Annotated in this window: 104 protein-coding genes, 2 tRNA genes, 1 pseudogene and 1 riboswitch (2 of these 108 only partly in view); of the genes and pseudogenes, 48 read left to right on the top strand and 59 right to left on the bottom strand. The window is 71.7% G+C overall.

Features of this window, described 5'->3' with window-relative positions; genetic code table 11:
- Window positions 1-194 carry the 3' end of a polysaccharide deacetylase family protein gene (locus ACQ9ZG_RS23685; protein ID WP_109916218.1) on the top strand. It extends 571 nt beyond the left edge of the window, so only the last 194 of its 765 coding nucleotides appear in the window; its start codon lies off the left edge, out of view; it ends in the stop codon at window positions 192-194.
- 267 nt (window positions 195-461) lie between these two features.
- On the opposite strand, the gene lon is transcribed toward ACQ9ZG_RS23685, so the two are convergent.
- Window positions 462-2,882 carry an endopeptidase La gene (gene lon / locus ACQ9ZG_RS23680; protein ID WP_084992267.1) on the bottom strand — a complete coding sequence of 807 codons (2,421 nt, stop codon included), beginning with the start codon at window positions 2,880-2,882 and terminating at the stop codon, window positions 462-464.
- A gap of 291 nt (window positions 2,883-3,173) precedes the next feature.
- On the opposite strand from lon, the gene ACQ9ZG_RS23675 reads away from it, so the two are divergent.
- From ACQ9ZG_RS23675 to ACQ9ZG_RS23655, 5 genes are all read left to right on the top strand, one after another.
- Window positions 3,174-3,890 carry a spermidine synthase family protein gene (locus ACQ9ZG_RS23675; protein WP_375138342.1) on the top strand — a complete coding sequence of 239 codons (717 nt, stop codon included), beginning with the start codon at window positions 3,174-3,176 and terminating at the stop codon, window positions 3,888-3,890.
- 246 nt (window positions 3,891-4,136) lie between these two features.
- Complete coding sequence (locus ACQ9ZG_RS23670; protein ID WP_015611314.1) at window positions 4,137-4,874, top strand: response regulator transcription factor; 738 nt, start codon at window positions 4,137-4,139, stop codon at window positions 4,872-4,874.
- A complete protein-coding gene (locus tag ACQ9ZG_RS23665) occupies window positions 4,871-5,947 on the top strand; it encodes a HAMP domain-containing sensor histidine kinase (protein WP_028416340.1) in 1,077 nt (358 codons plus the stop codon). The genes ACQ9ZG_RS23670 and ACQ9ZG_RS23665 overlap by 4 nt, the downstream gene beginning before the upstream one ends.
- A gap of 295 nt (window positions 5,948-6,242) precedes the next feature.
- A complete protein-coding gene (locus ACQ9ZG_RS23660; RefSeq protein ID WP_499281206.1) occupies window positions 6,243-10,064 on the top strand; it encodes a multifunctional oxoglutarate decarboxylase/oxoglutarate dehydrogenase thiamine pyrophosphate-binding subunit/dihydrolipoyllysine-residue succinyltransferase subunit in 3,822 nt (1,273 codons plus the stop codon).
- Between the two features lie 89 nt (window positions 10,065-10,153).
- The gene (locus ACQ9ZG_RS23655; protein WP_003966321.1) at window positions 10,154-10,339 is read left to right on the top strand and encodes a DUF6104 family protein; all 186 of its coding nucleotides are present in this window, start codon (window positions 10,154-10,156) and stop codon (window positions 10,337-10,339) included.
- Window positions 10,340-10,366: 27 nt separating this feature from the next.
- Here the strand turns inward: ACQ9ZG_RS23655 and ACQ9ZG_RS23650 are convergent, their stop codons facing one another.
- Window positions 10,367-11,200, bottom strand: coding sequence for a hypothetical protein (locus ACQ9ZG_RS23650; protein WP_386698127.1), 834 nt, complete (start codon window positions 11,198-11,200; stop codon window positions 10,367-10,369).
- A gap of 153 nt (window positions 11,201-11,353) precedes the next feature.
- Here ACQ9ZG_RS23650 and ACQ9ZG_RS23645 point away from each other — a divergent pair, with 153 nt between their 5' ends.
- A complete protein-coding gene (locus tag ACQ9ZG_RS23645) occupies window positions 11,354-12,223 on the top strand; it encodes a DUF4097 family beta strand repeat-containing protein (RefSeq protein ID WP_181398430.1) in 870 nt (289 codons plus the stop codon).
- Window position 12,224: 1 nt separating this feature from the next.
- Window positions 12,225-13,265 carry a PadR family transcriptional regulator gene (locus tag ACQ9ZG_RS23640; protein WP_499281205.1) on the top strand — a complete coding sequence of 347 codons (1,041 nt, stop codon included), beginning with the start codon at window positions 12,225-12,227 and terminating at the stop codon, window positions 13,263-13,265.
- 186 nt (window positions 13,266-13,451) lie between these two features.
- On the opposite strand, the gene ACQ9ZG_RS23635 is transcribed toward ACQ9ZG_RS23640, so the two are convergent.
- The 4 genes from ACQ9ZG_RS23635 to ACQ9ZG_RS23620 all read right to left on the bottom strand — a co-directional run bounded on the left by ACQ9ZG_RS23635 (window position 13,452) and on the right by ACQ9ZG_RS23620 (window position 17,966).
- Window positions 13,452-13,991, bottom strand: a complete 540-nt coding sequence (locus ACQ9ZG_RS23635) for a GNAT family N-acetyltransferase (RefSeq protein ID WP_499281204.1) — start codon at window positions 13,989-13,991, stop codon at window positions 13,452-13,454.
- Complete coding sequence (locus ACQ9ZG_RS23630; RefSeq protein ID WP_109915044.1) at window positions 13,984-15,417, bottom strand: cellulase family glycosylhydrolase; 1,434 nt, start codon at window positions 15,415-15,417, stop codon at window positions 13,984-13,986. The genes ACQ9ZG_RS23635 and ACQ9ZG_RS23630 overlap by 8 nt, the downstream gene beginning before the upstream one ends.
- 64 nt (window positions 15,418-15,481) lie before the next feature.
- Window positions 15,482-16,450, bottom strand: coding sequence for a zinc-binding dehydrogenase (locus ACQ9ZG_RS23625; protein WP_028416333.1), 969 nt, complete (start codon window positions 16,448-16,450; stop codon window positions 15,482-15,484).
- A 268-nt stretch (window positions 16,451-16,718) separates the two neighbouring features.
- Window positions 16,719-17,966 carry an NAD(P)-dependent malic enzyme gene (locus ACQ9ZG_RS23620; RefSeq protein WP_018492127.1) on the bottom strand — a complete coding sequence of 416 codons (1,248 nt, stop codon included), beginning with the start codon at window positions 17,964-17,966 and terminating at the stop codon, window positions 16,719-16,721.
- A gap of 536 nt (window positions 17,967-18,502) precedes the next feature.
- On the opposite strand from ACQ9ZG_RS23620, the gene ACQ9ZG_RS23615 reads away from it, so the two are divergent.
- The 3 genes from ACQ9ZG_RS23615 to ACQ9ZG_RS23605 are packed head-to-tail and all read left to right on the top strand — an operon-like array spanning window position 18,503 to window position 21,223.
- Window positions 18,503-19,465, top strand: a complete 963-nt coding sequence (locus tag ACQ9ZG_RS23615) for an ABC transporter substrate-binding protein (protein WP_018492126.1) — start codon at window positions 18,503-18,505, stop codon at window positions 19,463-19,465.
- A gap of 28 nt (window positions 19,466-19,493) precedes the next feature.
- Complete coding sequence (locus ACQ9ZG_RS23610) at window positions 19,494-20,462, top strand: amino acid ABC transporter permease (RefSeq protein WP_099220457.1); 969 nt, start codon at window positions 19,494-19,496, stop codon at window positions 20,460-20,462.
- Window positions 20,459-21,223, top strand: coding sequence for an amino acid ABC transporter ATP-binding protein (locus ACQ9ZG_RS23605; RefSeq protein ID WP_018492124.1), 765 nt, complete (start codon window positions 20,459-20,461; stop codon window positions 21,221-21,223). The genes ACQ9ZG_RS23610 and ACQ9ZG_RS23605 overlap by 4 nt, the downstream gene beginning before the upstream one ends.
- Window positions 21,224-21,334: 111 nt before the next feature.
- On the opposite strand, the gene ACQ9ZG_RS23600 is transcribed toward ACQ9ZG_RS23605, so the two are convergent.
- The 3 genes from ACQ9ZG_RS23600 to ACQ9ZG_RS23590 all read right to left on the bottom strand — a co-directional run bounded on the left by ACQ9ZG_RS23600 (window position 21,335) and on the right by ACQ9ZG_RS23590 (window position 23,618).
- Window positions 21,335-22,138 (bottom strand): hypothetical protein, encoded by an 804-nt coding sequence (locus tag ACQ9ZG_RS23600; protein ID WP_499281203.1) that lies wholly within the window; start codon window positions 22,136-22,138, stop codon window positions 21,335-21,337.
- The gene (locus ACQ9ZG_RS23595) at window positions 22,135-22,653 is read right to left on the bottom strand and encodes a SigE family RNA polymerase sigma factor (protein WP_018492122.1); all 519 of its coding nucleotides are present in this window, start codon (window positions 22,651-22,653) and stop codon (window positions 22,135-22,137) included. The genes ACQ9ZG_RS23600 and ACQ9ZG_RS23595 overlap by 4 nt, the downstream gene beginning before the upstream one ends.
- Before the next feature lie 203 nt (window positions 22,654-22,856).
- Entirely contained in the window at window positions 22,857-23,618 is a 762-nt protein-coding gene (locus ACQ9ZG_RS23590) for a class I SAM-dependent methyltransferase (RefSeq protein WP_109916791.1), read from the bottom strand.
- Between the two features lie 88 nt (window positions 23,619-23,706).
- Here ACQ9ZG_RS23590 and ACQ9ZG_RS23585 point away from each other — a divergent pair, with 88 nt between their 5' ends.
- A complete protein-coding gene (locus ACQ9ZG_RS23585) occupies window positions 23,707-24,327 on the top strand; it encodes a CGNR zinc finger domain-containing protein (RefSeq protein WP_109916792.1) in 621 nt (206 codons plus the stop codon).
- Here the strand turns inward: ACQ9ZG_RS23585 and sodX are convergent.
- Window positions 24,240-24,740, bottom strand: coding sequence for a nickel-type superoxide dismutase maturation protease (gene sodX / locus ACQ9ZG_RS23580; RefSeq protein ID WP_109916793.1), 501 nt, complete (start codon window positions 24,738-24,740; stop codon window positions 24,240-24,242). The genes ACQ9ZG_RS23585 and sodX overlap by 88 nt on opposite strands.
- Window positions 24,741-24,861: 121 nt before the next feature.
- Between sodX and sodN the strand changes: the two genes are divergently transcribed.
- A complete protein-coding gene (gene sodN, locus ACQ9ZG_RS23575) occupies window positions 24,862-25,257 on the top strand; it encodes a superoxide dismutase, Ni (RefSeq protein ID WP_003966342.1) in 396 nt (131 codons plus the stop codon).
- Between the two features lie 391 nt (window positions 25,258-25,648).
- Here sodN and ACQ9ZG_RS23570 read toward each other — a convergent pair whose 3' ends face one another.
- From ACQ9ZG_RS23570 to ACQ9ZG_RS23550, 5 genes are all read right to left on the bottom strand, one after another.
- The gene (locus ACQ9ZG_RS23570) at window positions 25,649-26,530 is read right to left on the bottom strand and encodes an NAD(P)H-binding protein (protein WP_499281202.1); all 882 of its coding nucleotides are present in this window, start codon (window positions 26,528-26,530) and stop codon (window positions 25,649-25,651) included.
- A gap of 31 nt (window positions 26,531-26,561) precedes the next feature.
- Window positions 26,562-26,909: a DUF952 domain-containing protein gene (locus ACQ9ZG_RS23565; protein WP_109914511.1), complete on the bottom strand. Its 348-nt coding sequence runs from the start codon at window positions 26,907-26,909 to the stop codon at window positions 26,562-26,564.
- A 22-nt stretch (window positions 26,910-26,931) separates the two neighbouring features.
- The gene (locus tag ACQ9ZG_RS23560) at window positions 26,932-28,542 is read right to left on the bottom strand and encodes a choice-of-anchor A family protein (protein WP_258311987.1); all 1,611 of its coding nucleotides are present in this window, start codon (window positions 28,540-28,542) and stop codon (window positions 26,932-26,934) included.
- A 125-nt stretch (window positions 28,543-28,667) separates the two neighbouring features.
- Window positions 28,668-29,666, bottom strand: coding sequence for an NAD-dependent epimerase/dehydratase family protein (locus ACQ9ZG_RS23555; RefSeq protein WP_258311986.1), 999 nt, complete (start codon window positions 29,664-29,666; stop codon window positions 28,668-28,670).
- 300 nt (window positions 29,667-29,966) lie between these two features.
- Entirely contained in the window at window positions 29,967-30,920 is a 954-nt protein-coding gene (locus ACQ9ZG_RS23550) for a LysR family transcriptional regulator (RefSeq protein WP_032754844.1), read from the bottom strand.
- A gap of 264 nt (window positions 30,921-31,184) precedes the next feature.
- Here ACQ9ZG_RS23550 and snpA point away from each other — a divergent pair, with 264 nt between their 5' ends.
- Window positions 31,185-31,841 carry a snapalysin gene (gene snpA, locus ACQ9ZG_RS23545; protein WP_018492104.1) on the top strand — a complete coding sequence of 219 codons (657 nt, stop codon included), beginning with the start codon at window positions 31,185-31,187 and terminating at the stop codon, window positions 31,839-31,841.
- A gap of 167 nt (window positions 31,842-32,008) precedes the next feature.
- On the opposite strand, the gene ACQ9ZG_RS23540 is transcribed toward snpA, so the two are convergent.
- From ACQ9ZG_RS23540 to ACQ9ZG_RS23515, 6 genes are all read right to left on the bottom strand, one after another.
- Entirely contained in the window at window positions 32,009-32,365 is a 357-nt protein-coding gene (locus tag ACQ9ZG_RS23540; protein WP_028416321.1) for a GntR family transcriptional regulator, read from the bottom strand.
- Between the two features lie 2 nt (window positions 32,366-32,367).
- Window positions 32,368-33,339, bottom strand: coding sequence for a DUF1648 domain-containing protein (locus tag ACQ9ZG_RS23535; protein WP_499281201.1), 972 nt, complete (start codon window positions 33,337-33,339; stop codon window positions 32,368-32,370).
- 165 nt (window positions 33,340-33,504) lie between these two features.
- Window positions 33,505-34,314, bottom strand: coding sequence for a DUF6304 family protein (locus ACQ9ZG_RS23530; protein ID WP_109917660.1), 810 nt, complete (start codon window positions 34,312-34,314; stop codon window positions 33,505-33,507).
- Between the two features lie 55 nt (window positions 34,315-34,369).
- Window positions 34,370-34,966 carry a GNAT family N-acetyltransferase gene (locus tag ACQ9ZG_RS23525; RefSeq protein WP_109917659.1) on the bottom strand — a complete coding sequence of 199 codons (597 nt, stop codon included), beginning with the start codon at window positions 34,964-34,966 and terminating at the stop codon, window positions 34,370-34,372.
- Between the two features lie 97 nt (window positions 34,967-35,063).
- Window positions 35,064-36,107 (bottom strand): family 2 encapsulin nanocompartment cargo protein polyprenyl transferase, encoded by a 1,044-nt coding sequence (locus ACQ9ZG_RS23520; RefSeq protein ID WP_018489072.1) that lies wholly within the window; start codon window positions 36,105-36,107, stop codon window positions 35,064-35,066.
- 95 nt (window positions 36,108-36,202) lie between these two features.
- Window positions 36,203-37,609: a family 2B encapsulin nanocompartment shell protein gene (locus tag ACQ9ZG_RS23515; protein WP_109916335.1), complete on the bottom strand. Its 1,407-nt coding sequence runs from the start codon at window positions 37,607-37,609 to the stop codon at window positions 36,203-36,205.
- A 175-nt stretch (window positions 37,610-37,784) separates the two neighbouring features.
- Here ACQ9ZG_RS23515 and ACQ9ZG_RS23510 point away from each other — a divergent pair, with 175 nt between their 5' ends.
- Complete coding sequence (locus tag ACQ9ZG_RS23510; protein ID WP_109916336.1) at window positions 37,785-38,231, top strand: RrF2 family transcriptional regulator; 447 nt, start codon at window positions 37,785-37,787, stop codon at window positions 38,229-38,231.
- A 98-nt stretch (window positions 38,232-38,329) separates the two neighbouring features.
- A complete protein-coding gene (locus ACQ9ZG_RS23505) occupies window positions 38,330-39,526 on the top strand; it encodes a globin domain-containing protein (protein ID WP_109916337.1) in 1,197 nt (398 codons plus the stop codon).
- Between the two features lie 284 nt (window positions 39,527-39,810).
- Here the strand turns inward: ACQ9ZG_RS23505 and ACQ9ZG_RS23500 are convergent, their stop codons facing one another.
- A complete protein-coding gene (locus tag ACQ9ZG_RS23500; protein WP_146225765.1) occupies window positions 39,811-40,146 on the bottom strand; it encodes a hypothetical protein in 336 nt (111 codons plus the stop codon).
- 165 nt (window positions 40,147-40,311) lie between these two features.
- Between ACQ9ZG_RS23500 and ACQ9ZG_RS23495 the strand changes: the two are divergent.
- Both ACQ9ZG_RS23495 and ACQ9ZG_RS23490 read left to right on the top strand, forming a co-directional pair.
- Window positions 40,312-40,416 (top strand): annotated as a pseudogene (locus ACQ9ZG_RS23495) (XRE family transcriptional regulator); the annotation flags it as partial.
- A gap of 76 nt (window positions 40,417-40,492) precedes the next feature.
- Window positions 40,493-41,368 (top strand): 1-aminocyclopropane-1-carboxylate deaminase/D-cysteine desulfhydrase, encoded by an 876-nt coding sequence (locus ACQ9ZG_RS23490; protein ID WP_499281200.1) that lies wholly within the window; start codon window positions 40,493-40,495, stop codon window positions 41,366-41,368.
- A 34-nt stretch (window positions 41,369-41,402) separates the two neighbouring features.
- Here the strand turns inward: ACQ9ZG_RS23490 and ACQ9ZG_RS23485 are convergent, their stop codons facing one another.
- Window positions 41,403-43,004, bottom strand: a complete 1,602-nt coding sequence (locus tag ACQ9ZG_RS23485) for a Na+/H+ antiporter (protein ID WP_109915057.1) — start codon at window positions 43,002-43,004, stop codon at window positions 41,403-41,405.
- Between the two features lie 35 nt (window positions 43,005-43,039).
- Here ACQ9ZG_RS23485 and ACQ9ZG_RS23480 point away from each other — a divergent pair, with 35 nt between their 5' ends.
- The 3 genes from ACQ9ZG_RS23480 to ACQ9ZG_RS23470 all read left to right on the top strand — a co-directional run bounded on the left by ACQ9ZG_RS23480 (window position 43,040) and on the right by ACQ9ZG_RS23470 (window position 44,892).
- Window positions 43,040-43,300 carry a UBP-type zinc finger domain-containing protein gene (locus ACQ9ZG_RS23480; protein WP_026237711.1) on the top strand — a complete coding sequence of 87 codons (261 nt, stop codon included), beginning with the start codon at window positions 43,040-43,042 and terminating at the stop codon, window positions 43,298-43,300.
- Between the two features lie 231 nt (window positions 43,301-43,531).
- Window positions 43,532-43,945, top strand: coding sequence for an ATP-binding protein (locus ACQ9ZG_RS23475; protein WP_014048265.1), 414 nt, complete (start codon window positions 43,532-43,534; stop codon window positions 43,943-43,945).
- Window positions 43,946-43,968: 23 nt separating this feature from the next.
- Window positions 43,969-44,892 carry an RNA polymerase sigma factor SigF gene (locus ACQ9ZG_RS23470; RefSeq protein ID WP_019764656.1) on the top strand — a complete coding sequence of 308 codons (924 nt, stop codon included), beginning with the start codon at window positions 43,969-43,971 and terminating at the stop codon, window positions 44,890-44,892.
- Window positions 44,893-44,979: 87 nt separating this feature from the next.
- Here ACQ9ZG_RS23470 and ACQ9ZG_RS23465 read toward each other — a convergent pair whose 3' ends face one another.
- A complete protein-coding gene (locus ACQ9ZG_RS23465; protein WP_028416312.1) occupies window positions 44,980-45,444 on the bottom strand; it encodes a hypothetical protein in 465 nt (154 codons plus the stop codon).
- A gap of 511 nt (window positions 45,445-45,955) precedes the next feature.
- On the opposite strand from ACQ9ZG_RS23465, the gene ACQ9ZG_RS23460 reads away from it, so the two are divergent.
- Both ACQ9ZG_RS23460 and ACQ9ZG_RS23455 read left to right on the top strand, forming a co-directional pair.
- On the top strand, window positions 45,956-46,924 hold the full coding sequence (locus ACQ9ZG_RS23460; RefSeq protein WP_028416311.1) for a diacylglycerol/lipid kinase family protein: 969 nt from the start codon (window positions 45,956-45,958) through the stop codon (window positions 46,922-46,924).
- 319 nt (window positions 46,925-47,243) lie between these two features.
- Complete coding sequence (locus ACQ9ZG_RS23455; RefSeq protein ID WP_003953983.1) at window positions 47,244-47,501, top strand: WhiB family transcriptional regulator; 258 nt, start codon at window positions 47,244-47,246, stop codon at window positions 47,499-47,501.
- A 169-nt stretch (window positions 47,502-47,670) separates the two neighbouring features.
- On the opposite strand, the gene ACQ9ZG_RS23450 is transcribed toward ACQ9ZG_RS23455, so the two are convergent.
- Window positions 47,671-49,137 (bottom strand): PAS domain-containing sensor histidine kinase, encoded by a 1,467-nt coding sequence (locus ACQ9ZG_RS23450; protein WP_109915056.1) that lies wholly within the window; start codon window positions 49,135-49,137, stop codon window positions 47,671-47,673.
- Between the two features lie 440 nt (window positions 49,138-49,577).
- Complete coding sequence (locus ACQ9ZG_RS23445; protein ID WP_109917413.1) at window positions 49,578-50,669, bottom strand: SIS domain-containing protein; 1,092 nt, start codon at window positions 50,667-50,669, stop codon at window positions 49,578-49,580.
- Between the two features lie 292 nt (window positions 50,670-50,961).
- On the opposite strand from ACQ9ZG_RS23445, the gene nagB reads away from it, so the two are divergent.
- Window positions 50,962-51,747: a glucosamine-6-phosphate deaminase gene (gene nagB / locus ACQ9ZG_RS23440; RefSeq protein ID WP_109917412.1), complete on the top strand. Its 786-nt coding sequence runs from the start codon at window positions 50,962-50,964 to the stop codon at window positions 51,745-51,747.
- A 179-nt stretch (window positions 51,748-51,926) separates the two neighbouring features.
- Here nagB and ACQ9ZG_RS23435 read toward each other — a convergent pair whose 3' ends face one another.
- The 4 genes from ACQ9ZG_RS23435 to ACQ9ZG_RS23420 all read right to left on the bottom strand — a co-directional run bounded on the left by ACQ9ZG_RS23435 (window position 51,927) and on the right by ACQ9ZG_RS23420 (window position 56,741).
- Entirely contained in the window at window positions 51,927-53,456 is a 1,530-nt protein-coding gene (locus tag ACQ9ZG_RS23435; protein WP_499281199.1) for a glycoside hydrolase family 3 protein, read from the bottom strand.
- Window positions 53,457-53,465: 9 nt separating this feature from the next.
- Window positions 53,466-54,326: a carbohydrate ABC transporter permease gene (locus ACQ9ZG_RS23430; protein ID WP_018489088.1), complete on the bottom strand. Its 861-nt coding sequence runs from the start codon at window positions 54,324-54,326 to the stop codon at window positions 53,466-53,468.
- The gene (locus tag ACQ9ZG_RS23425) at window positions 54,323-55,327 is read right to left on the bottom strand and encodes a carbohydrate ABC transporter permease (protein ID WP_109915053.1); all 1,005 of its coding nucleotides are present in this window, start codon (window positions 55,325-55,327) and stop codon (window positions 54,323-54,325) included. The genes ACQ9ZG_RS23430 and ACQ9ZG_RS23425 overlap by 4 nt, the downstream gene beginning before the upstream one ends.
- Before the next feature lie 115 nt (window positions 55,328-55,442).
- Window positions 55,443-56,741: a sugar ABC transporter substrate-binding protein gene (locus ACQ9ZG_RS23420; protein WP_018489090.1), complete on the bottom strand. Its 1,299-nt coding sequence runs from the start codon at window positions 56,739-56,741 to the stop codon at window positions 55,443-55,445.
- A gap of 279 nt (window positions 56,742-57,020) precedes the next feature.
- On the opposite strand from ACQ9ZG_RS23420, the gene ACQ9ZG_RS23415 reads away from it, so the two are divergent.
- The 10 genes from ACQ9ZG_RS23415 to ACQ9ZG_RS23370 all read left to right on the top strand — a co-directional run bounded on the left by ACQ9ZG_RS23415 (window position 57,021) and on the right by ACQ9ZG_RS23370 (window position 68,374).
- On the top strand, window positions 57,021-57,785 hold the full coding sequence (locus ACQ9ZG_RS23415) for a GntR family transcriptional regulator (protein WP_018489091.1): 765 nt from the start codon (window positions 57,021-57,023) through the stop codon (window positions 57,783-57,785).
- Window positions 57,786-58,058: 273 nt separating this feature from the next.
- On the top strand, window positions 58,059-60,284 hold the full coding sequence (locus ACQ9ZG_RS23410; RefSeq protein ID WP_109915054.1) for a carbon starvation CstA family protein: 2,226 nt from the start codon (window positions 58,059-58,061) through the stop codon (window positions 60,282-60,284).
- Window positions 60,281-60,484 (top strand): YbdD/YjiX family protein, encoded by a 204-nt coding sequence (locus ACQ9ZG_RS23405; protein WP_084992319.1) that lies wholly within the window; start codon window positions 60,281-60,283, stop codon window positions 60,482-60,484. The genes ACQ9ZG_RS23410 and ACQ9ZG_RS23405 overlap by 4 nt, the downstream gene beginning before the upstream one ends.
- 130 nt (window positions 60,485-60,614) lie before the next feature.
- Window positions 60,615-61,292 (top strand): hypothetical protein, encoded by a 678-nt coding sequence (locus tag ACQ9ZG_RS23400; protein WP_499281198.1) that lies wholly within the window; start codon window positions 60,615-60,617, stop codon window positions 61,290-61,292.
- Entirely contained in the window at window positions 61,292-61,801 is a 510-nt protein-coding gene (locus ACQ9ZG_RS23395) for a GNAT family N-acetyltransferase (RefSeq protein WP_109914141.1), read from the top strand. Before ACQ9ZG_RS23400 ends, ACQ9ZG_RS23395 begins: the two co-directional genes overlap by 1 nt.
- 52 nt (window positions 61,802-61,853) lie before the next feature.
- Window positions 61,854-61,988: riboswitch (cobalamin riboswitch) on the top strand.
- 134 nt (window positions 61,989-62,122) lie between these two features.
- Complete coding sequence (locus ACQ9ZG_RS23390) at window positions 62,123-64,537, top strand: ribonucleoside-diphosphate reductase subunit alpha (RefSeq protein ID WP_028416302.1); 2,415 nt, start codon at window positions 62,123-62,125, stop codon at window positions 64,535-64,537.
- Window positions 64,537-65,556: a ribonucleotide-diphosphate reductase subunit beta gene (locus ACQ9ZG_RS23385; RefSeq protein WP_018489097.1), complete on the top strand. Its 1,020-nt coding sequence runs from the start codon at window positions 64,537-64,539 to the stop codon at window positions 65,554-65,556. Before ACQ9ZG_RS23390 ends, ACQ9ZG_RS23385 begins: the two co-directional genes overlap by 1 nt.
- Before the next feature lie 182 nt (window positions 65,557-65,738).
- On the top strand, window positions 65,739-66,710 hold the full coding sequence (locus tag ACQ9ZG_RS23380; RefSeq protein WP_109914142.1) for an ABC transporter ATP-binding protein: 972 nt from the start codon (window positions 65,739-65,741) through the stop codon (window positions 66,708-66,710).
- Window positions 66,707-67,567 carry an ABC transporter permease gene (locus ACQ9ZG_RS23375; protein ID WP_181398044.1) on the top strand — a complete coding sequence of 287 codons (861 nt, stop codon included), beginning with the start codon at window positions 66,707-66,709 and terminating at the stop codon, window positions 67,565-67,567. The genes ACQ9ZG_RS23380 and ACQ9ZG_RS23375 overlap by 4 nt, the downstream gene beginning before the upstream one ends.
- Window positions 67,568-67,573: 6 nt before the next feature.
- Window positions 67,574-68,374, top strand: coding sequence for an ABC transporter permease (locus ACQ9ZG_RS23370; RefSeq protein WP_109914143.1), 801 nt, complete (start codon window positions 67,574-67,576; stop codon window positions 68,372-68,374).
- An 8-nt stretch (window positions 68,375-68,382) separates the two neighbouring features.
- Here the strand turns inward: ACQ9ZG_RS23370 and ACQ9ZG_RS23365 are convergent, their stop codons facing one another.
- On the bottom strand, window positions 68,383-68,592 hold the full coding sequence (locus ACQ9ZG_RS23365) for a hypothetical protein (RefSeq protein WP_018489101.1): 210 nt from the start codon (window positions 68,590-68,592) through the stop codon (window positions 68,383-68,385).
- An 81-nt stretch (window positions 68,593-68,673) separates the two neighbouring features.
- Here ACQ9ZG_RS23365 and ACQ9ZG_RS23360 point away from each other — a divergent pair, with 81 nt between their 5' ends.
- Window positions 68,674-69,681, top strand: coding sequence for a GlxA family transcriptional regulator (locus ACQ9ZG_RS23360; protein WP_109914144.1), 1,008 nt, complete (start codon window positions 68,674-68,676; stop codon window positions 69,679-69,681).
- Between the two features lie 35 nt (window positions 69,682-69,716).
- Here ACQ9ZG_RS23360 and ACQ9ZG_RS23355 read toward each other — a convergent pair whose 3' ends face one another.
- From ACQ9ZG_RS23355 to ACQ9ZG_RS23325, 7 genes are all read right to left on the bottom strand, one after another.
- Window positions 69,717-70,454, bottom strand: coding sequence for a D-Ala-D-Ala carboxypeptidase family metallohydrolase (locus ACQ9ZG_RS23355; protein WP_026237715.1), 738 nt, complete (start codon window positions 70,452-70,454; stop codon window positions 69,717-69,719).
- Window positions 70,455-70,634: 180 nt separating this feature from the next.
- Window positions 70,635-71,273: a peptide deformylase gene (gene def, locus ACQ9ZG_RS23350; RefSeq protein ID WP_028416298.1), complete on the bottom strand. Its 639-nt coding sequence runs from the start codon at window positions 71,271-71,273 to the stop codon at window positions 70,635-70,637.
- 120 nt (window positions 71,274-71,393) lie between these two features.
- A complete protein-coding gene (locus tag ACQ9ZG_RS23345) occupies window positions 71,394-72,389 on the bottom strand; it encodes a tetratricopeptide repeat protein (RefSeq protein ID WP_028416297.1) in 996 nt (331 codons plus the stop codon).
- A 365-nt stretch (window positions 72,390-72,754) separates the two neighbouring features.
- Window positions 72,755-73,072 carry a mycothiol system anti-sigma-R factor gene (rsrA, locus tag ACQ9ZG_RS23340; RefSeq protein WP_018489106.1) on the bottom strand — a complete coding sequence of 106 codons (318 nt, stop codon included), beginning with the start codon at window positions 73,070-73,072 and terminating at the stop codon, window positions 72,755-72,757.
- On the bottom strand, window positions 73,069-73,725 hold the full coding sequence (locus tag ACQ9ZG_RS23335) for a sigma-70 family RNA polymerase sigma factor (RefSeq protein WP_018489107.1): 657 nt from the start codon (window positions 73,723-73,725) through the stop codon (window positions 73,069-73,071). The genes rsrA and ACQ9ZG_RS23335 overlap by 4 nt, the downstream gene beginning before the upstream one ends.
- Window positions 73,726-74,045: 320 nt before the next feature.
- Window positions 74,046-74,693 (bottom strand): alpha/beta hydrolase family protein, encoded by a 648-nt coding sequence (locus tag ACQ9ZG_RS23330; protein WP_499281197.1) that lies wholly within the window; start codon window positions 74,691-74,693, stop codon window positions 74,046-74,048.
- 228 nt (window positions 74,694-74,921) lie between these two features.
- Window positions 74,922-75,737, bottom strand: a complete 816-nt coding sequence (locus ACQ9ZG_RS23325) for an SOS response-associated peptidase (protein WP_109916442.1) — start codon at window positions 75,735-75,737, stop codon at window positions 74,922-74,924.
- Between the two features lie 53 nt (window positions 75,738-75,790).
- Between ACQ9ZG_RS23325 and ACQ9ZG_RS23320 the strand changes: the two genes are divergently transcribed.
- The 4 genes from ACQ9ZG_RS23320 to ACQ9ZG_RS23305 all read left to right on the top strand — a co-directional run bounded on the left by ACQ9ZG_RS23320 (window position 75,791) and on the right by ACQ9ZG_RS23305 (window position 79,470).
- Window positions 75,791-76,504, top strand: coding sequence for a M50 family metallopeptidase (locus tag ACQ9ZG_RS23320; RefSeq protein ID WP_018489110.1), 714 nt, complete (start codon window positions 75,791-75,793; stop codon window positions 76,502-76,504).
- A gap of 126 nt (window positions 76,505-76,630) precedes the next feature.
- A complete protein-coding gene (gene aroA / locus ACQ9ZG_RS23315; RefSeq protein WP_109916441.1) occupies window positions 76,631-77,983 on the top strand; it encodes a 3-phosphoshikimate 1-carboxyvinyltransferase in 1,353 nt (450 codons plus the stop codon).
- A gap of 3 nt (window positions 77,984-77,986) precedes the next feature.
- Window positions 77,987-79,003: a ribosome small subunit-dependent GTPase A gene (gene rsgA, locus ACQ9ZG_RS23310; protein ID WP_028416292.1), complete on the top strand. Its 1,017-nt coding sequence runs from the start codon at window positions 77,987-77,989 to the stop codon at window positions 79,001-79,003.
- Window positions 79,004-79,146: 143 nt separating this feature from the next.
- Entirely contained in the window at window positions 79,147-79,470 is a 324-nt protein-coding gene (locus ACQ9ZG_RS23305) for a DMT family transporter (RefSeq protein WP_026237717.1), read from the top strand.
- On the opposite strand, the gene ACQ9ZG_RS23300 is transcribed toward ACQ9ZG_RS23305, so the two are convergent.
- On the bottom strand, window positions 79,362-79,955 hold the full coding sequence (locus ACQ9ZG_RS23300) for a TetR/AcrR family transcriptional regulator (protein WP_499281196.1): 594 nt from the start codon (window positions 79,953-79,955) through the stop codon (window positions 79,362-79,364). The two genes, ACQ9ZG_RS23305 and ACQ9ZG_RS23300, sit on opposite strands and share 109 nt — an antisense overlap.
- Before the next feature lie 179 nt (window positions 79,956-80,134).
- Between ACQ9ZG_RS23300 and hisN the strand changes: the two genes are divergently transcribed.
- Both hisN and ACQ9ZG_RS23290 read left to right on the top strand, forming a co-directional pair.
- Window positions 80,135-80,935: a histidinol-phosphatase gene (gene hisN / locus ACQ9ZG_RS23295; RefSeq protein WP_018489115.1), complete on the top strand. Its 801-nt coding sequence runs from the start codon at window positions 80,135-80,137 to the stop codon at window positions 80,933-80,935.
- A 176-nt stretch (window positions 80,936-81,111) separates the two neighbouring features.
- Window positions 81,112-81,519, top strand: coding sequence for a CBS domain-containing protein (locus ACQ9ZG_RS23290; RefSeq protein WP_109916644.1), 408 nt, complete (start codon window positions 81,112-81,114; stop codon window positions 81,517-81,519).
- A gap of 63 nt (window positions 81,520-81,582) precedes the next feature.
- Here the strand turns inward: ACQ9ZG_RS23290 and ACQ9ZG_RS23285 are convergent, their stop codons facing one another.
- Window positions 81,583-83,034 carry a catalase gene (locus ACQ9ZG_RS23285; RefSeq protein WP_109916645.1) on the bottom strand — a complete coding sequence of 484 codons (1,452 nt, stop codon included), beginning with the start codon at window positions 83,032-83,034 and terminating at the stop codon, window positions 81,583-81,585.
- A 165-nt stretch (window positions 83,035-83,199) separates the two neighbouring features.
- Between ACQ9ZG_RS23285 and ACQ9ZG_RS23280 the strand changes: the two genes are divergently transcribed.
- The gene (locus ACQ9ZG_RS23280) at window positions 83,200-83,619 is read left to right on the top strand and encodes a Fur family transcriptional regulator (protein WP_109916646.1); all 420 of its coding nucleotides are present in this window, start codon (window positions 83,200-83,202) and stop codon (window positions 83,617-83,619) included.
- A gap of 157 nt (window positions 83,620-83,776) precedes the next feature.
- On the opposite strand, the gene ACQ9ZG_RS23275 is transcribed toward ACQ9ZG_RS23280, so the two are convergent.
- The 4 genes from ACQ9ZG_RS23275 to ACQ9ZG_RS23260 all read right to left on the bottom strand — a co-directional run bounded on the left by ACQ9ZG_RS23275 (window position 83,777) and on the right by ACQ9ZG_RS23260 (window position 89,478).
- A tRNA-Met gene (locus ACQ9ZG_RS23275) sits at window positions 83,777-83,850 on the bottom strand.
- Window positions 83,851-83,976: 126 nt separating this feature from the next.
- Window positions 83,977-86,151, bottom strand: coding sequence for a tetratricopeptide repeat protein (locus ACQ9ZG_RS23270; RefSeq protein WP_499281195.1), 2,175 nt, complete (start codon window positions 86,149-86,151; stop codon window positions 83,977-83,979).
- 211 nt (window positions 86,152-86,362) lie between these two features.
- Window positions 86,363-86,436, bottom strand: a tRNA-Met gene (locus tag ACQ9ZG_RS23265).
- Between the two features lie 42 nt (window positions 86,437-86,478).
- Entirely contained in the window at window positions 86,479-89,478 is a 3,000-nt protein-coding gene (locus tag ACQ9ZG_RS23260; RefSeq protein WP_084992358.1) for a UPF0182 family membrane protein, read from the bottom strand.
- Window positions 89,479-89,615: 137 nt separating this feature from the next.
- Here ACQ9ZG_RS23260 and ACQ9ZG_RS23255 point away from each other — a divergent pair, with 137 nt between their 5' ends.
- A complete protein-coding gene (locus ACQ9ZG_RS23255; RefSeq protein ID WP_232790308.1) occupies window positions 89,616-90,176 on the top strand; it encodes a PPA1309 family protein in 561 nt (186 codons plus the stop codon).
- A gap of 250 nt (window positions 90,177-90,426) precedes the next feature.
- Here ACQ9ZG_RS23255 and ACQ9ZG_RS23250 read toward each other — a convergent pair whose 3' ends face one another.
- The 3 genes from ACQ9ZG_RS23250 to ACQ9ZG_RS23240 form a co-directional block, all read right to left on the bottom strand.
- Window positions 90,427-91,530 (bottom strand): YlbL family protein, encoded by a 1,104-nt coding sequence (locus ACQ9ZG_RS23250; RefSeq protein WP_109914010.1) that lies wholly within the window; start codon window positions 91,528-91,530, stop codon window positions 90,427-90,429.
- Window positions 91,531-91,930: 400 nt separating this feature from the next.
- The gene (locus tag ACQ9ZG_RS23245) at window positions 91,931-92,392 is read right to left on the bottom strand and encodes a molybdenum cofactor biosynthesis protein MoaE (protein WP_019765113.1); all 462 of its coding nucleotides are present in this window, start codon (window positions 92,390-92,392) and stop codon (window positions 91,931-91,933) included.
- Window positions 92,393-92,509: 117 nt separating this feature from the next.
- Complete coding sequence (locus ACQ9ZG_RS23240) at window positions 92,510-93,658, bottom strand: SDR family oxidoreductase (protein ID WP_018489124.1); 1,149 nt, start codon at window positions 93,656-93,658, stop codon at window positions 92,510-92,512.
- 190 nt (window positions 93,659-93,848) lie between these two features.
- Here ACQ9ZG_RS23240 and ACQ9ZG_RS23235 point away from each other — a divergent pair, with 190 nt between their 5' ends.
- Together ACQ9ZG_RS23235 and ACQ9ZG_RS23230 are read left to right on the top strand one after the other, a co-directional pair.
- Entirely contained in the window at window positions 93,849-95,327 is a 1,479-nt protein-coding gene (locus ACQ9ZG_RS23235) for a zinc-dependent metalloprotease (RefSeq protein ID WP_109916128.1), read from the top strand.
- Window positions 95,324-95,866: an NUDIX hydrolase gene (locus tag ACQ9ZG_RS23230; RefSeq protein ID WP_099220477.1), complete on the top strand. Its 543-nt coding sequence runs from the start codon at window positions 95,324-95,326 to the stop codon at window positions 95,864-95,866. Before ACQ9ZG_RS23235 ends, ACQ9ZG_RS23230 begins: the two co-directional genes overlap by 4 nt.
- A 64-nt stretch (window positions 95,867-95,930) precedes the next feature.
- Here the strand turns inward: ACQ9ZG_RS23230 and ACQ9ZG_RS23225 are convergent, their stop codons facing one another.
- From ACQ9ZG_RS23225 to ACQ9ZG_RS23210, 4 genes are all read right to left on the bottom strand, one after another.
- A complete protein-coding gene (locus tag ACQ9ZG_RS23225; protein ID WP_099220478.1) occupies window positions 95,931-96,686 on the bottom strand; it encodes an AIM24 family protein in 756 nt (251 codons plus the stop codon).
- Between the two features lie 14 nt (window positions 96,687-96,700).
- Window positions 96,701-97,381 carry an AIM24 family protein gene (locus ACQ9ZG_RS23220; protein WP_018489128.1) on the bottom strand — a complete coding sequence of 227 codons (681 nt, stop codon included), beginning with the start codon at window positions 97,379-97,381 and terminating at the stop codon, window positions 96,701-96,703.
- An 11-nt stretch (window positions 97,382-97,392) separates the two neighbouring features.
- Window positions 97,393-99,039: a TerD family protein gene (locus ACQ9ZG_RS23215; RefSeq protein ID WP_499281194.1), complete on the bottom strand. Its 1,647-nt coding sequence runs from the start codon at window positions 99,037-99,039 to the stop codon at window positions 97,393-97,395.
- 120 nt (window positions 99,040-99,159) lie between these two features.
- Window positions 99,160-99,783, bottom strand: a complete 624-nt coding sequence (locus tag ACQ9ZG_RS23210; RefSeq protein ID WP_078562515.1) for a M48 metallopeptidase family protein — start codon at window positions 99,781-99,783, stop codon at window positions 99,160-99,162.
- Window positions 99,784-100,073: 290 nt separating this feature from the next.
- On the opposite strand from ACQ9ZG_RS23210, the gene ACQ9ZG_RS23205 reads away from it, so the two are divergent.
- Window positions 100,074-101,222, top strand: a complete 1,149-nt coding sequence (locus ACQ9ZG_RS23205) for a ThiF family adenylyltransferase (RefSeq protein WP_499281633.1) — start codon at window positions 100,074-100,076, stop codon at window positions 101,220-101,222.
- A gap of 63 nt (window positions 101,223-101,285) precedes the next feature.
- Window positions 101,286-102,878, top strand: coding sequence for an ABC1 kinase family protein (locus tag ACQ9ZG_RS23200; protein WP_109916587.1), 1,593 nt, complete (start codon window positions 101,286-101,288; stop codon window positions 102,876-102,878).
- Window positions 102,879-102,882: 4 nt separating this feature from the next.
- Here the strand turns inward: ACQ9ZG_RS23200 and ACQ9ZG_RS23195 are convergent, their stop codons facing one another.
- From ACQ9ZG_RS23195 to ACQ9ZG_RS23175, 5 genes are all read right to left on the bottom strand, one after another.
- On the bottom strand, window positions 102,883-103,086 hold the full coding sequence (locus ACQ9ZG_RS23195) for a hypothetical protein (protein ID WP_109916586.1): 204 nt from the start codon (window positions 103,084-103,086) through the stop codon (window positions 102,883-102,885).
- Window positions 103,087-103,313: 227 nt separating this feature from the next.
- Window positions 103,314-103,670 carry a putative WhiB-interacting protein gene (locus ACQ9ZG_RS23190; protein ID WP_499281632.1) on the bottom strand — a complete coding sequence of 119 codons (357 nt, stop codon included), beginning with the start codon at window positions 103,668-103,670 and terminating at the stop codon, window positions 103,314-103,316.
- Window positions 103,670-104,038: a WhiB family transcriptional regulator gene (locus ACQ9ZG_RS23185; protein ID WP_018489135.1), complete on the bottom strand. Its 369-nt coding sequence runs from the start codon at window positions 104,036-104,038 to the stop codon at window positions 103,670-103,672. Before ACQ9ZG_RS23185 ends, ACQ9ZG_RS23190 begins: the two co-directional genes overlap by 1 nt.
- A 163-nt stretch (window positions 104,039-104,201) precedes the next feature.
- The gene (locus tag ACQ9ZG_RS23180) at window positions 104,202-104,531 is read right to left on the bottom strand and encodes a hypothetical protein (RefSeq protein WP_109916585.1); all 330 of its coding nucleotides are present in this window, start codon (window positions 104,529-104,531) and stop codon (window positions 104,202-104,204) included.
- Between the two features lie 166 nt (window positions 104,532-104,697).
- Window positions 104,698-106,923 (bottom strand): ATP-dependent DNA helicase UvrD2, encoded by a 2,226-nt coding sequence (locus ACQ9ZG_RS23175; protein ID WP_499281193.1) that lies wholly within the window; start codon window positions 106,921-106,923, stop codon window positions 104,698-104,700.
- A gap of 241 nt (window positions 106,924-107,164) precedes the next feature.
- Between ACQ9ZG_RS23175 and ACQ9ZG_RS23170 the strand changes: the two genes are divergently transcribed.
- Window positions 107,165-107,419 (top strand): glutaredoxin domain-containing protein, encoded by a 255-nt coding sequence (locus ACQ9ZG_RS23170; RefSeq protein WP_019765672.1) that lies wholly within the window; start codon window positions 107,165-107,167, stop codon window positions 107,417-107,419.
- Between the two features lie 91 nt (window positions 107,420-107,510).
- On the opposite strand, the gene nudC is transcribed toward ACQ9ZG_RS23170, so the two are convergent.
- From nudC to ACQ9ZG_RS23155, 3 genes are all read right to left on the bottom strand, one after another.
- Window positions 107,511-108,467, bottom strand: a complete 957-nt coding sequence (nudC, locus tag ACQ9ZG_RS23165; protein ID WP_028416272.1) for an NAD(+) diphosphatase — start codon at window positions 108,465-108,467, stop codon at window positions 107,511-107,513.
- A gap of 65 nt (window positions 108,468-108,532) precedes the next feature.
- Window positions 108,533-109,927 carry a dipeptidase gene (locus ACQ9ZG_RS23160; RefSeq protein ID WP_109914971.1) on the bottom strand — a complete coding sequence of 465 codons (1,395 nt, stop codon included), beginning with the start codon at window positions 109,925-109,927 and terminating at the stop codon, window positions 108,533-108,535.
- Between the two features lie 10 nt (window positions 109,928-109,937).
- On the bottom strand, window positions 109,938-110,748 hold the 3' end of the coding sequence (locus tag ACQ9ZG_RS23155) for an ATP-dependent helicase (RefSeq protein WP_109914972.1). The gene runs 2,768 nt beyond the window's last position; 811 of the gene's 3,579 nt are visible here — the last part of the coding sequence; the start codon falls outside the window, past its right edge — the gene reads right to left on this strand; the stop codon is at window positions 109,938-109,940.

Genomic DNA, 110,748 nt, shown 5'->3' with positions numbered 1-110,748 from the left:
CGCTGATCACCCGGCGGATCCTGGACCAGGCGGGCAAGGACGGCATCATCCTGCTCCACGACATCTACAAGGGCACCGTGCCCGCCGTGCCGGGGATCATCGACGCGCTCCAGAAGGACGGCTACACCTTCGTGACCGTCCCGGAGCTGATGGCCCCGGCGGTGCCGCAGCCGGGCACGATCTACCGCCCCTGAGCACGGGCCGCCGCCCGTCCACGCGGAACAGCCCGCCCCCGTACGGACACGGAACGGCCCGCCCCGTACGGGCGCGGGGCGGGCACCCGGGCCACGTACGGAGACGGGCACCCGCCGGACCACGTACGTACGGACGTGTTCGCACCGCCCGCACACACACGCACGCACGCACCCGGGGCGCACGCGGAACGGCCCGCCCCCTCGACTCGGGGGCGGGCCGTCCGTACCGGCCGCGTACCTGATGCCGCGCCCGTCACTGCGTGGCGGTCAGGCCGCGGCCGGGATCCTCTCCTCCGCCGGGGCCGAGGCCGGGGCGAGGGCGATCTCCAGCACCTGGCGGACGTCGGTGACCGGACGGACGTCCAGCTTCTCCAGCACCTCGGCCGGGACGTCGTCCAGGTCGGCCTCGTTGCGCTGCGGGATCACCACGGTGGTGATGCCCGCGCGGTGGGCGGCCAGCAGCTTCTGCTTGACGCCGCCGATCGGCAGCACCCGCCCGGTCAGCGAGACCTCACCGGTCATCGCCACATCCGTCCGGACGAGCCGTCCGGAGAGCAGCGAGGCCAGCGCGGTCGTGAGCGTGATGCCCGCGCTCGGGCCGTCCTTGGGGACCGCGCCCGCCGGGAAGTGGACGTGCACGCCCCGGTCCTTGAGGTCACCGACCGGAAGCTCCAGCTCCGCGCCGTGCGAGCGGAGGAAGCTCAGCGCGATCTGGGCGGACTCCTTCATGACGTCCCCGAGCTGACCGGTCAGGGTCAGTCCGGAGGCCCCGGTCTCCGGGTCGGCGAGGGAGGCCTCGACGAAGAGGACGTCACCGCCCGCCCCGGTCACCGCGAGCCCGGTGGCCACGCCCGGCACGGCGGTGCGGCGCTCGGCCGGGTCCTGGGCGGACTCGGGCACGTGGTGCGGGCGCCCGATCAGACCGCGCAGATCCGCGTCGGTCACCGTGAACGGCAGCTCGCGGTCGCCCAGTTCGTGCTGGGCCGCGACTTTGCGCAGCAGCCGGGCCACAGCCCGCTCCAGGTTCCGTACGCCCGCCTCGCGGGTGTACTCCCCGGCCAGCTTGCGCAGCGCGGACTCCTCCAGGGTGACCTCGTCCTTCGCCAGGCCGGACCGCTCCAGCTGGCGCGGGAGGAGGTGGTCCCGGGCGATGACGACCTTCTCGTCCTCGGTGTAGCCGTCGAGGCGGACCAGTTCCATGCGGTCGAGCAGGGCCTCGGGGATGGCTTCGAGGACGTTGGCGGTGGCCAGGAAGACGACGTCGCTGAGGTCGAGTTCGACCTCCAGGTAGTGGTCGCGGAAGGTGTGGTTCTGGGCCGGGTCGAGGACTTCCAGGAGGGCGGCGGCGGGGTCGCCCCGGAAGTCGGAGCCGACCTTGTCGATCTCGTCGAGCAGGACGACCGGGTTCATCGAACCGGCCTCCTTGATCGCCCGCACGATCCGGCCGGGGAGCGCGCCCACGTACGTACGGCGGTGGCCGCGGATCTCCGCCTCGTCCCGGACACCGCCGAGCGCGACGCGGACGAACTTGCGGCCCATGGCGTGCGCGACGGACTCGCCGAGCGAGGTCTTGCCGACGCCGGGCGGCCCGACGAGGGCGAGCACGGCACCGCCGCGGCGGCCGCCGACGACGCCCAGCCCCCGGTCGGCGCGCCGCTTGCGCACCGCGAGGTACTCGGTGATGCGTTCCTTCACGTCAGCCAGGCCGGCGTGCTCGGCGTCCAGGATCTCCTGGGCGCCGCGGATGTCGTAGGCGTCCTCGGTCCGCTCGGTCCAGGGCAGTTCGAGGACGGTGTCCAGCCAGGTGCGGATCCAGGACCCTTCGGGCGACTGGTCGCTGGACCGCTCCAGCTTGTCGACCTCCTTGAGCGCGGCCGTGCGGACGTGCTCGGGCAGGTCGGCGGCCTCGACGCGGGCCCGGTAGTCGTCGGACTCGTCCTCCGGGTCGCCGTTGAGTTCGGAGAGCTCCTTGCGTACGGCGTCGAGCTGGCGGCGGAGCAGGAATTCACGCTGCTGCTTGTCGACGCCCTCCTGGACGTCCTTGGCGATGGACTCGGCCACATCCTGCTCGGCGAGGTGCTCGCCCAGCCACTGGATGGCGAGCTTCAGCCGCGCGACCGGGTCCACGGTCTCCAGGAGCTGGACCTTCTGCGCGGTGGAGAGGAACGGGGAGTATCCGGAGTTGTCGGCGAGGGCGGAGATGCCGTCGATCTGCTGGACCCGGTCCACGACCTGCCAGGCACCGCGCTTCTTCAGCCAGCTGGTGGCGAGCGCCTTGTACTCCTTGGCCAGCTCGGCGACGGATCCGGGCAGCGGATCGGGCACGACGACGTCGATCACGGTCCCCTCGACCCAGAGCGCCCGCCCCGGACCGCTGGTCCCGGCCCCGATCCGGACCCGGTCACGAGCCCTGATGAGCGCGCCGGGGTCCCCGTCGCTCAGGCGTCCGACCTGCTCGACGGTGCCGAGGACACCGGTCCCCGTGTACGTCCCGTCGATCCGCGGGACGAGCAGCACCTCGGGCTTGCCGCCACCGGGACGGGCGGCGGCCTGCGCGGCCTCGACGGCGGCGCGCACCTCGGCGTCGGACAGGTCCAGCGGCACCACCATGCCGGGCAGGACGACCTCGTCGTCGAGCGGCAGCACGGGCAGGTCGATCGGTGTGAACGCCTTGGACTCGTTAGTCATGATCTCCCCTTCGGCAGGCAAGTTGAGCTATGTGGACTCAATGCTTGTGAGCCGCCGAATGTTCCCCTCGCGGTGTTCGCTGTCAGCGATCAGTGGATCGCGCCGTCGCCAGGGGCCTCTGTCCTCGGGAGCGCGTACCGGGGAACGGCTATTCCCCCGGGCCCCGAAGGCGCCGGGTCCTCCCGAAGACCCGACCCCTCCCGAACGCGGCCGGGCCCCCTGCAGGCTCCGGCCCCTCTCTTCGGGCAACAGCCCCGCGGCCCCGGCTGTCCCGCTCCTAAGATCGGCCCCATGGAGCCGCGTACCGACACCACCGACACCTTCGTCTGCGCCATGATTCCGCCCGCCCACGTCACCCTGGACCGCCGCGAAGGGCCCTTCGGCGAGGTGGTCCTGCGGGAGCGCGGGGAGCACTTCGAGATCATCGCCAACGGCTGCTTCCTGATGGACACCTCCGACGGGCGCTCCGAGCGGCTGCTGATCGACGCCGCCCTGGGCGCCCTGCCCGCCGGGCGGACCGGCCCCTCCGTACTGATCGGCGGGCTCGGGGTGGGCTTCTCGCTGGTGCGGGCGGCCGAGGAGGAGCGGTGGGGGCGGATCGCGGTCGTGGAGCGGGAGCGGGCGATCGTGGACTGGCACCGGCGGGGGCCGCTGGACCGGATCTCGGGGGCGGCGCTGGCCGACCCCCGGACCGAGGTGCTGCACACGGATCTGCTCGACCACCTCCGTACCACCACGGAGCGTTACGACGCGCTCTGCCTGGACATCGACAACGGGCCGGACTGGACCGTCACGGAGGACAACGGGAGCCTCTACTCCCCGACCGGGCTGGCCCGCTGTCTCGACCGGCTGACCTCGGGCGGAGTGCTCGCGGTCTGGTCCGCGCAACCGTCGGCGGAGTTCGAACAGGCGTTGCGGAATGCCGGGTTCACCAGGGTTAGGACCGAAGAAGTGGCGGTTGCCCGAGGTGTTCCGGACGTGGTCCATCTCGCATCGAAGGGTTCCTGAAGAGGCTGCGGAACCCCCTGGCGGTATGCGTGGTCCGGCGGTGAGGCGGGCATCGCACCACAAGGCCGACGATCCGCCGCCCCGCCGGGGCCGAACACATGCCCTCGGGACAACACCCTGCGTAGCCGGAAGCCCTCCGCTGCCTTTACGCTGCTGACCGGCACACAGGGATCACCCACGAAATCCACGAGCGAAGACCGTGCCTCGCGGGGGTTCGCCCCCACGAGAACGGGCAGGGGCGGGGCGATGGAACAGACACACACCACCCACAACGGCGTCGCGGCCACCCCGGGGGCCCAGCGCCGGGTGCTGGTGGTCGAGGACGACGCCACGATCGTCGACGCCATTGCCGCCCGGCTGCGGGCGGAGGGCTTTCTGGTGCAGACCGCACTGGACGGGCCCGCGGCCGTGGACGCCGCCGAGGCCTGGCAGCCCGATCTGATGGTGCTCGACATCATGCTCCCGGGCTTCGACGGCCTGGAGGTCTGCCGCCGGGTCCAGGCGCAGCGCCCGGTGCCGGTGCTGATGCTGACCGCGCGCGACGACGAGACCGACATGCTGGTCGGGCTCGGGGTCGGCGCCGACGACTACATGACCAAGCCGTTCTCCATGCGGGAGCTGGCCGCCCGGGTGCACGTCCTGCTCCGCCGGGTCGAGCGCGCCGCGCTGGCCGCCGTGACCCCGAGGAGCGGGATACTGCGCCTCGGCGAGCTGGAGATCGACCACGCGCAGCGCCGGGTCCGGGTGCGGGCCGAGGACGTCCACCTCACTCCGACCGAGTTCGACCTGCTGGTCTGCCTGGCCAACACCCCGCGCGCGGTGCTCTCCCGCGAGCAGCTGCTGGCCGAGGTCTGGGACTGGGCGGACGCCTCCGGGACCCGTACGGTCGACAGCCACATCAAGGCGCTGCGCCGGAAGATCGGCGCCGAGCGGATCCGTACGGTGCACGGCGTGGGGTACGCCCTGGAGACCCCGGCTCCATGACCCGGCCAGGGTCGGGGATGCGGCCCTTCTCCATCAAGGCCAAGCTGGGCACGCTCGTCGTGGTCTCGGTGTTCATCACGACGGGGCTGCTGATCGTGGCCCTGCGGACCCGGACCGAGTTCCAGTTCATCACCGTCTTCTCGGTGATCGCGACGCTGCTGATCACCCAGTTCGTGGCGCACGGGCTGACCGCGCCGCTGGACGAGATGCGGGCGGTGGCCCGGTCCATCTCGCACGGCGACTACACGCGCCGGGTGAGCGGGGCAGGGCGGCGGGACGAGCTGGGCGACCTGGCCCAGACGATCAACCGCATGGCGGACGACCTGGAGGCGGAGGACCGGCACCGGAAGGAGCTGGTCGCCAATGTCAGCCACGAGCTGCGCACGCCCATCGCCGCCCTGCGGGCCGTGCTGGAGAACGTGGTGGACGGGGTGTCCGCCGCCGATCCGGAGACGATGCGGACGGCCCTGAAGCAGACCGAGCGGCTCGGCCGGCTGGTGGAGACGCTGCTGGACCTGTCCCGGCTGGACAACGGGGTGGTGACGCTCAAGGCCCGCCGTTTCGAGGTGTGGCCGTATCTTTCGGGCGTACTGAAAGAAGCCAATCTCGCCGCGACCCAGCGCCGGCTGTCGTCGGGGTCGGGCAACCACTCCCGTACGGACGTCCACCTCCATCTGGACGTCTCACCGCCGGAGCTGACCGCGCACGCGGACGCCGAGCGGCTGCACCAGGTGGTGGCCAACCTGATCGACAACGCGGTCAAGCACAGCCCGCCGCACGGCCGGGTGACGGTGCTGGCCCGGCGCGGCCCCTATCCGGAGTCGCTGGTCCTGGAGGTCATCGACGAGGGCCCCGGCATCCCGGAGGCGGAACGGCACCGGGTCTTCGAGCGGTTCAACCGGGGCCAGGCCCCCTCGCCGCACGGTCCGGGCAGCGACGGCGGTACGGGGCTGGGGCTGGCGATCGCGCGCTGGGCGGTGGATCTCCACGGCGGCCGGATCGGCGTGGCCGAATCCGCTCGGGGCTGCCGCATCCAGGTCACCCTGCCGGGGCTGTCCGAGCGACGCGATTGACGATGCGGTTGACATAGGGTTCGAACCGGGAGGGCGCGTTCCCCGTGTCCTCCTGGAAGGGGATCCCCGAGGGGAGCCCCGGCGGGATACGGTCTCAGGACCGTATCCACGGTCCTGCGTACCCGAAGTGCAGTGGAACCTCGCTTGTTTCCCGCCATTTCCTGCGCCGAAACCCGCGTTGCGATGTGATGTGCACGACGAAGCACCGGCCCGGCCTGCAAGGAACGGTTTGGGGGGCGTAGCCTTGATTTCCGCTGTCCATCACCTTGTGAAGCGGAAGAGGGCGGTTGCCGCCGTGTCGTCTCAGTCCCCCAGTAACTCGAGCATCTCGACCGACCAAGCCAGCCCGGGTACCGACCCGGCCGCCGCTTTCGGCGCCAATGAGTGGCTCGTCGACGAGATCTACCAGCAGTACCTCCAGGATCCCAGTTCGGTCGATCGCGCCTGGTGGGACTTCTTCGCCGACTACAAGCCGGGTTCCTCCGGCACGGCGGACAAGCCCGCTCCCGGCGCCGCAGCCTCGGGGGCTGCGGCAACCCAGGCCCCGGCCGCCACCACCCCGGCGCAGCCCGCGGCCCCGGCCGCCGCCGCTCCGGCCCCGGCGAAGCCCGCCGCCGCTGCCCCGGCAGCCCCGGCACCGGCCAAGGCCGCCCCGGCCGCGGCTCCGGCGAAGCCCGCGGCGGCCAAGCCCGCCGCCGCGCCCGCCAAGCCGAAGGCGAAGGCGGACGAGGCCACCGAGGCCCCGGCCGGACCGGAGTACGTGACGCTGCGCGGCCCCTCCGCCGCCGTCGCGAAGAACATGAACGCCTCGCTGGAGCTGCCGACGGCCACGTCCGTCCGCGCGGTCCCGGTGAAGCTGCTCTTCGACAACCGCATCGTCATCAACAACCACCTCAAGCGGGCCCGTGGCGGGAAGATCTCCTTCACCCACCTCATCGGGTACGCGATGGTGCAGGCCCTCAAGGCCATGCCGTCGATGAACCACTCCTTCGCGGAGAAGGACGGCAAGCCGACCCTGGTGAAGCCGGACCACGTGAACCTGGGTCTGGCCATCGACCTGGTGAAGCCGAACGGCGACCGCCAGCTGGTCGTCGCGGCCATCAAGAAGGCCGAGACGCTCAACTTCTTCGAGTTCTGGCAGGCGTACGAGGACATCGTCCGGCGCGCCCGCATCGGCAAGCTCGGCATGGACGACTTCACCGGCGTCACCGCCTCGCTGACCAACCCCGGCGGCATCGGCACCGTCCACTCGGTGCCCCGCCTGATGCCCGGACAGGGCCTCATCATGGGCGTCGGCGCGATGGACTACCCGGCGGAGTTCCAGGGCACCTCCCAGGACACCCTGAACAAGCTCGGCATCTCGAAGGTCATGACGCTCACGTCGACCTACGACCACCGGGTCATCCAGGGCGCCGCCTCCGGCGAGTTCCTGCGGATCGTCTCGCAGCTGCTGCTCGGCCAGAACGACTTCTACGACGAGATCTTCAAGGCCCTGCGCATCCCGTACGAGCCGGTCCGCTGGCTCACGGACATCGACGCGTCGCACGACAACGACGTGACGAAGGCCGCGCGGGTCTTCGAGCTGATCCACTCCTACCGGGTCCGCGGCCACGTCATGGCCGACACCGACCCGCTGGAGTACCGCCAGCGCAAGCACCCCGACCTCGACATCACCGAGCACGGCCTCACCCTGTGGGACCTGGAGCGGGACTTCGCGGTCGGCGGGTTCGCCGGCAAGTCGATGATGAAGCTCCGCGACATCCTCGGCGTGCTGCGCGAGTCGTACTGCCGCACCACCGGCATCGAGTTCATGCACATCCAGGACCCGAAGCAGCGCAAGTGGCTCCAGGACCGGGTGGAGCGGCCCCGCGCCCAGCAGCCCGAGCGCGAGGAGCAGCTGCGCATCCTGCGCCGGCTGAACGCGGCCGAGGCGTTCGAGACCTTCCTCCAGACCAAGTACGTCGGTCAGAAGCGGTTCTCGCTGGAGGGCGGCGAGTCCGTCATCCCGCTGCTCGACGCGGTCATCGACTCCGCAGCCGAGGCCCGCCTCGACGAGGTCGTCATCGGCATGGCCCACCGCGGCCGCCTCAACGTGCTGGCGAACATCGTCGGCAAGTCGTACGCGCAGATCTTCCGCGAGTTCGAGGGCAATCTCGACCCGCGCTCGATGCACGGCTCCGGCGACGTCAAGTACCACCTGGGCGCCGAGGGCACCTTCACCGGTCTGGACGGCGAGCAGATCAAGGTCTCGCTGGCCGCCAACCCCTCGCACCTGGAGGCGGTCGACCCGGTCCTGGAGGGCATCGCCCGCGCCAAGCAGGACATCATCAACAAGGGCGGCACGGACTTCACCGTCCTGCCCGTCGCGCTCCACGGCGACGCGGCCTTCGCGGGCCAGGGCGTCGTCGCCGAGACGCTCAACATGTCGCAGCTGCGCGGCTACCGCACCGGCGGCACCGTGCACGTGGTGATCAACAACCAGGTCGGCTTCACCGCCGCCCCGGAGTCCTCGCGCTCCTCGATGTACGCCACCGACGTGGCGCGCATGATCGAGGCGCCGATCATCCACGTCAACGGTGACGACCCGGAGGCCGTGGTCCGTGTCGCGCGGCTCGCCTTCGAGTTCCGGCAGGCGTTCAACAAGGACGTCGTCATCGACCTCATCTGCTACCGCCGCCGCGGTCACAACGAGGGCGACAACCCGGAGTTCACCAACCCGCAGATGTACACCCTGATCGACAAGAAGCGCTCGGTGCGCAAGCTCTACACCGAGTCCCTCATCGGTCGCGGCGACATCACCCTGGAAGAGGCCGAGCAGGCGCTCCAGGACTTCCAGGGCCAGCTGGAGAAGGTCTTCGCCGAGGTCCGCGAGGCCACCGCGCAGCCCGCCTCCCCGCACGTCCCGGAGCCGCAGGCCGCCTTCCCGGTGGCCGTGGACACCGCGGTCTCCGCCGAGGTCATCAAGCGGATCGCCGAGTCCCAGGTCAACATCCCCGAGACGATCACCGTCCACCCCCGTCTGATGCCGCAGATGCAGCGTCGCGCGGCCTCGGTGGAGAACGGCACGATCGACTGGGGCATGGGCGAGACCCTGGCCATCGGTTCGCTGCTGATGGAGGGCACCCCGGTCCGGCTCGCCGGCCAGGACAGCCGCCGCGGCACCTTCGGCCAGCGCCACGCGGTCCTGGTGGACCAGGTCACCGGCGAGGACTACACCCCGCTGCTGTACCTCACCGAGGAGCAGGCCCGGTACAACGTCTACGACTCGCTGCTCAGCGAGTACGCGGCGATGGGCTTCGAGTACGGCTACTCGCTGGCCCGCCCGGAGTCGCTGGTCATCTGGGAGGCCCAGTTCGGTGACTTCGTCAACGGCGCGCAGACCGTCGTGGACGAGTTCATCTCCTCGGCCGAGCAGAAGTGGGGCCAGACCTCCGGCGTCACGCTGCTGCTGCCGCACGGCTACGAGGGCCAGGGCCCGGACCACAGCTCCGCCCGCCCCGAGCGCTTCCTCCAGATGTGCGCGCAGGACAACATGACGGTCGCGATGCCGACCCTCCCCTCGAACTACTTCCACCTGCTGCGCTGGCAGGTGCACAACCCGCACCACAAGCCGCTCATCGTCTTCACCCCGAAGTCGATGCTGCGTCTGAAGGCGGCGGCGTCGAAGATCGAGGAGTTCACCAGCGGCGGTTTCCGTCCGGTGATCGGCGACGACACCGTCAAGGCGGAGGACGTGCGCAAGGTCGTCTTCGTCTCGGGCAAGCTCTTCTACGACCTGGACGCCGAGCGGGAGAAGCGCGGCGACACGGAGACCGCGCTCATCCGGCTGGAGCGGCTGTACCCGCTGCCGGGTGCGGAGATCCAGGCCGAGATCGCCAAGTACCCGAACGCCGAGAAGTACCTGTGGGCCCAGGAGGAGCCGGCCAACCAGGGTGCGTGGCCGTTCATCGCGCTCAACCTGATCGACCACCTGGACCTGGCCGTCGGCGCGGACGTGCCGCACGGCGAGCGCCTGCGCCGCATCTCGCGGCCGCACGGCTCGTCCCCGGCGGTCGGCTCGGCCAAGCGTCACCAGGCGGAGCAGACGCAGCTGGTCAACGAGGTCTTCGAGGCCTGAGGACCGCACGACCGAAACACCCGGGGCCCGGTTCCGCGCTTGTCGCGGGGCCGGGTCCCCGGCGTTTCCCCGCTGGATATCCTTCTCCCATGTACTTCACGGACCGTGGCATCGAGGAACTGGAGAAGCGGCGCGGCGAGGAGGAGGTCACCTTCGAGTGGCTGGCCGAGCAGCTGCGTACGTTCGTCGATCTCAACCCCGACTTCGAGGTGCCGGTCGAGCGCCTGGCGACCTGGCTGGCCCGGCTGGACGACGAGGACGACGAGGACGCGTGAGCCCGAGGGGGCCGGGCACACGTCCGGTCAGCGCGTCTCCGTAGCCGCCCTGGCCCGGTGGTACGCGAGCCCGAGCGCGCCCTGAGCCAACAGCAGGGCTCCGGCGGTCGCCCAGCCCCCGCTGCGCCGTCGGGCGCCCCAGAGGAGCAACGGGAGCCCGGCCGCGAGCTGGGCGGCGGCGACGGCCCGGGCCCGGGGGCCGCGCACCCAGGGGCCGAGGCTGCTGCTCTCGACCGCGTCGAGTTCGGCCCGTACGGCGTCGCGCCACCCCGCCCACTCGACGCGCTCCGCCCCGCGCTGCACCGCCGCGACGCTGCGCAGCCGGTCGGCGCTCTCCCCCGGACCGAGTCCGGTGGGCAGGACGAGCCCCGTCCGGGTCAGCACCGCGAGCAGCCCGCGCAGCCGCGCCCCGGCGTCCGCGTCCGGGTCGGGCCGGGTCAGCTCCTCCAGCGCCTGGAGGTCCAGTACGGGGTCGAGTCCGAGGCGGGCCGCGAAGGTGCGCATCGCCTCGTCCTCGCCCACCGGGGTGCCGTCGGCGAGCCAGACGTAGCCGACGGTGCGGCGGAATCCGGCGGCGAGGGTGTAGCCGGCCCGGTCGGCGTCCCACCACAGGGCGAGCACCGGCCAGGGGGAACCGACGGCCAGGGCGGTGGCCCAGCCGCCGAGGACCCGGTCGACCGGTTCGGGATCGCCGCCGGAGGGTCCGGTGTCCCGCCAGGGCTTGCCCTCCGGTACGAGAACGCTCCACTCCTCGCCCGCGCGCGTCAGCAGCATCTGCTCGCGCAGCAGGTGGGCGAGCGGCCGTACGGTCCCGGGGTCGGCACGGCAGAGCAGGAGCGCCCCGGTGGATGTCGCGTTCATAGGCCACACGCTAGGGCAATTTGCCCATGTTCGATGCCTTTTGGTCACCTGAGGCGCTCGTCGATGGCCCTTGACTTCCCTCATCCGCGATATATCGTGTTCTTCACGAGACGCGATATGTTGCGTCATGATCCTCTCCGGGAGGTCCCATCCATGGCTGTGTCGAAGCGGACCGTCGCCGAGCCGCAGAAGCTCGCCTTCGACGACCCGGTGACCGCCCTGCAGGTACGTGTGGTCGGCGGCACGGTCAACGTGGTCGGCACCGACGAGCCGGGCGCCCGGCTGGAGGTCTCCGCCGTCGAGGGCCCGCCGCTCCTGGTGACGTACGAGGACGGCCGGCTGACCGTGGCGTACGAGGACCTCCCCTGGCAGGACCTCCTGCGCTGGCTCGACCCCGGCGGGCGCCGCCGCAGCACGGTCGTCTCGCTCACCGTGCCCGCCGCCGCCTCGGTGGAGGTCGGCGTGGTCGGGGCGGGGGCCGTCGTCTCCGGGATCGAGGGCCGCACCGACGTCCGGGGCATCACGGGGGACATCACCCTGGTCGGGCTGAGCGGGGCGGTCCGCGGGGACTCCGTGTCGGGCAGCCTGGAGGCCCAGGGCGTCACCGGGGACCTGCGCTTCCACTCGGTGGCCGGGGATCTGACGGTGGTGGACGGGGCGGGCGCCTCGGTCCGGGCCGAGTCGATCAGCGGGGACATGGTGCTCGACGTCGAGCCCTCGGCCGTCGCCGCGGACCGGCCCACCGACATCCGGCTGACCACGGTCTCCGGCGAGATCGCGATCCGGCTGCCGCATCCGGCGGACGCCCGGGTCGAGGCGAACACCGCGAGCGGGGCCGTCTCCAACGCCTTCGAGGACCTGCGGGTCGGCGGGCAGTGGGGCGCGAAGAAGATCACCGGCACGCTGGGCGCCGGGACGGGGACCCTGAAGGCGACGACCGTCTCCGGTTCGATCGCCCTGCTGCGCAGGCCCCCGGCCGAGGACGCCGTCCACGGTGCCGAGCCGACCGGAAAGGTTCTCTGACATGGCCCCCGTATTCGCGCACGGCCGACTGCGCCTGTATCTGCTCAAGCTCCTGGACGAGGCCCCGCGCCACGGCTACGAGGTGATCCGGCTGCTGGAGGAGCGCTTCCAGGGCCTGTACGCCCCCTCCGCCGGCACGGTCTACCCCCGGCTGGCCAAGCTGGAGGCCGAGGGGCTGGTCACGCACGCCACCGAGGGCGGCCGCAAGGTCTACTCGATCACCGACGCGGGACGCGAGGAGTTGGCGGGCCGCAGCGGTGAACTGGCCGATCTGGAGCTGGAGATCCGCGACTCCCTCGCCGAACTGGCCGCCGAGATCCGCGACGACGTGCGCGGGGCGGCGGGCCGGCTCCGCAGCGACATGCGGGCGGCCGCCTCGGAGTCCCCTACGGACCGGGACAAGCAGTCCTCCCCCTTCGGGGACCTGGGCGACTTCGGGGACTTCGGGAATCTGGGCGACCTCGCGGACAGCAAGGCGTGGCGCGCGGCCAAGGAGGAGGTGCGCCGGGCCAAGGAGGAGTGGCAGGAGCAGGCGCGCCGGGCGAAGGACGAGTCCCGCCGGGCCCGCGAGGAGGCCCAGCAGGCCCGCCGCCAGGCCAAGGAGGCCCAGGACCGGGCGCGCGAGCAGGTGCGGGATGCCGCCCGTCAGGTGCAGGAGCACTTCACCCGGGGCGACTGGCCCTCCGGTGTACGGGAGGGCCTGGCCGAGATCACCGGTCAGCTCGGCGGCTTCGCCCGCTCCGGCGGCTGGTCCACGTTCGGCAGGCCCTGGTCCGCCGACGCGGAGGCGGCCGGCGAGGCCGGGGCCCCGGAGACCGGCCACGCCCCCGACTGGGCTGAGGACGTCCCGGCCACGGACGACCCGGCCCGCGACCTGGACCGTCTGCTGGACCGGTTCCGCGACACGGTCCGGGACGCGGCCCGCGACCACGGCGTGACGGACGCCCAGCTGGCCGAGGCCCGCCACCACCTGGGCGCGGCGGCGACCCGCATCGAGGCGCTGCTGACCCCGCCGGAGACGGACGGGAAGAAGGACGGCTGAGCCAAGGAGCAAGGACACGACCGGGGGCGTGGCCCGTTGCGTACGGGCCCCGCCCCCGGTCGTGTCCGGCCGTCGGCGCGGGGCCCCACCGGAGCCGCACGGGGCCCGACGGCCCCACCGGAGCCGCACGAGGCCCGACGCCCGCCTCACCGCCCAACCGCCCCACCCCGCCTTCGCGTGCCCCCGTCAGTCACCGTCGGCGGCATCGTCGGCCAGCCGGGCGTGCCGCTCGACGTCGTACCGGGTGCGGCCGTAGCGCAGCCTGCTCCGCTCGATGCCCTCGGTCGCGAACCCGGCCCGCCGGGCGACCCGGCAGGAGGCGTGGTTGTCGGTACGGTGGCCCAGCTCCAGCCGGTACAGCCCCTGCCGGCGGAACGCCCAGCGCGCCACCGCCCGTACGCCCGCGGAGGCGACGCCCCGGCCGCGGGCGCTCTCCGCGGTCCAGTAGGAGACCCAGGCCGTGTCGTGGATCCGGTTGATGTCCTGGAGGGCCACGCAGCCGAGCGCCTCGCCCTTCTCCCCCACGACGGCCCAGGAGTAGTCGGTCCGGGCCCCGCGCTCGCGCGTGCGCTCCGCGATCCAGACCAGCGCGCCGGCGAGGTCGAAGACGGGCCGGTCCGTCTGGCGGCCCATCTCGTCCGGCTCGAAGGCACGCAGGACGGCGGGGGCGTCGGCGGGGAGCCAGGGCCGGAGCAGAAACCCTTCAGGTGCGGTGAGTTCATCCATGCGGCCCAGCCTCCCGCACGGTGACCACCACCTCCGCTCCGGGCCACGCCAGGACGGCCACCCGGCCACCGTACGGGGCCCTGCCGACGACCTGGGCGGCCCGCCCGGTGACGGAGACCCGCCAGCCCTTGGCGGAGGGCGGCAGCGACAGCTCCGTGAGGCCGGGGCGGGCGGCCGCCCGGTAGGCGAGGCGGTAGGAGCGGCGGTCCGGGTCGTAGGTGTCGGAGCGGACCGTGCCCGCGACGGCGGGGGCGTACGGGGTGGCCGTCCGCTCCTTGTTCGTACGGAAGCGGCCCCGCTCGTCCACCGCGCAGTAGCCGCCGCCGTAGCACCAGACGTACCCGGCCCAGCCGGAGCTGTAGCGGTTCAGGGAGGCGACGGCCTCGCGGTAGAAACGGCCCATGTTCGGGAGGGAGTTGTTGAGCGGGCCCCACTCCCCCACGACCACGGGCATCCCGTACTGGGCCGGATAGGCGGTGACGGCGGCCTCGTACGCCTCGATCCACCCCGCGTCCGGGTCGTAGTCGGCGCCCGCCTCCATGGCCGTGTTGTAGAAGTGCGGGGCGTACACGGTCCGGCTGTCGTGGATCCGGCCGAGGCCGGTGGGCACGCCCTCCCCGACGATCGGGGTCGGCTCGACGAAGAGCCAGGTGGTGCGGTCCTTCGCGCGGACGGCGCGGGCGAGCCGGTTGTACATCGGGGTGAGGTGCTGGGCCTCGATGCGGCGGGCGGCGGTCGCCAGGTCCTCGCCCTCGCGCAGCTCCCCCATCGGCTCGTTGATCAGGTCGTAGCCGATGACGGCCGGGTGGTGGCGGAAGCGTTCGGCGAGGACCTGCCACATGGCGGCCTGGGCGCGTTGCAGGTCGGGGTCCTCGTAGAGGTGGGTGAAGGCCCGCTGGACGGCGGGCTGGAAGTACTCCGAGAACCAGTCGTCGGGGTCGGGGGTGAACGGCAGCCCGTCGGTCCTGGTGGCCCACTCCGGGATGCCCCGGTGGCCGAACGCGGGCCCGAAGACGTCCTGGTGGGCGTCGATGAGGACGTGGATGCGGTGCCGGTGCGCCCAGTCCAGGATGCGTTCGATCTTCCGGAGGTAGCGCTCGCTGTACTGCCCGCGCCGGGGCTCCAGGTCGTCCCAGAAGACCAGCAGCCGGGCGAAGTTGAACCCGCCCGCCCGCAGGTCGCGGAAGTGGCGCTCGGTGATGGCGCTGAGCGCGGCCTCGCCCCGGTTCGCCTTGTCCTCGACGTTCCAGCCGCGCAGGGTGAGGGTGCGGCCCCGGCTGTCGGTGAGGGGCGGGACGGCGCGTTCGTACGTCGACGGGCCGGCGGCCCGGGTGGGTGCGGGGTGCGCCGAGGCGGCGGGGGCGAGGGCCCCCGCCGCCAGGACGGACGCGACGACAAGTGCTATGAGTGCTCTGCCCATACGCATGGGCGGCATCCCATCAGCAGAGCTGACACTTGTTCAAGTATGGTGCGGCGGTGAATTCGGGGGGCTACTCCGTCGGCCGGAGCACGATCTTCCCGAACTGCTCGCCGTCGGCCAGCCGCTGGAACCCCTCACGGGCCCGGTCCAGCGGCAGCACCTCGTCGATGACCGGCCGCACGCCGGTGGTGGCGCAGAACGCGAGCAGGTCCTCCAGCTCGTCCTTGGTCCCCATGGTGGAGCCGACGACCTTCAGCTCCAGGAAGAAGATCCGGGTCAGCTCGGCGTGCGAGGGCCGGTCGCCGCTGGTGGCCCCGGAGATGACGAGGGTGCCGCCGGGGCGGAGCGACTTCACCGAGTGGGACCAGGTGGCGGCCCCGACGGTCTCGATGACGGCGTCCACCCGCTGCGGGAGCCGCGCCCCGGGCTCGTACGCCTCCAGGGCGCCCAGTTCCACCGCCCGCTTGCGCCGGGTCTCGTCGCGGCTGGTGGCGAAGACCCGGAGTCCGGCGGCCTTCCCGAGCACGATCGCGGCGGTGGCGACCCCGCCGCCCGCGCCCTGGACGAGCACCGAGTCGCCGGGCCGGACACCGGCGTTGGTGAAGAGCATCCGGTACGCGGTGAGCCAGGCGGTCGGCAGACAGGCGGCCTCCTCGAAGGAGAGCCCCTCCGGCTTGGGCAGCACGTTCCAGGTGGGGACGGAGACCTGCTCGGCGAAGGTGCCCTGATAGCGCTCGGTGAGGATGGAGCGCGGCTCCTTCGGCCCGACTCCGTGGCCCGACTGGCCGATGACGGAGTGCAGGACGACCTCGTTGCCGTCCTCGTCGACGCCCGCGGCGTCACAGCCGAGGATCATCGGCAGCCGGTCCTGCGAGAGCCCCACGCCCCGCAGCGACCAGAGGTCGTGGTGGTTGAGGGAGGCGGCCCGGACGGTGACGGTGCTCCACCCGGCACGCGTCTGCGGTGCGGGGCGCTCACCCAGCTCCAGTCCGTCGAGGGGCCGGTCGGGGTCGATACGGGCTGCGTAGGCGGCGAACATGGCTCGACGATAGGCGGGGCGGGGCGACGGCGTAACCGCATCCGCGTGTGACGCACACCAACATTCCAGCCCCTGAGGCGATTGAGGAGCGGAGCTCCCGGGGCGCTGCCCCGGACCTCGCTGCTCGATCGCCACAGGGGCTGGTGGTTCGGGCCCCGCTCCTCGAACGCCGGAAGGGTTGAGAGAGGGCCCGCGAGGCTGAACGCGGAAGGGGCGGGGCCCGTACCCACCGGACCCCGCCCCCTCACACGTACAGGCACGCGCAACGTCAGCGCCGGGCCACACCCTCCGCCCGCGCGGCGGCGGCCACCGCGGCCGTCACGGCGGGCGCGACCCGCTCGTCGAACGGGGAGGGGATCACGTAGTCCGCCGCCAGCTCGTCGCCCACGACATCCGCCAGCGCGTTCGCCGCGGCGATCTTCATGCCCTCCGTGATCCGGGAGGCCCGGACCTGGAGCGCACCGGCGAAGATGCCGGGGAACGCCAGCACGTTGTTGATCTGGTTCGGGAAGTCCGAGCGCCCGGTCGCCACCACGGCCGCGTACTTGTGCGCGACCTCGGGGTGGACCTCCGGGTTCGGGTTGGCCATAGCGAAGACGTACGCGCCGGGCGCCATCGACGCCACCGCCGCCTCCGGCACCGTACCGCCGGAGACGCCGATGAAGACGTCCGCACCGGCGAGCGCCTGCTCCAGCGAGCCGGAGATCCCGGCCCGGTTGGTCAGCTCGGCCAGCTCGCGCTTGACGTCGGTCAGGTCGTCCCGGTCCCGGCTCACGATGCCCTTGCGGTCGGCCACGGCGACATCGCCGATGCCCGCCTCCAGCAGGAACTTGGCGATGGCCACGCCCGCCGCGCCCGCGCCGGAGATCACACCGCGCAGATCGCCGAGCGTGCGCCCGGAGAGCTTGGCGGCGTTGCGCAGGGCGGCGAGGGTGACGACGGCCGTGCCGTGCTGGTCGTCGTGGAAGACCGGGATGTCCAGCCGCTCCTGGAGCTTGCGCTCGATCTCGAAGCACCGGGGCGCCGAGATGTCCTCCAGGTTGACCCCGCCGAAGGAGGGGGCGAGCCGGACGACGGTGTCGACGATCTCGTCGGCGTCGGTGGTCGCGAGCGCGATCGGCACCGCGTCCACGCCGCCGAACTGCTTGAAGAGGATGGCCTTGCCCTCCATCACGGGGAGGGACGCCTCGGGCCCGATGTCGCCGAGGCCGAGCACGGCGGTGCCGTCCGTCACGACGGCCACGACCTGGGACTTCCAGGTGTAGTCGTGGACGAGCTCGGGGTTGTCCGCGATGGCGCTGCAGACCTTGGCCACGCCGGGCGTGTAGGCCAGGGAAAGGTCGTCCTTGTCGCGGATCGGGACGGTGGACTGCACGGCCATCTTCCCTCCCCGGTGGAGGGCGAAGGCCGGATCGAAGGGCTCGTCGGCCCCGGTCTCCGCATCCGCGGCGCTCGCGCGCCGGATGTCGCTGTCGGTCGTGCTGTCGCTGCGAGGATTGACGATCTCCGCTGCCATGGTGTTGACCCCTTAAGTCTTCATCGTTTGAGGGTGGCCACTCCTGGTTGAGGAGGGGTGGGCGGGCACCGCGTACGCGCCCCGCACCGGGCGGTTGGCCCGCCCCGGCGGGGTGAGGTACGTACGCGCGGGCGCGCCGCACACGCGCCCTGAGCCCCGGATGAGGGGTGTAAACGTCTTTCTTACCGGACCAACCCTGTTACGCACGAGTCCATTCCGATGCGGTGACGTGACTCATAGTCGAATATCTGGACAAGTCGGCAAACCGGCACAAATGCCGCCCGAAGGGTGAGGTGTGCCGAAGATTCTTCGGCATCACGGACGGTTCACCACAGAAGGTCCGGTCCAGACCTATCGGTCACGCGAGTTCGGGTGTTGCCCGTTATCCGATTTTGACATGGCTGGGCCCCTGAACAGACCTGTCCGAATGGCAGGATGCCGTCATCAAACGAGGTTCCGACACTCGAAGGTGCGTGCCAAGCCTCCGAAAGCCCCCCACCCTCTCTTTCATCCCTCACCTGCCGGAGGATCCCGACATGACCGCAAGCATCATGCGCCGCAAGACCGCCAAGTCCCGGATTGCGGCGGTCGGCGCCATAGCGGTCGCCGGCTCCCTGCTGCTCACCGCCTGTGGCGACCAGACCGACAGCGCGTCCACGGGCAGCGGCGACGGCACCGCCACCAAGGCCGGCGCCCCGCTCTTCTCGAAGCTGCCGGAGAAGTACCGGAAGTCGGGTGTCATCAAGGTCGGCACGAACGCCGAGTACGCCCCGATGGAGTCCGTCGAGAACGGCAAGATCGTGGGTGTCGACCCCGACATCGCCGCGGAGCTGGGCAAGAAGCTGGGCGTGAAGTTCGAGTTCACCTCGGGCAACTTCGACGGGCTGATCACCGCCCTCAACTCCGGCCGCCACGACATCGCCATGTCGTCCATCACGGACAACAAGCAGCGCCAGGAGGGCCTGGACGACGCCGGCAAGAAGCTGGGCCCGGGCGTCGACTTCGTCGACTACTTCCTCGCCGGTACCGCCGTGTACACGAAGAAGGGCAACCCGCAGAACATCAAGTCCATCGAGGACCTCTGCGGGAAGACCGCCTCCGTGCAGCGCGGCACCACCTACGAGGAGGCCCTCAAGAAGCAGTCCAAGACCTGTACGGACGGCGGCGAGAAGGCCATCAAGATCGAGTCGTTCGAGAACGACACCGAGGCCCAGACCCGGGTCAAGTCCGGCGGCGCGGTCGCCGGGGTCAACGACTACCCGGTCGCGGTCGACCTGGCCCGCAAGGCCGACGGCGGCAACGCCTTCGAGGTCGTCGGCGAGCAGATCGACGCCGGCCCGTTCGGCATCGCCGTCAAGAAGGACAACACCGGGCTGCGGGACGCCCTGAAGGAAGCCGTCGACGCGATCATCGCCGACGGTTCGTACCAGAAGGTGCTCGACAAGTGGGGCGCCGGCACGGGAGCGATCGACAAGGCCGCCATCAACGGCGGCAAGTGACCGGACGCTCCACTGAAGGGCAGTCACGATGACTGACAAGTTCGACAAGGCACCCGCCGCATCACCGGCCGGCCAGGTGTCCGTCTCCAAGGCCGCCACCACGGCCCCGGAGAACATCAAGGCCATTCCCGTCCGCCATGTCGGCCGTTGGATCAGCGGCGTCGTGGTGATCGGCCTCCTCGTCGCCCTCGGATACGCCTTCTCGCAGGGCAACATCCAGTGGCAGGCGGTGGGCGACAAGCTCTTCGACAGCACCGTCATCGCCGGAGCGGGCCGCACCCTGCTGATCAGCATCCTCGCGATGGTGCTGGGTGTGATCCTCGGTGTGGTCCTGGCCGTGATGCGGCTCTCGAAGAACCCGGTCACCAGCTGGGTCGCCTGGCTGTACATCTGGTTCTTCCGGGGCACCCCGGTCTACGTACAGCTGCTGCTCTGGTTCAACCTGGCGCTGATCTTCCCGATCCTGAACATCCCGTTCATCTACAAGGACGAGATGACGGACGTCATGACCCCGTTCATGTGCGCCCTGCTGGGTCTCGCGCTGAATGAGGCCGCCTACATGGCGGAGATCTGCCGCGCCGGCATCCAGTCGGTCGACGAGGGCCAGACCGAGGCGTCGCACGCGCTCGGCATGACCCAGGCGAAGACCATGCGCCGCGTGGTCCTGCCGCAGGCGCTGCGAGTGATCATCCCGCCGACCGGCAACGAGTTCATCAACATGCTGAAGACCTCCTCGCTGGTCTACGCGGTCACGTACAACGAGCTGCTCCGCTCCACCTCGCAGATCGGCTCCACGTCGTACGCCGTCATGGAGATGCTGTTCGTCGCGTCCATCTGGTACATCGTGATGACCAGCGTGTTCAGCGTCGGCCAGTACTACCTGGAGCGCCGCTACGCCCGCGGCTCGCTGCGCTCGCTGCCGCTCACCCCGTGGCAGCGCGTCAAGGCCAACCTCGCCGGGTTCAGCAACCGGCCCTCCGGAGGTGTCTCCGCATGACCACCCCCATGGTGAAGGCCGAGGGCGTCCACAAGTCCTTCGGCGCAGCCCACATCCTCAAGGGGATCGACCTGGAGGTCGCCCCGCGTGAGGTGTTCTGCCTGATCGGCCCGTCCGGCTCCGGCAAGTCGACCTTCCTGCGGTGCATCAACCACCTGGAGAAGATCAACGCCGGCCGGCTCTCGGTCGACGGCGAGCTGGTCGGCTACCGGCAGAAGGGCGACAAGCTCTACGAGATGAAGGACAGCGAGGTCGCCCTCCAGCGCCGGGACATCGGCATGGTCTTCCAGCGCTTCAACCTGTTCCCGCACATGACGGCCCTGGAGAACGTCATGGAGGCGCCGATCCAGGTCAAGGGCGAGGCCAAGGCCGTGGCCCGGGCCCGCGCCGAGAAGCTGCTGGACCGGGTGGGCCTCGGCGACAAGGCGAAGAACTACCCCACGCAGCTCTCCGGCGGCCAGCAGCAGCGCGTCGCCATCGCCCGCGCGCTGGCGATGGAGCCGAAGCTGATGCTCTTCGACGAGCCGACCTCCGCGCTCGACCCGGAGCTGGTGGGTGACGTCCTGGACGTCATGCGCGGCCTGGCCGAGGACGGGATGACGATGGTGGTCGTCACCCACGAGATGGGCTTCGCCCGCGAGGTGGGCGACGCGCTGGTCTTCATGGACGACGGCGTGGTGGTCGAGTCGGGCCACCCGCGCGACGTCCTGACCAACCCGCAGCACGACCGGACGAAGTCGTTCCTGTCGAAGGTGCTGTAGCCCGTCCCACGGAAGAGGGCGGTACGGACACGATGTCCGTACCGCCCTCTTCCCTGTCCGCCCCTCCCGCGGGCCTCCGGGCACCACCCCCGTGGGTGCCCGGCGCCCCCGTCAGGGCGTCTTCGGCAGCACCTGCGGACTGGTCAGCAGCGCCCTCAGGTGCTCCCGGGAGACCGGGGGCGCCGGGAGGAGGGGGCCCTGCGTGCCGGTGCTCTCGAACCCGGTGCTGGAGCGTACGAGGATCTGGGAGCCGTCCCGCTGGACCAGCTCGCCGGTCAGCTCGGGCCCCCAGCGGACCTCGTCACCGCCCCGGAACCGCTTCGCGTCGTTCCACAGGGTCAGCACCCGCCCGTCGGGGAGCACCTCGCGCACGCAGTTCGTGCGGTACGTGTCGCCGCTCATCGCGGGGCAGACGTCCTCGTCCGGGTCGGCGGGACGGCCGAGCTTGCTCTCCACGGTGGCCCGGTCCTCGTAGGTGAGGACGAGATAGCCCACGCCCCCGTCCTTGCGGATCGCGTACTGCCCGTCGAGCGGCCCGAGATAGGTCTCCTTCACCTCGTCGGGGTCGAGCTGCTTGATGAGCGCGAGCAGCGTGACCTGTTCGATCTCCCCCACCTCCGGGGGCAGGAGAGCCGCCAGCCGCTCGGCCCTGGTTCCCGTGAGGACCGGTGCGGGGGTGGTCGGGGAGCCGGACACCCGGGGCTCCGTCGCCACCGACGTACGGGGCCCGCCCCCGCCGCCCAGCCGGGGCACGGTGATCGCCCCGGCCGCGATCACCACCACAGCCACCGCGGAGACGACGGCCCGGCGGCGCCGGCGGACCCGGTCGGCCCTGGCGTACACGGCCTCGGCGGAGAACCCGGGGCTGCCCGCGCCGTCGGCCGCGCGGCCGAGCAGTTCGTGGATGTCGTTCATACCCGTTCCTCCGCCATTCCGGCGCGCAGTGCCGCCAGGCCCCGAGCGGCATGGCTCTTGACGGTGTTCGTCCGCATCCCGAGCGCCTCGGCCGTGGCCTCGACGCTCAGGTCCTCCCAGTAGCGGAGCACCAGCACGGCCCGCTGCCTGGGGGTGAGCCGGGCGAGTGCCGCCCGGACGACCAGACCGGTGTCCGTGTCGGACGCGACCGCCTGGCGGTCGGGGAGTTCGCCGTACGCCTGTTCACGCCGCCAGAACCTCCGGCGGCTCGCGATGAAGGTGTTGACCAGCGTCTTGCGGGCGTAGGCCTCGATGTTGTCGAGCCGCCCGTGCCGCCGGCCGCCCAGCACGACCTTGACCAGCGCGCTCTGGACCAGGTCCTCGGCCTCGTGCCGGTCGCCGCAGAGCAGATAGGCGCTGCGGAACAGCGCGGTGCGGCGGCCCTCCACGAAGTCGTGGAGGGCGGATTCGTGGTGCGCGGCATCCTGACGCGCTCCGCCCTCACCTACCCGCATTCCGGCCCTCTTCCGGGATCCGCATGGACCGCCCCCTCTTCCCCCGGCCCGCGGGTGCGGACCGTCTCACCCTTCCAGTGCGCTGGGGAGCGGACGGGGTTGCAGCGGAGGACTAAAGCCGGAAGGGCGGTACGGAATCACCCCCGCACCGCCCTGCCTCCCCCGCTTCCCGCCCCCTCCCTCAGGCCCGCCTACTCCACTGCCTACTTCACGGCGAGGACGAGGCTGTCCGAGGGCGAGGCCCAGACCGTGCGGGCCTCGGCGAAGCCGGAGGCGAGCAGGGTGCGGGCGTGCCAGGCGGCGGAGGGCATGTCGCCGTCGGCGTGCTCGCCGTAGAGCGCGAACCGCTCGGCGGTGGGACCGGCGAGTACGGGGTCCGCGGCGGCGAGCGCCCACCAGTCGGCCCAGTCCAGGGCGCCGGCGGCCTTGGCGCGGTCCATGCCGGCGTGCCGGTGGGCGCGTTCGGCGGCGTTGATCCGGGGGGTGTCGGGGTCGATGGTGCGGTCGGCGTTCATGAAGACCCCGCCGTCCCGGACGAGCGTGCCGAGCTGCCCGTACAGCGCGGTCAGCGGCTCGCTGTGGAGCCAGTGCAGGGCGGTGGCGGTGAGGACGGCGTCGTACGAGGTGTGGGGCAGCCGGGCGGTCCACTCCGGGTCCTTGAGGTCGGCCGTGACGAAGGTGACCCGGTCGTCGCCCTCGAAGGTGCCGCGGGCTATGGCCAGGAGCGCGGGGTCGAGGTCGACGCCGGTGCTGGTGGCCTCCGGGAACCGTCGGAGGAGCCGGTCCGTAATACTTCCCGTACCGCACGCGAGGTCCAGGACCCGGGGCGCGGGGCCGACGACGGCCTCGACCATGTCCAGCATCACCCGGAACCGCTCCTCGCGGTCGGGCATGTACCACTCCTGCTGCCGGTCCCAGCTCTCCTGCCAGGACCGCCAGTCGGTGCTCGTCCCCGTCTCCGTCACGCCAACCTCCTAAGTAAGCCTCTCAAAGCCAACCACCCATTACACTGGCCGACACCCCGACCCTAGACCGCGCCCGTAAGGACTACAAGTGGAACTGGCCTATTACTCGGACTATGCCGTGCGCCTGGTCAACACCGAGGAGCCGGCCCGCAACAAGGACGCCCTCACCTCGGTCGACGCGGTACGGGAGCTGTTCGGCGCCAACCAGCAGGCGGCGCGGCGGACGACGGAGGCGGACGTGACCCGCTTCCGTTCCGTACGGGGGCGGCTCCGCGCGGTCTTCGAGGCGGCGGACGGCGGGGACGAGACGCTCGCGGTGGACCTGCTCAACTCGCTGCTGCTGGAGTTCCCGGTGAGCCCGCAGATCTCCGGCCACGACGTACGCGACGACGACGGCAGGCCGGACTGGCACATGCACCTGGCCGACCACCCGTCGAACGTCACCGCCGGCTACGCGGCCATCGCGGCGATGGGCCTGGCCTTCCATCTGACCTCGCACGGCGTGGACCGGCTCGGCCTCTGCGAGGCGTCCCCCTGCCGCAACGCCTACCTGGACACCTCCACCAACCGCTCCCGGCGCTACTGCTCGGACCGGTGCGCCACCCGGGCCAACGTGGCCGCCTACCGGGCCCGCAAACGCGCGGAGGCGGACCGGACGGGCCTGAACGCGGAGAACGCCCAGCCGAGCGCCTCGGTCACCGACCGCTGACCCCCGGGCGCCTTCGCCCGGGGCCGGTAGCGGGCCCGGACCCGGGCGAGCACCAGCTCCTCGGGCACGACCCCGTAGTCCGTGCTGTCCCCGCCCGCGAAGGTGTTGTCGCCCCGCACCCACCAGCCGCCCGGCCGCCGTTCGACCGCCCGCTTCACCACCAGCAGGTCCTGCTGGAAGGGGTGACGCAGGATCACCACGTCACCGGCGCGCACCAGCGCCCCGTACTGCACCAGGAGCAGGTCCCCGTGGTAGAGCGTGGGCACCATCGAAGGCCCCGTCACCTCCACCACCCGCAACGGCCGCCGCCCGCCTCGCCCTCCTCCGGACACCCGTCCCCACTGCGGCATCTCGGCCACCTCCCGCTCCTCCTCCGGCACACCGTCCCGCGTACCGCGTTCCGCTCCGTACATTCGGCCGACGGCCCGAATCCAACCCCGGACTTTTGACCTAAGCCCCAGGGGCAGCCACGGAAAGCCGCGCTCCACGGAGTAATGTCCCACCTGAGAAGACGATCACGAGGAGGACAGCTCCATGCTTTCCCGCCTGTTTGCCCCCAAGGTGAAGGTCAGCGCCCACTGCGACCTGCCCTGCGGCGTCTACGACCCGGCCCAGGCCCGCATCGAGGCCGAGTCGGTCAAGGCCGTCCAGGAGAAGTACCAGGCCAACGAGGACGCGGACTTCCGCACCCGCGCCGTCCTGATCAAGGAACAGCGCGCCGAGCTCGCGAAGCACCACGTGTCGGTGCTCTGGAGCGACTACTTCAAGCCCCCGCACTTCGAGAAGTACCCGGAGCTGCACCAGCTCATCAACGACACCCTGAAGGCGCTCTCCGCGGCCAAGGGCTCGAACGACCCGAAGACGGGCCAGAAGGCGCTGGACCTGATCGCCGAGGTCGACCGGATCTTCTGGGAAACCAAGAAGGCCTGATCCGGAAGGATTCGACCGAACCGGCCTCTTCGAGCCGGTGACGTCACCCTCCGATTCCGACCGCACCCGGTCCACCGGCCGCCGCACTCGGCGGCTCGGGGGCCGGGTGCGGCGTTTCCGCGAGGCCGAGGAACAGCCGGGCCCGCCGACAGACGTGGGCATCCGTCTCAACAGAGGTTCGACGAGGAGGAGTGCGGGCCGTTCTACGAGGAGAGCGCCATCGCCCACCGGCTGCTGACGGAGAGCGGGGGCAGCCCTTGGCGCCACATCCCGTGGCGGTGAACCCCCGGCGGGGCGGCTGCCTGGCGGTGAGCCCGGGGAGGGGCGGCCGCGTGGTGGTGAGCCCGGGGGGCGCTGCGTGGCGGTCGGCGGCGGGGAGCGGAGCTCCCCGTCAGACGCCGGGCAGCAGGTGGCGGTAGCTCTCCGGGTGCTCCGCGAGAAACGTGGCGAAGTCCATGGCCGGGTGGCCGGTCAGGGTGGGCACCGCGTCGGAGACGGCGGCCAGTTCGCCCGCCGCGATGGCCTCGTACGAGGTGACCCAGCCGACCACCTCCCACGCCTCGGCCCCGTATCCGGCCCGGGAGGCGTAGGCCTCCTCGACGGTCTCGGGGACGTAGCGGATCGAGCGCCCGGTGGCCCGGCTCAGCTCCTCGGCCGCCTCGGCGAGGGTGAACGCCTCGGGGCCGGTGAGGTCGTAGGCCCGGCCGTCGTGGGCGGTGGAACCGTCCAGCAGGACGGCGGCCGCCGCGTCCGCGATGTCCGCGTGGGCGACGGCGGCGACGCGGCCGTCACCGGCCGGGCCGCGCAGCACCCCGTCGGCGCCGGTCATCGCGGGCAGCCCCGCCAGGTACCAGTTGTCCCGCAGGAACGTGTGGCGCACGTCGGCCGTGCGGAGGTGGGCCTCGGTCTGCCAGTGGTCGCGGGCGAAGGTGAACGTGGCGTCGGGGGCCGCGCCCTGGAAGGAGACGTACACGATCCGCTCCACGCCCACCGCCACGGCCGCGTCCACCGCCGTGGTGTGCTCGCGCACCCGGTCCGGGCTCTCGTGGGCGGAGACCAGGAAGAGGGTGTGCGCCCCGTCCAGGGCACGGCGCATGGCCTCCCCGTCGCCGTAGGGGGCGGCGGGGGCGCGGTCGGCGCCGGGCAGTCCGGGGAGACGGGCCGGGTCGCGGCCGAGGAGGCGTACGGGGACTCCGGTCCGGACGAGCCGCTCGGCGACCCGGCCGCCGACGGCTCCGCTCGCTCCGGTCACGGCGGTGAGGGGGCCGGTCACTGGGGTTCGTGTCCTCTCTCGTCGGTGGGGGTCAGGATCCTCCATGCCAGGGCCGCACCTCCACGACCGCCTCCACCGGAAGCGGTCCGTACAGGTGCGGGAACTCCTCGCCACCCGGCTTCATCGCCTCGTACCGGACGGGGTCGGTGAGCCGGGCGGGGTCGACGACCAGGACCACCAGGTCGTGGCCACCGTCCCCGCTTCCGTCTCCGTCCCCGTACAGCATCCTTGCCACGCCCGGAAGTTGGTGGGGCAGCGAGAGATGGATGAAGCCCTCCTCCTGGAGAGTGCGGCCGCGGGTGGACATCTCGTACGTCCCGGTCCCGCGGGCCGCCTCCCAGAGAGGTGCTTCGGCGAGGTGCAGCAGTGGTTCGGTCATCGAACCACGCTAGCGGGTGCTGCTAGTAGGTGCGGCGGCGCGCCCTGCGCGTGGCCACGAGCACCGTTCCACCGGCGGCCACCAGCACCGCCGCGATGGACCCGAGGATCCATTCACCGCCCTGCGACCCGGTGTCGGGCAGCTGGCCCGGGTGGGACGGGGACGGGGTCGGCTTCCATGTCGGTGTGTCGGTGGGACCCGGCGTGGGCGAGTCGGTGGGACCCGGAGTCGGCTCGGTCGGGGTCGGCGTCGGGTCCGTGGGAGTCGGAGTCGGGTCCGTGGGAGTCGGAGTCGGGTCCGTCGGCGTGGGCGTCGGGTCGGTCGGGGTCGGCGTCGGGTCGGTGGGCGTCGGCGTGGGGTCGGTCGGCGTCGGCGTGGGCGTGGGGTCCGTCGGTGTGGGGGTCGGCGTCGGGTCCGTCGGGGTCGGCGTCGGCGTGGGATCCGTCGGCGTCGGCGTGGGCGTCGGGTCCGTCGGCGTCGGGGTCGGCGTGGGATCCGTCGGCGTCGGCGTAGGGGTGGGGTCCGTCGGCGTCGGAGTCGGCGTCGGGTCCGTGGGAGTCGGCGTCGGGTCCGGGCCGCAGGTCGGGAGGTCGCCGTCGAACGGGTACGCGTGGATCTCCTGGCCGCCCGAGGCACCCGAGGTGTGGGTCAGCGAACCCGCAGAGTAGAAGCGGCCGTTGGTACCGCTCATGGAGAGCGTGGTCATGCTGGCCTGCTGTCCGACGAGCACGCTGCCCTGGAACTGGGCCGGGCCGCTCAGCGTCAGGTCCGTCGCGTCCGGGAAGTTCCACAGCAGGCGCTCACGGAGCCCGTCGTTGGGGAGGGCCCCCATGAACGTGGCGACCGTACGGTCGTCTCCGTAGACGTTGACCAGGACCGTCGCCCCGGCGGGGATGCCGTTGAAGACGAACCCGGCGTTGCCGCCCGAGGAGGAGACCAGGTCCATGTCCACGTCGAAGATCTGGATCGCGGAGGTGCCGTCCCCGGTGAAGGTGAACGTGTCGCCGACCCGCTCCCAGTCGCCGGTCGTCGCCCGGTGCTCGTCGCCCTCGTACGCGTAGCACCGGCTGGCCTCGGTGAGCTGCGGGCGCAGGCCGGTGAACGGGGTGACGGCATCGGGGTCGAGGCGCGGTGCGGTGGTCGGGTTCACCACGCCGGTCAGGGCCCCCGCGTGCGCGACCTGGCCGGAGTGGGTCCCCTCCTCGGCGAGCAGCCGCTCACCGTCGGCGATGGTGACGGTCCCGCCCACGGACAGGTAGTCGGAACCGTCCGGCGGCGGAACCCGCGAACCGACACCCACGATGCCGACGTTGTAGACCTGCGACACGCCGTCCCGCTTGTCCATGTCGAACCGCCCGAGGGTGACGATCTTCCCCTCGGCCTCGGCGGCGGCCTCCCGGACCAGGAAGTCCCCGCCGACGTAGATGTTGATGTTCTCGTCATAGCCGACGATCGGACCGTTGTTCGGGTCGTTCCAGCTCGACGGGCACCCGCTGCCGAGGCAGGGGCCGAGTCCGCCCGGCAGCGGATCGGCGGCAGCGGCCGGGGCCAGCATGCCCACCATCGCCGCGGCCGTGGCCACTGTCACTGCTGCCCGGATTGCGTTGCCGCGCCTGCGCGCCTGTTGTTCCATGCCGCGCAATATGCATCTTTAATGCAAGTCATTTGTTATGACACGCCGGATTTACCCCTGTGCGTCGACCTATAGGGGGGATCGGAGGAGGATCGGAGCGGAGGAACGGAGCGGAAGTCGGGAGGTCAGGTGGTCAGGAGCTTCGCCTCCAGCCGGGGATCGAGGCCGACGGCCGGCCGGTCCGGACGCTGGGGTGCGGCGCCGCCCAGCCCGCACAGCCAGGCCCATGTGTCGGCCACGGTCTCGGCGACCGGCCGGCAGCGCAGCCCCGCGGCCTCGGCCCTGGCATGGCCGCCCTGGTGCAGCGCGTCGTACAGCTCCCCCTCCGGCAGCCAGATCGGCAGCCCGGTCCAGGGCTCGACCCCGGCGGCCAGCAGGATGTCCGGGTCCGTCCAGCGCAGCTCGGCGCCGGAGCCGGTGGCCCGCACGCAGGCGTCGAGCAGCTCGCCCATGGTGGCGTGGCCGGGGCGGCTGACCGTGTTGTACGGGCCGTGCAGCCCGGCCGCCGACGCGTCCAGCAGCCACTGCGCCAGGTCGCGGGCATCGACGTACTGCAGCCCGGCCGTACGGGGGCCGGAGGCGATCACCGGGCCGCCGCGCGCGATCCGGGTGAGCCACCAGGGCAGCCGCCCGATGTTCTCGCCGGGGCCGATGATCAGACCGGCCCGGGCCAGCAGGGCCCGGTCATCGAAGGCGTCGAGGGCCGCCAGCTCGCCGCCGCGCTTGGCCCGGTCGTACGGGACGTCCCCGCCCTCGTCCGGCGAGGCACCCGCCACCGTCGGTCCGTCCTCGTCCAGCCCGGCCGGCGCCGGGAAGGCGTAGACCGAGCGGCTGGAGACGTACGTGTAGTGGCCCGCGCGGTCCGTCAGGAGCCGGGCCGTGTCCCGGACGGCCGTGGGCACCCCGCTCCAGGTGTCGACGACCAGGTCCCAGTCGCCCGCGTGGTCCGCCAGCGCCGCGAGGCCCCGCTCCCCTCCCGTCCGGTCGCCCGTCAGCACCCGCACGCCCGGTGGCGGGGCGTGGTGGCTCCGGTGGAAGACGGTGACCTCCCAGCCCCGCTCCAGCGCGGCCTCGCTGACGGCCCGCCCGACGAACTCCGTACCGCCCAGCATCAGCAGCTTCATGCTCCGAGCCTGCCCGCCCGGACGGCCCGGGGGAACACCCGCACGCTGTCAGCAGATCGGGGAACTCTCGCGTACGGCTCGTCAGCGGACCAGGGAACTCGCGCGTGCGGCCCGTCAGCAGACCGGGGAACCCGCGCGTACGCCCCCCGTCAGCAGACCGGGGAACCCGCGCGTACGCCCCCCGTCAGCAGACCAGGGAACCCGCGCGTGCGGCCCGTCAGCGGCCGCTCAGCGGCCCGGCGCTGCACGGTGCGCGTCTTCCGCCTCGGGCCCCGGGGCGCGGATCCCCCCGCCCCGGCCTCACGGCGTGCGCGTGAGCGGGCTCCGGTGGCGCAGCAGCCAGGCGTAGTAGCCGCTGGACCGCCGCGCCGCCTCCACATAGGCCGCCTCCAGCTCCCCGTACACCACCGAGAGGTCCGCCCCCGGCCGGGAGACCAGCAGCAGCCGGACGGCGAGCGGGTCGCCGCGGAGCGGGCGGATGGCCATGTCGTCGCGCGGGCCCGAGGTGGGCTGGCAGGGCGCGACGGCCTCACCGAGCACGACGAGCGAGGCGGCGGTGAGGTAATCCCCGTGCAGGACCGGCGGGTTCAGGCCGGCGGCGCCGAGCACCCGGCGTACGCCGTCCCACTCCCCGTCCACCGTCGGATCGACCATCCACCGGTCCCCGGCCAGGTCCCCCAGCTCCACCACCCGGCGGCGGGCGGCCGGGTGGTCCCGGGAGAGGGAGATGAACTGCGGTTCTCGGTCCAGGAGTACGCGCTGCTCCAGGCCGTCCGGGACGGCCAGCGGGGAGCCCTCCACCTCGTGCACGAAGGCGACGTCCAGCAGGCCCGCCTCGACCGAGCGCAGGAGGGCATGGGCCGAGACGTCGACCCGGAGCGAGATGTCGGTGCCGGGCAGGGCGACCCGCAGCCGGCTCAGCCAGCCCCCGATGACCCGGCTGGCGGTGGAGCCGATACGGAGCCGGGGCCCCCGGGAACGGGCGGCGTCGGCCTCCGCCAGGGCGTCGCTGACCAGGGCGCTCATCCCGTCGACGAGCGGCCTGGCCCGGCTGAGGACGGCCCGCCCGAGGAGCGTGGGGCGGCAGCCGGTGCGTTCGCGGCGGAACAGCTCGGCGCCGAGCGAGTTCTCGATCCGCCGCAGCTGGGTGGTCAGGGCGGGCTGGCTCACGCCGAGACGACGGGCCGCCTGGTGCAGACTGCCCGTGTCGGCGATGGCGCACAGCGCCCTGAGGTGCCTCACCTCAAGCTCCATGGTTCGGAGCGTACGACCGCCACCGCCCCGGCACCAGCGGCCTCAACCCCATCAAAGGGCGTTAATTCAGCGGGTGTTGGGCGGCCCTTCATACGGGATGCGGACAGCAGCGGGGGCAGGGGGATAGGGCCGCGCTATCCCCGGTTGGCATCATCCCCGAGGCCCGTCCGCTCCCCCACACTCTCCCCGTACCGCCCCGCGCCCCGTCCGCTCTGCGGACAACCCCCACGGCGCGGGTTCACCGGACAGTAGGAGAAATCCCCCATGAGACACCTCAGGACCGCCATCGCCACCGCCGCCGCCGGTCTCGGCCTGGTCGCCGCGCTGGGCACGGCCCCCGCGGTCTCCGCCGCTCCTGCACCTGCCGCCTCCACCCCCGCCACCGTCGCCGCGTACAACGGCTCGGCCGAGAACGCCGCCGCCAACAAGGCGTTCTTCGACGCGGTGATGAAGTCCGTCGCCGAGAAGCGGGCCGCCAACCCGGGCGCCCTGGCCGTCACGGTCACCTACAGCACGGCCTCGGCGCCGAGCTTCCGCACCCAGATAGCCAACAGCACCCGGATCTGGAACAGCTCGGTCTCCAACGTGCGGCTCCAGGAAGGCTCCAACGCCGACTTCACGTACCGCGAGGGCAACGACCCGCGCGGCTCGTACGCCTCCACCAACGGGCACGGCCGGGGCTTCATCTTCCTGGACTACCGGCAGAACCAGCAGTACAACTCCACCCGCGTCACCACGCACGAGACCGGGCACGTGCTCGGCCTGCCGGACACCTACTCCGGTCCGTGCAGCCAGCTGATGTCCGGTGGCGGCCCCGGCCCGTCGTGCACCAACGCGCAGCCGGACGCCAACGAGCGGGCCCGGGTGAACTACCTCTGGCAGAACGGCTTCGCCGCCGCTCTGGCCGACAGCACCTCCTGACCCGGGTACGGCCCGCCCGCACCGGCTGATCGCACCCGGCCGGTACGGGCCGGCCGATGACCACGGCCGGGAGAACCGGCCGGTCGCCCCGGCCCCAAGGGCGGAGGGCCGTTCCGGACGCGGAACGGCCCTCCTCGCCGTACTGCCCCTGCCGTACGGAACCGGCCTCAGGCACCCAGTTCGGCACGGATCAGCGTCAGCAACTCCTCCTCCGTCAGGCCCAGTTCCCGGGAGTCCGCGACCACTTCGCGCACGCGCTGCAGCAGTTGGGCCCGGCGCGGGGACGCGCCCTCGGTGACCTGCGCGCCACGGCCGCGCCGCAGTTCGATCAGCCCTTCCTCACGCAGCCGTTGGTAGCCGCGCAGCACCGTGTGGACGTTCACCCCGAGGGAGTCGGCGAGCACCCGGGCAGCGGGGAGCCGCTCGCCCGGGGCCACCGCCCCGTCGGCGACCGCGCGGCGCACCGAGGCCGCGATCTGGTCGCCGAGCGGCACGGTGGAGGTGGGATCGACCCGGAAGAGCATGGTCAGCGTCCCGCCCGGTTCCGGTCGACGAGGGTGTTGAGCAGGGCGGCGCCGGTCGCGGAGTCCGCGACGGTGACCGCGAATTCACGGCCTCCCTTCTGCCGGGCGACGATGGCCTCGCCCGAGCGGACGACGAAGCCGGTGCGGCCGGGGCGGACGCGATAGCCGTAGCCGCCGAACTCCGCCACCGCGTCGACCGGCCGGCTGTCCGCCGTCTCGATGCGCTCCAGCGGGAGTTGGACCCGGGGCCAGGGCAGCAGCCCGGAGACGGTGAGACCGCGCCGGTCCACGGTGACATGGGCGCGGCAGAAGGTGAGCACCAGCAGGGCGAGGACCAACAGGGGCGCGCCGGCGAACCAGGTGACCAGGACACCGACCCCCGCACCGGCCGCCGCGATGAGCAGGGCGCCCACCGGCAGCCACCAGGAGCCGGTGGTACGTGCCCAGCCGGCCACCTCGCCGTCGGCGAGCGCGATCCGCGCGCGGTCGGCGGGGTCCTGCCCGGCGTAGGGGTTCTCCGGTGCCGGGACCAGCCGGGCCAGCAGCAGCCCGAGCGCTCCGGCCAGGACGGCCGCGCCGAGGGCCGCGGCCAAGTGCCAGAGCGGGAACCGGGCTGGCGCGCCCCCCTCCGGGACGTCCAGGTTGACGATCAGGGCGGCGCCCAGCACGTACTGGAGGAAGGCGGCGGAGGCCCAGCCACCGCCGATGAGCAGCCGGTGGGCGCGGCCGTAGAACTTGCCGCTGACCACCATGAGGACCCACAGGGCGCCGAGCATGGGCAGCACGGGCGCGGTGACCAGGACGTAAGTGGTGCGGTCCACATGGCCGTTCACGTCTCCCGAGACGTCGAAGTGGGCGGCCAGGCGGGTGGGGAGACGGTCCTTGAGGGCGATGAAGAGGATCAGGTCGACGAGAAGGGCGAGGACAAAGGGCAGGGCCGCGAGTGTGGCGCGGCCAAGGTGCTTGCGTGTCATGAAAACCTCCGTTGTTCGCATGTTAGTAGAACAATCAGAGAGTGACAATGGCGTTGTGGTGGCCCGTGGCGCCATGCAACCTTCGGGCCTTGGGCCGTCGGGCCACCAGGTCGTCGGACCACCGGGCCGTCCAAGCACCGGGCCGTCGGGTCAGGGCGCCACGGGTCAGACGGATTCGAGGGGGAAAGCGCCCAGACGGTCGGTGTCGGCAGCCCAGGACGGGTGCCCCTCGAACTCCCGGCAGCTCCAGATCTCCTGGACGAGTCCGGTACGCCGGTCCCCCGGGGCCGGCGCCGCGCCCCCTCCCCTGCCGTCGTCCTCCGGGCTCGGGCAGGCGCCCTTGGCCTCGGCGAAGCAGACGAGGGAACCGGAGAGGCCGCGGCGGGCGCCCGGCACAGAGACGGAGGCCGAGGAAGCCGGGGCCGGGACCTGGGCGGGGAAGGGGGCGGAGAAGGCGCAGGCGACGCAGGTCTGAAGGCGGACGCCGTCCGGGAGGATCCGCTGGATCGCCGTCAGCGCGGCGGCGAAGTCGCTCTCGGCGCGGGCGGATTCGTAGACCGCGCCGTCCAGGTGGAGGGCGAGGTGGAGGTCCGGGTCGACCCGGCGCAGGGAGAGCAGACAGCTGAGGGTGGCCTGCCGCAGGGTGCCGTCGACGCGGACGGGCAGCGGGAGGTCCCACTCCAGTACGCAGTCGGTGAGCGCCCCCTCCGCCAGGGAGAAGACGCCGCCGGCCGAGGGGAGGGTTCCGTCGGGCGAGGAGAGGCCTCCGTCCGCCGGGGAGGAGGTCCCGCCCGCCGTTGCGGGCACCCCGCCCTCCGGGGCCGTACCCGCGACCGGGACCAGGCGGCCGAAGCTCTCGCCCTCGAAGTCGACCCCTCGGATCCGGATCCGGAGCTGCCGTCCGTCCGTGGTGAGGACGACGGCCTCGGAACCGTCCCGGTCCCGGTACCAGCCGGCCCACGACTCATCTGTCATGAGCAGGGACTGTACCCCGCTCCGGAGCGCCCCTGCGCCACCCCTCCGCGAAGTCTCAATTCGCTTGCGGGTCACGCCACATGGGCCACATCCGCGGCCCGTCCGGCAGGTCGACGGCGGTGCCGAGGAAGTGGAAGCCGAGCCGTTCGTAGAGCGTACGGCTGCGGGCGCTGCTCGCCTCCAGGTACGCGGGTACGCCGTCGCGGTCGCAGCGGTCCAGCTCCGCGCCGATGAGCCCGGCCCCGATGCCCTCGCCCTGGCGCCGCGGGGAGACGCCGACCATGAGCAGGTAGGAGTGCGCGCGGTCGTGCGGGTGCACCTTCCCGGTCAGCCGTCCGACCAGTTCGCACCGTTCGTTGTCGGGGTCGGCGGTCCGCCTCATCAGGGCGGGCGTGGGGTCTTCCGCCTCGGGCGCCCCGGCGGGCACCGGCAGCCACAGGGCCACGGCCGCGCCGTCCTCGGCCACGTCGATACGGCCTTCGGCGAGGGTGATGTCCGCGAAGACGCCGAGGAACCTGCCGTGCACCGCCCGCCGGTGGGCCTCGTCGGGGAAGACCCAGCAACTGACCGGGTCGTGGTGGAAGGCCTCCTCCAGGACCGCCACGACCAGGTCCCTGTCATCCTTGTCCGCCTGCCGTATCCGTACGCCCATGACCGGCTCCCACCCTTCGCGCGCTGCCCTCGTCCGTCAGATCAACCCACGGAATACTAGAGCTGGTTGAGGGGTGCGAGCCGGTCGGCCGGGTGGGTCAGCTGCTGCGGCGGGTGACGAATTCGGCCAGCGCCAGCAGGTCTCCGGCCGCGCCCGGCTCCGGGACCGCGCGGGAGAGGTGGTGCATCGCCCGGGCCATCCGGTCGGCGGCGGCCACCTGGGCCCAGTCCCGGCCACCGGCCCGGTCCACCGCGTCGGCGGCGCGGTCCACCTCCCCGGTGGTGGACATGGGCCCCCGGTAGAGCGCGGCCAGTTCGGCGGCGGCCGGGGTGCCGGAGGTGAGCGCGGCGACGACGGGCAGCGACTTCTTGTGGGCGGCGAGGTCGGCGCCGACGGGCTTGCCGGTGCGGGCCGGGTCGCCCCAGATGCCGATCAGGTCGTCGATGAGCTGGAAGGAGAGGCCGGCCTCCCGCCCGAAGCCGTCCATGGCGCGGACGGCCCGGTCCTCCGCCCCGGCGTAGAGGGCGCCGAGGGCGCAGGCGCAACCGAGCAGGGCGCCGGTTTTGGCGGTCGCCATGGTCAGGCACTCGTCGAGCGTGACCTCGTCCGGTCCGCGCTCCTCGAAGGCGCAGTCGGCCTGCTGACCCGCGCAGAGTTCGATGACGCAGGAGGAGAGGCGGGCGGCGGCGCGTGCCGCCGCCGGGTGGCTGTCCTCGGCCAGCAGCCGCTGGGCGAGGGCCAGCAGGGCGTCGCCGGTGATGATGGCGTCCGGCACACCGAAGACGGCCCAGGCGGTGGGCCGGTGTCTGCGGGTGGTGTCCTCGTCGATGACGTCGTCGTGGAGGAGGGTGAAGTTGTGCGCCAGCTCGACGGCGACGGCGGCGCGCACGGCGCGCTCCGGATCGCCGCCCAGGGCACGGGCGGCGGCCAGCACGAGCGCCGGCCGGATGGCCTTGCCCGCCTGTCCTGCGGCGGGGGTGCCGTCGGCGTTCTCCCAGCCGAAGTGGTACATCGCGATCCGGCGTATGCCACCGGGCAGCGATTCCACGGCCGATCGCAGATGCGGGTCGACGATCGCGCGGGTGCGCTCCAGCAGCGCCGCGGCCTCGTGCCCTTCCGTCGCTGCGTCCGTACTGGTCATGGTCACGGTCACTCCCTGGGGGCGGTGCGATGGGACGGGCCCCGGGGGCCCGGCCGGTGTCGGCCGACCGGACCCCCGGGGGTGGTGACACGAGGTCAGCGCCAGCGGCTCACCTCGACGTTCTCCAGTACGCCGAGGGCGTCAGGTACCAGGATGGCGGCGGAGTAGTACGCCGTCACCAGGTAGGAGATGATCGCCTGCTCGTCGATGCCCATGAAGCGGACCGAGAGGCTCGGCTCGATCTCGTCCGGGATGCCGGTCTGCTGGAGGCCGATGACGCCCTGCTCGGCCTCGCCGGTCCTCATGCAGATGATGGAGGTGGTACGGGCCTCGGTGACCGGGATCTTGTTGGACGGGAAGATCGGCACCCCGCGCCAGGCCGGGACGTGGTGGCCGCCGATGTCCACGCTCTCCGGGACCAGTCCGCGCCGGTTGCACTCACGGCCGAAGGCGGCAATGGCGCGCGGGTGGGCGAGGAAGAGCTTCGATCCGCGCCGGCGGGAGAGCAGTTCGTCCATGTCGTCCGGGCTGGGCACCCCGTCGTGCGGCTGGAGCCGCTGGCCGTAGTCGCAGTTGTTGAGGAGGCCGAACTCCCGGTTGTTGATCAGCTCGTGCTCCTGGCGCTCGCGGAGCGCCTCGACCGTGAGCCGCAACTGCTGCTCGGTCTGGTTCATCGGCTGGTTGTAGAGGTCGGCGACCCTGCTGTGCACCTTGAGCACGGTCTGCGCGACGCTCAGCTCGTACTCGCGGGGGGCGGCGTCGTAGTCGACGAAGGTGTGCGGGACGACGGCCTCACCCACATGGCCCGCGGAGAGGTCGATCTCCGCCTCGCCGTACTTGTTGGTCCGCTGGTGCGGGATCGTGAGCAGACCGGCGAGATGGGCGCGGAGCGGCTCCGCACGCTCCGCCAGGTTGAACACGTCCGCACGGGTGAGCGTCAGCAGCGTGCACGCGGTCACGGCCCGGGCCGTGTACTCCCAGACGGCGTCGCCGTCGACGAGGCTCTGGTCACCGAAGTACGCGCCGTCGGCGAGGACTTCGAGCTCCGCCTCGTCCCCGTAGAGACCGGTGCCGATCTTCTCGACCTTGCCGTGGGCCAGCAGGAAGACCCGGTCCGCCGCGTCCCCCCGCGCGGCGAGCACCTCCCCCGCGGCCACATCCCGCTGCTCGCACCTGCGGGCGAGCTCGGCGAGGACCTCCTCGTCCCCGAAATTGCGCAGAGCGGGCAGCTCCCCCAGCTCGGCGGGGATCACGGCCACCCGGTCCCCGGTCTGGACGAAGGTCACCCGGCCGTCACCGACCGAATAGCTGAGCCGACGGTTCACCCGGTACGTACCGCCCTGTACCTGCACCCACGGCAGCATCTTCAGCAGCCACCGCGAGGTGATCTCCTGCATCTGCGGCGCGGACTTGGTGGTCGTCGCGAGGTTCCGCGCAGCCGCCGTCCCCAGACTCTGCTGCGGCGGCGCCTGCGTGTCGCGAACCTCTTCACCAACGGACATCTGACGTCCTCTCGATCTTGGGATGACCTGCTGGAGAAGCCTTTCAGCGGAGGACCCGGCCCGCCATTACACAAAAGAGTGTGACTAATCGGCCTTCTGTCGGGGCACGTTGCCCCTCGTCGCCCGACAGTCCCCAAAATTTGCATGCCACATACCACTTATCTATGATCGAGCCATGCGGCTGACCAGATTCACCGATGTGGCGCTCCGCGTGCTCATGCGGCTGGCGGTCGCGGAGGGCACGGACCCGCCGACCACCCGCGAGGTGGCGGACACCATGCGGGTGCCGTACACCCACACGGCCAAGGTCGTCGCCCGCCTCCAGCACCTGGGCCTGCTCGACGCCCGCCGCGGCCGGGGCGGCGGACTCTCCCTCACCACGGCCGGCCACTCGGCCTCGATCGGCGCTCTCGTACGGGAACTGGAGGGCACGGACGACGTCGTGGAGTGCGAGGGGGCCACGCCCTGCCCGCTGCGCTCCGCCTGCCGGCTGCGGGGCGCCCTGCGCCAGGCGCAGGAGGCGTTCTACGCCACGCTCGACCCGATCACCGTCACCGATCTCGTCGCCGCCCCGACGGGCCCGTTGCTGCTCGGCATCGGCAGCGGCCCACCGCAGGACTGACCTCCGCTCCCCCGGACCACCCGCTCGCACCACGGGCGGGTTCCGCTCCACAAGAAAATGCGAACATCACATACCAATTAAGAAGGAGCCCGCCCCGCATGCTCTCCGACCGGTCCACCGCCACCGTCCGTGCCACCCTCCCCGCCGTCGGCGCGGCCATCGGCGACATCGCCGACCTCTTCTACGAGAAGCTGTTCACCGCCCACCCCGAGCTGCTGCGCGACGTGTTCAACCGGGGCAACCAGGCCTCCGGCGACCAGCGCAAAGCCCTGGCGGGCTCGATCGCGGCGTTCGCGACCGCGCTGGTCGAGCACCCGGGCACCCGGCCCGACGTGATGCTGAGCCGGATCGCGCACAAGCACGCCTCCCTGGGGGTGACCCCCGAGCAGTACGAGGTCGTCCACACCCATCTCTTCGCCGCGATCGTCGACGTCCTGGGCGACGCGGTCACCCCCGAGGTCGCCGCGGCCTGGGACGAGGTCTACTGGCTGATGGCGAACGCCCTCATCTCCCTGGAGGCACGGCTGTACGCCCGGCAGGGGGTGGCCGCGGGCGATGTGTGGCGGGAGTGGGAGGTCGCCGCCCGGATCGAGGAGACCGAGGACGTCACCACCTTCCACCTCCGCCCGGCGGACGGCGGTGACACGCCTGCCTTCCGGCCCGGCCAGTACGTCTCCGTACAGGTCGAACTGGCCGACGGGGCGCGGCAGATACGCCAGTACAGCCTCTCCTCCTCCCCCGGTTCCCGGCTGCGCTCCATCACGGTCAAGCGGGTCCGCGGCGAGGAGGCACCCGAGGGCGAGGTCTCCCGCCACCTCCACGAGCACACCCGCTCGGGCGACCGGCTGCGCGTCTCCGTCCCCTACGGGGACCTGGTCCTCGACCACCTGGACGCGCCCCTCCTGCTGGCCTCGGCCGGAATCGGCTGCACGCCCATGCTGTCGATGCTGGAGTACCTGGCCGAGGAGGGCCACGCCCGTCCCGTCACCGTCGTCCACGGCGACCGCTCCCCCGCGGACCACGCCCTGCGCGCCCACCACACCCGGCTGACGGAGAAGCTCCCGGCGGCCGAACCGCACTTCTGGTACGAGTCCCCGGAAGCCGGCCACCCCGCCCACCGCACCGGCCTCGTCGACCTGGACGGCATCACCGTCCTCCCCGGCACCCACGCCTACCTCTGCGGCCCGCTCCCCTTCATGCGCACGATCCGCACCCAGCTGCTGGACGCCGGGGTCCGCCCTGCCGACATCCACTACGAGGTCTTCGGCCCCGACCTCTGGCTGGCGAGCGCCTGACCCCACCGGGACCGGGGCGGGCGGCCCTGAACAGACACCCCGCCCGCCCCGCCTCCCGTCGCACGGTCCGTCCCACGCGCCCCGCCCGGCGACCCTGCTGCGCCCCGCGGCTGACCTCGAACGGTGGAGAGCCGGCGGAGAACGCCCTACTGCGGCTCACGGAGATGTCAACGGCAGTCGATGATGCGGTCCGCCGACTTCGACATCACGAACAGAACCGCCATCAGCCTGACGGAGGCACGTGGAGCGAGATCATGACCGGTGCCCAGGCTGGACCAGCTTGATCAGGAAACCGCGCTCTCCGGTGAAAGAACCGGCTCCGCCCACGCCGCGAAGCCGAAGACCGGGCGCTCCTCAGGTCTGCCGGTGACGTCGTCGACAAGCGTGCGCCGGACTCTCCCGGTCTGACGGACCAGGTAGCGCAGCCCCTCGACGTCGACGACCCCGCAATCCCCGGCATCAAGGTCCACGGCAACGCCCTCGACAACGCCGACCTGCCACCCAGCCTTGGTGGCGAGATGCATCCACACCTCAAACGCCCGCTCCGGATCGGCAGCTCGGAAGCTTGACCCCACCTTGGCCACGATCTGCACCGGATCAGGCCGTGCATCCACCGACACGACACTTCCTCTCTCTGGGGCAAGGATCATCGCAGCTCACACCAGCGGCTTCCGAGGCGGCTCTCACGTGCTGCTGCGCCATGGTCTGCGGGGCAGCGCCTCGGCAGATCGTCCGAGGAGGGTGCCTCTTGGACGGCCTGGAGACGTGCTTCAGCAGCCCGGAGGACGCCCCTGCTGCACCTGCGTCGCCAGGGTGACAGCGGAATGTTCGACCGGTTCGCGGAGCATGCCGAGGAGCTGTGGGACCGGGGCGTACCGCAGACGCCGTGACGGCGCGAGGAGAGCGCACGGCCACAATGGGAGGGTGAGCCCGCCCGTAGACCTCGCCCGTGTGCTTCGACCCCGGGTGCCCTCCCCCCTGCAGGAGGTCCGGGACGACCGTTTCGGGCGGTGCGGGGCCACGCTGCTGCTCAAGCGGGACGACCTGATCCACCCCGAGCTGCCGGGCAACAAGTGGCGCAAGCTCGTGCTCAATCTGGAGGCGGCCGCCGGACGGGCCGTGCTGACGTTCGGCGGCGCCTACTCCAACCATCTCCGGGCCACCGCAGCGGCCGGGCGGCTGCTGGGGTTCCCCACCATCGGGGTCGTACGGGGTGACGAGCTGGCGCACCGGCCGCTGAACCCGTCCCTGGCCCGGTGCGCGGCCGACGGGATGCGGCTGCACTTCGTGGACCGGGCGACGTACCGGGCGAAGGGGTCGCCCGAGGTCCTGGCGGGACTGCTGGAGCGGTTCGGGGACGTGGAGGTGATCCCGGAGGGCGGCAGCAACGCCCTGGCCGCACAGGGCTGTACGGCGCTGGGGCGCGAGTTGCGCGGGGTCACCGATGTGGCGGCCGTGGCCTGTGGGACCGGTGGCACCCTGGCGGGGCTCGCGGCCGGGCTGGAAGGCGGGCAGCGGGCGCTGGGCGTGCCGGTGCTGCGCGGGGGCTTCCTGGGCGAGGCCGTGGCCGCCCTCCAGCGGGACGCGTTCGGCCGGGAAGCCGGGCACTGGTCGCTGGAGGAGCGTTTCACCTTCGGCGGCTACGCCCGTACGACTCCGGAACTGGAATCCTTCGCCGCCGGCTTCGAGGACCGGCACGGGCTGCCCGTGGAGCGGGTCTACGTCGCCAAGCTGCTCTTCGCGCTGGTGGCCCTGGCCGAGGAGGGCGCCTTCGCGCCGGGCACCCGGGTGGCCGCCGTGATCACCGGCACCCCCGGCGCGCCGGCCGGCCCGTCCGCGTGACCACCGCCCCGGCCCGTCCGCGTGGCAGGCCCCCTCAGGGGCCGTCCGTCTCCCGGTAGGCCGCCGCCTCCTCCAGGTCCAGGCGGCGCAGCAGCGTACGCATCATCTCGTCGTCGATCCGCCGCTCGTCCCGGAGCCGGACGAAGACCTCCCGCTCGGCCTCGATCATCTCGCGGGAGAGCCTGCGGTAGGTGTCGTCCGCCGACTCCCCCGTGACCGGGTCGGCCGGGCCGAGCCGCTCCCAGACGGCGTTGCGGCGGCGGTCCAGGACGGCTCGCAGCCGCTCGGCCAGGGGCGGCGGCAGGGTGTTGTCCGGGGCGGCGAGCAGTGCGTCGAGGCGGGCCTCGGCGGCCTGGGACGCCTCGCTCTGGGCCTGCGCCTCGACCAGCGTCTCGGCCTGCCGGTCGCGGTCCGGCACCTTCAGTACGCGGACGAGCACGGGCAGGGTCAGCCCCTGGATCACCAGGGTGGCGATCACCGTGGTGAAGGTCAGGAACAGCACCAGGTTGCGGGCCGGGAAGGGGTCACCGTCGTGCGTGACCAGCGGGATGGAGAAGGCGACGGCGAGCGAGACGACGCCGCGCATGCCCGCCCAGCCGACGATCAGGGGCGCGGTCCGGTCGGTGTCCGGTTCCCGCTCCCGGACCCGTCGGGAGAGCCGTCGCGGCAGATAGGTGGCCGGGTAGACCCAGACGAAGCGGATCACGACGACGGTGACGAAGACGATCGCCGCGTAGCCCAGCGCCTTCGCCGTACCGGGTGCCTCCAGTCCTTTCAGGACGAAGGGGAGCTGCAGTCCGATCAGCGCGAAGACGGTGGACTCCAGGATGAACGCGGCCATCTTCCAGACCGCGGCCTCCTGGAGGCGGGTGGCGAAGTCGACCTGCCAGGAGCGGTGTCCCAGGTAGAGGGCGACGACGACGACCGCGAGGACGCCGGAGGCGTGCACCCGTTCGGCCGCCGCGTACGCCACGAACGGGATCAGGAGGGAGAGCGTGTTCTGGAGGAGGGCCTCCTTCAGATGCGTACGGAGCCAGTGCAGCGGCACCATCAGCAGCAGGCCGACGCCGACCCCGCCGACCGCCGCGAGCAGGAACTCCGCGATCCCGGCGGCCCAGGTCATCCCCTCCCCCACCGCGGCGGCCAGCGCCACCCGGAAGGCGGTGATCGCGGTGGCGTCGTTCACCAGCGACTCACCCTGAAGGATGGTCGTCACCCGGGCGGGCAGCCCCACCCGGCGGGCGATGGCGGCGGCCGTCACGGCGTCCGGCGGGGCGATGACGGCCCCCAGGACGAGCGCGGCCGTGAGCGGCAGCTCCGGGATCGCGAGGTAGGCCAGCCATCCCACGGCGACGGTGGCGAAGAGGGTGTACCCCACGGAGAGCAGCGCGACCGGCCGGATGTTGGCCCGCAGATCCAGGTAGGAGCTGTCCAGGGCCGCCGTGTGGAGCAGCGGGGGCAGGAGCAGCGGGAGGACGACGTGGGCGTCCAGGTGGTACGTGGGAACGCCCGGCACCAGGCCCGCGACGAGGCCGACCGCGACCAGGACCAGCGGGGCGGGGACCGGGGTGCGGCGGGCGGCGCCGGCGACCGCCGCACTGGCCGCGACCAGCACCACCAGGGGCAGCGCGTCCATCCCACCGTCCTCGGATCCGTCGTAACCTGCCCATCATGAGCGAGTGCGCGCACGTAGCGGATCTGCCACGCCCCGAGCCCGAGCCGCTCGGGGAGACCTGCCCCGAGTGCCTGGCCGCCGGGACCCACCCGGTGCAGCTGCGGCTCTGTCTGACCTGCGGGCACGTCGGCTGCTGCGACTCCTCGCCGCTGCGGCACGCCACCGGCCACTTCCGGGCGACCGGTCACCCGGTGATGCGGAGCTTCGAGCCGGGCGAGAGCTGGCGCTGGTGCTTCGAGGACGGTTCGATCGTCTGACGTCTGGGTACGTCAATCCGGCGCCGGTTCTTCGTAATTGGACCCCGCAACCCCCTAGCCACTGTGCGTACTCATGTGTTTACCATGAGTGACGGCCGGGGGGTGGGGTGCGGGCGACACTGCATCATGGATCCGATAGCGTCGCCGAGCTGAGAACCGTCGACCGACCGTATGGCTCCGGGCCACCCTTCCCGGATCCTCGAAAGAGTTTGTGCCACCTTGGAGGTGAGGGTGTCCCAGATCGCAGGCGAGCCCGGGAATCAGGACTTCGTAGAGGTCCGGCTGCCCGCTGCGGGTGCCTACCTGTCGGTGCTGCGAACGGCCACGGCCGGTCTCGCAGCGCGCTTGGACTTCACGCTCGACGAGATCGAGGATCTCCGCATCGCGGTCGACGAGGCCTGCGCGATCCTGCTCCAGCAGGCCGTGCCCGGCTCCGTCCTCAGCTGCGTGTTCCGGCTCATCGACGACTCCCTCGAGGTGACGGTGTCGGCCCCCACGACGGACGGCCGCGCACCCGAGCGCGACACCTTCGCCTGGACGGTGCTCTCCGCGCTGGCCGGCAAGGTCGACTCGACGGTCGCCGACGACCGTACGGTCAGCATCAGCCTCTACAAACAGCGCGGCGCGGGCCCCGGGCCGGCGTGAGCGACGGGAACGGGGACGGTCCTGTGCGGGACGAGACGATCCGAACCGGGGTGGTGCGGCCGACCGGCATCCCGGAGCAGCAGGCCCGGCCGCATCCGGTGGACGGAGCGGACGGGCCTGAGAGCCTCAACGTCGCGGTGGAGCAGTCCCAGGAGCGGGCGGGCCAGATGAGCGAGCACGGGCACCACGATCCACATGACCGCAGCGGGGCCCGCGCCCTCTTCGTCGAGCTGCGGGCGCTTCCCGACGGTTCGCCGGAGAAGGCGGAGCTGCGCAACCGGCTGGTGCGGATGCACCTGCCGCTGGTCGAGCACCTGGCCCGGCGGTTCCGCAACCGCGGGGAGCCGCTGGACGACCTGACGCAGGTCGCCACGATCGGGCTGATCAAGTCGGTGGACCGGTTCGACCCGGACCGGGGCGTGGAGTTCTCGACGTACGCGACCCCCACGGTCGTCGGCGAGATCAAGCGCCACTTCCGGGACAAGGGCTGGGCGGTGCGGGTGCCGCGCCGGCTCCAGGAGCTGCGGCTCTCGCTGACCACGGCCACCGCCGAGCTGTCCCAGCAGCACGGCCGTTCGCCGACCGTGCACGAGCTGGCCGAGCGGCTGGGCATCTCCGAGGAGGAGGTGCTGGAGGGCCTGGAGTCGGCCAACGCGTACAGCACGCTCTCGCTGGACGTGCCGGACACGGACGACGAGTCCCCGGCCGTCGCGGACACGCTGGGCTCGGAGGACGAGGCGCTGGAGGGCGTGGAGTACCGGGAGTCGCTCAAGCCGCTCCTGGAGGATCTGCCGCCGCGCGAGAAGCGGATCCTGCTGCTGCGCTTCTTCGGCAACATGACCCAGTCGCAGATCGCCCAGGAGGTCGGCATCTCGCAGATGCACGTCTCCCGGCTGCTGGCCCGCACCCTGGCCCAGCTGCGCGAGCGCCTGCTCGTCGAGGAGTAGGCGGCGCCCAGGAGCGGGGGCGGAGGCAGGAGCGGGGCGGCGGCCCCGCGTCCCTCTTCCCTGGACGTCTCCCAGGGGCCGTGAGGGTCAGCCCTTCGGGTCCGCGGCCTTCGGGTCCGGTCCGGCGCCCCTGCGCAGCCCCAGGATCTGGGTGGTCGCCGGGTTCACCACGAGCACCAGCCCGGTCACGGCCACCGCCGCCACGGCGATCCCGAGCGGGATCAGCGCCCCCTGGGAACGCAGCAGCGTCCAGGCGACCGGGAGCGCCATGATCTGGGTGATCATCGCCGGGCCACGGCTCCAGCTGCGCAGCAGCATCAGGCCGCGGGCGGCGATGAGCGGGATGGCGCCCAGCGCGATCAGCGTGATGCCGACCGTCTCCGCCTGCTGCGGGCTCTCGGGGCGGCCGAGCACCCCCATGACCACCAGGTAGAGCCCGCCGATCGCGAGCGCGGCGCCTTCGAGGGCATTGATCCCGGCGAGCGCCGTGATCCTGCGCGGGCGCTCGGCCGCGGCGGGCGAGGGGGTGGACGAGGTCGCTTGAGTGCTCACGCCTTTCAGGTTGGCATCCCGGGGGCCCGGAAGTGAAGCCGGGGGGCGCGGGCGCGGCGCACATCACGCACGGACGCGGCTCCCGTCCCCTACGACTGCTGTCCCGCACGGACGCGACGCCCCAGGCCCGTACAAGCTCGGCTCCCACCCCGTACAAGCTCGGCTCCCACCCCGTACAAGCTCGGCTCCCACCCCGTACAAGCTCGGCTCCCACCCCGTACGAGCGCGGCTCCCGTCCCGTACGAGCGTCGCGTCCCCCATGAGGTACGCACGCGACGCCTTGCCGCACACCCGCACGAGACTCCTCGCCGTACGCACGAGACTCCTTGCCGCACATACGTACGCACGCGACGCCGTGCCATGCGTACGCGACGCCGCGCCGCGCCCACGACGAGGCCCCTCCCCCGGCGCCCGCCCGAGCCACCCCCCGTATGTGACGGAGCGTGACCGTCCGGGAGCCCGGCGAACGGCGACTTCAGGGCCGAACCGCCCGGTAGGTACTCTGACGGACATGCGCGCTCTCCTCGTGGTCAACCCGGCAGCTACCACCACCAGTGCGCGCACCCGCGATGTCCTCATCCACGCCCTGGCCAGCGAGATGAAGCTGGAGGCGGTGACCACGGAGTACCGGGGGCACGCCCGGGACCTGGGGCGGCGGGCGGCCGACAGCGACGACATCGACCTGGTGGTCGCGCTGGGCGGCGACGGCACGGTGAACGAGGTCGTGAACGGCCTGCTGCACCGCGGCCCGGACGTGGACGGGGTGCCGAAACTCGCCGTGGTGCCGGGCGGCTCCACCAATGTCTTCGCCCGCGCGCTGGGACTGCCCAACGACGCCGTCGAGGCGACCGGCGCAATTCTGGACGCCCTGGAGAACCGGAGCGAACGTACGGTCGGGCTGGGGCTCGCGGCCGGCACCCCGGGGACCGAGGACGAGGCCGCGCCCGAACGCTGGTTCACTTTCTGCGCGGGTCTCGGTTTCGACGCCGGAGTGGTCGGCCGGGTCGAACAGAAACGCGAGGGCGGCAAGCGCTCGACCCATGCGCTGTACGTACGCCAGGTGGTGCGGCAGTTCGTGAACGAGGCCCACCGCAGACACGGGACGATCACCCTGGAGGTGCCCGGCCAGGAGCCCGTCACCGACCTCGCGCTCTCCATAATCTGCAACACCGCCCCCTGGACCTACCTGGGGAATCGTCCGGTGTACGCCTCTCCGAAGGCCTCCTTCGACACCGCTCTGGACGTCCTCGGACTGAAGCGTCTGTCGACCGCGGCGGTGGCGCTGTACGGCACCCAGCTGCTTACTTCGAGCCCTGAAAGAGGGCCCCGCGGGAAGCACGCCGTTTCACGTCACGACCTCACGGACTTCACCTTGCATTCAAAGGTCCCACTGCCCTTCCAGATGGACGGCGACCACCTGGGACTGCGTACGAGCGTGACGTTCACAGGCGTACGCCGTGCACTGCGTGTGATTGTGTGAGTGGAAGGGCCGAAAGTCCTTTAACTCGAACGTTTGGCCTGGGTCCCACCCCTAAGAAGTGCGCCTGTGACCTAGTCGACACCGAGGAATCAAAAAAAACTTTCCAGAAGGGGTTGTATCCGCAGCCGAGGTTTGCGAATCTCTACATGGCGATCGGGACGGCCCGCAACACCGGCCTCCCTGAGAGCCAGAACCCCTCCTCACCATCACAGACCACACCCAGTGCTCCTGGGAGTCGGCCCGTCATCTGCGGGGGGATTCGTGAAAGCGTTCACATTCACAAGCAACAAGCGTGTAATACCAAGGAGAGGTAGCAGCCATGGACTGGCGTCACAACGCCGTTTGTCGTGAGGAAGACCCCGAGCTGTTCTTCCCCATCGGCAACACCGGTCCTGCGCTGCTGCAGATCGAGGAAGCCAAGGCCGTCTGCCGTCGCTGCCCCGTCATGGAGCAGTGCCTGCAGTGGGCGCTCGAGTCCGGCCAGGACTCCGGCGTCTGGGGTGGCCTCAGCGAGGACGAGCGCCGCGCGATGAAGCGCCGCGCCGCTCGCAACCGGGCGCGCAACGCCAGCGCCTGACCGACGCCCCCCACGAACACGCCTCAGCCAGGCGGCGCGTACAGAGCGTACGCACGGCCCCGCCTTCGAGTCGCAGCGCGCAGTACCCCGGAGCGCATCGCAACGTGAGCAGCACGGAGCGGGCCCGGACCGTCACCACGGTCCGGGCCCGCTCTGCTGTGTGCCGCCGCTACTTGGCGCCGCGCACCGGCAGGTCCAGCACCACCTGGGTGCCGCGCTCCGGCGCCGGGACCATGCCGAACGTGCCGCCCAACTCCCCTTCCACCAGCGTCCGTACGATCTGGAGGCCGAGGTTGCCCGCCTGCTGCGGGTCGAACCCCTCGGGGAGCCCGCGCCCGTCGTCGGTGACGGTGATCAGCAGCCGGGCGTCGGACGGCGAGCCGCCGCGTACGGCGGAGACCTCCACCGTGCCGTGGTCGGCCACCGTGAACGCGTGTTCCAGGGCGTTCTGGAGGACTTCGGTGAGCACCATGGAGAGCGGGGTGGCGACCTCGGCGTCCAGGATGCCGAAGCGGCCGATGCGCCGGCAGGTCACCTTGCCGGGAGAGATCTCCGAGACCATGGCGATGACCCGGTCGGCGATCTCGTCGAACTCGACGCGCTCGTCCAGGTTCTGGGAGAGCGTCTCGTGGACGATCGCGATCGAACCGACGCGCCGTACCGCCTCGTTGAGCGCTTCGCGCCCCTGTGCGGAATCCATCCGGCGGGCCTGGAGCCGCAACAGGGCCGCCACCGTCTGGAGGTTGTTCTTCACCCGGTGGTGGATCTCCCGGATGGTGGCGTCCTTGGTGATCAATTCGCGTTCGCGGCGGCGGAGTTCGGTGACGTCCCGGAGCAGGACGAGCGAGCCGATGCGGACGCCCTTGGGCTTCAGCGGGATGGCGCGCAGCTGGATCACCCCGCCCGCGCCCTCCACCTCGAACTCGCGGGGCGCGTAGCCGCTGGCCACCTTGACCAGGGCCTCGTCCACCGGGCCCCGGGAGGGCGCCAGTTCGGCGGTGGTGGTGCCGAGGTGGTGGCCGACCAGGTCGGACGCGAGGCCGAGGCGGTGGTAGGCGGAGAGCCCGTTGGGGCTGGCGTACTGGACGATCCCGTCGGCGTCGAGCCGGATCAGGCCGTCACCGACGCGCGGCGAGGCGTCCATGTCGACCTGCTGGCCGGGGAAGGGGAAGGCCCCGGCGGCGATCATCTGGGCCAGGTCGGAGGCGGACTGGAGGTAGGTCAGCTCCAGCCGGGAGGGGGTGCGCACGGTGAGCAGGTTGGTGTTGCGGGCGATGACACCGAGGACCCGGCCCTCACGGCGTACGGGGATGGACTCGACCCGTACGGGGACCTCCTCGCGCCACTCCGGGTCGCCCTCGCGCACGATCCGGCCCTCGTCCAGGGCCGCGTCCAGCAGCGGGCGGCGGCCGCGCGGGACCAGGTGGCCGACCATGTCGTCCTGGTAGGAGGTGGGGCCGGTGTTGGGCCGCATCTGGGCGACGGAGACGTACCGCGTGCCGTCGCGGGTGGGCACCCACAGCACCAGGTCGGCGAAGGAGAGGTCGGAGAGCAGCTGCCACTCCGAGACCAGCAGATGGAGCCACTCCAGGTCGGAGTCGCTCAGAGCGGTGTGCTGGCGGACGAGATCGTTCATGGAGGGCACCCGTGGAGCGTACCCGGGGTGAACGGACGTGTTCGAACCGATCGGCCCGGCGGGCCGTGCGGTGGGGTGGGGCGGGCGGAAGGCGATGGACACCGTGCGGTGCGCGGCCAGAGAATGTCGCGCACATGGATGGACACAGGCAATTGGTCTAGTCCACAATGAGTTCACCAAGACCTCCACTCTCCCCGCACAGGAGAGTGGACCGAGGCACCCGGCGCTCTCTGCCCTGACCGCGCAAGGTGCCTCATGTGGCCGGAGGCACCGCACACCGCCGGCCAGGTAGCTCCGGGCTGCGGTGCCGGGCGGGCTGAGGGTCCCGTCCTGGCGCCGCGGCCCGCGGGTGTTTCCGGGGCCGTTCCCGGGGCCGCGCTCCGGCCGTGCGGGCCCCAGGGCCTGTCGGCAGACTGCCGCCTGCCGTGCGACGCCCGGCCCTAGCGGGTCTCCGTCACCTTCGCCAGGGCCCGTGGCGAGTCCGGGTCCTGGCCGCGCGCGATGGTGACCTCGTACGCGAGCATCTGCAGCGGCAGGATCTCCAGGATCGGCTGCAGTTCCTCCGGCACCCCCGGGGTCGGCAGCGCGAAGCCCGCCGACGCCGCCTCCACCTGGGCCTGGGGGCCGACCACGAAGAGGTCCGCGCCGCGCCCGCGCAGCCGGTCCAGCACCGGCTGGAGCGCCTCGCCGCCCCGGCCGTCGGTGACCACGGCGATCACCGGGGAGATGTTGTCGACCATCGCCAGCGGGCCGTGCAGCAGGTCGGCGCCCGAGTAGGAGAGGGCGGGGATGTAGCTGGTCTCCATGAGCTTCAGGGCCGCTTCCTTGGCCGTGGGGTAGCCGTAGCCGCGCGAGGTGATCACCATGCGCTCGGCGAAGCGGTAGCGGGCGGCGAGCGCCCTGACCTCGGCCCGGCGGCCCAGGACCGCGCCCGCCAGGTCGGGCAGGACCGACGCCGCCGCCGTGCCGTCGGCGCCCGCCAGGCCCTCGACGAAGAGGTAGAGGGAGAGCAGGGAGGCCGTGTACGTCTTGGTGGCCGGGAGCGCCTTCTCCGGGCCCGCCAGGATGTCGATGTGGTACTCGGAGACCGCCGCCAGGGCGGAGTCCGGGTTGTTGGTGACGGCGAGGGTGACGGCCCCGGCGTCCCGCGCCGCCTGTGTCGAGGCCACCAGGTCCGGCGATCCGCCCGACTGGCTGACGGTGACCACCAGGACGTCCCGCAGATCGGGCTTGGCCCCGTACGCCGTCGTGGTGGACATGGAGGCGAGGCCGCAGGGCAGGCCGAGCCGGATCTCCAGCAGGTACTTGGCGTAGAGCGCCGCGTTGTCGGAGGTGCCGCGCGCGGTGAGCAGGACGAAGCGGGGCTTCCTGGCGGCGATCTCGGCGGCCACCTCGCGGATGCGGGGCGCGCCCCGTTCGAGGATGCGCCGCAGCATCGCGGGCTGCTCGGCCATCTCGCCGGACATGAGGCGGCCGGGCGCGTCGCCCTGGTCCTCGGGGGTGTCCGGGGCGGGCGGAGGGGTGGCGGGCATAGGAGGCCTCCCGTGCGGTGTCCTGCGGTGGTGTGGGGTTCGTCCGTGCGTCCGGGAGTCGCCGCGCCCGTACGCACGCACGGGTACGGAACCGCCGCGGGCTGCGCCGCCGGCACCGTACGGGACAAAGTCGACCAGGCAAACGCCGGGTCCGCCAGTGGGAGGGCGCGGGGGCCGTGGGCGGGCGGACCGATGCGTGGGACACCGGCCGCACAGCTGGCCGATTCTGCTAGATTGGGCCTTTGATTGGTCTATACCACACGGTTTCTCTCATCAGATCGGCAGGCAAAGCGTGGAAGTTGTCATCGTCCCGGACGCCACGGCAGGCGGCGAGCTGATCGCGGAGGCCATCGCCTCCCTGCTCAGCCGCAAGCCCGACGCCCTGCTCGGCGTTGCCACCGGCTCTACCCCGCTGCCCATCTACCGCGCGCTGGCGGCCAAGGTCGCGTCCGGGGCCGTCGACGCGTCGCGCGCCCGTATCTGCCAGCTCGACGAGTACGTCGGGCTGCCGGTCGGCCACCCGGAGTCGTACCGCTCCGTGGTGCTCCGTGAGGTCGTCGAGCCGCTCGGGCTCTCCGAGGCGTCCTTCATGGGCCCCGACGGCGCCGCCGAGGACGTCCAGGCCGCGTGCGAGGCGTACGACCGGGCGCTGGCGGAGGCCGGCGGGGTCGACATCCAGCTGCTCGGCATCGGCACCGACGGGCACATCGGCTTCAACGAGCCGTGCTCCTCACTCGCCTCGCGCACCCGGATCAAGACGCTCACCGAGCAGACCCGGGTGGACAACGCGCGCTTCTTCGACGACGACATCGACCAGGTGCCGCACCACGTGATCACCCAGGGCATCGGGACGATCCTGGACTCCCGGCACCCGATCCTGCTCGCCACCGGCGAGGGCAAGGCGGAGGCCGTCGCGCAGACGGTGGAGGGGCCGGTCGCCTCGGTCGTCCCGGCCTCGGCGCTCCAGCTGCACCCGCACGCGACGGTGGTGGTGGACGAGGCCGCGGCGTCGAAGCTGAAGCTGGCGGACTACTTCCGCGCCACGTATGCGGCGAAGCCGGCTTGGCAGGGGTTGTAGGCCGTACGCCTGTACGCGCGGGAAGGGCCAGGACACCATGAGGTGTCCTGGCCCTTCCCGTTGTGCCGCCCGTCCGGCGAGAGGCTCTGTCCTCGATCGCCGGACGGGCTTGATTTTCGGCCTTGCGGCCTCGTCCTCGAACGCCGGACGGGCTGGAAGTGTCCTCCCGGCCGACCCCGCTACGGGGTCGTGCCCGTCACCGCTTCCACCGCCGCCTGGCCGCAGACGCGGGAGGCGCCGTGCGTGACCACGTGCAGGGAGCCGCGGGGAGTGGCCTCCGGGAGGCCCATCTCGACCACGACCGTGTCCGGGCGGGCCGCCAGCAGGGCGTCCAGGGCCTGGGCCATCCAGGCGTGGCGGTGTTCGTCACGGACGACGGCGACGATGCGGCGGTCACCGGCCGCGGCCAGCACCTCGGCCGCCGGGTCGGCGGTCTCGCCGGTGTACCGGCCGCCCTCGGTGCCCGGCCGGAGGCGGGCGATCCCGTCGGCGATGCCCCAGGGGGTCTCGTCGCCGACCGCGATGTTCGCCTCCGTGGCGAACTCCGCGACGTGGGCCGGACCGGTGAGCGGGTCGCCGGTGCCGGTGACCCGTACCGCGCGGCGGGCGGCCACCAGGCCGACGTCGGAGCGGACTCCGGTGCCGGGCGCGGTCCCCTCCTGCACTTCCGCGCCCGGCTCCGGGACATCCCCCCGGGCCCCCTGCGTCCAGGACGCGAGGGCTCGTACACGGGCGGCCGCGTCCGCGAGCCGCTCCTCGGGCAGTTCCCCGCTCCGTACCGCCCCCACGAGGGCGTCGCGCAGGGCGACCACCGTCTCCTCGTCGGCCAGCCCGCCGCCGACGCAGATCGCGTCGGCGCCCGCGGCGATCGAGAGGACCGCGCCGCGCTCGATGCCGTAGGTCTTGGAGATGGCGTCCATCTCCAGGCCGTCGGTGACGATCAGGCCGTCGTAGCCCAGCTCCTGGCGGAGCAGACCGGTGAGGATCTGCGGGCTCAGGGTGGCGGGGCGGTCCGGGTCGAGTGCGGGAAGCAGGATATGCGCGCTCATCACGGATTTGGAACCCGCCGCGATGGCCGCCCGGAAAGGCAGCAGCTCACGGGCGTGCAGGGTGTCGAGATCCACATCGATGCGGGGCGTCGCCAGGTGCGAGTCGACCGCGGTGTCGCCGTGGCCGGGGAAGTGCTTGGTGCAGGCGGCGACGCCTGCGGCCTGGAGCCCCTCCACGTACGCGGCGGTGTGCCGGGCCACCAGGGCGGTGTCGGCGCCGAAGGAGCGCACGCCGATGACCGGGTTGCCCGGGTTGGAGTTGACGTCCGCGGACGGGGCCCAGTTGAGGTTGACCCCGCACGCCGCGAGCCGGCGGCCCAGTTCGTGGGCGACGGCCCGGGTGAGGTCGGTGTCGTCGATGGAGCCGAGGGCGAAGTTGCCCGGGAACGAGGAGCCTTCGTTGACCTCCAGGCGGGTCACGTCGCCGCCCTCCTCGTCGATGGCGACGAGGACGTCGTCCCGCTCGGAGCGCAGGCGCGCGGTGAGGGCGGCGAGTTGCTCGGGCGACTCGATGTTGCGGCCGAACAGCCCGACGGAGGTGAGCCCCTCACCGACGCGGCGCAGCAGCCAGTCCGGTGCGGTGGTTCCGGTGAATCCCGGCTGGAGCACCGCGAGCGCGTCACGCGTCAGGGTGTCCGTGGTGGAAACGAGGGTGGTCATGGGCCCGCACTATCCCTTCACAGCGCCGGAGGTGAGGCCAGCGGCCATCTTCTTCTGGATGATCATGAAGAAGATGACGACGGGCAGGGCGATCATGGTGGAGGCGGCCATGAGTGCGCCGTAGTCCGTTCCGCGCTCGGTGGTGAAGGTCATCAGCCACACGTTGAGCGTGTACTTGGAGTTGTCGTTGATCAGGATGTACGCGAAGAGGTACTCGTTCCACGCGTTCACCAGGGCGAAGATCGACGCGGCGGCGAGCCCGGGGGCGAGCAGCGGGAAGACCACCTTCCGGAAGGCGCCGAAGCGGGTGAGCCCGTCGACCATCGCGGACTCCTCCAGCTCCACCGGGATGTTCACGACGAAGCCGCGGATCATGATGGTGGCGAAGGGCAGCGTGGAGACCAGGTAGACGACGATCAGGCCCCAGTACTCGTCGATCCCGCCCATGGCGTTGAGCTGGGCGTAGATCGGGATGAGCATCGCCGTCGGCGGCAGCATCTGCACCAGGATCATGATCAGGAGCAGAGGCTTGCGGCCGAAGAAGCGGAACCGGCCGATCGCCAGCGCCGCCAGGGTCGCGATGATCATGCCGCCGACCACCGCGGTCACCGCGACGATCAGGCTGGACTGGATGGCGGTGGTGAAGTTCGGCTGGTCGATCGCGCGGGTGAAGTTGTCGAAGGTGATCGACGTGGGCCACAGCTTCTGGTCGTAGCTGCGGATCTCCTGGTTGGGCCGCAGGGAGCTGATGACCAGCCAGTAGACCGGGAAGATCATGACGACGGCGATGCCGAGGCCGATGATGTCCAGGTGGAGCCGGCTCTTCTTCCGGTCCGGGCGCAGCGCCGGTGTCTCGGTCGTGCTGCTCATTCGACCTCTCCTGTCTTCATGAGCTGGCGCAGGTAGTACACGGCCACACCGGACAGCAGCAGCACCGTGATCAGGGCGATCGCGGAGCCCTGGCTGAAGGAGGTGGACTCGAACGCCTTGGAGTAGGAGTAGAGGCCGAGGGTCTCGTACTCCGGCTCGGGCTTGTTGCCGCGCAGCAGCCAGATCTGGCCGAAGACGTTGAAGTCCCAGATCACCGAGAGGGTGGCGACCATGGTGAAGACCGGCTTGATGACCGGCCAGGTGACGAACTTGTAGATCCCGTAGGCGGTGGCACCGTCGAGCGCGGCGGCCTCCTCCAGTTCCTGGGGGACCTGGGTGAGGGCGGCGTACAGGGTGACGACGACGAACGGGATGGCGCCCCAGACGACCAGCAGGGTGATGATGCCGAAGCCCTGGACCGGGTTGAGGTACCAGTTGTGGCCGAGCCAGTCCTCGCCGACGACCTTGGCGATCAGCGTGTTGATCAAGCCGTAGTCGGAGTCGGCCATGAACCGGAAGATCGAGGCGGCGACCATCAGCGGCATCGACCAGGCGGCGATCAGCGCCACGGTCAGGACGAGCCTGACCCAGGTGGAGAGCTTGCGCATGAGCAGGGCGACCAGCAGGCCGATGCCCATCGTCAGCGTCACACAGATCGCCATGAAGACGATCGTGCGGAACGTGACCCACCAGAACTCGGGGTCCCCGAGGATGTTGGTGAACTGTTCGAAGCCCACCCAGGGGGCGGGCTCTCCGGACCACAGTTCACGGCGGCCCATGTCCTGGAAGGACATGATGACCGTCTTGCTCAGCGGGTAGAGGTAGACGGCGGCGATCGCCACGATCGCCGGGAGAATCAGGAAGTAAGGGAGGAGTTCCCCCTTCTTCCGCTTTCTCTTCTGTACCCGGGGCGCCTCGTCGGGGGACGAGTTCCCGGTCGGCTGCGGGCCGGGCGGTATGGGGACCGGCGGCCCGACGGCCTTGGTATCAGCGGCAGACACGTGGCTGACCTTCCATCGCGGGTCCGGGGCGGACCCCGGAATTCACGGCGTGCACTTACGAGAAGAGGGCGGGGGCCCGGCATCTCTGCCGGGCCCCCGCCTGGCGACCGGAAGGTCAGGCCTTCTTGTTGATCAGAGCGTTGACCTTGTCGTCGGCCTTCTTGGAGGCGTCGGCGACGGAGGAGCCCTTGAGGATCTCCAGGAGCAGGTTCTCCAGGATCTCCTCCTTCTCGACGGAGGCCCAGCCGGGCGCGATCGGCGTGAACCAGGCGTCCGGCACCGCGTTGGCGATGGCGGCCGTCTCCGGCTTCGACTTCAGCGGCTCGAGCTGCTTCTCGTTGTTCGGCAGGACGTTCTTCGAGGCGAGGACCTCGCCGCCCTTGGCGTTGGTGTAGAGCGCGATCCACTCCTCACCGAGGTCCTGGATCTTGGACTTGGAGATCGTCGCGAGGTCCGAGCCGCCGATGAAGGACGGGAGGGCCTTGCCCTCGGGGCCGGGCATACCGGCCGTGGCGATCTTGCCCTCGAGCTTCGGGTTGCCGTTCTCGCCGCCCGTGACGCTGCCGGCCTCCCAGGCCTGACCGTAGATGACCGCGGCCTTCTCGTTGGCCATGACGTTGGCGTGGTCCTGCTCGTCCTTCGTCTGGTCGGCCTTGTTGTACTTCTTGACCAGGTTGACGTAGTGCTCCAGGCCCTTCTGCGCCTCGGGCGTCGACAGAGCGGACTTCCACTCCTTGGCGCCCTCGTCGTAGGTGGCTATCTGGCCACCGTAGGCGGCGACGTAGGACATCGCGGCGTACCAGTAGCGGCCGGGGAAGTACAGCGAGGAGGCGCGCTTGTCCTTCTTGCCCAGCTCGGCGGAGACCTTGTCCATCGCCGCGAGGAACTCGTCCTCGGTCTGCGGAAGGGCGTCGCTGCCGGTGCCGGCCTTCAGCATGTCCTTGTTGTAGACGGCGAGGCGAGCACTCGCGTAGTAAGGAACGCAGTACGTCTTGCCTTCGAAGGTGCAGGTGTCCTTCAGACCCTTGATCCAGGTGTCCGAGTTCTCGTACTTGCTGGGGTCGATTTCCCCGAGCGCACCATTCAGGATGTACTGCATGGTCTCGGTGTTGCCGAGTTCGACAACGTCCGGGAATTTGTCGCCACCGAGGGAGGTGTCCAGCTTCTTGACCTTGTCGGCCCACTGCTGGTACTGAACCTTGACGTTGACGTTCGGGTACTTCTTGTTGAACTCGGCGTTGGTGTCCTTGACCAGCTCGGGCCAGGTGGACTGGGCCTCGCCCATGAGCCAGACGGTCAGAGTTTCCTTGCGGTCCTTCGGGTCCTGCGACGACGCCGAGTCGTCGGAGCCACACGCCGCGACCGAAACCAACATGCCCGCGACACCGATCGCCGCGATGAGCTTGCGCTTCACGTCAAACCCTCCTCAGGGATGCTGCAACCCCACCCACCGCGAAGACATTCGACGAGTTCTGCTGGGGCTGGACCTGGTCTTTAATGGTTTAGACCAGTACCGGGAGCTTGGCCTAGACCTTTAGGGGTGTCAAGGGTGTATAAGAAGTGCACTCGCGTCCGTTATAGGACCGACACCTAAGGGAGGGCGACGACCCGTGACCGGACCGTGCCACCATGTGAGCCGCGACAGACGGAGGAGCCGGTGACGGCAGCAACGCAAGCGTCGGGAAGGCGGGCCATGGGTGCCGACGGCGGCAGTTCGGGGAGCGAGACCGGTAACGGTACGCGCACCGCACGCGTACCGAAGTACTACCGGCTCAAGCGGCATCTCCTCGACATGACCGACACCTTGCCGCCCGGCACCCCGGTGCCGCCCGAACGCACCCTGGCGGCCGAGTTCGACACCTCGCGCACCACCGTGCGCCAGGCCCTGCAGGAGCTGGTCGTCGAGGGCCGGCTGGAGCGCATCCAGGGCAAGGGGACCTTCGTCGCCAAGCCGAAGGTCTCCCAGGCGCTCCAGCTGACCTCGTACACGGAGGACATGCGGGCCCAGGGCCTGGAACCGACGTCCCAGCTGCTCGACATCGGCTACGTCACGGCGGACGACACGCTCGCCGGACTGCTGGACATCTCGACGGGCGGCCGGGTGCTGCGCATCGAGCGGCTCCGGCTCGCCAGCGGGGAGCCGATGGCGATCGAGACCACCCACCTTTCGGCCAAACGCTTCCCGGCGCTGCGCCGTTCGCTGGTGAAGTACACCTCTCTCTACACCGCGCTCGCCGAGGTGTACGACGTCCGCCTGGCCGAGGCCGAGGAGACCATCGAGACCTCGCTCGCCACCCCGCGCGAGGCCGGGCTGCTGGGCACGGACGTGGGGCTGCCGATGCTGATGCTCTCCCGCCATTCCATCGATGGCCAGGGCGAACCCGTGGAGTGGGTGCGCTCGGTCTACCGGGGTGACCGGTACAAGTTCGTGGCCCGCCTGAAGCGGCCGACGGACTGACCGCACACGGCGCGCACAGCACGGACGGAACAAGGCGGCAGGTGGTGGCCCCGGGGAGGACGATCCCCGGGGCCACCACCTGTTTTCGGTCAGACCCGGTTCCGGCGGCCCCGGGTGAACCGATCCCCCCTCACATCCGTGTCCCTACCGCGGAACTTCGGTGGAAACATCGGCGATACGCGACCGGTATGCGGACAGGGGTTCCGGAGAGCGGCCGTACCACCTAGATTTCGCGCACGTTACGACAGTGATCACGCGAGGGGACGGATCGATATGCCGGAATCGCCCACACCAGCACCACCGGTTCCACAGGCGCCGGGACGGCGGTCGCTGACCCCCAGGTCCATCGTCGTCTGGAGCCTGGTCGCCCTAGTCGGGGCCATCGGCTGGGCCACCCTGGCGCTCTCGCGGGGTGAGGAGGTCTCCGCCGCCTGGATGCTGGCGGCGGCGCTCGGCTCGTACGCCATCGCGTACCGCTTCTACTCCCGGTTCATCGCCAACCGGGTGCTGAAGGCGGACAAGAACCGCGCGACCCCGGCCGAACTGCAGGACAACGGTGTCGACTTCCACCCCACCGACCGCCGCGTCCTCTTCGGCCACCACTTCGCCGCCATCGCCGGGGCCGGTCCGCTGGTCGGCCCGGTGCTCGCGGCCCAGATGGGGTATCTGCCGGGCACGATCTGGCTCGTCGTCGGCGTCATCTTCGCCGGTGCCGTCCAGGACATGGTGACGCTGTTCTTCTCCACCCGCCGCAACGGCCGTTCGCTCGGCCAGATGGCGCGTGACGAGATAGGTCCGGTCGGCGGGATCGCCGCCCTGATCGCCGTCTTCATCATCATGATCATCCTGCTCGCGGTCCTCGCGCTGGTCATCGTGAACGCGCTCGCCCACTCCCCGTGGGGCGTCTTCTCCATCGGCATGACGATCCCGATCGCCCTCTTCATGGGCGTCTACCTGCGCATCCTGCGGCCCGGCAAGGTCAGTGAGGTCTCCCTCATCGGCGTCGCGCTGCTGCTCCTCGCGATCGTCGCGGGCGGCTGGGTGGCCGAGTCCTCGTGGGCGGACTTCTTCACCCTGGAGCCGGGCACGCTGGTCATCTGGATGATCGTGTACGGGTTCCTCGCCTCCGTGCTCCCCGTCTGGCTGCTGCTCGCCCCGCGCGACTACCTCTCCACCTTCATGAAGGTCGGCACGATCGCGCTGCTCGCCCTGGGTGTGGTGGTCGCGCTGCCGACCCTGAAGATGCCCGCGGTCACCGACTTCGCCTCCAGCGGCTCGGGCCCGGTCTTCGCCGGTTCGATGTTCCCGTTCGTCTTCATCACCATCGCCTGCGGCGCCCTCTCCGGCTTCCACTCCCTGGTCTCCTCCGGCACCACGCCGAAGATGGTCCAGAAGGAGACGCAGATCCGGGTGATCGGCTACGGCGCCATGCTGGTCGAGTCGTTCGTGGCGATCATGGCGATGATCGCGGCCTGCATCATCGACCCGGGGCTGTACTTCGCCATCAACGCACCCGTCGGTGTGATCGGTGACAGCGTCCAGTCCGCCTCCGAGGCCGTCGCCAACTTCGGCTTCACCATCACCCCGGACGCCCTGGCCCAGGCCGCCAAGGACGTCGAGGAAGCCAGCCTGCTCTCCCGGACCGGTGGCGCCCCCACCTTCGCGCTCGGCATGGCGGAGATCTTCTCCGCGGTGATCGGCGGAACGGCGATGAAGGCGTTCTGGTACCACTTCGCGATCATGTTCGAGGCGCTCTTCATCCTCACCACCGTCGACGCCGGAACCCGGGTCGGGCGCTTCATGCTCCAGGACATGCTGGGCAACGCCTACAAGCCGTTCCGCGAGGTCAGCTGGAAGCCGGGCGTCTGGTTCGCCAGCGCCGTCGTGGTCGGCGGCTGGGGCTACTTCCTCTGGGTCGGCGTACACGACCCGCTGGGCGGCATCAACCAGCTCTTCCCGCTCTTCGGCATCGCCAACCAGTTGCTGGCCGCCGTCGCGCTCGCCGTCTGCACCACCCTGCTGGTGAAGTCCGGCCGCCTGAAGTGGGCCTGGGTCACCGCCGTACCGCTCGCCTGGGACGTGGCGGTCACCCTCACCGCGAGCTGGCAGAAGATCTTCTCCCCGGACGTGAAGGTCGGCTTCTTCGCCCAGCGCGACAAGTACCAGGCGGGCATCGACGCGGGCGAGGTGCTGGCCCCCGCCAAGTCCATGGACGACATGCGGACCATCGTCACCAACTCCACCGTCGACGGGGTGCTCTGCGCGCTCTTCGCCCTCCTCATCATCGTCGTCCTCGTGGACGCCGGCCGGGTCTGCTACAAGGCCATCCGCGACCCGGAGACCGTCAAGCTCCACGAAACGCCGTTCGTGCAGTCGAAGTTCGTCGCCCCGGCCTCGCTCTTCGCCACCAAGGAGGAGAAGGCCGAACTGGCGGAGGCCGGAGTCGGCCCCGAGGGCGGCCTGCGCAAGGAGCCGGCCGGGACGGGGAGCCGGACATGACCGTCGCAGACGTCCGGCGGGTGGCGGGGCGGATCCGTTTCTACGTCCGCGAGCTGACCGGCGAGGCCGCGTACGACCGCTATGTGGCGCACGCCAGGTCACACGATCCGGACGCGCCGGTGATGAGCCGCCGCGCCTTCGAGCGCAGCCGTACGGACGCCCGCGAGGCGGACCCCCGCGAGGGCTTCCGCTGCTGCTGACCCCTGTCGGCCGATCGGGGCCGCCGCACCCCTTCCGGGGCGCGGCGGCCCCTTTTCGCGCCCCGGGCGAGCCCGTCCGCCGTTCGGTCCCCCGGTGCGCGGAGCCCCGACCGTACGAAAGGATGTGCCCATGGCATCGCACATCCGGCGGCCCCGGCTCCGCCCCCTCCTCCTGGCCGCGGCCCTGGCACTGGCGGCGGTCACGGGCTGCGGCACCGCGCCGGCGCCCGGTTCGGAGCCGGCGGCGGAGCGGAGCCCTTCGGCCGGACCGGTGCCCGACCGGGCGGAGCTGGAGGCGCGGGCGGGCGCGGCGCAGCTCGTCACGGACCATGTCTGGGTGACCGGGGCCGCGGGCTACGCCCTGGCGCGCCAGTCGGTCGGGGTGCTCGGTGACGACGGGTTCGGCAGCTCCTACACCGCGCCGGACGGCGGTCTGTTCCAGCTGTCGGTGGAACGCCGCCCGCACGCCGTGGCGGAGTGCACGGGTGCCGCCGCGCCCGCCGGCGGCACGGAGCCCCCGGAGACGTGCGAGCGGGACGGCGAACACTGGTACCGGGCCACGGAGTCGGACCACGCGTACGCCCGGGAGCGGGGCGGGCTCGTGATCACGGTGAGCGGGGCGCGCGAGAGGGTGGACCGGGCGACGCTGCGGTCGGCGGCGCGGGCCGCCCACCGCGCCGACGACCACGAGCTGGACCGGGTGCTGCCGCCCGCCGGGGGCGGCTTTGGACAACGGCCCGTCGAGCGCGGCGACCTGCCGCCGGTGGGCGACGGTGCCCCGGACAACGAGGTGGGAGCGAGCGGCTGATGGATCTGACGATCAGGGTGGCGGAGCCCGCCGAGTACGCCGTACTCGGCGAGATCATCGCCGAGGCCTACCTCGGCGACGGTCTGCTGGACGGCCCGGCGGACCCCTACCTCCTCAAACTGCGGGCGGTGGCACAGCGGGCGGCCGAGGCCGAGGTGCTCGTGGCGCTCGACGCGGACGGGGTGGTGGTCGGGGGTGTGACGTATGCCGCTCCCGGCACTCCGTGGCGCGATATCTCCGGTCCGGACGAGGCCGAGTTCCGGATGCTCGCCGTGGCCCGCGCCGGGCGGGGACGGGGCGTGGGAGAGGCGCTCGTCCGGGCGTGCGTCGAGCGGGCCCGGTCCGCCGAGGGCGTCCGGGGGCTGGTGCTGTCGACGCAGCCGGCCATGCTCCCGGCCCATAGGATCTACCGTCGGCTCGGCTTTCTGCGGACCCCTGAGCGGGACTGGGAGCCGGTTCCTGGCCTGCGCCTCATGACCTTCCGGCTGGAGCTGGAGACGGCCTCCTGAAGGGCGCAAGCAATCAACGCGACACAACATGTGGGGGCCGCATCATCTGGCGGCCCCCACATGTATGCTCGACCTCGCTGTCGCCGCAGGGGAATCCGGTGCGAATCCGGAACTGTCCCGCAACGGTGTGATCAGTGTGCTTTTGCACACCCGAAGTCCGAAGACCTGTCGACAGTACGTCCGGCTCGCCCGAACCGGACGGTAGACGTCCGGGCCTCGCGGATGGGCCGGTGGACGCCGTAGCAGTGCTGCCTTGTCAGGCATCGTGCTGCCCGGTTTCCCCGCTCGCCGCCGGCCCCCAGCCGAGCGAGGGAAAGCCCAGTGACCATCGCGCCCGCCGATCCGGTTTCAGCCACCGAATCCGCTGCCTCCACCGCGTCCGGAGAAGGCACGACCGACGGACCCGGGACCGCCCTGCTGCGGACCCTGACCGACCTCACCGTCGATCTGCCCGACACCGACCCCGGACGGGTCGCCGCCTCCGCGCTCCGCGGGCGCAACGCCCGCTCCGACGAGGCCGAGTTGCGCACGCTGGCCACCGAGGCGGCGGCGGGCCTGATCTCCGAGGACCCGGCGTACTCCAGGCTCGCCGCCCGGCTGCTGACCCGGACGATCGCCGAGGAGGCCGCGAGCCAGGGCGCCACGTCCTTCTCCGCCTCGGTCGCCGTCGGCCACCGCGAGGGCCTGATCGCGGACCGCACCGCCGCCTTCGTGGAGCTGCACGCCGAGGCGCTGGACGCGCTGGTGGAGCGGACGCTGGCCGAGGGCGCGGACGACCGCTTCGGCTACTTCGGCCTCCGTACGCTGCACAGCCGTTACCTGCTGCGCCACCCGCTCACCCGTCAGGTCATCGAGACCCCGCAGCACTTCATGCTGCGCGTGGCCGCGGGCCTCGCCGAGGACGAGTCGGTGCGCGCGCTGGACGAGGTCGCCGCGCTCTACGGGCTGATGAGCAAACTGGACTACCTCCCCTCCTCCCCCACGCTCTTCAACTCCGGCACCCGGCACCCGCAGATGTCCTCCTGCTATCTGCTGGACTCCCCCAAGGACGAGCTGGACTCGATCTACGACCGCTACCACCAGGTGGCGCGTCTGTCGAAGCACGCGGGCGGCATCGGCCTCTCCTACTCCCGTATCCGCGCCCGGGGTTCGCTGATCCGGGGCACCAACGGGCACTCCAACGGCATCGTGCCGTTCCTCAAGACGCTGGACGCCTCCGTGGCGGCGGTGAACCAGGGCGGCCGGCGCAAGGGCGCGGCGGCGGTCTACCTGGAGACCTGGCACGCGGACATCGAGGAGTTCCTGGAGCTGCGCGACAACACGGGTGAGGACCAGCGGCGTACGCACAACCTCAACCTGGCGCACTGGATCCCGGACGAGTTCATGCGCCGCGTCGACGCGGACACCGAGTGGTCGCTGTTCTCCCCCGCCGACGTGCCCGAGCTGGTCGACCTGTGGGGCGACGAGTTCGACGCGGCCTACCGCGCGGCCGAGGCCAAGGGCCTGGCCCGCAAGACGATGCCGGCGCGTGAGCTGTACGGCCGGATGATGCGGACCCTCGCCCAGACCGGCCAGGGGTGGATGACGTTCAAGGACGCCTCCAACCGGACCGCGAACCAGACCGCCGAGCCGGGCCGGGTCGTGCACTCCTCGAACCTGTGCACGGAGATCCTGGAGGTCACCAACGACGGCGAGACGGCCGTCTGCAACCTGGGCTCGGTCAACCTGGGCGCGTTCGTGGCCAACGGCTCGATCGACTGGGAGCGCCTGGACGCCACCGTCCGTACGGCCGTGACCTTCCTCGACCGGGTCGTCGACATCAACTTCTACCCGACCGAGCAGGCCGGGAACTCCAACTCCCGCTGGCGGCCGGTCGGCCTGGGCGCCATGGGCCTCCAGGACGTCTTCTTCCAGCTGCGCCTGCCGTTCGACTCCCCGCGGGCCCGCGCCCTCTCCACGCAGATCGCCGAGCGCATCATGCTCGCGGCGTACGAGGCCTCCTGCGACCTGGCCGAGCGCTCGGGCCCGCTGCCCGCGTGGTCGGAGACGCGTGCCGCGCGCGGTGTGCTCCACCCCGACCACTACGACACCGAGCTGAACTGGCCGGAGCGCTGGGACGCCCTGCGCGCCCGGGTCGCGAAGACCGGCATGCGCAACTCGCTGCTGCTCGCCATCGCGCCGACCGCGACGATCGCCTCGATCGCCGGTGTGTACGAGTGCATCGAGCCGCAGGTCTCCAACCTGTTCAAGCGCGAGACGCTCAGCGGCGAGTTCCTCCAGGTGAACGCCTACCTGGTGGACGAGCTGAAGAAGCTCGGCGTGTGGGACGCCCGCACCCGTGAGGCGCTGCGCGAGGCCAGCGGCTCGGTCCAGGGCTTCGCCTGGATCCCCGAGGACGTGCGGGCGCTGTACCGCACGGCGTGGGAGATCCCGCAGCGCGGTCTGATCGACATGGCGGCGGCCCGTACGCCGTTCCTCGACCAGAGCCAGTCGCTCAACCTGTTCCTGGAGACGCCGACGATCGGCAAGCTCTCCTCGATGTACGCGTACGCCTGGAAGCAGGGGCTGAAGACGACGTACTACCTCCGCTCGCGCCCGGCGACCCGGATCGCCCGTGCCGCGTCCGGCCAGGCGGCGGCCGCCGCCCCCATTCCCGTACAGCAGGCGACGGCTCCCGACGCGGACGCCATCGCCTGCTCCCTCGAAAACCCCGAGTCCTGCGAGGCCTGCCAGTAATGAGCACCACGAACAACGAGAAGAACCTGCTCGACCCGGGATTCGAGCTGACCCTGCGTCCCATGCGGTACCCGGACTTCTACGAGCGCTACCGGGACGCGATCAAGAACACCTGGACCGTGGAGGAGGTCGACCTCCACTCGGACGTGGCCGACCTCGCCAAGCTGTCGCCGGGTGAGCAGCACATGATCGGCCGGCTGGTGGCGTTCTTCGCGACCGGCGACTCGATCGTCTCCAACAACCTCGTGCTGACGCTGTACAAGCACATCAACTCCCCCGAGGCGCGGCTGTACCTGTCGCGGCAGCTCTTCGAGGAGGCCGTGCACGTCCAGTTCTATCTGACGCTGCTGGACACCTACCTGCCCGACCCGGACGACCGGGCGGCGGCGTTCGACGCGGTCGAGGAGATCCCCTCCATCCGCGAGAAGGCGCAGTTCTGCTTCAAGTGGATGGACTCGGTCGAGACGATCGACCGCCTGGAGACGAAGGCCGACCGCCGTCGCTTCCTGCTGAACCTGATCTGCTTCGCGGCGTGCATCGAGGGGCTGTTCTTCTACGGCGCCTTCGCGTACGTCTACTGGTTCCGCTCGCGCGGCCTGCTGCACGGCCTCGCCACGGGCACCAACTGGGTCTTCCGTGACGAGACGATGCACATGAACTTCGCCTTCGAGGTCGTGGACACCGTCCGCAAGGAGGAGCCCGAGCTCTTCGACGACGCGCTCCAGCAGCAGGTCACCGACATGCTGAAGGAGGCCGTCGAGGCGGAGCTGCAGTTCGGCCGCGACCTGTGCGGCGAGGGTCTGCCGGGCATGAACACCGAGTCGATGCGCCAGTACCTGGAGTGCGTCGCCGACCAGCGGCTGGCCCGCCTGGGCTTCCCGACGGTGTACGGCTCGGAGAACCCGTTCTCCTTCATGGAGCTGCAGGGCGTCCAGGAGCTGACGAACTTCTTCGAGCGCCGCCCGTCCGCCTACCAGGTGGCGGTGGAGGGCTCGGTCGGGTTCGACGACGACTTCTAGGCCCGTTCCAGAACCTGAAAGGCCCCACCGTGCCGCGGAGCACGGTGGGGCCTTCCGCGTCCCCTGACGGCATGACGAGAACCGGCCGAACGGAGAAAACACTTGGACTGGACCAAGCCTTGGCGTGCACACTCTCAGATCGATCACGCCCGACCGGGCCCAGCTCGCTCAGAGAGGCGTACATGCCCGTCATCGAAGTGGCAGACCTCGTCAAGGAGTTCAGTCGGCCCAAACGGCAGGAGGGCGCCTTCGCCGGCATCCGCACGCTCCTGACCCGTGAGCGGACCGTGAAGCGCGCGGTCGACGGCGTCGACTTCACGGTCGAGCGGGGCGAGATGGTCGGCTATCTCGGCCCCAACGGCGCGGGGAAGTCCACCACCATCAAGATGCTCACCGGCATCCTCGTCCCCACCTCCGGCACGGTCACGGTCGCCGGTGCCACGCCCTGGCGGGACCGGTCCCGCAACGCCCGCCGGATAGGCGTGGTCTTCGGCCAGCGCAGCCAGCTCTGGTGGGACCTGCCCCTGCGCGACTCGCTCTGGCTGATCGGCCGTCTCTACGACGTGCCGGAGGCCCGGTTCCGCGAGAGGCAGCGGGAGTTCAGCGAGGTGCTGGACCTGGGCCCGTTCCTCGACACCCCCGTCCGCCAGCTCTCCCTGGGCCAGCGGATGCGCGGCGACCTCGCCGCCGCGATGCTCTACGACCCGGACATCCTCTACCTGGACGAGCCGACGGTCGGGCTGGACGTCATCGCCAAGGAGCGGATACGCACCTTCGTCGGGGAGCTGAACCGGGAGTCGGGCACGACGGTCGTCCTCACCACCCACGACCTGGACGACGTCGAGGAGCTCTGCGACCGGATCGTCCTCATCGACCACGGCAAGGTCGCCTACGACGGCGCGGTGGACGAGCTGAAGACCCGCTACGCCCCGCACCGCGAACTCGTCGTGCAGACCGACCGGCTGGAGAGCGTCGAGGGCGCGGAGGTCGTCCGCCGGGAGGACGGCAGGGTGTGGCTGCGCTTCGACCCCGTACGCACCCCGCCCGCCGAACTGGTGGCGGCGGTCCTGGCGCAGCACCGGGTGACCGACCTCTCGATCGTGGAACCCGAGCTGGAGAGCGTCATCCACCGGATCTACGCGGACCGCGGATGACCGCCGCACCGGCCCCCACCGCGGCGAGGACGCCCCCCGCCTCCGCGGGACAGCCGCTCGGAACGCTGCTGCGGGCCCATCTCGCCTGCGCCCGGATGGAGTTCCGGGCCGCCCTCACCTACCGCACGGCCTATCTGTCGTCCTTCGTGATGATGCTCCTCCAGATCTGGCTGCTGACCGTGGTCTGGAAGGCCCTCTACGACGGCCGTGCGGAGGTGGACGGACGCAGCCTCGCCACCATGACGGCGTACGCGACCCTGACGGCGCTCCAGTACCAGCTGGTCAGCCCGTGGCGGTCCTCCCCCATCGACCAGCGGGTCCGGGAGGGCAAGGTCGCCGTGGACCTGCTGCGGCCCGTCGGCTTCCCCGGGCAGATGCTCGCCGGCCAGCTCGGGTGGGCGTCGGCCGCGGTCCCGGTCCTGCTGGTGGCCCTGCCGTTCGCGCTGCTGATCGGCGCGGGCCAGGCGCCCGCCTCCGCGGCGGCGGGGTTCGCCTACCCCGTGGCGCTCATCGGCGCGCTGCTGGTGAACCAGTTGCTCGGGCTGCTGCTCGGCCTGGTCTCCTTCTGGACCCTGGAGGTGAGCGGCGCCCACATGGCCTACCGCTTCGTGGCCCAGTTCTTCTCCGGGGCCCTGGTCCCGCTGTGGTTCATGCCGGGACCGGTCCGGGCGGCGGCGGAGTGGCTGCCCTTCCAGGCCACCGCCTACACCCCGGCGGCCGTGTACCTGGGCCAGGTCGAGGGCACGGGCATCCTGGCCGCCCTCGGGGTCCAGCTCGCGTGGATCGGCGCGCTCGGCGCCCTGGCCGCGTACGTCTGGTCACGCGCCCGGCGCCGCGTCATGTCGCAGGGGGGCTGAGGGACGATGCGAGGTCCACGGGTCTATCTGCTGCTGGCCGGTGCGGCGTTCCGGGCCGAGTTCCAGTACCGGGGGAACCTGTTCGTCAACATCATCGGCGGCCTGTTCTACCAGGGCGTCGGGCTGGCCTTCATCTGGGCGGTGCTGGACCGCTTCGGGCAGGTCGGCGGCTGGGGGCTGGGCGAGATCGCCTTCCTGTACGGGATCAGGCTGACCGCCCACGGTCTGTGGCTGCTCCCCGGTCACCAGCTGATCCACGTCGACGAGGTCGTCGTCGAGGGCGAGTACGACCGCTATCTCGTCCGCCCGGTGCCGCCGCTGGTCCAGCTCCTCACCCGCAGGGTGCGGCTCAGCTCCCTCGGCGACCTGGCGGGCGGAGCGGTCCTCCTCTCCATCGCCTCGGCCTCCGCCCCGGTCGACTGGTCGCCGGGGGCCGTCGGCTTCCTCGCGCTCGCGGTGGTAGGCGGTGCGCTGGTGGAGGGTTCCCTGCAACTGGCCGCCTCCGCGCTGGTCTTCCGGATGAAGCGGGTCTCCCCCATCAAGTTCGCCATCGACATGATCTTCAGCGACTTCGGCAACTACCCGCTGAAGATCTTCGGCCCGGTGGCCGGCTTCGGGCTGACCTTCGTCTTCCCCCTGGCCTTCGTCGCCTACCTCCCGGCGACCGTGCTGATGGACCGGGGAGAGGAACTCGCCGTGCCCGAATGGCTCGCCTGGGGCGCCCCCGCCATCGGCGTCGTGCTCATGTACGCGGCGTACCGCTTCTGGGAACGGCAGTCCCGCCACTACGAGAGCAGCGGGCACTGAGCGGGGCGCTAGGCCTTCGCCCAGCTCCGCCCGCTCAGGTGCCGCGTGACCCCGCCGGGTCGCGCGGCACCCGCCGTTCCCGTGGGTGCCGCCTCCCTCCGCTCCGCATCGCGCAGTTGGCGGGTGATGCGGTGCTCCCGCAGGAGGCCGACAACGGCCGGGAGGGCGACGAAAGCGAAGAGGGCGGTCACGGTGAGGTAGTCCAGGAAGAGGTTCATGGCTCCACCCTCGTCCGCCCGAGGACTTTTCGTCAGTGGCAGCACTGCCACACAGCATCGAATTACTGCCACACTGCCTCCATGCTGCACAACGTCGCCGTCCTGCTGCTCGACGAGGTCCACCCCTTCGAACTCGGCGTGCTGAGCGAGGTCTTCGGGCTGGACCGGAGCGAAGAGGGCCTGCCCGTCCACGACTTCGCCGTCGTCTCCGCCGAGGGCCCGGTGCTCAGCACCCATGCGGGGTTCACCATCAGTACGCCCCACGGGCTGGAGCGGCTGGAGGAGGCCGACCTCGTCGCCGTACCGGCGGGCAGTCGCTTCATGGAGCGGGAGTACCCCGACGAGGTCCTGGAGGCGCTGCGGCGGGCCGTGGAGCGCGGGGCGCGCGTGCTGAGCGTCTGCTCGGGGGCGTACGTCCTCGGGGCGGCGGGGCTGCTGGACGGGCGCCGCTGCACCACGCACTGGCGCCATGCGGCGGAGCTGGCGCGCCGCTACCCGAAGGCGATCGTGGAGCCGGACGTGCTGTACGTGGACGAGGGGTCCGTGATCACCTCGGCCGGGACCGCGTCGGGCATCGACGCCTGCCTCCACCTCGTGCGCCAGGCGTACGGGCAGGACGCGGCCAACACCATCGCCCGGCGGATGGTGGTGCCGCCGCACCGGGACGGCGGGCAGGCGCAGTACATCAACCGGCCGCTGCCCCGGAACGCGTGCGACACCGTCGGCTCCACACTGGCGTGGATGGAGAGCCACCTCGACCGGGAGATGTCGGTGGAGCAGCTCGCGGCGCTGGCGCACATGTCGCCGCGCACCTTCGCCCGCCGCTTCCAGCAGGAGACCGGGACGACGCCGTACCGCTGGCTGCTGCGGCAGCGGGTGCTGCTGGCCCAGCATCTGCTGGAGACCTCGGACCGGACGATCGACACGATCGCCTCGCAGACCGGGTTCGGCACGGCCGCGACCCTGCGCCACCAGTTCGTGCGGACGCTCGGGACGACCCCGAACGCGTACCGCCGGACCTTCCGGGGGCCGGGGCCGGGAGCAGGGCCGGGAGCGGACCCGGAACGCGCGATGCCCGGCGTCGCCTGAGGGGGCGGACGCCGGGCGCGGCGGAGCGCTGGAGGTCAGACGCCGCAGCTGGGGGCCGACCAGTGGCGGTTGGGGCCCTGGTTGACGTGCACGTGGTCGTTGTGGCCGCTGTAGCCCGGGCCGAGGATCCCGCGGAAGCCGTGGTAGCGGGCCTGCTTGGCCAGTGTGCACAGGGAGTGCGGCGAGGCGCCGAGGTCGACCGCGTCACCGTACATGTGGCGGCTGTTGGAGGCCCCGCCGACCGCCGCGTTGCAGGAGGCGGAGCGGAAACCGCTGGTGACCCGGATGGACTTGTCGCCGAGCGCGTGGCGCAGCGCCTCCAGCTTCCACATGCTGCTCAGCGCGTTGGCCTTCGCCGTACCCGCCGCGACCTTGCCGCCCGCCCAGGTGCTGTTGCACTTGTTCAGCTCGGGGTACGTGAAGTGGACCGGGGTGCAGTCGTTGTCCTGGAGCGCGTAGATCTTGGCCTGCGTGGCCGGGCCCGCGACCCCGTCGGCGGCCAGGCCGTAGGCCGCCTGGAACCGCTTGACGGCGGCGGTGGTGGCCGGGCCGTAGGAACCGTCGATCGCCAGCACGGAGTTGTAGCCGGGCCAGCCGGCGACCCGGATCTGGAGCTGTGTGACGTCGTTGCCGGTGGCCCCGGCCTTCAGCGTGCGGGTCCAGGTGTAACAGCCGTCGGCCTGCGCGGGGCCCGCGGTCAACACCACCCCGCCCAACGCGAAGGTAATGGTCATGACAAGTCCGAGCAGAACGCGTGCGGCGCGTTTCGGCATGGGGCTCCCTCTCGATCACGGTCGCTGTGGGGCGAGCCTGGCGGAGCGGGTCGACGCGCGTCAACTATCCACAGGTAAACGGCAGTTAGCTGCCAGGCGTGGCGTGCGGCCAGGGCCGGGCGGGCAGCGGAAAGGCGGCCCGGCCGGTGCCGGACCGCCTCGTTCCGCAGGCGCGCGCCCTCAGGCGTTGGGGACCGTCTCGTAGCGCGGCGTGCCCTCTTCCATCTGCCGCAGCGCGTCCTTGCGGTCGCGCTTGGAGAGCCGGTCGATGTACAGGTAGCCGTACAGGTGGTCCGTCTCGTGCTGGAGGCAGCGCGCGAAGTAGCCGGTGCCCCGGACCCGGATCGGGTTGCCCTCGGCGTCCTGGCCGCGCACCACCGCGTAGTCGGGGCGGGCCAGCGAGGCGTACGCGGTCGGGACCGAGAGGCAGCCCTCGTTGGAGTCGTCCAGCACCCGCGCCTCGGGGGCCAGTTCCTCCAGGACCGGGTTGCAGACCACGCCGGTGTGCCGCTTGCCGTCGTCGTCCGGGCAGTCGTAGACGAAGACCTTGAGGTCCACGCCGATCTGGTTGGCCGCCAGGCCCACGCCCTCGGCCGTCTTCTGGCTGGCGAACATGTCGTCGATGAGCTTCGCCAGCTCGTCGTCGAACTCGGTGACGTCCTTGCACTCCTTGTGCAGCACCGGGTTGCCCACGACCGTGATCGGGCGCGACGTGCCGCGCTCCCGGTACGCCGCCTCGCGCGCCTCGCAGTCCTCGGTGTCGACGACGAACCCCTCGTCGTCCACGCCGATCCGCCCGTCCGTCTCCTGCTGCGACATGTCCGCCGTACGCCTTCCTGCAAAACCTGAACTCGGTGACCCCGCCCGACCCGGCCGGATGCCGGGATGCGCGGGAGGAACAGCACCGCGATCGGTGCGCGTACAGCCTACGGGCAGCGGTCAGCAGACTTCTTCGAGATCCCGCCACTCGCGGCTGTCCGGACTGTCGGCGACCCAGCCGTCCAGCAGCCCGCGCACCAGCCCGGCCGGGGCCGCGAGACCGCACTCTCGCTCGGGGACCCAGAGGTCACCGCCGCCCGCCGTACGGTGGCCGAGCGGCCCGGGGTGGCCCGGCTCGCTGTGGTCGTGCGGGTCCAGGTGCTCGCCGTCCCCCTCGTCGCTCTCCATCCGGCTCTCCGAACAGGCCCGGCAGAGCAGCCGGACGGAGGAGGACCAGTCCTCGGCGGCGAACCCGGCGTCCGAGGCGAGCTTCTCCAGCGCGTCCCGGTCCTCCTCGGTGGCCGCCTCCAGCAGCACCACCCAGGTCGGCACCGGGGAGGGCGCCCACAGCTCGATCTCGTCGAAGACCGGATACGTCGGCCCGGCGGCGGTGACCCGCTCCCCGTTGGGCACCCCGTCGTGCAGCACGACCTCGCCCCAGCGCCGCCCGGAGGACGGCAGCGGGATGGAGAGCACCTCGATCCGGGCCGGGTCGAGCCGACGGCCCCAGACCACCTCGGCCTCGCCCTCCGGCGAGAGCCGCACCGCGGCGCTGCCCAGCTCCATACCGGTGGGCTCGGTGGTGGCCGCGCTGTTCAGCCCCGCGCCGGGCACCTTGAGTCCGTACGCCTGCCAGGCCCGGCGCGCCAGCGGCCAGTCCTGGAGCGCGGTGGCGGCGATGCCGACGTTCCACCAGTCCGGGGCGCCGGACTCGCGGTCCAGCAGCGCGACCGCCCGCAGGCCCGCCGCGCGCGCCTGCTCCCAGTCGTGCCGGAACTTGTGGAGCAGCGCCAGATTGAACCAGGACTCCGAGAGCCAGGGCTCCAGATCCGCCGCGCGCGTCAGCAGCGCCCCCGCGTCCTCGTACCGGCCGTCGCCGATCAGCGTGAACGCGCGGTCCGTGGCCTGCCGCCAAGAGGCGGACGGCCGATGCCGTACCTTCCCGAAGATCCTCACGATTCCCGCCTGTCCCGACTGGACACCCTCGTATTCGCTCTGCTTTCGCATCCAACCATGCCCGGCCGGACGCCCGCTCATTACCCATGGGTTACCCACCCCCGGCCAGGGTCAGACCGCCCCGGGCCGAGCTCTCGCGAGGGCGCTCGCGGCCGGTGTCCGGTGGTCGGGTCCGGCGGCGGTGCCGAGCCGCTCCAGCGGCCCCGGGGGCCCGTCGATGCCTTCCCCGCACCGGCCGCCGTATGCGTCGGCCGGGCCGTGAATCCTGGGGAGGGCGGGGATGCGCGGGCGTGCGCGGGGGCCGCGGCCGGGTGTGTGAGGCCCACCCGGCGGGCGGCGGACGGCAGGAAGCGGTGCGCGGAGGACTACTCGCGCGCTGTGGCGGTGTCCTGGCCGCCGAGGGTGATGTCCTGCTCGGGCACGGCCTCGCCGGCCCGGATCAGGTCGATCCGGCCCATCACCTTCGAGCGCAGGTCACTCGGGACCTCGTCCTGGCCGCAGCAGCGCTTGACCAGCTTCTTCACGGCCTGCTCCAGGCCGTACTTCTCCAGGCACGGGGAGCACTCCTCGAAGTGCACCTCGAACTTGGTGCAGTCGCCCTCGGGCATCTCCCGGTCGAGGAACTCGTAGAGATGGTCGAGGACCTCCGAGCAGTCGGTCTCGTGCGGCTCTCCGCAGTTCATGAGGCAGAGCCCTTCCGATCGTCCGAACCACCGGTGCCGGCCGCGACGAGCCCGCGCTCACGGGCGTAGTCCTCCAGCATGCCGCGCAGCTGGCGGCGGCCACGGTGCAGCCGGGACATCACCGTACCGATGGGTGTCCCCATGATGTCCGCGATCTCCTTGTAGGCAAAGCCCTCGACGTCGGCGAGATAGACGGCGATGCGGAACTCTTCGGGGATCGCCTGGAGCGCGGCCTTCACATCGGAGTCCGGGAGGTGGTCGAGCGCCTGGGACTCGGCGGAGCGCAGACCGGTCGACATGTGCGACTCGGCGCGCGCCAGCTGCCAGTCCTCGATCTCCTCGGCGGCGCTGCGCTGGGGCTCGCGCTGCTTCTTGCGGTACGAGTTGATGAAGGTGTTGGTGAGGATGCGGTACATCCACGCCTTGAGGTTGGTGCCCTCACGGAACTGGTGGAAGGAGCCGTACGCCTTGGCGTAGGTCTCCTGGACCAGGTCCTCGGCGTCGGCGGGGTTGCGCGTCATGCGCAGCGCGGCCGAGTACATCTGGTCGAGAAAGCCGAGGGCGTCCCGCTCGAAGCGCGCGTTGCGCTCCGCGGGCGTCTCGGGTGCACGGCCGTCGTCGGTCCCTGTGTCGGTCCCAGTGACCGGACCCACCTCCTCCAACGATGTGGCGGAGCCGAAGCCGGACCCGCTCGTCTCGGAGAATAGTCGACCTTGCTTCGGGACGGGCTGTCGACCGGCTTCGCCCGGCGTCCGCCCGGAGGTGGTCCTCGCCGCGGGCAGCACCGTCCACTCCAGGTCAGCGGCGTTCGAGCGGCTCGGGCAGATGGTCGAACCCATGCGACGGACTCCCTCTCCACGTACGACGTTGTTGTACCGACGTCCCGAACAACAGCGCCCTTCCACAGGGCATTCCCGTGGGCCGCGTCGCGGGGCGCGGGCCGCGGGGGCGGCGGGCCCGGCCGTGGCCCGGGTCACCCGAGTGACGTCAGCCATCCGGTGACCGCCCCGGTGATGACCGCCATCGCCTGAGCCTCGCTCAGGCCGGACTTCTTCGGTACGGCGAAGCCATGGTCCCCGTAGGGGACTTCTGTCAGCCGGTACGGGCCGGGCGGGAACTCCGCGGGCCGCCCGAACGGGTCGTTGCCGCCCTGGACGACCAGGGTGGGCACCCCCGTACCGAGCAGTTCGCCGGCCCGCGACTTCTCCGGCCTGCCCGGCGGGTGGAGCGGGAAGCTGAGGGCGAGCACCGCCGCCGCCCCCAGCTCCGTGGCCGTGCGGCAGGCGACCCGGGCTCCGGCGCTGCGGCCTCCGGCGACGACCGGGAGGCCCGGTCCGGCCAGGGCGGGCCACAGCCCGCGCCAGCCGGTGTCCAGGGTCTTCGGGGCGGGCGCCACCTTCTTCCCGGCCACCCGCCAGGGCTGCTCCACCAGGGCGACGGTGACCCCGTGTCCGGGCAGGGCGGCGGCCAGGGCCTGGAGGTCGCGGGCCTCGATGCCGCCGCCCGCCCCGTGGCTCACGGCCAGCACGAGGCGGGCAGGGGCGGCCGTGGCACGGAACCAGGTGATCCGGGCCTCTCCGGCGTCGGTGGGGACGGTCTGCGTACGTGGTCGACGGCTCACGGGGCCATCCTCTCCCGGGCGCCGCTCACGACCCCTCAGGAGAACCGCCGGAGAAGCCCGGCGCCGCCCTCGCGGCAGCGTGGTCCCGGCGCGCCCCTCGGCACAGCCAGGCCTCCTCGGCGCGGCGTGGCCCCGCGTGCCCCCCTCGGCGCGGCAAGACCCCGCATGCTCCCCTCGGCGCGGCAAGCCCCGCGCGCCCCCTCTCCGCAGCGAGGCCCAGCACACGCCTCAGAACAGCGTGGCCTCCTCCGGAGCGGCCAGTTCCTCCAGCAGTTCGGGGCCGTTGTTGCGGACGTTGCTGACGGCGGTGGCGACCGGGTAGGCGCGCATCATCCCGCCGGGCGGCGGCTCCAGGAGCGCGCGCAGTTCGTCCAGGCCGGTGTGCGTGGGGTCCAGCCAGGCGTCCCAGCGGTCCGGGGTGAGCATCAGCGGCATCCGGGGGTGGATGTCCGCGAGTGCCGACGGGCCCTCGGCGGGGGCGACGGCCAGAGGGGTGGTCTCGGCCTCGGTGGTGATCACCGAGCACGTCACCCACCAGGCGTTCTCGTGGTCGCCGGGGAGGGTCGGGTCGCGCCAGAACTCGTACAGTCCGGCCATCGCGAAGACCGAGCCGTCGGCGGGGGTGACGAAGTAGGGCTGCTTGCGCGCCCGCTTCTTGCCCTTCTTCTCCTCCAGCTGCCGCTCCTCGGCCCCGGTGACCCACTCGTAGTAGCCGTCGGCGGGCAGGATGCAGCGGCGCTGGGCGAAGGCGTTGCGGAAGGAGGGTTTCTCGTGGACGGTCTCCGAACGGGCGTTGATCATCCGGGCGGCGCCCTCGGGGGTCTTCGACCAGGAGGGGACGAGTCCCCATTTCAGGGTCCGCAGCTGGCGAACCGGACGCCGGTCGTCCGCGTCCTTAACAGGACGTTCCAGTACCGCGTAGACCTCTTTGGTCGGCGCCACGTTCCAGTCCTGCTCCAGGGTCTCGGTGGTCTCCCACTTCTCGACCCTGAAGAGCCGGTTCAGGTCCTCGGGTTTCCGACTGGCTGCAAACCTTCCGCACATAAGTGCCAGACTGCCACGACCGCCCGCACCCACCGCAAGGAGTCGCCCGGCCGATGAACAGCACCGATCTGGGCGACCTGTGGGATCGCCTCACCGGCACCCAGTCCGCACCCGAACAGTGGCTGGTGGTGGTGACGGCTGCGCTGGCGCTCATCGCCGTCGTACCGAACCCGATATGGCGCCTCGCGCGCAACACCATCACCATCGCGCACGAGGGCGGCCACGGCCTGGTGGCCCTGCTCACCGGGCGCCGGCTCTCCGGCATCCGGCTGCACTCGGACACCAGCGGGCTGACGGTGAGCCGGGGCAGGCCGACCGGGATCGGCATGATCCTCACGGCGGCGGCCGGCTACACGGCCCCCTCGCTGCTGGGCCTGGGCGGCGCCTGGCTGCTCACCAACGGCCGGATCACGCTGCTGCTGTGGATCGCGACGGCGCTGCTGGCCGCGATGCTGGTGATGATCCGCAATGTGTACGGGGCGCTCACCGTCATCCTGACGGGCACCGCCTTCCTGCTGGTGTCCTGGCTGACCTCGTCGGACGTGCAGTCGGCGTTCGCGTACGCGGTGGTCTGGTTCCTGCTGCTGGGCGGGGTGCGGCCGCCCTTCGAGCTGCAGTCCAAGCGGCGCTACGGCGGTGCCCCGGACTCGGACGCGGACCAGCTGGCCCGGCTGACCCACGCCCCGGCGGCGCTGTGGCTCTTCCTCTTCCACGCGGTGTCGCTCTGCTCACTGATCGGCGGCGGGCGCTGGCTGCTGGGCTGGTAGCCCCGGAGGGATCCGTTCCGGTCCGGACCACTGTCTCTCCGCACGTCACCGTTGTTGGGTTACGCGTCGTTTTCCGGCCCTTTGCCGCTGCTCCCGGTTGTGCGCGGAACCACTAAAGTGTTGGCCATGACCGAGAGTCCCGTGCACCCCGCCCTCTGGCCCGCACCTCACGCGAGTGGAGCCGTCGACGCGACCGTCACCGTGCCCGGATCGAAATCGGTCACCAATCGGGCGCTGGTCCTGGCTTCGCTGGCCTCCGAGCCGGGCTGGCTCCGCCGCCCGCTGCGCTCCCGCGACACCCTGCTGATGGCCGAGGCGCTGCGCGCGATGGGCGTGGGCATCGAGGAGACCGTCTCCTCCTCGTCCGCGACCAGCCCGTCCGCCGCCGCCTCCCCGGACAGCACCGGCGAGGCCTGGCGGGTCATCCCGGCGGGGCTGCACGGCCCGGTCACCGTCGACGTCGGCAACGCCGGCACCGTCATGCGCTTCCTGCCGCCCGTCGCCACCCTCGCCGACGGCCCGATCCGGTTCGACGGCGACCCCCGCTCGTACGAACGTCCGCTGACCGGCGTCATCGATGGGCTGCGGGCGCTGGGCGCGCGGATCGACGACGACGGGCGCGGCGCGCTGCCGCTGACCGTGCACGGCGGCGGGGCGCTGGAGGGCGGCCCGGTCTCGATCGACGCGTCGTCGTCCTCGCAGTTCGTCTCGGCGCTGCTGCTGTCGGGGCCACGGTTCAACCAGGGCGTGGAGGTCCGGCACACCGGCTCCGTCCTGCCCTCGATGCCGCACATCCGGATGACCGTCGACATGCTGCGGGCCGTGGGCGCGCAGGTGGACGAGCCGGAGACGGGCGGCGAGCCGAACGTGTGGCGGGTCTCCCCCTCCGCCCTGCTCGGCCGGGACCTGACGATCGAGCCGGACCTCTCCAACGCCCAGCCGTTCCTGGCCGCGGCGCTGGTGACCGGCGGCAAGGTCACCATCCCGGACTGGCCCGAGCGGACCACCCAGCCGGGTGACGCGCTGCGCGAGATCTTCACCGCGATGGGTGGCAGCTGCGAGCTGACCGAGCGCGGTCTGACCTTCACCGGCACCGGCCGGATCCACGGCATCGACGTGGACCTCGGCGAGGTCGGCGAGCTGACCCCGGGCATCGCGGCCGTCGCCGCCCTGGCCGACTCCCCCTCCACGCTGAGCGGCGTCGCGCACCTCCGGCTCCACGAGACGGACCGGCTGGCCGCGCTCACCAAGGAGATCAACGAGCTGGGCGGTGACGTCACGGAGACGGCCGACGGGCTCCACATCCGCCCGCGCCCGCTGCACGGCGGCGTCTTCCACACCTACGACGACCACCGGATGGCCACCGCCGGGGCGATCATCGGCCTCGCGGTCGAGGGTGTCGAGATCGAGAACGTGGGGACCACCGCCAAGACCCTGCCGGACTTCCCCCAGTTGTGGACCGGGATGCTCGGGATCTAGATCATGCGCCGCTACGGGAAGAACCCCGACGAGGACGACATCCGCGTCCGCCCCAACCGCAAGGGCAACCGGCCGCGTACGCACATCCGGCCCAAGCACGAGGACGCCGAGGACGGCATGGTCCTCACCGTCGACCGGGGCCGGCTGACCTGTCTCGTCGACGGGCGGACCGTGGTGGCGATGAAGGCCCGCGAGCTGGGGCGCAAGGCCGCGGTGGTGGGCGATACCGTCTCCCTCGTCGGGGACCTGTCCGGCGAGAAGGACACCCTGGCCCGGATCGTGCGGATCGCCTCGCGCCGTACGGTGCTGCGGCGCACGGCCGACGACGACGATCCGTACGAGAGGGTCGTCGTCGCCAACGCCGACCAGCTGGCGATCGTCACCGCGCTGGCCGATCCGGAGCCGCGCCCGCGCATGATCGACCGCTGTCTGGTGGCGGCGTACGACGGCGGTCTGACCCCGCTGCTGGTGCTCACCAAGTCCGACCTGGCCTCACCGGACAAGCTGCTGGAGGCCTACACCCCGCTCGGTGTGCCGTACGTGGTGACCAGCCGCGAGGAGCTGGAGAGCGGCGGCGCGGCGGACCGGGTGCGCGAGCAGCTGGAGGGCAGGATCACCGCCTTCGTCGGACACTCCGGGGTCGGCAAGACGACGCTGGTCAACGCCCTGGTGCCGGCGGACCGGCGGCGTACCACCGGCAATGTCAACGCGGTCACCGGCCGCGGCCGGCACACCACCACCTCCGCGCTGGCGCTGCCGCTGCCCGACGGGCGCGGCTGGGTCGTCGACACCCCCGGCGTCCGGTCGTTCGGGCTGCACCACGTCGACCCGTCGCGCGTCATCCACGCCTTCCCCGACCTGGAGCCGGGCACCGAGGAGTGCCCGCGCGGCTGCACCCACGACGAGAACCAGCCGGAGTGCGCGCTGGACGCCTGGGTGGCCGAGGGGCACGCCGATCCGGCGCGGCTCGACTCGCTGCGGCGCCTTCTCGCCACCCGTGAGCGGCGCGAGGGCGACTGAATCCAGGCGCGGCTACGGGTCGGCTGTTTTCGGTCGGTGTCCTGTGGGCATGTTTGCGAGTTTCAACGACTGGTAAAGGCATAATCGCACCGAGCGGGGCGAACCGGTCACCTACGCAACACCTACGCAGGAGGCAACGGACGATGGCATGGCTGCTGGTCGTGGTCGCCGGACTGCTGGAGACCGGTTTCGCCGTATGTCTGAAGCTCTCGCACGGCTTCACCCGGCTCTGGCCGACCCTCGCGTTCGCCGCCTTCGCCCTGAGCAGTTTCGGCCTGCTGACGATGGCCCTGAAGAAGCTGGACGTGGGACCGGCGTACGCGGTGTGGACCGGCATCGGAGCCGCCGGTACGGCGATCTACGGCATGGTCTTCCTCGGTGACGTCGTCTCGACCCTGAAGCTGGTGTCGATCTCGCTGGTGATCATCGGCGTGATCGGGCTCCAGCTCTCCGGCTCGGCGCACTGACGCCCCGGTCCGGCGCGGTCGCCGGGCACGATCACGTACGAGAGCGCGAGCCGGAGCACACGCTCGCAGCGCGCGGGCGTGAGCGGGTGCGCGGCGGCCGCCATCCTGTCCCTGGCCACGGCGAGCAGGTGCCCCGGCACGGGGACCCCGGGGCCGGGACGGGGGAGCCCCTCACCCCAGACCCCGGTGAGCAGTCCCTTGACGAGGGGGTCGGCGCGGGCGGCCCGGACGGTCCAGCGCGCCACGGCGGCCGGGCGCTCCGGCGCGGGCGCCGCCAGTGCGCGGTCCACGCCGGTCAGATAGCGGTCGGCGGCCTGCCGCAGCAGGGCGGTGGCGAGGCCTCCCTTGGCGCCGAACTCGTTGTAGAGGGTCTGCCGGGAGACCCCGGCCAGCGCGGCCACGTCGACCATCCGCACCGTGTGCCAGGGCCGGTCGCCGAGCGCCCTGAGGGCGGCGTCCAGCAGGGCTTCTCGCGCTGTCGGCATCGCCGCCTCCCGGGCCGGGCCGCGCCGGGGGCCCGCGCTTCAGCGTTGAGGCGGTGGTGGCGGCTGTCAAGGGTCCGCGTACGGGGCCGGGGCGCGGTGGCCCGCCGTGGAACCGGGGCCGGTGATCACCGTACGGGGGCCGGTGGCCCGGCCCCCGTACGGCTGGATACTGTGACGGCATGCCCGACTACCACGATGATCTGCGCCTCGCCCATGTACTCGCGGACGCCGCCGACGCGGCGACCATGGACCGGTTCAAGGCTCTCGACCTGAAGGTGGAGACCAAGCCGGACATGACCCCGGTGAGCGAGGCCGACAAGGCCGCCGAGGAGCTGATCCGCGGCCATCTGCACCGGGCCCGCCCGCGCGACGCGATCCTGGGCGAGGAGTACGGGGTCGAGGGCACCGGGCCCCGGCGCTGGGTGATCGACCCGATCGACGGCACCAAGAACTACGTCCGCGGCGTGCCGGTCTGGGCCACGCTGATCGCGCTGATGGAGGCCGGCGAGCAGGGCTTCCAGCCGGTGGTCGGGGTGGTCTCCGCGCCCGCGCTGAACCGGCGCTGGTGGGCGGCGAAGGGGGCCGGCGCGTACACCGGGCGCAGCCTCACCTCCGCGACCCGGCTGGCGGTGTCGAAGGTGGAGACCGTCGCGGACTCCTCGTTCGCGTTCTCCTCGCTGAGCGGCTGGGAGGAGCAGGGCCGCCTGGACGGCTTCCTGGACCTGACGCGGGCCTGCTGGCGGACCCGGGGGTACGGCGACTTCTGGCCCTACATGATGGTCGCGGAGGGGTCCGTGGACATCTGCGCGGAGCCGGAGCTGTCGCTCTGGGACATGGCGGCGAACGCGATCATCGTCCAGGAGGCGGGCGGCCGGTTCACCGACCTGGAAGGCACCGACGGGCCCGGCGGCGCCAACGGGGCCGCGTCGAACGGTCTGCTCCACGACGAGCTGCTGGGCTATCTCAACCAGCGCTACTGACACTTCCGCCGGTCACCGGGCGCCCCGGGGACGCCGTGCGCGCTTGCGCACTCCCCCGGCGCGCGCCGGGTCTCCCCTTGTCGGCCCGCCCCAAGGGTGCCACTCTGAGAGTCCCCCCACTTGTGAACTTGTGAATCGACTCACAGAGTCGGCGCTCCGAGGAGGTGGCTCGTTCCATGCTCGTCCGTGACGCCATGAGCACGGTGGTCCTCACCATCGGCCCCGATCACACGCTCCGCCAGGCCGCCCGGCTGATGTCGGCCCGCCATATCGGGGCCGCCGTCGTCCACGACCCGGACACCTGCGGGCTCGGGATCATCACCGAGCGCGACATCCTCGACGCGGTCGGCTCCGGCCAGGACCCCGACCTGGAGACCGCCTCCGCCCACACCACCACCGACGTGGTGTTCGCCGCCCCGGCCTGGACCCTGGAGGAGGCCGCGGAAGCCATGGCACACGGCGGGTTCCGGCATCTGATCGTGCTGGACGGCGCCGGCCCGGTGGGCATCGTGTCGGTCCGCGACATCATCCGCTGCTGGGCGCCCACCCGTCGCCGTACGGTGGCGGCGGCCGGTCCGGCGTAGGAGAGCCCGGTGGGCCGGACCCCCGTGAGGGGAGCCGGCCCACCGTCGACGGCAAGCGTCGGGTCAGCCGCGAAGGGCCTGGACCGCGGCTTCCAGCCGCTTGCCGAAGTCACCGTCCGCCTGGCGGAAGTTGTTGATCGCGCGCTCGGCGATCTCGTCGCGCGAGACCTTGGCGATGAACCCGGAGAGGTTCTCGATCAGCCGGGCCTTCTCGTCCTCCGACATCAGCCGGTAGAGGTCGCCCGCCTGCACGAAGTCGTCGTCCTCGGCGTGGCCGGGGGTCTCGGTGGTGCCGGTGGTGCCGGTGACCGGGAGCGGCTGCCAGAGCGGGCGGTCGGTCTGGAAGGGTCCGCCGAAGCTGTTCGGCTCGTAGTTCTTGGCGCCCTTGTGCCGGCCGTCATAGAGGAAGCCGTCCCGGCTGTTGGTGCGCGCCTCGGTCGCGTGCGGGCGGTTCACCGGCAGGTGGTCGGCGTTGATGCCGACCCGGTAGCGGTGGGCGTCGCCGTACGCGAAAAGGCGGCCCTGGAGCATCTTGTCCGGGGACGGGCCGATGCCCGGCACGAAGTGCGCGGGGCTGAAGATCGACTGCTCGACCTCGGCGAAGATGTTCTCCGGGTTGCGGTTCAGCTCCAGCTTGCCGATCTCGATCGGCGGGTAGTCCGCGTGCGGCCACACCTTGGTGAGGTCGAACGGGTTGAAGCGGTAGGTCGCCGCGTCCGCCGCGGGCATGATCTGGACCTGCACCGTCCAGGACGGGAAGTCGCCGCGCTCGATCGCCTCGCGCAGATCGCGCTGGTGGCTGTCGGGGTCCTCGCCGGCGAGCTTGTTGGCCTCCGTCTGGGTGAGGTTCTCGACGCCCTGGTCGGTCTTGAAGTGGTACTTGACCCAGAAGACCTCGCCGGCCTCGTTGTTCCACTGGAAGGTGTGCGAGCCGTACCCGTTCATGTGGCGCAGGGTCGCCGGGATGCCGCGGTCGCCGAAGAGCCAGGTCACCTGGTGCGTCGACTCGGGCGAGAGGCCCCAGAAGTCCCAGACGTTGTCCGCCTCCTGCGAGCCGGTGTACGGGTCGCGCTTCTGGGTGTGGATGAAGTCGGGGAACTTGATGGCGTCCCTGATGAAGAAGACCGGGGTGTTGTTGCCGACGAGGTCGTAGTTGCCCTCCTCGGTGTAGAACTTCAGCGCGAAGCCGCGCGGGTCGCGAACGGCGTCGGCGGCGCCGAGGTTGCCCGCGACGGTGGAGAAGCGCAGGAACGTCTCGGTCTCCTTGCCGACCTCGGAGAGGAACTTCGCCCGGGTCCACCGCGTCAGGTCGCGGGTCACGGTGAAGGTGCCGTACGCGCCGGCGCCGCGGGCGTGCACGACGCGCTCCGGGATGCGCTCCCGGTTGAAGTGGGCGAGCTTCTCCAGCAGCGCCTGGTCCTGGACGAGGACCGGACCGCCGACGCCCGCGGTCTCGCTGTTCTGGTTGTCGGCGACCGGCGCCCCGGCCTCGGTGGTGAGCGGTCCCTGCGTCACGTGCGCCTCCTGCGTCGCGTTCCTGCACAGCGTTCTGTTCTCTGTACAGCCCTGTCCCTTGGCTAATGCCGATCTCGATCCTACAATGGACATTGTCTAAGTCAAGTGAACATCCAAAGTCGCACCCGATCGGGACTCGGTCCCCCCACTGTTAGGCTGGGCTCCATGAGCGACCTGCTGGAACGACTCCGTGGACGCGGCTGGCGCATGACGGCGCAGCGGCGTGTCGTGGCCGAGGTCCTCGACGGGGACCATGTGCACCTGACTGCCGACGAGGTCCACGCGAGGGCCGTCGGCAAGCTGCCCGAGATCTCGCGCGCCACCGTCTACAACACCCTGGGCGAGATGGTCTCCCTCGGCGAGGTGCTGGAGGTCTCCACCGACCGCCGGGCGAAGCGGTACGACCCGAACGCGCACCGCCCGCACCACCACCTGATCTGCGGACAGTGCGGTGCCATCCGTGATGTGCACCCGGCGGGCGACCCGCTGGCCGACCTGTCCGCCGAGGAGCGGTACGGCTTCACGGTCTCCGGCGTCGAGGTGACCTACCGGGGGCTCTGTCCGAGCTGCGCCGAGACCCCTTGATGACGTGACGCGCGCCGGGCCCGCCTGTTCGACAGGCGGGCCCGTTCTGCTGCGCGCCTCTCTCCGGCCCGCTCCTCGGGCGCTCCCCCGCATGACGGAGGCCCGCAGCACGACGAAGGCCCGGATCTCTGGTCGAGATCCGGGCCTTCGTCTTCAGTAGCGGGGACAGGATTTGAACCTGCGACCTCTGGGTTATGAGCCCAGCGAGCTACCGAGCTGCTCCACCCCGCGTCGGTGAATGCAACATTACGTCAGCGAGTCGGGCTGCGCAAATTCCTTCACGCCGACCCCGAGGCCGGGGGGGTGGAGGGCCGTGGGCTGAGGGCTGAGCCGCGGGCCCGGGGGCTCCCCCGGGCGTTACGCGGTCAGCTCCTGGTGCAGGGCGTCGCGCAGCCGGGCCGCGCGCTCGGCCACCTCGGCCGGGCCCAGCTCCACGGCCCGCGCGCACCAGCGCTGCCCCTCGGTCAGCTCGCCCCGGCGGGCGGCGAGGAGCGCCAGGCGCAGCGCGGCCCGCCCGTGCCCGGCGTTGGCGGCGCGGCTCCACCAGAGGGCGGCCTCGCGCTCGCTGCCCTCGCGGGCCAGGAGCAGCCCCAGGTTGAAGGCGCCGTTGCGGCTGCCCGCCTCGGCGGCCTCCCGGTACCAGTGGGCGGCGCTCTCCACGTCCCCGCGGGCGGCGGCGAGCATGCCGACCCGGACCTGGGCGCGGCGGTGGCCCTGCTGGGCGGCCCGCTCGTACCACTCCTCGCACTCCGTCTTGGCCGGCATCGGCTCGCCCAGCGCGGGCGGGCCCGGCGGCGGCTGGCGGGCGTCGAGCACCCCGGCCAGCCGGAACGCCGCCTCGGCGCTGCCGCCGCCCGCGGCGCAGCGCAGATGGCGCTCGGCCTCCTGGTCCTCGCCGTCGCGCAGCAGGGCCATGCCGACCTGGAGGGCCGCGTCGGTGTGCCCGGCCGCCGCCGCGCGCTCGTACCAGCCCAGCGCCGTCCGGTCCTCGTCGCGTCCGGCGTGCAGGATGCCGAGGTTGAAGGCGGCGTCCACGCTGCCCGCCTCGGCCGCCTTGGAGAACCAGGGCTCGGCGCCGGTGTGGTCCCCGGCCTGGAGGAGCAGGACGGCGAGCGCGTTGGCGGCCTCGCGGTGGCCCGCGTAGGCGGCGCGGCGGTACCACTGCTCGGCCTGCGGGATGCGGTCCTGGGCGGCGCAGAGCAGCCCGAGGTTGTACGCCCCGTTCACGTCACCGGCGTCCATGGCCGCGCGGTACCACCGCTCGGCGGTCTGCTGCTCACCGCGTGCCGCGTGCAGGGCGCCCAGCGCGTTGGCCGCGTTGCCGTCGCCGTCCTGGGCGGCGCGCAGCCACCAGACGGCGGCGCTCTCCTCGTCGCCCGCGTCGCGCAGCAGGAAGCCGAGCGCGCAGGCGGCACGGGCCTCGCCCTCCTTGGCGGCGGTGAGGTACCAGCGGCCCGCCTCCTTCAGCTCGCCGCGCTGCTCCAGGATCGCGCCGAGGTGGAGGGCGGCGCGGCGGTGGCCCCGGGCGGCGGCGCGGCGGTACCACTGCTCGGCCTCTCCGATGCGGCCCGCCGCGGGTCCGGCCACGGGGCCGTCGCCGCCCTTGGTGCCGATAGCCCCCGGGACGGTCGCGCGGGTGCCAGTCGTGCTCGTCGGTCCGGTGCTCGCCGCGGCCGTCGTCGGGGCCGCGGGCGTGGCGGGGCCACCGGGCAGGGCGGGGCCCGGAGCCGCCCGGGGGGTGCCGGCCGCCGCCCGGCCCAGGCCGAAGGCGTCGTGCGGGTCCTCGACGGCGTTGCGCTCCAGGGTGCGGGCCAGCCGGTAGGCGGCCTCCCGGTGGCCCTGCTCGGCGGCGGCGCGCAGCCAGCGCTCGGCGCCGATGTCGCCCCGGTGCTCCAGGAGGTCGGCGAGCGCGTAGGCGCCCAGCGCGTGGCCCTGCTCGGCGGACTGGCGCAGCCAGTACTCGGCGCCGGGCTCGTCCCCCCGCTCGCGGAAGTGGCGGCCGAGGGCGTGCGCCGCGGCGGCCGAACCGGCCACGGCGGCCACCCGCCACCAGCCTGCGGCCTCGTCCGGGTAACCCCGCTGGTGGAGCAGGACACCCAGGTTGTTGGCGGCGGCCCGGTCTCCGTCGGCGGTGGCGGCGCGGAGGTAGGTCTCGGCGCCGTCCAGGTCACCGCGGCGGAGCAGCAGGGCACCCAGCACGCTCATGGACGCGGTGTCCCCGGCCTCGGCCGCCCGGCGGTGGCGGGCCTCCGCCTCGGCGCTGTCCGCCGCGTCGACGGCGTCCGTGGTGTCCTCGTCCGGTGCGGGCACGGCCGGGCTGGTCGCGCCCGGGCTGGTCACGCCCGTGACGGCGGCGGTGTGCATGGCATCCGCGTCCACATGTCCCACCGTCCTGGTGGTCTCGTCCGCTCCGGCCGCCCCGGCGATGACGGCGGCGAAGGCCGCGTCTGCCACCTCGTCCGTCTCCTGGCCGCGCCTCTGCACAAACCGCCCTGTCTCCAACAGAGTTGCCCTGTCCCCCATAAATACCATCGTCGCACCACCTGTAACCCGCGTACACCTGGTATATCGCGGCCAGTGAGGTCACTTCAGCGTTTTGTCGACATGCCCACAGAGAGACAAGTCAAACACGTCGGAACCCAACTGGTGCCCAGCGAACCGCACTTCACGCCCATGGAACGGATACGGCACGACGACATGACGAAGGCCCGGATCCCAAGGGATCCGGGCCTTCGTCATGGAGTAGCGGGGACAGGATTTGAACCTGCGACCTCTGGGTTATGAGCCCAGCGAGCTACCGAGCTGCTCCACCCCGCGTCGTTGTGTTCAAACCGTATCACGACGCGGGGTGGGGCTTTCTCAGGTGCCCTGGTCGCCGCCGCTGTCCTCCGGCTTCGCCGCCTCGCCCTCGGGCTTCTTGGCGGCCTCGCCCTCATCGGGCTTCTTGGCCGCTTCGGCCCCGTCCTTCTCCGGGGCGTCCGCCTTCTCGCCCTCGGACCCGCCCGCGGGCTGGGCCTTGGCCGCCCGCTCCAGGGCTTCCTGGAGGGCGTCCTGCGCCTTGCCGTAGGCCGGCCAGTCCTGCTCCTTCAGCGCCGTCTCACCGTCCTCGTACGCCTTCTGGGCGTCCGCGATGGCCTTCTTCAGCGCCTCGGTGCCGGTGGCCGGGGGCTTGGTGGTGTCACCCGGCGGCTCACTCGGGTCAGGGGTCTGATCCGCGTCGCCGTCGACCCCGAAGACCGCGTTGAGCGCGTCTCCCAGGTTGTTCTCGAAGACGATCTTCGAGCCGAACGAGGCCGCCACCTTGCGCAGCAGCGGGTAGTTCTGGTTGCCACCGCGCGTGTAGACGGGCTCGATGTAGAGGAAGCCGCCTTCGAGCGGGACCGTCAGCAGGTTGCCGTAGTCGATGTCGGAGTCCGTGCCCTTGAGGTTCCTCACGAACTCGGCGACATCGTCGTTACCGTTCAGCTCACTCTGTACCTGGCCCGGGCCCTTCACCGTGGAGGTGACCCGGAGCAGTCTCATCGTGCCGTAGTCCTTGCTGGCCGCGTCCGCGTTCACCGCCATGAAGGCGCCGAGGTTCGGGCGCCCCCTCGGGGTGAACGTGGTGGTCAGCGAGAACGCCTGCTGCTCCTGGCCCGGCATCTTCATGGACAGGTAGTACGGCGGGACGGAACCCGACTCCTTGGTGGTCGGGTCGGCCGGCACCTGCCACGCGTCGGAGCCGCTGTAGAACTGCGCGGGGTCCTCGACGTGGTAGCGGGTCAGCAGCTCGCGCTGGACCTTGAAGAGGTCCTGCGGGTAGCGCAGGTGGTCCATGAGCGACTGCGGGATCTTCGAACGGGCCTCCACCGTGCCCGGGAACGCCTTGCGCCAGGTCTTGAGGACCGGGTCCTTGGTGTCCCACTCGTAGAGCTTGACCTTGCCGTCGTACGCGTCGACGGTGGCCTTCACCGAGTTGCGGATGTAGTTGACCTGGTTCTGCTGGGCGACGACCGCGCGCTGGTTGGTGGTCAGCGAGTCGGCCGTGGTGTCGCCGAGCGTCGTCCGGGACGCGTACGGATAGCCGTTGGTCGTGGTGTAGGCGTCCACGATCCACTGGATCCGGCCGTCGACGACCGCCGGATAGGCGTCGCCGTCGATCGTCAGCCAGGGGGCGACGGCCTCGACACGCTCCTTGGGCGTGCGGTTGTACAGGATCCGCGAGCCCTCACCGATGGCTCCCGAATACAGGATCTGCGGCTCGCTGAAGGAGACCGCGTACGCCGCGCGGTTGAAGGTGTTGGAGAGGCTGACGCCGCTGTCGCCCTTGTAGCTGGTGGTCTTCTCGCCGTCCTCCTCGTAGTCCAGCTCCTTCTGGGGGCCGCCGACGATGGAGTACTGCTCGGTCTTCTCGCCGTAGTAGATCCGCTGCTCGTACTCCCCGAACTCACCGGTGGACGGCAGACCGGACTCGGTGAAGTCCGGGGAGCCCGTGGGGTTCTTGCCGGTGGTGGTGCCCCGGGCCGCGATGGCGCCGTAGCCGTGGGTGTACGTGAAGTGGTCGTTGATCCAGTTCCGCTTGGGCAGGCCCTGGATGTTCAGCTCACGCAGACCGATGACCGTGTCCTGCTCCTTGCCGTCCTCGCCCTTGTAGCGGTCGACGTCGAGCGTCTTGGGGAACTGGTAGTAGTTCCTCCGCTGCTGGAGCTGCTGGAAGGCCGGGGAGACCACGTTGGGGTCCATCACGCGGTAGCTGGCGGCCGTGTTGGCGGCGGCACGCAGCTTGGCGTCGTCGGTCGTGGTGGCCTGGCCGGAGTAGTCCTCCATCTGCGCCTTGTCGATGTCGTACGCATCGCGGGTGGCGTCGATGTTCTTCTGGATGAAGGGGGCTTCCTTGGCCTGCTCGTTCGGCTGGACCTGGAACTTCTGCACGATCGCCGGGTAGAGCCCGCCGATCAGGATCGCCGAGAGCACCATCAGGCCGAAGCCGATGACCGGGAGCTGCCAGGTGCGGCGCCACAGCGTCGCGAAGAAGAGCACGGCGCAGATCACGGCGATGCAGAACAGGATGGTCTTCGCCGGGAGGTAGGCGTTGGCGTCGACGTACCGCAGACCCGTCCAGTTCTCGGCGGCCTTGAAGTCACTGGACTTCACCGCGAGACCGTACCGGTCGAGCCAGTAGGCCACGGCCTTCAGCGAGACGAAGATGCCGAGCAGCACCGAGAGATGACCCGTGGCCGCACCGGTGGCGCGGGCGCCGGGGCTGGTGATGCGCAGCCCGCCGTACAGGTAGTGGGTCAGGGCGGCGGCGATCAGCGACAGCACGGTCGCCGCGAAGCCGAAGCCCAGCAGGAAGCGGTAGAACGGCAGGTCGAAGGCGTAGAAGGCGACGTCCAGCTGGAACTGTGGGTCCTTCGTGCCGAACGGCACCCCGTTGACGTACATCAGCCAGGTGCGCCACTGACCGGAGGCGGAGGCCCCGGCGATCAGTCCGACGAGCGCGGTGACGGCGAGCAGCACCCACTTCTTGAAGGGGGCGACACTCATCCGGTAGCGGTCGAGGCTCTGCTGCTCCAGCGACATCGCGCTCAGCGGCGGCCGGAGCCGGTGTGCGAGCCAGATGTTCACACCGATGGCCAGGGCCATCAGCAGTCCGAAGACGAGGAACAGCCCGATCTTGGTCCACAGGGTGGTGGTGAAGACGGAGGAGTACTTGACCGACCGGTACCAGAGCCAGTCCGTCCAGAACCCGGCGAACATCACGAAGGCCATGGCGAGAACCGCCAGGACCCCCAGGGTCATGAGCAGGGTGCGGACGCGCCGGGACGGGCGGCCGACACTGATCCGTGGCCCCGTGGGGCCTCCGCCGCGGTCCGGCATCTGGAAAGCCAACGTGCGCACCTCGAAGTTCGCGGTCGTCTGGAGCGGGGCCCGGCGGTCGCAGAGCCCACCTATGCAACTTACTGAAGCTTTACCTAGTTCCCGATACCGGGGCCGAAGGAGGCAGGATATTGCCCATGCCCAACGTTTCCCCCGCAGGACCCCCGATGGCCGCGAGCCCGCTCACCGTCGCCGTCCTCGAAATCGACGCCTATGCCTCCACTCTCGGCTGGGACCAGCCCGCCCGGCTGTTCGCCCTGGTCGACACCGCCCGGCTGCGGGCCCAGGAGCCCGGTCTGGCCAGCCAGCTCGGGCTGGACGACACCTCCGCCCCGGCCGCCTCCCTTACTCCGATCGAGCAGGAGGAGCTGCCCGCCGGCAAGGCGCTGGACGAGTTCCTCGGCACCATCGCCTGGCCCGACGCCGTGGCCGGCTGCGCCATGACCGTGGAGCGGCTGATGCTGCCGCCGTCCGCGGAGGCCTCCGTTCCGGATGGGCTCAGCGACAAGCAGCTCACCCAGTGGGTGGCCAGGCACCCGGACCGGCAGGAGGTGCGGATGACCGTGGCCGTGCTGCGGGACGGGGCGCGCGAGTCCGCCGTACGGCTGCGCGAGAAGGACTCCCCCACCGAGGTGCTGACCGGTGCCGGGCTGGTGCCGGGCCTGGCCGAGGCCCTCGCGGCGACGTTCGAGTCCTGACGGCCCGTCGCGCTTCCGCCCCGCCCGGCCACGAGGACCGGGCGGGGCCTGGACGGGACGGTGCGTGCCGGCCCGAACGGGGTCGGTCCGTGCCGACGCACAGGAGTCGGTCCGTGCCGGGTGCGCGGGAGCCCGTCCGTGCCAGGCGCGCAGGAGCCCGTCCATGCCGGGCGCGCGGGAGCCGGTCCGTGCCGGATCCGGCAGGACGGCCCGTGCCGCGTCCGGCGGGGCGGCCCGCCGGACCGAGCTGTCAGCTCGTGGAGCAGCTCGGCAGTCCGTCGGTCTTCCCGGCGCTGATCCGCTCCAGCGACTTCCGGGCGTCGTCGAGGGACTTGACCCGGACGAGGGTCAGCCCGTCCGGGATGTCCGCGGCGGCCGCGGCGCAGTTCTCGTCGGGGGTGAGGAAGTAGCGGGCGCCCGCGTCGCGGGCCCCGACCAGCTTCATGGTGATCCCGCCGATCGGCCCGACCTTGCCCGCGTCGTCGATGGTTCCGGTCCCGGCGACGAACCTGCCACCGGTCAGATCGCCCGGGGTGAGTTTGTCGATGATGCCCAGGGAGAACATCAGCCCGGCGCTGGGGCCGCCGACGTCCGCGAGCTTGATGTCGATCTCGAACGGGAAGGTGTGGTCCGTCCCGGCCCTGATGCCGACGACGGCCCGGTCCTTGCCGCCCTTCTCCGCGGCGGGCGCCTTCTCCGTGGTGATGGTGATCTTCCGGCTGCCCTCGGGGGCCCGGCCGGCCTTCTCGGCGGCGGTGGCCTCCTTGGCCGGGACGATGGTGAAGGTGACGTCCTCGCCGGGCTGGTGCTTGGTGACCAGCTCGGCCACGTCGCCGGGCTCCTCGACCGGGGTGCCGTCGACGGCCTGGATCACGTCGCCCGCGTGCAGCTTGCCCTCGGACGGGCTGTCCTTGACCACGGTGGAGACCACGACCTGGGTGGCGACCGGGATGTTCAGCTCCTTCAGGGCGGCGACCTTGGCGCTCTCCTGGGACTGGCTGAACTCCTCGGCGTTCTCCTGGGTCGACTGCTCCTCGGTCTTGCCGTCCGGGTAGAGCGTGTCGTGCGGGACGACGACGCTGTCGTGGGCCAGCCAGCCCCAGACGGCCTGGCCCAGGTTCATGCGGTAGTCGGCGCCGGTGACCCGGACCGTCGTCATGTTGAGGTGCCCGGAGGTCGGGTAGGTCTTGCGGCCGACGATCCGCAGGACCGGTTCGCCACGTGCCTCGCCCAGCGTGTTCACCGTCGGTCCGGGAGACATCTCCGAGTACGGCACTTTGATCAGCAGGCCTGCGCAGAACAGCGCGATGAGGATGAGGGTGGAGGCGAGCATCGTCGCGGTGCGGCGTGGCATGGAACGACAGTACGGGAAGGGCCCGTAGGTCCACCGTCGGGGCCGGTCCGTCCGTGGAGTGGCCGGAGCGCGGCGGACCGGTGGTCACGCGGCTTCGACGGCCTCAGAGTGCTCCGGAACCGGAGTGCGACTTCTCCATCGCGTCGCGGAATCTGGCGTACCCGGCGAGTTCGGTGACATCGCCGGTCGTGCGGTTGCGAGCGGCCCAGCTCGCCCATATCGCACCACCGACAGCAGCGAAAAGTGGAATCAACAGCCAAGCGAGTGCCGCCATCACGACCTCCCTACCCCATGAGCGACCGAGTGATCGATCTGCAGATTAACGATCCGGAAGACCAACGCTCACGGCAGGGGTGCGGTTACGCAAATCGGGGCTGATGCGCCCCGGTCCGGTTTGCGCTCAGCAGGCGCCGACCCACTCCTCCGTACCGTCGGAGAAACGCTGGTGCTTCCAGATCGGAACCTCGTGCTTGAGGTCGTCGATGAGCTTGCGGCAGGCGGCGAAGGCCTCCGCGCGGTGCGGGCAGGCGACGGCGACGACCACCGCCAGATCGCCCACCTCCAGTTCACCCACCCGGTGGACGGCGGCGAGGCCGCGGACCGGGAAGTCGGCGACGACCTTCTCCGCCACTCGGCGCAGCTCGTCCTCGGCGGAGGGGTGGCAGGAGTAGCCGAGCGCGCCGACGTCCTGACCGCCGTCGTGGTTGCGCACGGTGCCGACGAAGAGGGCGATGCCGCCCGCGGCGTCGTCCCCGACGGCACGGAAGACCTCGTCGACGGAGAGCGCGCTCTCCCGGATCGCCAGCAGCCGGATGGGATCCGCGGCCGCCTGCTCGCCGGGGTGGTCCTGGGTACGTGCCATGCCTCCATCGTGCCGTACGGCACCGACAACACGGAATTGCCTGTTCGACCGGCGGACACCCGGCCGCGTTGGAGCCTCCTACAGGAGGCCGGGGACGCCTTCGGCACAGGCCGTGTGTCAGATGCGGCGGCGGGCCTTGCGGGCGCGGCGGACGAGGGCGGCGGTGCCCAGCAGCGCGACGGTGGCCCCGGCGGCCGTGGCGGAGACGGCGGTGGCGTCCTTGCGGCCGAGCCGGCGTCCGGCGACCGTGTGGCGTCCCTCGACCTCCTCCAGGAGCGCGCCGAGCACCTCCTCGTTGGTCCACTTCGGCCGCCACCCGGCGTCGTGCAGCCGGCTCACGCTGACCACCCAGGGGTGCATCGTGTACGCGAGGTCTCCGGCCGGGGACGGGGTGAGCCCGATGCGGTGCAGCCGGGCGGCCGCCCCCAGGGCGACGGCGGAGGGCAGCTCCATCCGGCGCACCCCGCTCAGCTCCTCGACCTCCTCCTGTTCGAGCCAGCCGTCGCAGCCCACCGCGAACTCCCCGTCGATCCTCCCCAGGGCCGCGTACTCCAGGGCCGTCACCAGGTCGTCGACGTGGCAGAACTGCCAGGTGGGGCGGGAACCGGCGACCACCAGGAGACGCGGTGACTCGAAGTAGCGGGTCAGGGCGGTGTCGGTGCCGCCGACCAGGACGGTGGGGCGGACGACGGTGACGTTGAGCCCGGGGTGGGCGCGGGGCGCGCGGCGGCCGAGCCGTTCGATCTCCAGGAGGTCACCGACGCCGGTGGCCTCGGCGGTGGCTCGCAGCTCGGCGTCCTCGGAGAGCGGCACGTCGTTGTCGGCGAGCGCCCCGTAGACCATCGCCGAGGTGCACAGCACGACCCGGTGGACCCCGGCGGCGGCCGCGGCGGTGAGCACGGTCTGGGTGCCCCGCACGTTGTACGCGGTACGGGCGGCGGAGTCGGTCTCCAGGTCGAGGTCGAGCGCCAGGTGGACGACGACGTCCGCGCCGCGCAGCTTCTCGGCGATGGCCGGGTCACGGACGTCCAGGATGTGCCAGGTCGCCTCGGAGACCTCGCCGCGCCGCTCGTCGATCGCGATGACCCGCTTGATCTCGTCGGACGCGGCGAGGTGGGCGGTCAGCAGCTCACCGACGCCGGTCGCGGCACCGGTGACCGCGACGACGGGGCCCCGGCTCCGGGGGCGTTTCTTCTCGGGCGTGCTCTCGGGCGAGGGGTCGGTCAGGTTTCGCGCTGCGCGAACCTGTGGATCTGGGGAACTCACCGGGCGTCTCCAGCGGTTGTCTTCAGTACGTACCCGAATGACGCGTACGTACCAGGTGGCGTCCATCCTGCCGCAGGCCGCGAGTCGGCGGAGCACTGAGGCCCGAAGCGGGCGTGGTGTCTACGCTGGATGGTGATGTCGGGCAGTCGCCGTCGGTTCGAGCCGACGGCCCTAGGAGCCGAGGAAACCCGTGAGTGACACCCCATTCGGATTCGGCCTTCCGCCGGAGGAGCCGGACGACGGCGACAAGGGCAAGAAGAAGGACCCCACCGAAGGTGGGCAGAGCGCGGGCGGGGCGGGGAACCCGTTCGGTTTCGGGCCGGGAGCGGGCGGCGACAACCCGTTCGCCGCAATGTTCGGCTCGATGAATCCGAACGATCTCGGTGCGGCCTTCCAGCAGCTCGGCCAGATGCTGAGCTACGAGGGCGGTCCCGTGAACTGGGACATGGCGAAGCAGATCGCCCGCCAGACCGTCTCGCAGGGCACCTCGGACGGGACCAAGGACGCGAGCGTCGGCCCCGCCGAGCGGTCGGCGGTCGACGAGGCGCTGCGGCTGGCCGACCTCTGGCTGGACGGCGTGACGTCGCTGCCCTCCGGTTCGGTCTCCACCGTGGCGTGGAGCCGCGCGGAGTGGGTCGAGGCGTCGCTGCCGGCCTGGCAGCAGCTGGTCGACCCGGTGGCCGAGCGGGTGGGCGCGGCGATGGGCGATGTGCTGCCCGAGGAGATGCAGGCCATGGCGGGCCCGCTGATCGGCATGATGCGGTCGATGGGCGGCGCCATGTTCGGCCAGCAGATCGGGCAGGCCGTGGGGGTGCTGGCCGGTGAGGTGGTCGGCTCCACGGACATCGGGCTGCCGCTGGGCCCGGCGGGCAAGGCCGCGCTGCTCCCGCTGAACGTGGCGCAGTTCGGCAAGGACCTGAGCGTCCCGCAGGACGAGGTGCGGCTCTATCTGGCGCTGCGCGAGGCCGCCCACCAGCGGCTCTTCGCCCATGTGCCGTGGCTGCGCTCGCACCTGTTCGGCGCGGTCGAGTCGTACGCGCGGGGCATCAAGGTCGACACGAGCAAGCTGGAGGACGTGGTCGGCCAGTTCGACCCCTCGCACCCCGAGCAGTTGCAGGACGCCCTTCAGCAGGGCATGTTCCAGCCCGAGGACACGCCCGAGCAGAAGGCGTCCCTGGCCCGGCTGGAGACGGCTCTCGCGCTCGTCGAGGGCTGGGTGGACGCCGTGGTCCACGAGGCCGCGAAGTCCCGGCTGACCTCCTCGGACGCACTGCGCGAGACCATGCGGCGGCGCCGTGCCTCCGGCGGTCCGGCCGAGCAGACGTTCGCCACGCTCATCGGCCTCCAGCTGCGCCCGCGCCGGCTGCGGGACGCCTCGCGGCTGTGGGCCTCGCTCACCGACGCCCGGGGTCTGGAGGGCCGCGACGCGCTGTGGGCGCACCCGGACATGCTGCCGACCGCCCACGACCTGGACGACCCGGACGGCTTCGTCCACCACGAGCAGGCGGACTTCTCCGAGCTGGACAAGATGCTCGGCGAGGCGGCGAAGGGCCCGCAGAAGTCCACCGGGAGCGACAGGACCGTCGACGAGGGCGGCGAGGCCGGCAAGGGCCCCGAGGACAAGGGCGAAGGCGGCACGGAGGACGGCAAGGACGGCCGCGACCGGTGACGCTGCACGACGACGCCACCCTCGTACTGAAGGGTTACGCCCCCGGGGGCGAGGCGGGCGCCGACCAGGCGGAGCTGCGCCAGGCGTATCTGGAGCATCTGGCGCGCCATGCCGACGGCCTGTGGAAGGCGTGCGGGGCCGGGCATCTGACGGCCAGCGCGCTGGTGATCGACCCCGCGCGGGAGAAGGTGCTGCTCACCCTGCACCGCAAGCTGCGGATGTGGCTCCAGATGGGCGGGCACTGCGAGGAGCGGGATGTGACGCTGGAGGCGGCGGCGCTCCGGGAGGCGACGGAGGAGTCCGGCATCACGGGGCTCACCCTGCTGCCGGGCGGCCCGGTCCGGCTGGACCGGCATCCCATCCCGCCGCCGTGCCACTGGCACCTGGACGTGCAGTACGCGGCACTGGCCCCGGCCGGGGCGGCGGAGCGGATCAGCGAGGAGTCCCTGGAGCTTCGCTGGTTCGGCTACGAGGAGGTGGCCGCGGTGGCCGACGCCTCCGTCGTACGGCTGCTGGAGGCGACCCGCGCGCGGCTGTAGCGGGTAGCTGTGGGTGAGGGGCGGCCTCTGTGGAGGCCGCCCCTCACCCATGTGCCGATGCCGGTCAGTTCCAGGCGTTGTTCTGGTTCTGGCCGTGGGCGCCGTGCTGGCCCATGCCGAACTGCGCGCGGGCGCCCTGCCCGATCTGGGCGTTCTGCGGGGGCATGACCTCGCTCGGCTGGACGAGGGCGAAGCCCTGTCCGAGGAAGCTCAGCTCCCACCCCTCGCCGGTGCTGCCCCGGCGCCGGAAGACGCCGCTGGAGTGCGTCTGGGCCTGCATCTGCACCCGCAGGGCGCTGGACCAGGCCACGATGGCGTCGGCGTCCACGTTGACGTACTTGTCGGGCGTGACCTGCATCATCAGGGGCTGGCCGGAGGTCATGAGGGCGACCTTGCCGGTGCCGGTGATGTTGAGCTGGTACTTGCCGCTGCCGGAGATCCCGTACTGGCTGTCCACCGCGATGACCTCGGTGTGCAGCGAGGAGTCGAGCGCGAGGACGTAGGCGCTGTCGACGGTCATCCCCTCGCGGTCGACGTCCACGACGTGGATGTGCTGGGCGAGGTTGGCGAAGTAGACGGTGCCCTGGCCGGAGACGCGCATCAGGTCCAAGCCCTCGCCGGTGTGGGCGCGGGCCCGGCGCTGGTTCTGCGACTGGTACTCGCCGTCGAAGTCCATCAGCCCCTGGTAGGCGACCATCGCGCCCTTGCGGGCGAGGATGTCGTCCTGTCCGGTGAGCGCCACCCGCAGGAGCTGCGGGTTCTGGATCGTGTACCGGTCCTGGGACTGCTGCTCGGTGTGGTTGAAAAGCGGACTCTGCATGGTGTTCCCTCCCCTCAGTTCCGGACCCGCAGGCGGTCCGTACTGTCCTCGCTCGGCTGGACGACGACGATGCCCTCCCCGGAGAAGGCCATCTGGTACGCCTCGCCGCTGCCGCGGCCGATCAGGGCCCCGGCCTTGAAGCTGCGCTTCCCCTTGACCTTGAGGTTGGTGGACCAGGCGACGAGCGCGTCCGGGTCGACGTACGTCTCGTCCTCGCCGCGTCCGCAGTCGACGACGATCGGGGTGCCCCGGGAGGTGATGGCGACCCATCCGGTGCCCTGGACGGCCACGTTCCACAGGCCCTGTCCGGCGAACTTGGCCATCCCCTTGACCCGCTCGACGCCCCAGGTGAGGTGGGCGTCGAAGGCGAGGAGGTTGGTGCCGTTGACCGAGATGGACTCGTTGTTCAGGTTGAGGACGACCACGTCGGCGCCGTAGTCGGCGAGGTAGAGCAGCCCGTCGCCGGAGCACTTCATGACGGGGGCGCCCTCGCCGGTGATCCACTGGGAGGCGACCTGCCGGGCGGCGGGCGGGTTGGGCTCGTACTGGATGAACCCCTCGTACGCCACCATCGAGCCGGTGCGCGCGTAGAGGTCCTGCCCGGAGGCCATGGCGACCTTGAGCATGGCCGAACCGTGGTTCTCCATGCGGGCCGTGACGGGGGTCGGGGCGTAGCCCGTGAGTTGCTGGTTCATGACGGGCTCCCTCAGACCTCGTAGGGCTGGACGACGATGAAGTTGCCGGGCGCTCCCCGGAACTGGAGGTTCACGGTCTCACCGCTGTGCCCCGGATACGCGTTGCGGCGCAGCCGGACCTGGCTGGAGACGATCACCTGGGAGGCGGCCGACCAGGCCACCACCGCGTTGCAGTCGGCGAACGTGGTGGGGGTGACCGGCAGGACGACCGGGGTGCCGTGGGTCTTGATGACCACGGTGCCGGTGCCCTGGAACTGCATGGTGAACAGGGCGCCGCCGGGGATGCCGTGCCCCTCGACCCGGCGCACCTCGTACTGGAGGGACTCGTCGAAGGCGAGGACGCTCTCGGCGGAGACGCAGATGGCGTCGCCCTGCAGCTCGATCGGGTGCAGATACGAGCCTTCCTCGGCGAGGAAGACCTGGCCGCGGCCGGTGCACCGCATCAGCTGCATCTCCTGGCCGGTGGCGTTGCCGACGACCCGGCCGACGAACCCGGCCCCCTTGTAGCCGAAGTCCACCTTGCCCTGGTACATCACCATGCTGCCCTGGCGGGCCAGCACCCCGGCTCCGCCCATGGTCAGGTCGACCCGCATGAGCTGCTGGTTCTGCGGGGTCCAGCGCTGCCCGGTGGGGGTCTCCTTGTAGAGCTGGAGGGCCGCGTGCAGCCCGGCACCGGCTGCCGGAAGGCCCTGCGGCACGCCTTGGGGTGCGCCGGGGGGCTGCTGCCCGAAGGGAGCGGGCTGACCGTACGGGGCCGGGGCGGGCTGACCGTAGGGCGCGGGCGCGGGCTGGCCGTAGGGCGGCGTGGGCGCCGGCTGGCCGGGGTGTTGGCCCGGGACCTGCCCCGGCACCTGGCCGAACTGTGGCTGCGGGGACTGGGGAGGCTGGTGGCCGGGCCGGCCGTACGGTGCCGGGGCCGGGGGCGCCTGCGGGGTGAGCGGGGCCGCGATGGTGGGCGCCGCGTGCATCGGCTGCTGTGGTGCGGGGGCGGGTGCGGGCGGGGCGCCGAAGGACGGTGCGGGCTGCGGGGCCTGGGGTGCGGGCGGGGCACCGAAGGCCGGGGGCGCGGCGGCCTGGGCCGGCGGGGCGAACCCGGGAGCCGCCTGCGGGGCGGCCGGAGCCTCTTCCTCCTCGGCGACCTCGCCACCGAAGTTCTTCAGGAGCGCTTCGAGGCCGCCGTCGAAGCCCTGGCCGACGGCGGCGAAACGCCAGACGTCCTTCAGGTAGAAGTCACCGAGCATCACCGCGCGCTCGGTGGTGAACTCCGAGCCGGTGAAGGCGTAGCGGACCACCTCTTCACCGCCGGCGACGATCCGGATGTAGCCGGGGCCGACCTGGGACATCTGTCCGGGACCGTCGATCGTCGCGGTGAAGGAGAGCTTCTGGACGGCGGCCGGGATGCGGTCGAGCGTGACGCGGAAGGACTCGGTGTCGCCGGACTGCGCGCCCAGGAGCTGAATCGACTCCTCGGGCGATTTCGGCTGATTGAAGAAGATGAAGTACCGGTCGTCCGAGAGCTGCTCGTTGGCGTCCAGACCGAAGCAGCTGATGTCGAAGGTCAGTCCAGGGGCGGCGATCTGCACACCTACGTACAGATCTGTCCCTGGTGTGAGATCACTGAGCTTGGCCTTGTGGCCTCGTTGGAATTCCCTGGCCATACGTAACGACCGTCCCCCATCCCGAAGGTGAATGCGTCGCGTCAGGCTAACCGCAATCCGCGACATCCGGCCAAGCCGGTACACACCCGGTACAGAACCACCGGGTGCGGCCCTCCGGGGTCACTCCTCGGTCGCGGCCGGCGGCGGGGGCAGCTGATCGGCAGCCACCACTCCCTCGAGATAGCCGCGGGCCCGCTCGGTCCGCGGGTACGCCTCCAGCAGTCGCCAGAAGTCCGGGCCGTGGCCGGGGACGAGCAGATGGGCCAGCTCATGGAGGAGTACGTAGTCGACGACGTACTCCGGCATGCCCTGGAGCCGGTGCGAGAGCCGGATGCTGCCCTCGGCGGGGGTGCACGAGCCCCAGCGGGTGTTCTGGTTGGTCACCCAGCGCACCGAGGCGGGCCGGGCCCTGCCGTCGAAGAACTGGGCGGACAGCCGCCCGGCCCGCTCCGTCAGCTCGGCGTCCCCGAGGACCCGCCTGCTCTCCTGGGCCGCGAGCCTGTCGAGCATCACGCCCACCCAGCGCCGCTCCTCCGCCTCCGACATCCGGGCGGGGATGAGCACGATCGTGCGGCCGCCCTCCCGGTACGCGGAGACCGATTTCCTGCGCCGGGTGCTCCTGCGGACCTCGACCGCGCCGGCCTCCGAGGCGCGGGGCGTGCGGGAGGCCGTATCGGGCTGCTGGCTCACGGCGCTGCGCGCGGGGGTCTCCCCGACGACGCCGGGTGACGGGTCTGCGGGCACGCCTCGACGTTACCCGCTGCCCGTGGGGGAAGTCCCGCCTCCGGGGCCGTTCACCACCGATCCCCACCACTCCCTCCCGGGCCGCGCACCCTGTCCGCCCCGGGCCGCGCACCCTGTCTGCCACCAGTGCCTCACCATTTGCATGACTAATAGCCCCTGCCTGTGGATAACTCCGCGCACACTCCGTCGCCGGGGCGCATCCTGGCAATGGCTCGACGCGGCCGGGGATCTCCCGGGCACGCGGTCACGCAACCGATCGGGGGAGAGCCGTGCGTCTCGGGGGAGAAGTCCTGCATCCGATGCTGAAGCCCGCACTGCGCCGGGCATGGCGTGGACGGAACACCGTGCAGTTCGGGGTGACCCCCGCGCACGCGGTGACGCTGGGTCCGGTGGACATCGCGACGGGCAGCTTCCTGGAGCTGCTCGACGGGACGCGCGGGCTGCCGTTGCTCCGCGAGGAGGCCCGGGCCCTGGATCTGTCGGACCGTCATGTGAACGTCCTGGTGCGGCGGCTGGCGGAGGCGGGGCTGCTCGACGACGCCCGGGCCGCCGGGCCGCAGGCGGAGGTCCTGCGCCACCGGGCCGAGGTGATGGAGCGTCAACGCCCCGATGTCGCCTCGCTCTCCGTCGTGCACCCCGGGCCGGGCGAGGGGCTGCACCGGATGGCGGCCCGGCAGGCGATGCGGGTCCAGGTGCGGGGCGCGGGGCGGGTCGGGGCGTCGATCGCGGCGGTGCTGTCCGGCTCCGGGGTGGGCCAGGTGGAGGTGCTGGACGGCGGCCGGGCGGAGCCGGGGGACGTGGCGCCGGCCGGGCTTCCGCCCGAGGCCGTGGGGGAACGGCGCGATGTGGCGGCCCGCCGACTGGTCCGCCGGGCCGCCCCGGGACCGGCGCCCCGGTCGGGCGGGGCGGAGCGGGGTGCGGCGGGCGCCCCGCCGGGACTGTCACTGATCGTCGTCGCGCCCCGGGACGGGCTCTCGGTGTACGCGCCGGTGCCGGACACCGCCTCCCCTTGGATCGCGTCGGGCACCCCTCATCTCTATGCCGGGGTGATCGAGGCGACGGGGGTGGTCGGGCCGCTCGTGCTCCCGGGCGGCACGGGGTGCGCGGGGTGTCTGGAGCTGCACCGCGCGGACCGGGATTCGCAGTGGCCCCGGATGCTGGCGCAGTGGCGTTCGGGGCGGCGGGGTGCGGCGGTGCCCGCCTGCGATCTGGGGCTGGCCACGGCGGTCGCCGGTCTCGCGGCGGCTCATGCCCTGGCGTTCCTGGACGGGGAACTGCCGGCCAGCACCGGGGCGCGCTGGGAGGCGGCGCTGCCCCTGATGGAGTGGCGGAGCGAGCGGATCGGCCCGCATGGAGACTGCGCCTGCGGAGCGGCCGAGCGCCGCCGGGGGGCGGGGGCCTCCGGTAGCCGTCCGGCGCAGGACACAATGGCCGGGTGACCGCAGCCGACGGGTGAAGCCGGAGGACCGGGCGGCACGGCAGTCTGGGAACTGGAGGGGCACATGTCTGATCTTCCCCGGAAGGCGGTTACGCGTACCGCCAAGCTGGCCGCGCTGCCGCTCGGCTTCGCCGGCCGTGCCACCTGGGGCCTGGGCAAGCGGATCGGCGGCAGGTCCGCCGAGCTGGTCGCCCGCGAGGTGCAGCAGCGCACGGCCGAGCAGCTGTTCAAGACCCTGGGCGAGCTGAAGGGCGGGGCCATGAAGCTGGGCCAGGCCCTCTCTGTCTTCGAGTCGGCTCTCCCGGAGGAGATCGCGGGCCCCTACCGGGCCGCGCTGACCAAGTTGCAGGAGGCCGCACCGCCCCTGCCCACCGGGACGGTCCACGCGGTGCTGGCCGAGCGGATCGGTGAGGACTGGCGGGAGTACTTCCTGGAGTTCGAGGACAAGCCGTCGGCCGCCGCCTCGATCGGGCAGGTCCACCGGGGAGTGTGGCACGACGGCCGTGAGGTGGCCGTGAAGGTGCAGTATCCGGGCGCGGGCGAGGCGCTGCTCTCGGACCTCGCCCAGCTCAGCCGCTTCGCCCGGCTGCTCGGCCCGCTGGTGCCGGGCATGGACATCAAGCCGCTCATCAAGGAGATGCGCGAGCGGGTGTCGGAGGAGCTGGACTACGAGCTGGAGGCGCAGTCCCAGCGGGAGCACGCGGAGGAGTTCGCGGGCGATCCCGATGTGGTGATCCCGGGGGTGGTGCACCAGTCGGACCAGGTGCTGGTGACGGAGTGGATGGACGGGATCCCGCTGGCCGACGTGATCGCGGACGGTACGCCGGAGCAGCGGGACCGGGCCGGACAGCTACTGGCACGCTTCCTCTTCTCGGGCCCGGCCCGCACCGGACTCCTGCACGCCGACCCGCACCCGGGCAACTTCCGGCTGCTGCCTCCACTGGATGCCCCGGGCGCCGAGGACGCGCCGAACGAAGTGGACGGTCCGGAGGCCCTGGCCGACCCGGACGGTTCAGCCGGTACGGACGGCTCCGCTCGCCCGGACAGTTCCGCTCGCCCGGATGGCTCCGCCGACCCGGATGGTTCCGCCGACCCGGACGGCACGGAGGGGGGCGGAGACGTCGGGGCTGCCGGGGACTGGCGGTTGGGGGTGCTGGACTTCGGGACGGTCGACCGGCTGCCGGGCGGGTTGCCGTGGACCATCGGGGAGTCCCTGCGGATGACGCTGGAGGGCGACGGGGCCGGGGTCTACGGGCGGCTGCGGGACGAGGGGTTCGTGAAGGAGTCGATCGGCCTGGAGCCGGCCGAGGTCCTCGACTATCTGCTCCCGATCATCGAGCCCGCGCAGGTGGAGGAGTTCACCTTCTCCCGGGGCTGGCTGCGGGACCAGGCGGCCCGGATCGCCGATCCTCGCTCCCCCGCGCACCAGCTGGGCAGGCAGCTGAACCTCCCGCCGTCCTACCTCCTGATACACCGGGTCACGCTCAGCACGATCGGGGTGCTGTGCCAGCTGGGCGCGACGGTCCGGCTGCGGGACGAACTCGAAGCGTGGCTGCCGGGATTCGTGGCGGAGGACGAGGAAAGCGACGAGGCCGGGGAGAGCGGGACCGGGTCGGAGGGTAAGGATCCGGAGCCGGTCCCGGGGGGCGACGCGTAGGGCGTCACCACCAGAGGGAGTCGAGGCGGCTCTCGATCGCTCTGATGTGGAGGCGGGCGCAGCTCTCGCAGAAGTGGAGAAGCCGCCCGTCCTCCACGGAGGAGAGCCAGGTCAGCGGGGGCGTACCGCCTGCGGCGGCGGTGCCGCAGCGGGCGCAGACCACGGGTCCGGTGGCCGGTTCTTCGGGGGAATGCGTGTCCTCGTCCACGTCGTGACGATATCCCCGTGGCGTGGCCTCGGCACCACAACGCACCGCGGGGCCGCCCTGACTCGGACGGCCCCGCGGTGGGGTGGTGGCCCCTCACCCGGCAGAGCGGGTGCCGGATGAGGAGCCGGGTGCCCCGGAAGGGGAGCTCCGGTGCTCCGGTGGGGAGCGGTGCCGCTCCGGTCGTGGAGCGCTCGTGCTCCGGTTGTGGAGCGGAGAGGTGGGGCCTCTCAGTGCATGACGGCCATGGCCAGCGCGCGGCGGGCGCGCAGCGAGGCGCGCTCCGCCCGGCGCTGCATCCTGCGGGCTGCGGCGAGGCGCACCGCTCGGCGGTCGCTCTCGGCCTCCCGCAGGCGGTCGTGCATATGCGCACGCGCCAGGGCTTCGGGGATGAGTTGCATTTCGCGGGTCCTGTTCTGACGCGAGTCGTTCGCGCCGGTGATGGTGACGTCCGGGGTTGCGGAACCGACGGGCTCCTGCGTGGGGGTGATCATTGGTGCCTGATTCCGGGGGTCATGAGTCTGGGGACGGTCGATGGTTCCGAGGCGCGGCCACCGCGTGGGGGCGGGGGCGCAGTGGTCGGCGATCACGCTGCGACCGGGTTCTTGCGCGGGCGGCCACGCGGCCGCTTGCGGGCCACGACGACACCCTGGACGAAGAGCTCGCCACCCCAGACGCCCCACGGCTCGCGCCGCTCCTTGGCGCCGGCGAGGCAGGCCTCGACCAGCGGGCAGGTACGGCAGAGCGACTTGGCGTACTCGACGTCGGCCGGGGACTCGGCGAAGAAGACCTCGGGGTCGTACGAGCGGCAGGGGACGGGTACGCCGAGGTTCTCGATGGCGTCGTCGAGCGCGGTGAGCGCGGTGAGGGGGAGCAAGGTGGAGTCCTCCGTGGAGCCGGGCGGGGAGATCAAGTCGGACTGCGGTACTGACGGGGCGTGCGCGTCGAGTTGCACGGTGGGTGTTGTCCTCGTCTGGTCGTGCCGGCCTGTTGGCCGGTTGGCGGCTGGTACTGCTGGTCCGAGGCGCCTTGGCATGTCCCGTCCGTTCGGACAAAACAAAAGGGCCGCGGATCCCGAGTGGGGTTCCGCGGCCCTGAGGCGCCGGCCTGATGCTGGATCAGGCTGGATCGCTCCAGGGTTCAGGCCCACGGAAGGCCCACATCGTGTGGTGCTGCTGCGTCTGCTTCTTGGCTCCGGCACCGGCCGCCGCAAAGGCATAGGCCTGAGCCTGTGCATCCTTCGCTACTGCTGCCGCCGGTGCCTCGATCGGTCGCTCATTGCGCTCCCGGACCACGGGGAGGCTCGCGAAGAACAGCGGGCTGACGGCGGAGACGCCGGACAGACCGGTGGCGCTGAGCGAGACGACCGAGGAACGGGTGAGGCCGAGCGAGCAGGCGGAGACGACCGAGAGACCGGTCATTTTCTGGGTTCCGATGATGCTGATCACTTCAATCGCCTCCTCTCGGCGTCTAGGGGGACCGGCCGGAGCCGGTCGCGCGTATTCGGATAAGTACAGCACGGTTTCAGGGCTTCAGAGAAGTCGCTGTTCCCGTGGTTAAGAACCTATGGTGACGACTGGTGCGGGCGCAAACTATTTTCTGGACGAGTTTTCCTCAGCTCTCACCGGCACCCTCCTCGGGTCCCTCACCGACCGTCTCACCTGCGCAGATGGCCAGGACATCGGCTCCGAAACGGGTCAGCTTCCGGTTGCCGACGCCGGCGATGACGACCAGCTCCCCCTCGGTGGACGGCACGGCCTCGGCGATGGCCATCAGGGTCTTCTCGGTGAAGACGCAGTAGTCGGGCTGGCTCAGCCGGGCGGCCTGGCCCGCCCGCCAGTCGAGCAGCCGGCCGTAGAGCGCCTCGTCCATGTCGGAGGGGCACTCCTCGCACCGCATCAGCTTCATCTCGCCCGCGTCGGTGAGGGTGCGGCCGCAGACCCGGCACCGCACCGGCTGCCGGGGCCTGCGCTCGACGGCCTCGCTCCGGCGTTCGGCGGCCCCGGCGGAGCGGCCGGTCCCCCGGTCGATCCCGCCGCCGCCTCCCGCCCCGCCCCGGGCGCCCGGTGCCGTGGAGCCCGGCCGGAGCCCGTTGAGGAACCGGGTGGGCCTGCGGTTCGCCCGGCCGCCGGGGGACCGCGCCAGGGACCAGGAGAGCGAGAGGTGGTGGCGGGCGCGGGTGACGCCGACGTACAGCAGGCGCCGCTCCTCCTCGATCTGCTCCTCCGTCTTGGCGTAGGCGATCGGCATCATGCCCTCGGTGAGGCCGACCAGGAACACCGCGTCCCACTCCAGCCCCTTCGCCGCGTGCAGCGAGGCCAGCGTGACGCCCTGGACCGTCGGGGCGTGCTGGGCGGCCGCCCGCTCGTCCAGCTCCCGCACCAGGTCGGTCAGGGTCGCCCCGGGCTTCGCCGCCTCGAAGTCCTCCGCGAGCCGCACCAGCGCGGCCAGCGACTCCCAGCGGTCGCGCACGGCCCCCGACCCGGCGGGCGGGCGGGTGGTCCATCCCTTGGTGGAGAGCACCGCCCGCACCTGGGCGGCCAGGTCCTCCGCCCCGTCCAGCAGGGAGTCGTTGCGCCCGGCCCGCGCCGCGCCGCGCAGGGCGGTGCCCGCCTCCCGTACCTCCGCGCGCTCGAAGAACCGCTCCGCGCCGCGCAGCTGGTAGGGCACGCCCGCGTCCGCCAGGGCCTGCTCGTAGACCTCGGACTGGGAGTTGACCCGGTAGAGGATGGCGATCTCCCCGGCCCGGACGCCCGCCGCGATCAGGTCCCGGACCCGACGGGCGGTCGCCTCGGCCTCATGGGGCTCGTCGGGATACTCCGCGTAGACCGGCTCGGGGCCCTTGTCGCGCTGCGAGACCAGCTCGAGGCGGTGGTCGGCGGCCCTGCCCCGGGCCTGGCTCAGCAGCCCGTTGGCGAGGTGGACGACCTGGGGGGTGGAGCGGTAGTCCCGGACCAGCTTGACGACCGTCGCCCCGGGGTGGCGGGTGCGGAAGTTCAGCAGGTGGTCGGGGGTGGCCCCGGTGAAGGAGTAGATCGTCTGGCTGGCGTCCCCGACCACGCAGAGGTTGTCCCGGTCCCCCACCCACAGATCGAGCAGCCGCTGCTGGAGCGGGCTCACGTCCTGGTACTCGTCGACGACGAAGTGCTGGTACTGGCCGCGCACGTGGTCCGCGATGTCGTGCCGGTCCTGGAGGATGCCGACGGTGAGCAGCAGCACGTCCTCGAAGTCGATCACCGAGCGGTCGCGCTTGAGCTGCTCGTACGTGGAGTAGATCTGGGCGAGCACCGCCGGGTCCCGGGGGGCGTCCCGCTGGGTCTTGGCGACGGCGGCCGGATAGTCGGCGGGGACGGTCTGGGTGACCTTGGCCCACTCGATCTCGCCGGTGACGTCCCGCAGCTCGTTGCGGTCGAGCCGCAGCTCGCAGCGGGCGGCGGCCTCGGCGACCAGCTGCACCTTCCGCTCCAGCAGCCGGGGCAGCTCACCACCGACTGCTTTCGGCCAGAAATACTGGAGCTGCCGGAGCGCAGCCGAGTGGAAGGTCCGCGCCTGGACGCCGGTCGCGCCGAGCTGGCGGAGCCGGCCCCGCATCTCCCCCGCGGCCCGGTTGGTGAACGTGACGGCCAGGACCGCGGCGGGCTGGAGGATGCCCGCGCGCACCCCGTACGCGATGCGATGGGTGATCGCGCGGGTCTTGCCCGTACCCGCTCCGGCCAGCACGCATACCGGTCCGTGCAGGGCGAGGGCCACCTCGCGCTGCTCGGGGTCGAGCCCGTCCAGCACGGCGTCCGGGGTCTCGGGAACCTGCGGGAAGAGGGTGGAGTGCGTTGCTGCTGTCACCCCGCCATGCTGCCAGGTCGCCTGGGGCGGATGCGGCGGTTGTCCACAGGCGTGAGGTATTCGTCGTACTGATACCGGCGGCGGTGCCCGGCCGGATGCCGACCCTGCCCCGGGACGGTGGCGGGAATGGTCGCCGTCCCCCGTACGTTCCACCGGGTGCGGGACGGCGGCCTGGCCTCCGGGCCGCATGCGACGCTGCGGCCGTGCAGCGGGACGGACGAGACAAGGGAGCGCCAGCGACATGGCGGGCACTGTGACGATGTACAGCACCACCTGGTGCGGCTACTGCCGTCGGCTGAAGAGCCAGATGGACCGCGAGGGCATCGCGTACAACGAGGTCAACATCGAGCACGACCCGGAGTCGGCGGCGTTCGTCGAGAAGGCCAACGGCGGGAACCAGACGGTTCCCACGCTGCTGATCGTCTCCCCCGCGGGCACCGAGTCGGTCATGACGAACCCGTCGCTGGCCCAGGTGAAGCAGGCCCTGGTCGCCTGAGCCCCACGCGGAGCGCACGGCGCACCCGATGTGACACCGCTGCCCCGGCACCCGCTTCCGAGCGGGTGCCGGGGCAGCGGTGTCACGTGCTTCAGTTCGTGCGGTTCAGGCTGCCCGGCCTCGGCAGCGGCTTGCCGTACCACAGCTCGATCAGCCGGGCGGCGATCGAGATGCCGTACGGAGGCATGACCTCGCCGGACTCGAAGGCGGCGGTCAGCTCCTCGCGGGAGAACCAGCGGGCCTCCTCGATCTCCTCGCCGTCCACGTCGATCTCGGAGGAGGTGGCCCGGGCCATGAAGCCCAGCATCAGGCTGGAGGGGAAGGGCCACGGCTGGCTGGCGACGTACTCGACCTCGCCGACGGTGACGCCCGCCTCCTCGTGGACCTCGCGGACCACGGACTGCTCGATCGACTCCCCCGGCTCGACGAACCCGGCGAGCGTGGAGAAGCGGCCCTCGGGCCAGTGCACCTGGCGGCCGAGCAGCGCCCGGTCCTGGTCGTCGGTGACGAGCATGATGACCGCCGGGTCGGTGCGCGGGTAGTGCTCAGCGCCGCAGGCCTGGCAGCGGCGGATGTGCCCGGCGGCGGCGATGACCGTGCGCTCGCCGCAGCGGGAGCAGAAGCGGTGCAGGCGCTGCCAGTTCTCCAGGGCGACCGCGTGCACCATCAGCCCCGCGTCCCGGGGGCCGAGCAGGAGCCCGGCCTCGCGCAGTCCGGCGGGGCGGGCCGACTGGTCCATGCGGCCGGGCAGTGAGTCCTTCTGGAGGGCGAAGTAGCTGACGCCGTCCTTGTCGGTGCCGAGGAAATAGCGGTGGGTCTCGGTGACCGGGGCCTCGAAGGCGGGGGTCATCACGATCTCGGTGCCGCCCTCGGGGGTATCGTCGATCAGCACCTGCCCGCCGGAGACGACGAAGACGCGGGTCGTCGGGTGACTCCACGCCGCGGCCAGCCACGCCTCGTCCAGACGGTGGTGCGCCGCGCGGTCGATGCCGCTGGGCGCGGTGAGGCCGATCGGGCGGTCCGCGGTGGTGTTGTCGAAGGTGCTCACAGGTGCTTCCTACTCCCCCTGGGTGGATCGGGTGTGCACAGGTTCGTGGAGGGTGTGCAGAGGATTCAGCGGAGTGCCGTGGCCAGCTCGCCCCACAGGTACGCGGTCGTCTCCACACCCTTGAGCAGCAGGTCCAGCTCGACCTTCTCGTTGGGCGCGTGCCAGCCGTCGGAGGGCACGGAGATGCCGAGGAAGAGGACGGGGGCGCCGAGCACGTCCCTGAGGTCGGCGGCCGGGCCCGAGCCTCCCTCGCGGGTGAAGAGGATCTTGCTTCCGAAGGCCCGGCCCATCGCGCGGGCCACCGCCTGGAGGGCGGGGTGGTCCAGCGGGGTCAGACAGGGGCGGGTGGCGGGCTGGAACGCGATCCGGTGGCGGATGCCCGTCGGAACACTGGACTCCACCCAGCCGCGGACCGCCTCCTGTACGCGGTCGGGGTCCTGGCCGTCCACCAGCCGGAAGCTGATCTTCACCAGGGCGGAGGAGGGGATGATCGTCTTGCTGCCGGCGCCCTGGTAGCCGCCGCCGATGCCGTTGACCTCGGCGGTGGGGCGGGCCCAGACCCGCTCCAGCGTGGAGTACCCGGTCTCGCCGGAGGCCGCCCGCGACTTCGCCGTACGGAGCCAGGTCGCCTCGTCGAAGGGCAGCTCCGCGAAGAGGGCCCGCTCGGTGTCGGTGAGGTCGGTGACGCCGTCGTAGAACCCGGGGATCGCGACCCGGCCGCCCTCGTCGTGGAGGGCGGCGACCAGGCGGGCGATCTCGGTGGCCGGGTTGGGGACCGCTCCCCCGAACGATCCGGAGTGGATGTCCTGGGCGGGCCCGTACAGCTCGATCTCGCACTCCGCGAGGCCGCGCATGCCGGTGCAGACGGTCGGCGTCTCCTCGTCCCACATGCCGGTGTCGGAGACGATCACGGCGTCGGCGGCGAGGCGGTCCGCGTGCTGTTCGGCCAGGGCGCGGAAGTTCGGGGAACCGGACTCCTCCTCGCCCTCGATCAGCAGCTTGAGGTGCACGGCCGGGGTGGTGCGGCCGGTGGCGGCGAGGTGGGCGCGGACGCCGAGGGTGTGGAAGAAGACCTGACCCTTGTCGTCGGCCGCGCCGCGTCCGTACATCCGGCCGTCGCGGACCACCGGCTCGAACGGGTCGGTGTCCCAGCCGTCCTCGCGGGCGGCGGGCTGCACGTCGTGGTGGCCGTAGACCAGGACCACCGGGGCGTCCGGGTCCGCGCTGGGCCATTCGGCGAAGACGGCCGGGGCGCCGGGGGTCTCCCAGATCTCGGTGACCGGGAAGCCGGTCTCCTTGAGCTTGGCGGTCAGCCACTCGGCGCTGCGCCGGACGTCCCCGTCGTGCTCCGGCTGCGCGGAGACGGACGGGATGCGCAGCCACTCGGCGAGGTCGTCGAGGAAGGCTGCGCGGTGCTGTTCGGTGTACGTACGGACGGCGCTGTCCGGGGTCTCGCTCATGCTCTTGAGCCTATCCGTCCTCGGGGACCGGCTCGTCCAGCAGGATCCGCTCCAGCTCGGCCCGGCCGGGCAGCCCCTGCGGGTGGACGGTCTCCCCGCTGCGTACGTAGAGGAAGGTCGCGGTGACCGCGTCGAGCGGCAGACCGTGCAGCTCGGCCCAGGCCAGCCGGTAGACGGCGAGCTGAAGGGGGTCGGCGGTGCGGTGGTGGGTGGTCTTCCAGTCGACGATCTCGTAGGTGTCCCCCGTCCGGTAGACGGCGTCGATCCGGCCCCGGATCACCCGGCCGGCCAGGGTGATCTGGAACGGGGTCTCCACCCGGTACGGCGTGCGCCGGGCGTACGCCGTGCGCACGAACGCCTCCTTCAGCTCGGCGAGGTCACGCTCGTCCGCGATCTCGGCGTCGCTCTCGTCGCCCCCGGGCAGCTCGTCGGGGCCGAGCATGGGCAGCGGCAGCTCCTCGTACCGGGACTCCACCCAGGCGTGGAACCGGGTGCCCCGGCGGGCGGCGGGCTGCGGCGGCCGGGGCATGGGCCGGGCCAGCTCCTTGGCGAACGCGTCGGGGTCCTCGGCCAGGAGCAGCAGCTGGGTGGCGGAGAGCGAGGCGGGGACGAGGACGTCGTGCACGGTGGCGCGGGCGCGGCGCAGCTCCCCGGCGAGCGCGTCGAGATCCCGGTCCCAGGAGGCGAGGGTCCGGGCCTCCTCGGGGGTGAGCCGGTCCGCCGGTCCCTCCTGGGGGTGGCGGGCGGCGGGGATGTGCGGGGGCGTGCGCTCGTACGGGGGTGCCTCCGGAGCCGGTGCGGGTGCCGAATCCCGTACGGGC

Origin of the sequence: Streptomyces araujoniae, assembly GCF_050871195.1 — a bacterium.
Classification (GTDB): domain Bacteria; phylum Actinomycetota; class Actinomycetes; order Streptomycetales; family Streptomycetaceae; genus Streptomyces; species Streptomyces bacillaris.
This window is presented reverse-complemented; position numbering and strand designations above follow the sequence as displayed.

Bases quoted from the DNA above. Each gene is read 5' to 3' on its own strand.
- ACQ9ZG_RS23485 (WP_109915057.1), bottom strand. From the start codon at position 43,004: ATGGACGCGCTGCCCCTGGTGGTGCTGGTCGCGGCCAGTGCGGCGGTC.
- ACQ9ZG_RS23530 (WP_109917660.1), bottom strand. From the start codon at position 34,314: ATGACAGATGAGTCGTGGGCCGGCTGGTACCGGGACCGGGACGGTTCC.
- ACQ9ZG_RS23625 (WP_028416333.1), bottom strand. From the start codon at position 16,450: ATGTTCGCCGCCTACGCAGCCCGTATCGACCCCGACCGGCCCCTCGAC.
- ACQ9ZG_RS23550 (WP_032754844.1), bottom strand. From the start codon at position 30,920: ATGGAGCTTGAGGTGAGGCACCTCAGGGCGCTGTGCGCCATCGCCGAC.
- ACQ9ZG_RS23215 (WP_499281194.1), bottom strand. From the start codon at position 99,039: ATGGCCAGGGAATTCCAACGAGGCCACAAGGCCAAGCTCAGTGATCTC.
- aroA (WP_109916441.1), top strand. From the start codon at position 76,631: ATGACCGAGAGTCCCGTGCACCCCGCCCTCTGGCCCGCACCTCACGCG.
- ACQ9ZG_RS23510 (WP_109916336.1), top strand. From the start codon at position 37,785: ATGCGGCTGACCAGATTCACCGATGTGGCGCTCCGCGTGCTCATGCGG.
- ACQ9ZG_RS23670 (WP_015611314.1), top strand. From the start codon at position 4,137: ATGGAACAGACACACACCACCCACAACGGCGTCGCGGCCACCCCGGGG.
- ACQ9ZG_RS23255 (WP_232790308.1), top strand. From the start codon at position 89,616: ATGCCCAACGTTTCCCCCGCAGGACCCCCGATGGCCGCGAGCCCGCTC.
- ACQ9ZG_RS23480 (WP_026237711.1), top strand. From the start codon at position 43,040: ATGAGCGAGTGCGCGCACGTAGCGGATCTGCCACGCCCCGAGCCCGAG.
- ACQ9ZG_RS23445 (WP_109917413.1), bottom strand. From the start codon at position 50,669: ATGCCCGCCACCCCTCCGCCCGCCCCGGACACCCCCGAGGACCAGGGC.
- ACQ9ZG_RS23630 (WP_109915044.1), bottom strand. From the start codon at position 15,417: ATGCGTATGGGCAGAGCACTCATAGCACTTGTCGTCGCGTCCGTCCTG.
- ACQ9ZG_RS23320 (WP_018489110.1), top strand. From the start codon at position 75,791: ATGAACAGCACCGATCTGGGCGACCTGTGGGATCGCCTCACCGGCACC.
- ACQ9ZG_RS23300 (WP_499281196.1), bottom strand. From the start codon at position 79,955: ATGCCGACAGCGCGAGAAGCCCTGCTGGACGCCGCCCTCAGGGCGCTC.
- ACQ9ZG_RS23380 (WP_109914142.1), top strand. From the start codon at position 65,739: ATGCCCGTCATCGAAGTGGCAGACCTCGTCAAGGAGTTCAGTCGGCCC.
- ACQ9ZG_RS23260 (WP_084992358.1), bottom strand. From the start codon at position 89,478: ATGCCGGACCGCGGCGGAGGCCCCACGGGGCCACGGATCAGTGTCGGC.
- ACQ9ZG_RS23370 (WP_109914143.1), top strand. From the start codon at position 67,574: ATGCGAGGTCCACGGGTCTATCTGCTGCTGGCCGGTGCGGCGTTCCGG.
- lon (WP_084992267.1), bottom strand. From the start codon at position 2,882: ATGACTAACGAGTCCAAGGCGTTCACACCGATCGACCTGCCCGTGCTG.
- ACQ9ZG_RS23385 (WP_018489097.1), top strand. From the start codon at position 64,537: ATGAGCACCACGAACAACGAGAAGAACCTGCTCGACCCGGGATTCGAG.
- ACQ9ZG_RS23280 (WP_109916646.1), top strand. From the start codon at position 83,200: ATGAGCGACCTGCTGGAACGACTCCGTGGACGCGGCTGGCGCATGACG.
- ACQ9ZG_RS23200 (WP_109916587.1), top strand. From the start codon at position 101,286: ATGTCTGATCTTCCCCGGAAGGCGGTTACGCGTACCGCCAAGCTGGCC.
- ACQ9ZG_RS23405 (WP_084992319.1), top strand. From the start codon at position 60,281: ATGACCGTCGCAGACGTCCGGCGGGTGGCGGGGCGGATCCGTTTCTAC.
- hisN (WP_018489115.1), top strand. From the start codon at position 80,135: ATGCCCGACTACCACGATGATCTGCGCCTCGCCCATGTACTCGCGGAC.
- ACQ9ZG_RS23540 (WP_028416321.1), bottom strand. From the start codon at position 32,365: ATGCTCTTCCGGGTCGATCCCACCTCCACCGTGCCGCTCGGCGACCAG.
- sodX (WP_109916793.1), bottom strand. From the start codon at position 24,740: ATGTACGGAGCGGAACGCGGTACGCGGGACGGTGTGCCGGAGGAGGAG.
- ACQ9ZG_RS23355 (WP_026237715.1), bottom strand. From the start codon at position 70,454: ATGCCGAAACGCGCCGCACGCGTTCTGCTCGGACTTGTCATGACCATT.
- ACQ9ZG_RS23245 (WP_019765113.1), bottom strand. From the start codon at position 92,392: ATGGCACGTACCCAGGACCACCCCGGCGAGCAGGCGGCCGCGGATCCC.
- ACQ9ZG_RS23430 (WP_018489088.1), bottom strand. From the start codon at position 54,326: ATGAGCAGCACGACCGAGACACCGGCGCTGCGCCCGGACCGGAAGAAG.
- ACQ9ZG_RS23375 (WP_181398044.1), top strand. From the start codon at position 66,707: ATGACCGCCGCACCGGCCCCCACCGCGGCGAGGACGCCCCCCGCCTCC.
- ACQ9ZG_RS23600 (WP_499281203.1), bottom strand. From the start codon at position 22,138: ATGAACGACATCCACGAACTGCTCGGCCGCGCGGCCGACGGCGCGGGC.
- ACQ9ZG_RS23290 (WP_109916644.1), top strand. From the start codon at position 81,112: ATGCTCGTCCGTGACGCCATGAGCACGGTGGTCCTCACCATCGGCCCC.
- ACQ9ZG_RS23665 (WP_028416340.1), top strand. From the start codon at position 4,871: ATGACCCGGCCAGGGTCGGGGATGCGGCCCTTCTCCATCAAGGCCAAG.
- ACQ9ZG_RS23270 (WP_499281195.1), bottom strand. From the start codon at position 86,151: ATGGTATTTATGGGGGACAGGGCAACTCTGTTGGAGACAGGGCGGTTT.
- ACQ9ZG_RS23650 (WP_386698127.1), bottom strand. From the start codon at position 11,200: ATGAACGCGACATCCACCGGGGCGCTCCTGCTCTGCCGTGCCGACCCC.
- rsgA (WP_028416292.1), top strand. From the start codon at position 77,987: ATGCGCCGCTACGGGAAGAACCCCGACGAGGACGACATCCGCGTCCGC.
- ACQ9ZG_RS23635 (WP_499281204.1), bottom strand. From the start codon at position 13,991: ATGGATGAACTCACCGCACCTGAAGGGTTTCTGCTCCGGCCCTGGCTC.
- ACQ9ZG_RS23220 (WP_018489128.1), bottom strand. From the start codon at position 97,381: ATGAACCAGCAACTCACGGGCTACGCCCCGACCCCCGTCACGGCCCGC.
- ACQ9ZG_RS23400 (WP_499281198.1), top strand. From the start codon at position 60,615: ATGGCATCGCACATCCGGCGGCCCCGGCTCCGCCCCCTCCTCCTGGCC.
- ACQ9ZG_RS23555 (WP_258311986.1), bottom strand. From the start codon at position 29,666: ATGAAGCTGCTGATGCTGGGCGGTACGGAGTTCGTCGGGCGGGCCGTC.
- rsrA (WP_018489106.1), bottom strand. From the start codon at position 73,072: ATGAACTGCGGAGAGCCGCACGAGACCGACTGCTCGGAGGTCCTCGAC.
- ACQ9ZG_RS23610 (WP_099220457.1), top strand. From the start codon at position 19,494: ATGACTGACAAGTTCGACAAGGCACCCGCCGCATCACCGGCCGGCCAG.
- ACQ9ZG_RS23605 (WP_018492124.1), top strand. From the start codon at position 20,459: ATGACCACCCCCATGGTGAAGGCCGAGGGCGTCCACAAGTCCTTCGGC.
- ACQ9ZG_RS23645 (WP_181398430.1), top strand. From the start codon at position 11,354: ATGGCTGTGTCGAAGCGGACCGTCGCCGAGCCGCAGAAGCTCGCCTTC.
- ACQ9ZG_RS23450 (WP_109915056.1), bottom strand. From the start codon at position 49,137: ATGAACGATCTCGTCCGCCAGCACACCGCTCTGAGCGACTCCGACCTG.
- ACQ9ZG_RS23455 (WP_003953983.1), top strand. From the start codon at position 47,244: ATGGACTGGCGTCACAACGCCGTTTGTCGTGAGGAAGACCCCGAGCTG.
- ACQ9ZG_RS23395 (WP_109914141.1), top strand. From the start codon at position 61,292: ATGGATCTGACGATCAGGGTGGCGGAGCCCGCCGAGTACGCCGTACTC.
- ACQ9ZG_RS23675 (WP_375138342.1), top strand. From the start codon at position 3,174: ATGGAGCCGCGTACCGACACCACCGACACCTTCGTCTGCGCCATGATT.
- ACQ9ZG_RS23250 (WP_109914010.1), bottom strand. From the start codon at position 91,530: ATGCCACGCCGCACCGCGACGATGCTCGCCTCCACCCTCATCCTCATC.
- ACQ9ZG_RS23415 (WP_018489091.1), top strand. From the start codon at position 57,021: ATGGGTGCCGACGGCGGCAGTTCGGGGAGCGAGACCGGTAACGGTACG.
- ACQ9ZG_RS23615 (WP_018492126.1), top strand. From the start codon at position 18,503: ATGACCGCAAGCATCATGCGCCGCAAGACCGCCAAGTCCCGGATTGCG.
- ACQ9ZG_RS23360 (WP_109914144.1), top strand. From the start codon at position 68,674: ATGCTGCACAACGTCGCCGTCCTGCTGCTCGACGAGGTCCACCCCTTC.
- ACQ9ZG_RS23525 (WP_109917659.1), bottom strand. From the start codon at position 34,966: ATGGGCGTACGGATACGGCAGGCGGACAAGGATGACAGGGACCTGGTC.
- ACQ9ZG_RS23460 (WP_028416311.1), top strand. From the start codon at position 45,956: ATGCGCGCTCTCCTCGTGGTCAACCCGGCAGCTACCACCACCAGTGCG.
- ACQ9ZG_RS23565 (WP_109914511.1), bottom strand. From the start codon at position 26,909: ATGACCGAACCACTGCTGCACCTCGCCGAAGCACCTCTCTGGGAGGCG.
- ACQ9ZG_RS23515 (WP_109916335.1), bottom strand. From the start codon at position 37,609: ATGTCCGTTGGTGAAGAGGTTCGCGACACGCAGGCGCCGCCGCAGCAG.
- ACQ9ZG_RS23620 (WP_018492127.1), bottom strand. From the start codon at position 17,966: ATGGCAGCGGAGATCGTCAATCCTCGCAGCGACAGCACGACCGACAGC.
- ACQ9ZG_RS23305 (WP_026237717.1), top strand. From the start codon at position 79,147: ATGGCATGGCTGCTGGTCGTGGTCGCCGGACTGCTGGAGACCGGTTTC.
- ACQ9ZG_RS23520 (WP_018489072.1), bottom strand. From the start codon at position 36,107: ATGACCAGTACGGACGCAGCGACGGAAGGGCACGAGGCCGCGGCGCTG.
- ACQ9ZG_RS23160 (WP_109914971.1), bottom strand. From the start codon at position 109,927: ATGAGCGAGACCCCGGACAGCGCCGTCCGTACGTACACCGAACAGCAC.
- def (WP_028416298.1), bottom strand. From the start codon at position 71,273: ATGTCGCAGCAGGAGACGGACGGGCGGATCGGCGTGGACGACGAGGGG.
- ACQ9ZG_RS23505 (WP_109916337.1), top strand. From the start codon at position 38,330: ATGCTCTCCGACCGGTCCACCGCCACCGTCCGTGCCACCCTCCCCGCC.
- ACQ9ZG_RS23325 (WP_109916442.1), bottom strand. From the start codon at position 75,737: ATGTGCGGAAGGTTTGCAGCCAGTCGGAAACCCGAGGACCTGAACCGG.
- ACQ9ZG_RS23560 (WP_258311987.1), bottom strand. From the start codon at position 28,542: ATGGAACAACAGGCGCGCAGGCGCGGCAACGCAATCCGGGCAGCAGTG.
- ACQ9ZG_RS23365 (WP_018489101.1), bottom strand. From the start codon at position 68,592: ATGAACCTCTTCCTGGACTACCTCACCGTGACCGCCCTCTTCGCTTTC.
- ACQ9ZG_RS23410 (WP_109915054.1), top strand. From the start codon at position 58,059: ATGCCGGAATCGCCCACACCAGCACCACCGGTTCCACAGGCGCCGGGA.
- ACQ9ZG_RS23640 (WP_499281205.1), top strand. From the start codon at position 12,225: ATGGCCCCCGTATTCGCGCACGGCCGACTGCGCCTGTATCTGCTCAAG.
- ACQ9ZG_RS23170 (WP_019765672.1), top strand. From the start codon at position 107,165: ATGGCGGGCACTGTGACGATGTACAGCACCACCTGGTGCGGCTACTGC.
- ACQ9ZG_RS23535 (WP_499281201.1), bottom strand. From the start codon at position 33,339: ATGACACGCAAGCACCTTGGCCGCGCCACACTCGCGGCCCTGCCCTTT.
- sodN (WP_003966342.1), top strand. From the start codon at position 24,862: ATGCTTTCCCGCCTGTTTGCCCCCAAGGTGAAGGTCAGCGCCCACTGC.
- ACQ9ZG_RS23435 (WP_499281199.1), bottom strand. From the start codon at position 53,456: ATGACCACCCTCGTTTCCACCACGGACACCCTGACGCGTGACGCGCTC.
- ACQ9ZG_RS23595 (WP_018492122.1), bottom strand. From the start codon at position 22,653: ATGCGGGTAGGTGAGGGCGGAGCGCGTCAGGATGCCGCGCACCACGAA.
- ACQ9ZG_RS23225 (WP_099220478.1), bottom strand. From the start codon at position 96,686: ATGCAGAGTCCGCTTTTCAACCACACCGAGCAGCAGTCCCAGGACCGG.
- ACQ9ZG_RS23655 (WP_003966321.1), top strand. From the start codon at position 10,154: ATGTACTTCACGGACCGTGGCATCGAGGAACTGGAGAAGCGGCGCGGC.
- snpA (WP_018492104.1), top strand. From the start codon at position 31,185: ATGAGACACCTCAGGACCGCCATCGCCACCGCCGCCGCCGGTCTCGGC.